Origin of the sequence: Actinoplanes sp. NBRC 103695, assembly GCF_030269485.1 — a bacterium.
Classification (GTDB): Bacteria; Actinomycetota; Actinomycetes; order Mycobacteriales; family Micromonosporaceae; genus Actinoplanes.
The window spans coordinates 465,126-578,831 of record NZ_BSTL01000001.1 but is presented as its reverse complement, the minus strand read 5'-3'; the positions used below and the strand labels follow the sequence as shown (position 1 = coordinate 578,831).

The 113,706-nt window shown below is 72.0% G+C and carries 79 protein-coding genes (1 of these 79 cut by a window edge); 47 read left to right on the top strand and 32 right to left on the bottom strand.

What is annotated here, in order from left to right; translation table 11 throughout:
• Positions 1-337 precede the first annotated feature (337 nt).
• The 3 genes from QSK31_RS02395 to QSK31_RS02385 form a co-directional block, all read right to left on the bottom strand.
• Positions 338-949, bottom strand: a complete 612-nt coding sequence (locus QSK31_RS02395) for an alpha-L-rhamnosidase C-terminal domain-containing protein (protein ID WP_285680437.1) — start codon at positions 947-949, stop codon at positions 338-340.
• Positions 950-1,353: 404 nt separating this feature from the next.
• Complete coding sequence (locus QSK31_RS02390; RefSeq protein WP_285680436.1) at positions 1,354-1,608, bottom strand: hypothetical protein; 255 nt, start codon at positions 1,606-1,608, stop codon at positions 1,354-1,356.
• 356 nt (positions 1,609-1,964) lie between these two features.
• Complete coding sequence (locus QSK31_RS02385; RefSeq protein WP_285680434.1) at positions 1,965-2,672, bottom strand: TetR/AcrR family transcriptional regulator; 708 nt, start codon at positions 2,670-2,672, stop codon at positions 1,965-1,967.
• 99 nt (positions 2,673-2,771) lie between these two features.
• Between QSK31_RS02385 and QSK31_RS02380 the strand changes: the two genes are divergently transcribed.
• The 4 genes from QSK31_RS02380 to QSK31_RS02365 all read left to right on the top strand — a co-directional run bounded on the left by QSK31_RS02380 (position 2,772) and on the right by QSK31_RS02365 (position 9,566).
• Complete coding sequence (locus tag QSK31_RS02380; protein ID WP_285680433.1) at positions 2,772-3,824, top strand: zinc-binding dehydrogenase; 1,053 nt, start codon at positions 2,772-2,774, stop codon at positions 3,822-3,824.
• On the top strand, positions 3,824-4,474 hold the full coding sequence (locus QSK31_RS02375; protein ID WP_285680475.1) for a DUF998 domain-containing protein: 651 nt from the start codon (positions 3,824-3,826) through the stop codon (positions 4,472-4,474). Before QSK31_RS02380 ends, QSK31_RS02375 begins: the two co-directional genes overlap by 1 nt.
• Before the next feature lie 61 nt (positions 4,475-4,535).
• A complete protein-coding gene (locus QSK31_RS02370; protein ID WP_285680431.1) occupies positions 4,536-8,618 on the top strand; it encodes a glycosyl hydrolase in 4,083 nt (1,360 codons plus the stop codon).
• A 48-nt stretch (positions 8,619-8,666) separates the two neighbouring features.
• Positions 8,667-9,566 carry a helix-turn-helix domain-containing protein gene (locus QSK31_RS02365; protein WP_285680429.1) on the top strand — a complete coding sequence of 300 codons (900 nt, stop codon included), beginning with the start codon at positions 8,667-8,669 and terminating at the stop codon, positions 9,564-9,566.
• Between the two features lie 8 nt (positions 9,567-9,574).
• Here the strand turns inward: QSK31_RS02365 and QSK31_RS02360 are convergent, their stop codons facing one another.
• Both QSK31_RS02360 and QSK31_RS02355 read right to left on the bottom strand, forming a co-directional pair.
• Positions 9,575-10,399, bottom strand: coding sequence for an SAM-dependent methyltransferase (locus QSK31_RS02360; protein WP_285680427.1), 825 nt, complete (start codon positions 10,397-10,399; stop codon positions 9,575-9,577).
• 86 nt (positions 10,400-10,485) lie between these two features.
• Complete coding sequence (locus tag QSK31_RS02355) at positions 10,486-11,475, bottom strand: CE1 family esterase (protein WP_285680425.1); 990 nt, start codon at positions 11,473-11,475, stop codon at positions 10,486-10,488.
• A gap of 89 nt (positions 11,476-11,564) precedes the next feature.
• Here QSK31_RS02355 and QSK31_RS02350 point away from each other — a divergent pair, with 89 nt between their 5' ends.
• Complete coding sequence (locus QSK31_RS02350; RefSeq protein WP_285680424.1) at positions 11,565-12,137, top strand: ADP-ribosyltransferase; 573 nt, start codon at positions 11,565-11,567, stop codon at positions 12,135-12,137.
• 1 nt (position 12,138) lies between these two features.
• On the opposite strand, the gene QSK31_RS02345 is transcribed toward QSK31_RS02350, so the two are convergent.
• Both QSK31_RS02345 and QSK31_RS02340 read right to left on the bottom strand, forming a co-directional pair.
• Positions 12,139-13,233 (bottom strand): hypothetical protein, encoded by a 1,095-nt coding sequence (locus QSK31_RS02345; RefSeq protein WP_285680423.1) that lies wholly within the window; start codon positions 13,231-13,233, stop codon positions 12,139-12,141.
• A gap of 39 nt (positions 13,234-13,272) precedes the next feature.
• Positions 13,273-14,124: a S1 family peptidase gene (locus QSK31_RS02340; protein ID WP_285680421.1), complete on the bottom strand. Its 852-nt coding sequence runs from the start codon at positions 14,122-14,124 to the stop codon at positions 13,273-13,275.
• Between the two features lie 116 nt (positions 14,125-14,240).
• On the opposite strand from QSK31_RS02340, the gene QSK31_RS02335 reads away from it, so the two are divergent.
• The 4 genes from QSK31_RS02335 to QSK31_RS02320 all read left to right on the top strand — a co-directional run bounded on the left by QSK31_RS02335 (position 14,241) and on the right by QSK31_RS02320 (position 18,627).
• Positions 14,241-14,900, top strand: coding sequence for a response regulator transcription factor (locus tag QSK31_RS02335; protein WP_285680419.1), 660 nt, complete (start codon positions 14,241-14,243; stop codon positions 14,898-14,900).
• Positions 14,897-15,982 (top strand): sensor histidine kinase, encoded by a 1,086-nt coding sequence (locus QSK31_RS02330; RefSeq protein WP_285680418.1) that lies wholly within the window; start codon positions 14,897-14,899, stop codon positions 15,980-15,982. Before QSK31_RS02335 ends, QSK31_RS02330 begins: the two co-directional genes overlap by 4 nt.
• Positions 15,983-16,126: 144 nt before the next feature.
• Positions 16,127-17,722, top strand: coding sequence for a methyl-accepting chemotaxis protein (locus QSK31_RS02325; RefSeq protein WP_285680416.1), 1,596 nt, complete (start codon positions 16,127-16,129; stop codon positions 17,720-17,722).
• Between the two features lie 44 nt (positions 17,723-17,766).
• Positions 17,767-18,627 (top strand): GNAT family N-acetyltransferase, encoded by an 861-nt coding sequence (locus QSK31_RS02320; protein WP_285680414.1) that lies wholly within the window; start codon positions 17,767-17,769, stop codon positions 18,625-18,627.
• A gap of 2 nt (positions 18,628-18,629) precedes the next feature.
• Here the strand turns inward: QSK31_RS02320 and QSK31_RS02315 are convergent, their stop codons facing one another.
• On the bottom strand, positions 18,630-19,334 hold the full coding sequence (locus tag QSK31_RS02315; RefSeq protein WP_285680413.1) for a GntR family transcriptional regulator: 705 nt from the start codon (positions 19,332-19,334) through the stop codon (positions 18,630-18,632).
• Positions 19,335-19,584: 250 nt separating this feature from the next.
• Here QSK31_RS02315 and QSK31_RS02310 point away from each other — a divergent pair, with 250 nt between their 5' ends.
• From QSK31_RS02310 to QSK31_RS02300, 3 genes are all read left to right on the top strand, one after another.
• On the top strand, positions 19,585-20,817 hold the full coding sequence (locus QSK31_RS02310) for an RICIN domain-containing protein (protein WP_285680412.1): 1,233 nt from the start codon (positions 19,585-19,587) through the stop codon (positions 20,815-20,817).
• A 99-nt stretch (positions 20,818-20,916) separates the two neighbouring features.
• Positions 20,917-22,233, top strand: a complete 1,317-nt coding sequence (gene fucP / locus QSK31_RS02305) for an L-fucose:H+ symporter permease (protein WP_285680410.1) — start codon at positions 20,917-20,919, stop codon at positions 22,231-22,233.
• Positions 22,230-23,510, top strand: coding sequence for an ABC transporter substrate-binding protein (locus QSK31_RS02300; RefSeq protein WP_285680409.1), 1,281 nt, complete (start codon positions 22,230-22,232; stop codon positions 23,508-23,510). Before fucP ends, QSK31_RS02300 begins: the two co-directional genes overlap by 4 nt.
• A gap of 4 nt (positions 23,511-23,514) precedes the next feature.
• Here QSK31_RS02300 and QSK31_RS02295 read toward each other — a convergent pair whose 3' ends face one another.
• The 3 genes from QSK31_RS02295 to QSK31_RS02285 form a co-directional block, all read right to left on the bottom strand.
• Positions 23,515-25,971 carry an IPT/TIG domain-containing protein gene (locus QSK31_RS02295; protein WP_285680407.1) on the bottom strand — a complete coding sequence of 819 codons (2,457 nt, stop codon included), beginning with the start codon at positions 25,969-25,971 and terminating at the stop codon, positions 23,515-23,517.
• Between the two features lie 91 nt (positions 25,972-26,062).
• The gene (locus QSK31_RS02290; RefSeq protein ID WP_285680405.1) at positions 26,063-27,199 is read right to left on the bottom strand and encodes a hypothetical protein; all 1,137 of its coding nucleotides are present in this window, start codon (positions 27,197-27,199) and stop codon (positions 26,063-26,065) included.
• Positions 27,196-27,990: an NBR1-Ig-like domain-containing protein gene (locus QSK31_RS02285; protein WP_285680403.1), complete on the bottom strand. Its 795-nt coding sequence runs from the start codon at positions 27,988-27,990 to the stop codon at positions 27,196-27,198. The genes QSK31_RS02290 and QSK31_RS02285 overlap by 4 nt, the downstream gene beginning before the upstream one ends.
• 178 nt (positions 27,991-28,168) lie before the next feature.
• Here QSK31_RS02285 and QSK31_RS02280 point away from each other — a divergent pair, with 178 nt between their 5' ends.
• The 3 genes from QSK31_RS02280 (at position 28,169) to QSK31_RS02270 (ending at position 32,658) form a co-directional block, all read left to right on the top strand.
• Positions 28,169-29,986: a multicopper oxidase family protein gene (locus QSK31_RS02280; protein ID WP_285680402.1), complete on the top strand. Its 1,818-nt coding sequence runs from the start codon at positions 28,169-28,171 to the stop codon at positions 29,984-29,986.
• 182 nt (positions 29,987-30,168) lie between these two features.
• The gene (rox, locus tag QSK31_RS02275) at positions 30,169-31,650 is read left to right on the top strand and encodes a rifampin monooxygenase (protein WP_285680399.1); all 1,482 of its coding nucleotides are present in this window, start codon (positions 30,169-30,171) and stop codon (positions 31,648-31,650) included.
• A gap of 183 nt (positions 31,651-31,833) precedes the next feature.
• The gene (locus QSK31_RS02270) at positions 31,834-32,658 is read left to right on the top strand and encodes a GNAT family N-acetyltransferase (protein ID WP_285680397.1); all 825 of its coding nucleotides are present in this window, start codon (positions 31,834-31,836) and stop codon (positions 32,656-32,658) included.
• 12 nt (positions 32,659-32,670) lie between these two features.
• Here the strand turns inward: QSK31_RS02270 and QSK31_RS02265 are convergent, their stop codons facing one another.
• From QSK31_RS02265 to QSK31_RS02245, 5 genes are all read right to left on the bottom strand, one after another.
• Complete coding sequence (locus QSK31_RS02265; protein WP_285680395.1) at positions 32,671-33,444, bottom strand: PIG-L deacetylase family protein; 774 nt, start codon at positions 33,442-33,444, stop codon at positions 32,671-32,673.
• Positions 33,445-33,940: 496 nt separating this feature from the next.
• Entirely contained in the window at positions 33,941-35,047 is a 1,107-nt protein-coding gene (gene menC, locus QSK31_RS02260; protein ID WP_285680394.1) for an o-succinylbenzoate synthase, read from the bottom strand.
• Positions 35,044-35,910, bottom strand: a complete 867-nt coding sequence (locus QSK31_RS02255) for a GNAT family N-acetyltransferase (protein WP_285680393.1) — start codon at positions 35,908-35,910, stop codon at positions 35,044-35,046. Before QSK31_RS02255 ends, menC begins: the two co-directional genes overlap by 4 nt.
• Before the next feature lie 5 nt (positions 35,911-35,915).
• Positions 35,916-37,034: a M20 family metallopeptidase gene (locus QSK31_RS02250; protein WP_285680392.1), complete on the bottom strand. Its 1,119-nt coding sequence runs from the start codon at positions 37,032-37,034 to the stop codon at positions 35,916-35,918.
• Positions 37,035-37,045: 11 nt separating this feature from the next.
• Positions 37,046-40,363, bottom strand: coding sequence for a serine hydrolase (locus tag QSK31_RS02245; RefSeq protein WP_285680391.1), 3,318 nt, complete (start codon positions 40,361-40,363; stop codon positions 37,046-37,048).
• Between the two features lie 340 nt (positions 40,364-40,703).
• Here QSK31_RS02245 and QSK31_RS02240 point away from each other — a divergent pair, with 340 nt between their 5' ends.
• Positions 40,704-43,460 carry a hypothetical protein gene (locus tag QSK31_RS02240; RefSeq protein WP_285680389.1) on the top strand — a complete coding sequence of 919 codons (2,757 nt, stop codon included), beginning with the start codon at positions 40,704-40,706 and terminating at the stop codon, positions 43,458-43,460.
• Between the two features lie 65 nt (positions 43,461-43,525).
• Here QSK31_RS02240 and QSK31_RS02235 read toward each other — a convergent pair whose 3' ends face one another.
• The 9 genes from QSK31_RS02235 to QSK31_RS02195 all read right to left on the bottom strand — a co-directional run bounded on the left by QSK31_RS02235 (position 43,526) and on the right by QSK31_RS02195 (position 55,236).
• On the bottom strand, positions 43,526-44,329 hold the full coding sequence (locus QSK31_RS02235; RefSeq protein WP_285680387.1) for a phosphotransferase: 804 nt from the start codon (positions 44,327-44,329) through the stop codon (positions 43,526-43,528).
• Positions 44,329-44,988 (bottom strand): VOC family protein, encoded by a 660-nt coding sequence (locus QSK31_RS02230; RefSeq protein ID WP_285680385.1) that lies wholly within the window; start codon positions 44,986-44,988, stop codon positions 44,329-44,331. Before QSK31_RS02230 ends, QSK31_RS02235 begins: the two co-directional genes overlap by 1 nt.
• Positions 44,989-45,030: 42 nt before the next feature.
• Positions 45,031-46,644 (bottom strand): PucR family transcriptional regulator, encoded by a 1,614-nt coding sequence (locus tag QSK31_RS02225; RefSeq protein ID WP_285680383.1) that lies wholly within the window; start codon positions 46,642-46,644, stop codon positions 45,031-45,033.
• A gap of 11 nt (positions 46,645-46,655) precedes the next feature.
• A complete protein-coding gene (locus tag QSK31_RS02220; RefSeq protein WP_285680380.1) occupies positions 46,656-47,363 on the bottom strand; it encodes an ABC transporter ATP-binding protein in 708 nt (235 codons plus the stop codon).
• A complete protein-coding gene (locus tag QSK31_RS02215; protein WP_285680379.1) occupies positions 47,364-48,716 on the bottom strand; it encodes a serine hydrolase domain-containing protein in 1,353 nt (450 codons plus the stop codon). It lies immediately after the preceding gene.
• Positions 48,713-50,584 carry a dipeptide/oligopeptide/nickel ABC transporter permease/ATP-binding protein gene (locus tag QSK31_RS02210; RefSeq protein ID WP_285680377.1) on the bottom strand — a complete coding sequence of 624 codons (1,872 nt, stop codon included), beginning with the start codon at positions 50,582-50,584 and terminating at the stop codon, positions 48,713-48,715. The genes QSK31_RS02215 and QSK31_RS02210 overlap by 4 nt, the downstream gene beginning before the upstream one ends.
• Positions 50,584-51,582 (bottom strand): ABC transporter permease, encoded by a 999-nt coding sequence (locus QSK31_RS02205; protein ID WP_285680376.1) that lies wholly within the window; start codon positions 51,580-51,582, stop codon positions 50,584-50,586. The genes QSK31_RS02210 and QSK31_RS02205 overlap by 1 nt, the downstream gene beginning before the upstream one ends.
• 5 nt (positions 51,583-51,587) lie before the next feature.
• Entirely contained in the window at positions 51,588-53,132 is a 1,545-nt protein-coding gene (locus QSK31_RS02200) for an ABC transporter substrate-binding protein (RefSeq protein ID WP_285680374.1), read from the bottom strand.
• Between the two features lie 121 nt (positions 53,133-53,253).
• Positions 53,254-55,236 (bottom strand): tachylectin-related carbohydrate-binding protein, encoded by a 1,983-nt coding sequence (locus QSK31_RS02195; protein ID WP_285680372.1) that lies wholly within the window; start codon positions 55,234-55,236, stop codon positions 53,254-53,256.
• Positions 55,237-55,369: 133 nt separating this feature from the next.
• Here QSK31_RS02195 and QSK31_RS02190 point away from each other — a divergent pair, with 133 nt between their 5' ends.
• The 3 genes from QSK31_RS02190 to QSK31_RS02180 all read left to right on the top strand — a co-directional run bounded on the left by QSK31_RS02190 (position 55,370) and on the right by QSK31_RS02180 (position 58,512).
• Positions 55,370-56,800, top strand: coding sequence for a hypothetical protein (locus QSK31_RS02190; protein ID WP_285680370.1), 1,431 nt, complete (start codon positions 55,370-55,372; stop codon positions 56,798-56,800).
• A gap of 26 nt (positions 56,801-56,826) precedes the next feature.
• A complete protein-coding gene (locus QSK31_RS02185; RefSeq protein ID WP_285680368.1) occupies positions 56,827-57,948 on the top strand; it encodes a 5-methyltetrahydropteroyltriglutamate--homocysteine S-methyltransferase in 1,122 nt (373 codons plus the stop codon).
• 87 nt (positions 57,949-58,035) lie between these two features.
• Positions 58,036-58,512 carry a DUF3592 domain-containing protein gene (locus tag QSK31_RS02180; protein ID WP_285680366.1) on the top strand — a complete coding sequence of 159 codons (477 nt, stop codon included), beginning with the start codon at positions 58,036-58,038 and terminating at the stop codon, positions 58,510-58,512.
• Here the strand turns inward: QSK31_RS02180 and QSK31_RS02175 are convergent.
• Positions 58,439-59,299: an alpha/beta hydrolase gene (locus tag QSK31_RS02175; protein WP_285680364.1), complete on the bottom strand. Its 861-nt coding sequence runs from the start codon at positions 59,297-59,299 to the stop codon at positions 58,439-58,441. The genes QSK31_RS02180 and QSK31_RS02175 overlap by 74 nt on opposite strands.
• Before the next feature lie 27 nt (positions 59,300-59,326).
• On the opposite strand from QSK31_RS02175, the gene QSK31_RS02170 reads away from it, so the two are divergent.
• From QSK31_RS02170 to QSK31_RS02110, 13 genes are all read left to right on the top strand, one after another.
• Positions 59,327-60,025, top strand: a complete 699-nt coding sequence (locus QSK31_RS02170) for a TetR/AcrR family transcriptional regulator (protein WP_285680363.1) — start codon at positions 59,327-59,329, stop codon at positions 60,023-60,025.
• A 224-nt stretch (positions 60,026-60,249) separates the two neighbouring features.
• A complete protein-coding gene (locus tag QSK31_RS02165) occupies positions 60,250-62,415 on the top strand; it encodes a TerD family protein (RefSeq protein WP_285680361.1) in 2,166 nt (721 codons plus the stop codon).
• A gap of 686 nt (positions 62,416-63,101) precedes the next feature.
• A complete protein-coding gene (locus QSK31_RS02160; RefSeq protein WP_285680359.1) occupies positions 63,102-65,924 on the top strand; it encodes an AfsR/SARP family transcriptional regulator in 2,823 nt (940 codons plus the stop codon).
• 135 nt (positions 65,925-66,059) lie between these two features.
• Positions 66,060-67,073: an NAD-dependent epimerase/dehydratase family protein gene (locus tag QSK31_RS02155; RefSeq protein WP_285680357.1), complete on the top strand. Its 1,014-nt coding sequence runs from the start codon at positions 66,060-66,062 to the stop codon at positions 67,071-67,073.
• A gap of 66 nt (positions 67,074-67,139) precedes the next feature.
• Positions 67,140-67,757, top strand: a complete 618-nt coding sequence (locus tag QSK31_RS02150; RefSeq protein WP_285680355.1) for a TetR family transcriptional regulator — start codon at positions 67,140-67,142, stop codon at positions 67,755-67,757.
• Positions 67,758-67,811: 54 nt separating this feature from the next.
• Positions 67,812-68,429, top strand: a complete 618-nt coding sequence (locus QSK31_RS02145; protein WP_285680353.1) for a DUF998 domain-containing protein — start codon at positions 67,812-67,814, stop codon at positions 68,427-68,429.
• A 73-nt stretch (positions 68,430-68,502) separates the two neighbouring features.
• Positions 68,503-69,636 carry an ROK family transcriptional regulator gene (locus tag QSK31_RS02140; RefSeq protein WP_285680351.1) on the top strand — a complete coding sequence of 378 codons (1,134 nt, stop codon included), beginning with the start codon at positions 68,503-68,505 and terminating at the stop codon, positions 69,634-69,636.
• A gap of 13 nt (positions 69,637-69,649) precedes the next feature.
• Entirely contained in the window at positions 69,650-70,957 is a 1,308-nt protein-coding gene (locus QSK31_RS02135) for an ABC transporter substrate-binding protein (RefSeq protein WP_285680350.1), read from the top strand.
• Positions 70,958-70,961: 4 nt separating this feature from the next.
• Positions 70,962-71,882, top strand: a complete 921-nt coding sequence (locus tag QSK31_RS02130; RefSeq protein WP_285680349.1) for a carbohydrate ABC transporter permease — start codon at positions 70,962-70,964, stop codon at positions 71,880-71,882.
• On the top strand, positions 71,879-72,694 hold the full coding sequence (locus QSK31_RS02125; protein WP_285680348.1) for a carbohydrate ABC transporter permease: 816 nt from the start codon (positions 71,879-71,881) through the stop codon (positions 72,692-72,694). Before QSK31_RS02130 ends, QSK31_RS02125 begins: the two co-directional genes overlap by 4 nt.
• Before the next feature lie 4 nt (positions 72,695-72,698).
• Positions 72,699-73,955, top strand: coding sequence for a family 4 glycosyl hydrolase (locus QSK31_RS02120; RefSeq protein WP_285680347.1), 1,257 nt, complete (start codon positions 72,699-72,701; stop codon positions 73,953-73,955).
• Positions 73,952-74,938, top strand: a complete 987-nt coding sequence (locus QSK31_RS02115) for an N-acetylglucosamine kinase (protein ID WP_285680346.1) — start codon at positions 73,952-73,954, stop codon at positions 74,936-74,938. Before QSK31_RS02120 ends, QSK31_RS02115 begins: the two co-directional genes overlap by 4 nt.
• On the top strand, positions 74,928-75,290 hold the full coding sequence (locus QSK31_RS02110; protein WP_285680345.1) for a winged helix-turn-helix transcriptional regulator: 363 nt from the start codon (positions 74,928-74,930) through the stop codon (positions 75,288-75,290). The genes QSK31_RS02115 and QSK31_RS02110 overlap by 11 nt, the downstream gene beginning before the upstream one ends.
• On the opposite strand, the gene QSK31_RS02105 is transcribed toward QSK31_RS02110, so the two are convergent.
• The 3 genes from QSK31_RS02105 to QSK31_RS02095 form a co-directional block, all read right to left on the bottom strand.
• Entirely contained in the window at positions 75,287-75,676 is a 390-nt protein-coding gene (locus QSK31_RS02105; RefSeq protein ID WP_285680343.1) for a RidA family protein, read from the bottom strand. The genes QSK31_RS02110 and QSK31_RS02105 overlap by 4 nt on opposite strands.
• Before the next feature lie 84 nt (positions 75,677-75,760).
• Positions 75,761-76,996: an RNA polymerase sigma factor gene (locus QSK31_RS02100; RefSeq protein ID WP_285680342.1), complete on the bottom strand. Its 1,236-nt coding sequence runs from the start codon at positions 76,994-76,996 to the stop codon at positions 75,761-75,763.
• A complete protein-coding gene (locus QSK31_RS02095) occupies positions 76,993-77,400 on the bottom strand; it encodes a YciI family protein (protein ID WP_285680341.1) in 408 nt (135 codons plus the stop codon). Before QSK31_RS02095 ends, QSK31_RS02100 begins: the two co-directional genes overlap by 4 nt.
• 131 nt (positions 77,401-77,531) lie before the next feature.
• On the opposite strand from QSK31_RS02095, the gene QSK31_RS02090 reads away from it, so the two are divergent.
• Together QSK31_RS02090 and QSK31_RS02085 are read left to right on the top strand one after the other, a co-directional pair.
• Entirely contained in the window at positions 77,532-78,113 is a 582-nt protein-coding gene (locus tag QSK31_RS02090) for a hypothetical protein (RefSeq protein WP_285680340.1), read from the top strand.
• 108 nt (positions 78,114-78,221) lie between these two features.
• Positions 78,222-80,090 carry a hypothetical protein gene (locus QSK31_RS02085; RefSeq protein ID WP_285680339.1) on the top strand — a complete coding sequence of 623 codons (1,869 nt, stop codon included), beginning with the start codon at positions 78,222-78,224 and terminating at the stop codon, positions 80,088-80,090.
• A gap of 175 nt (positions 80,091-80,265) precedes the next feature.
• Here QSK31_RS02085 and QSK31_RS02080 read toward each other — a convergent pair whose 3' ends face one another.
• Positions 80,266-80,883: an NAD(P)-dependent oxidoreductase gene (locus QSK31_RS02080; RefSeq protein WP_285680338.1), complete on the bottom strand. Its 618-nt coding sequence runs from the start codon at positions 80,881-80,883 to the stop codon at positions 80,266-80,268.
• An 81-nt stretch (positions 80,884-80,964) separates the two neighbouring features.
• On the opposite strand from QSK31_RS02080, the gene QSK31_RS02075 reads away from it, so the two are divergent.
• Both QSK31_RS02075 and QSK31_RS02070 read left to right on the top strand, forming a co-directional pair.
• The gene (locus tag QSK31_RS02075) at positions 80,965-81,636 is read left to right on the top strand and encodes a TetR/AcrR family transcriptional regulator (protein ID WP_285680337.1); all 672 of its coding nucleotides are present in this window, start codon (positions 80,965-80,967) and stop codon (positions 81,634-81,636) included.
• A gap of 7 nt (positions 81,637-81,643) precedes the next feature.
• Positions 81,644-82,021: a hypothetical protein gene (locus tag QSK31_RS02070; RefSeq protein ID WP_285680336.1), complete on the top strand. Its 378-nt coding sequence runs from the start codon at positions 81,644-81,646 to the stop codon at positions 82,019-82,021.
• Between the two features lie 103 nt (positions 82,022-82,124).
• On the opposite strand, the gene QSK31_RS02065 is transcribed toward QSK31_RS02070, so the two are convergent.
• The gene (locus QSK31_RS02065; protein WP_285680335.1) at positions 82,125-83,360 is read right to left on the bottom strand and encodes a MinD/ParA family ATP-binding protein; all 1,236 of its coding nucleotides are present in this window, start codon (positions 83,358-83,360) and stop codon (positions 82,125-82,127) included.
• A 311-nt stretch (positions 83,361-83,671) separates the two neighbouring features.
• On the opposite strand from QSK31_RS02065, the gene QSK31_RS02060 reads away from it, so the two are divergent.
• Positions 83,672-84,694: a S8 family serine peptidase gene (locus QSK31_RS02060; RefSeq protein ID WP_285680334.1), complete on the top strand. Its 1,023-nt coding sequence runs from the start codon at positions 83,672-83,674 to the stop codon at positions 84,692-84,694.
• A 53-nt stretch (positions 84,695-84,747) separates the two neighbouring features.
• Here QSK31_RS02060 and eccCa read toward each other — a convergent pair whose 3' ends face one another.
• Positions 84,748-88,683, bottom strand: a complete 3,936-nt coding sequence (eccCa, locus tag QSK31_RS02055; RefSeq protein ID WP_285680473.1) for a type VII secretion protein EccCa — start codon at positions 88,681-88,683, stop codon at positions 84,748-84,750.
• 164 nt (positions 88,684-88,847) lie between these two features.
• Here eccCa and eccD point away from each other — a divergent pair, with 164 nt between their 5' ends.
• From eccD to QSK31_RS02005, 10 genes are all read left to right on the top strand, one after another.
• Positions 88,848-90,242 (top strand): type VII secretion integral membrane protein EccD, encoded by a 1,395-nt coding sequence (gene eccD, locus QSK31_RS02050; RefSeq protein ID WP_285680333.1) that lies wholly within the window; start codon positions 88,848-88,850, stop codon positions 90,240-90,242.
• Positions 90,243-90,244: 2 nt separating this feature from the next.
• Entirely contained in the window at positions 90,245-91,645 is a 1,401-nt protein-coding gene (gene eccB / locus QSK31_RS02045) for a type VII secretion protein EccB (RefSeq protein ID WP_285680332.1), read from the top strand.
• Between the two features lie 53 nt (positions 91,646-91,698).
• A complete protein-coding gene (locus QSK31_RS02040; protein WP_285680331.1) occupies positions 91,699-92,016 on the top strand; it encodes a WXG100 family type VII secretion target in 318 nt (105 codons plus the stop codon).
• A gap of 13 nt (positions 92,017-92,029) precedes the next feature.
• Positions 92,030-92,320 (top strand): WXG100 family type VII secretion target, encoded by a 291-nt coding sequence (locus tag QSK31_RS02035; RefSeq protein ID WP_285680330.1) that lies wholly within the window; start codon positions 92,030-92,032, stop codon positions 92,318-92,320.
• A 65-nt stretch (positions 92,321-92,385) separates the two neighbouring features.
• The gene (locus QSK31_RS02030; RefSeq protein WP_285680329.1) at positions 92,386-92,754 is read left to right on the top strand and encodes a hypothetical protein; all 369 of its coding nucleotides are present in this window, start codon (positions 92,386-92,388) and stop codon (positions 92,752-92,754) included.
• A gap of 33 nt (positions 92,755-92,787) precedes the next feature.
• Positions 92,788-95,325, top strand: coding sequence for a hypothetical protein (locus QSK31_RS02025; protein ID WP_285680328.1), 2,538 nt, complete (start codon positions 92,788-92,790; stop codon positions 95,323-95,325).
• A gap of 122 nt (positions 95,326-95,447) precedes the next feature.
• A complete protein-coding gene (locus QSK31_RS02020; RefSeq protein ID WP_285680327.1) occupies positions 95,448-95,870 on the top strand; it encodes a YbaB/EbfC family nucleoid-associated protein in 423 nt (140 codons plus the stop codon).
• Positions 95,867-96,193, top strand: coding sequence for a hypothetical protein (locus QSK31_RS02015; RefSeq protein WP_285680326.1), 327 nt, complete (start codon positions 95,867-95,869; stop codon positions 96,191-96,193). The genes QSK31_RS02020 and QSK31_RS02015 overlap by 4 nt, the downstream gene beginning before the upstream one ends.
• 15 nt (positions 96,194-96,208) lie before the next feature.
• Complete coding sequence (locus QSK31_RS02010; protein ID WP_285680325.1) at positions 96,209-113,509, top strand: DUF8616 domain-containing protein; 17,301 nt, start codon at positions 96,209-96,211, stop codon at positions 113,507-113,509.
• Positions 113,510-113,526: 17 nt separating this feature from the next.
• A protein-coding gene (locus QSK31_RS02005; protein ID WP_285680324.1) for a hypothetical protein crosses the window boundary here: on the top strand, positions 113,527-113,706 show its 5' end (the start). The gene runs 849 nt beyond the window's last position; the window shows 180 of its 1,029 coding nt (coding positions 1-180); the start codon lies at positions 113,527-113,529; its stop codon lies beyond the right edge, outside the window.

The window sequence follows — 113,706 nt, the reverse complement described above, 5'->3', positions numbered from 1 at the left end:
GCTCCCACCACTCACGCCCGCTCCCACCACTCACGCCCGCTCCCACCACTCACGCCCGCTCCCACCACTCACGCCCGCTCCCACCACTCACGCCCGCTCCCACCACTCACGCCCGCTCCCACCACTCACGCCCGCTCCCACCACTCACGCCCGCTCCCACCACTCGCGCCCGGTCCCACCGCCGACCGCGCCAGGCCACGGCCGCAAGCGGCGGCAGCGACAGCGAGCGGGCACCCGGGGCGCCTGGCAGACCCGGCCGAACCCCGCGCCGGCCGCAAGCGGCGGCAGCAACAGCGAGCGAGCACCCGGCCCGGCCCGGCGGATCTGCGAGACTCCCCTACTTCCGGACCGTGATCGTGTGCTTTCCTCCGGTCAGCTCGATGCGCGCTCCCCCGGCGGCGGCCGCCGGCTTGTCGTCCACGTGGACGCGGGCTCCCGGAGGCGGCGTCGGCAGAGTGACGGTGCCGGAGGTGCCCTGCGGGGCGGTCACCGTCAGGACGAACTCCGGGGTCGTGCGCCACTGCACGGTGATCGGGCCGTGCGGCGTCGGCACCCGGCCGCGCGCCCACGTCACGGTGCCGGAGCGTGGCGTCACCGACCAGGTGGCGAAACCGGGTGTGGCCGGCAGCACGCCGAGCAGCTCGTTGATCAGCGCCGGCAGGACGCCGACGGACCAGCCGTGCGCCATGCTGGTGTAGCTGCCCTGGCACGGCGTCCCGCCGGGGCCGATGCCCTCCCACTGGGTGAGGCCGGGGTCGTGCGTGTGCATCCAGCCGTAGGTCCGCTTGATCTGGTCGATGGCGGAGCCGGCCCGGCCCGTGCGGAACCGCGCGACGATCTCCGGGTACGACGTGAACGCGTACACCCGCTGGGAGGCGCCACCGACGCCGGGCAGGGTGTCGTTGTCCATGAACGCGTTGCGGTACGGGAGACGGGTGTCGTTGTCCATGAACGCGTTGCCGTACGGGAGACGGGTGTTGTTGTCCAGATAGGTCAGTGCCGCGGCCGAGCGGGCGGGGTCGGCGACGCCGGCGGTGATCGCGATGGAATTGCCGTCCTGGCCGTGTCGGACGGGCCCCTCCGCCGAGTCGAGGGTAGGCGCCGGCTCGTGCGTCCCACAGGCGGGTGTTGACCGCGGCGGCGACCGTGGCGGCCCGAGGGGTCCAGCGTTCCGCCTCGGCGGGATGCCCGAGCAGGCCGGCCAGGCGGGCGCCGTCGCTCAGCGCCTGCACGTAGTTGGCGTTGTAGTAGGTGATCGCGCCGCTGCGGGGCAGGAACGCGTAGTCGCCGTAGCCACCGGCGCCGTTCAGGCCACGGCTCAGCAGGCCGGACGAGTCGGTGACGCCTCGGGTATCAGGTGTCCAGGACGGCGACCAGATGCCGCCAGTAGTCCCGCGCGTAGTCCACGTCGCACGTGCTCGGATCGTCGTCGATCGCGTTGCCGGGCCCGTACGTGCGAGGTTGTCCGTCGTTGCCGTTGTTCGGCGGGTGGAACGAGGACGCGGTGGCGGTGGTGCCCGCCGGCCGGGACGGCGGTGGCGTGGGCTCGGGGCGGACCAGCACGGTCCGCGCCCCGCCGGTGCGCAGCAGGCCGTCCGGGTTACGCACGTCGCCGGTGGTGGTGAGGACCCGTGCCGGGGGGGGTCCGCTTCGGCGGCGCGACGACGTACGACCGCCAGTCACTCACCGGATCCGGGGCGAGCGCCGGGAGGTTCGCCGCTCCGAGGGGCACCAGGCCCGCCGCTTGCAGGAGCGTTCGGCGGCGTAGTCCACGCGCTTCGGATGCCACGGGCGTCCGCGTCTCATTTTGAAACGTTCAAGTGACTGCGCACCAGCTTAGGGAGGACTCGCGCTTCATTCAAGACCCTCGATGAGCCGCCGCAGTGCGCGTCGACCCGAGGCGGATCAGCCGCTCGGCGTCGACCCGACGAGCTGCCGGAGTGCGCCGTCGACCTCGAGGCGGATCAGCCGCTCAGCGTCGACCCGACGAGCTGCCGGAGTGCGCCGTCGACCTCGAGGCGGATCAGCCGCTCAGCGTCGAGGGGATGGTTGTCGAGCATCCCGGTGAGTTCGAGGCTCACGATGCCGTGCACCCGGGTCCAGATGAGAATGGCGGCGGTCGCGACGGCCGGCGGGATCCCCGGGCGTTCCTGAATGCTCGCCCATGATCGCAACTGCTCGTCCAGAGCCTGGTCGCCACTGGTGCGACGCGCCGACGCATCGCCCGACGCGGCGACCAGCAGGTCGACGAGCAGCGCCATCGCCAGATCCAGCGGGGTGCGGATGCCGGCGTCGCCGGGCAGGTCGGCGGTGCGCTCGCCGAACAGCATCCGGTACCGCCACGGATATCGCAGCGCCCACTCGCGGTAGGAGGCGACCAGCAGTCGCACGCGCGCCTGTGGCGTCCGCCGGCCGCTGGCCGCCGCCTCGCTCATCGCCACCATCAACTGCTCGTAGGCGAGCGTCGTCAGGTGCGCGACCAGCGCGTCCCGCGAGGGGAAGTATCGGTAGACCGCGGGTGCCGACATCGCCATGCCGCGTGCCAGCGCCGCGACCGAGAGGGCGTGGAGGCCGTCCGCGTCGATGATCGCGAACGAGGCATCCCGCATCTCCTGGAGCGTCTGGGTCCGCAGTCGCTCACGCCGGTTCATCGGGCGCGGCTCGTTATCCATCTTCGCAGTGTAACCACCCTTGACGGTTTGCTAATGGGCAATGCATAGTTACGGCCATTAACAGAGCGACACACCATCGCGAGACTTCGGGAGCTGACGATGACAGGCTCGAACACCACCACCGAGGTGGTCCTGCCGGGCAAGGTCGCGGCGTCCGGCCTACGCCTGGTCGATCGGGAACTGCCGCCACCCGCCGCCGGCCAGGTCACGGTTCGGGTCGAGTCGACCGCCGTCTCGTTCGCCGAGAGCGCGATGCGCCGGGGCCGCTACTTCGGTCAGCCCCGGTTCCCGTTCGTGCCCGGTTACGACCTCGTCGGCATCGTCGAGTCCACCGGACCCGGCGTGGATCCCGCGCTGACCGGCCGGCGGGTCGCCGCCCTGACCAAGACCGGCGCCTGGGCCACCCGGGTCCTGCTGGCCGCGGCCGAGGTGGTCGAGGTGCCCGACGGGGTCACCCCCGACGAGGCGGAGACGCTGGTCGTCAACGGGGTGACCGCCTACCAGATGCTGCACGGCCGGGCGAGGGTGCGGGCCGGGCAGACGGTGCTCGTGCTCGGCGCCGGCGGCGGTGTCGGCACGATCCTGGTGCAGCTCGCCCGGCAGGCGGGCGCCCGGGTGATCGGCACGGCCGGCCCGCGGCACCACGAGGCGCTCCGGGCCCTGGGCGCGGAGCCGATCGACTATCGCGACCCCGATCTGGCGGCCCGGGTGCGTGAACTGGCCCCGGACGGCGTGGACGCGGTGTTCGACCACCTCGGCGGCGCCAGCGTCGGCCTCTCGTACCGGCTGCTCAACCGCACCGGGACGCTCGTGTCGTACAGCATCGCGAGCAAGCTCGACGACCGGACTCCGGTGGTGCTCACCTTCCTGGCATTGCTGAGCAAGCTCACGTTCTGGAACACCCTGCCGACGGGACGGCATGCGAGCTTCTACGACATCTGGGCGGGTGCGGGCAAGCCCGGCTCGGCCAGGCGCGAGGCGTTCCTGGCGCGGCTGCGTACCGATCTCTCGCACGTCTTCGGCCTGCTCAGCGACGGCAAGCTCAGCGCGCAGATCGCCGCCCGCTTCCCGCTCGCCGAGGTGGCCGCGGCGATGGAGCTGTCGGAGTCCTCGCACCGCACCGCCCTCGGCAAGATCATTCTGGTGCCGTGATGACCTCCGACGCCAAGGCCGTCGCCCGCTGGGCCGGACCCGCTCTCGTCGCCGCGGCCCTGATCGCCCTGATCGGGGAGGCGATCGTCGCCGCCGCCTGGGACCAGCGCCCCTACAGCTACGTCGAGGACTACGTGAACTTTCTCGGCAGCCGCTTCACCGGGGAGTTCCGCGGCATCGTCATCTCGTCTCCGCTGTGGTGGTTGATGAGCATCGCCTGGATCGCCGCCGGGATCCTGGTCGGCGTGGCGAGTGTCGCTCTGGGCCGCCGGCTCACCGGCTGGCGGCGCCGGACCGTCCCGGCCCTCGGCGCGGCACAGGCGGTCGCCCTGATCCTGTTCGCCGTGTTTCCGCTCGGCCCGGACCGCCTCACCGACGGAACGCTGCCGCTCTACCTGATCGGTGCGTTCCTCTCGATCATCGCCGGGAACGCCCTGGCCATCGTGACCGGCTTGGCCGGGCGGCCGCTCGGGTTTCCTCGGTGGCTCGCGGTCACCAGCGTCGTCGCCGGCGTCGTCGGGCTGCTCAACATCCCCCTCACGTACGGGTGGGTGCCGACCGGACTCGCCGAGCGCATCTCGCTGTACAGCTTTCTCGCCTGGGCCTTGATCACCGGCCTGAGCCTGTTGACTTCCCGGCATCACAACTGAAACAGTCTGTCCACAGTGACTGAAACGTTACAGTCGTAGCACCGCGTCGATCGGATCCGCTATGCGCCTGCCTCGCCGTGCCACAGTCGTCCTGACTCTCGCCCTCACCCTGGTCAACTTCGCCGTCGCCCCACCCGCGGCCAGGGCGGCCGGACAGGACGTCGCCGCCTCACCCACGGCGGCCACGTCGGATCTCGTCGTACCCGGGTGGGATGTCGAAGCCTTTGCCCACCCGACCGCGCAGAAGCCCGCGGTGCTCTGGTTCTGGAACCGGGTGCAGACCGAGGCGCAGGTCGACCGGACGCTGCAGGACATGCACGACGCCGGCTTCACCGAGACCGTCATCTTCCGGATGGACGCCGAGCCGTTCTTCACACCGGCCTGGTTCGACCGGGTCGAGCACGTCCTGGAGAAGTCGCGTGACCTCGGCATGAAGGTCTGGCTCGACAACGACTCGCAGTTCCCGAGCGGCGCCGCCGGAGGCCTGATCGTCAACGGCGGCACCGTCGGCGGCAAGACGTACGCCCCGCGACCCGACCTCGGCGTCAAGACCGCCGTCCGCACCGGCGACGTGGTCGTGCACGGCGGCGCCCGGGTCGACCTCGCCGGGCTGTTCGGCGCCGGCGTCCACCTGGAGGACGGCGAGGTCGTCGCGGACGCCGCCGTCTTCCCCGGCATCACCCTGCTCAAGGAGGGTGCCGGCTGGTCGGATTACACCGTCGAGGCGGGCTTCACCGTCGAGTCGGGCACCGCGGGCTTCATGGTGCGGTCACCCGACAAGCGCAACGGCTATCTCGTCGACGTCCGCAAGGCGGGCTACGTCGACTTCTGGAAGCAGGTCGACGGCGGCTTCTCGCAGATCCGGCTCGGATCGGCCGCGCCCGCGGGGTGGAACCCGGACGGCCGCCACACGATCAGCATCCGCGCCGTCGGCGATCAGATCTCCGCGACCCTCGACGGGATGGCGGTTCCGCCGGTCACCGACCGGACGTTCGCGACCGGCCGGGTCGGCATGCGCGTCGACGGGCCGCAGAAGTGGCGGCTCGACGACCTCGAGGTCGCCCCGGTCCCCGCCGGGACGCCGCTCTACCGCGACGACTTCACCGACCCGGCGTCCCTCGACGACTTCGACGTCGCGGTCACGCCGTTGAAGAACGTCATCGCCGTGACCGCCCGCCCGGCCGGGAGCAGCCGCCTCGACGACGTCGTGGACCTGACCGGCGACCGGACGTGGGACGCGCCCGCCGGCGACTGGCGCGTCGAGGCGTTCACCTACCGCTTCCGGGGGGACAACTATGCCGACACCCTCGACGCCGAGGCGATGGCCCTCTACGACCAGATCGTCATGGGCGAGTACCACGACCGCTTCGCCTGGGCCTTCGGCACGGTCCTGCAGGGCTTCGCCGACGACGAGCCGTCGCTGAGCGACCGGCCGAACGAGAACGCCGTGCCCTGGTCACCCTCGCTCGCCGGCCGTGTCGAGGCCGGCGGCACGACCGTCGCCCGGGCGATGGTGTCGGTGTTCAACGACATGGGCCGCGAGGGGGCGACGGCCAAGGGCCGCTTCTACCGGGCCGCGTCCGACCAGTGGGTCGACACCTACTGGAAGCCGAAGTACGAGTGGACCGAGGCCCACGGCGTCTCGATCATCTCCAACCCGCTCTGGGACGAGCACGGGCCGCTCGAGGAACTACGCCACTCGGGCAACCTGCTCACGGCGCATCAGTGGGCGCAGATCCCCGGCACCGACCTGATCTTCAACGACGTCGGCAACGGTGCCGCACGCTTCCTGCCCCGCACCGCGGCCAGCGTCGCACACCAGATGGGCAGACCTCTGGTGTACGACGAGCTGATGGGCGCCACCGGATGGGAGAAGTCCCTCGACGACCTGCGCGAAGGCGCCGCCACCTCGGCGCTTCGGGGCATCAACAAGGCGCTGTTCCACACCACGTACGACGGGATCGAGGGCATCCCGTACCCGCCGGTGTTCATGCGGGAGAACACCTGGTGGCCGTGGATGGGTCAGGTCAACACCTGGACCGGCCGGCTGATGGAGTTCGGGCGGCACACCACGGCCGCCCCGACGGCGCTGCTGCAGACGCAACGCTCCAACGAGGCCGCGCAACGCTCCGCCGCCGGTTTCGAGCCGGACCGGGACTGGATCGCCACGATGGGCTCGCTGGAGGACTCCCAGGTCGACTTCGACCAGCTCGACGAGGGCGCCCTCACCGCCGACCCGCAGGTGCTCACCCCCGCGTCCGTGGCCGGCGGGACGCTGCGCGTCGGCCGGATGACCTACACGACCGTCGTCGTGCCGAAGGCGCCGTACCTGTCGCTCGGCGCGGCCCGGACGCTTCGTGACTTCGTCGCGTCGGGCGGCGAGGTGGTCTTCGCCGGGCCCGCACCCGCCATGGAGGTCGACGGGAAGGACTCCCAGCTCGCCGCGCTGGTGGCGGAGATCCGCAGGCTCGGCGGGGACCGGGTGGTCACCGTCGCGGCGCCCGCTCAGGCCGGACCGGCCGCGGCGGGTCTCGGGCAGGCGGCCGTCACGCTGTCGACGCCGGACACCGGCATCCGCGTGCTGCGGTTCACCGAGGGTGGCACCGACGGATACCTGCTGCTCAACGAGGGCGGCGCGCCCGTCACCGTGGACGTGACCTTCCCTTCCGACGGGGTGCCGGCCGTCTGGGACCCGGAGACCGGTGACGTCACCGAGGCCACCACATATCGCGCCACCGGCGAGGGCACCGTCGTGCCCATGCGGCTCGAGCCCCGTGCGCCGGTCGGCGTCACCGTGAGCGGCACGCCTGGAGCGCACGTCTCCAAGGTCGTCGGAGCGGGCCGGGTGACCTCGGCGACTGTCGCCGGCGGGGTGCTCACCGGGCGGGTCCGCACCGAACGGTCCGGCGTCGTCAGGCTCCGCGGCGACGACGGTGCCGGCGGAGCGCTCGCCGGCGCCGGCGCACCTGTGGTCGTACCCCCAGCATTGGATCTTGATGGGGTTTGGACCATGGCGTTGGAGAACGGCGCGGCGCCGATCACGCGTCCATTGCGGGGCTGGAACGATGTCGCCCCGCTCTACTCCGGGAGCGCCACGTACACCACTCGGGTCACCCTTGGCGGCAACCGGGCCGAGTGGACCCTCGACCTCGGACGGGTCGCCGACGTCGCCCAGGTCACCGTCAACGGCACCCACGTGGCCGACCGGGTCTGGGCGCCCTACACGGTCGACCTCGGCGGCCTGCTCCGCGAGGGCGTCAATACGATCGAGGTGCGGGTCACCAACACCCAGGGCAACGAGAAGAACCGGCAGCCGTACGACTCGGGCCTGTTCGGACCGGTGACCCTGGTGCCCTCGGTGACCGTGCCGGTGACACTGACGCCGGCGGCCGTCTCGGCGGGGCGCGCCACGGCCACCGTGACCCGCGACGGGGCGGACGTCGGGCTGACCGTCGTCAACCACGGCGCCGAGCCGGTCACCGGCGTCGTCACCGCGGCCGGCCCGGACGGCTGGACGGCCCAGCGGTCCGCTCCCGTCCGGGTGCCGGCCGGTGGCTCGGCCCGCGGGGTGGCGCACCTCTTCCCCGGCGGCTTCGAACCCGTCGGCGACGTGCCGGTGCGCGCGGCGTTCCTGGTCGGCGGGACCGCGGTCGACGACGCGGCCACGACTCTGCGCTGGTCCTTCGCGACCCCGCCCGGCGGAGCGGCCGACCACGTCGACCTCGGGGACACCGCGTCGGAGAAGGCGCACGGGCTGACGGCATCGCCGACCAGCGGCACGAACGTCGAGGCCGGGCTGAGCCGCCGCTACGCCGGGTACCGGGTGCCCGACGCCTGGTACGAGTTCGACGTCGCGGTCACCCCCGGGAAGCCGTTCGTGCTGCAGGGCCTGGAGACCTACGACGACAATCCGCAGCAGAAGAGTTACCGGATCCTCGTCGGCGGCGAGCTCGTCGCGACCCGGCTCAACGTCCGGCCGCTGCGCCGGGCGGGCACCGCCGCGTACCGGTTGCACGTGCCCGCCGGGTTCGCCACGACCGGCACGGTTCGCGTACGGGTGCAGAGCCGCGCCGATCCCGACTTCTCCGACCCGTCGCTCGCGGACGTCTGGGCGCTGCCGGCGCCGCCTCCGCACCACGGCTGACACCGGCGCGCTTGACTCTCCAGCGGCTGCAAGGTCGAGGATTCACCCATGGATGAACGCCCCGGCCTGCTCACCATCGGCCAGCTCGCCCGCCGCACCGGCCTGACCGTGCGTACCCTGCGCTTCTGGTCGGACACGGGAGCCGTCCCGCCGGTGTCCCGCTCGCCGAGCGGCTACCGGCTGTACGACGCCTCCTCGGTGGCCCGCGTCGAGCTCCTCAGGACCCTGCGCGAGCTGGGATTCGGGCTCGACGACGCCGGCCGCGTCCTGGACGGGCAGGTCACCGTCGCCGAGGTCGCCGACGCGCATGTGGCGGCCCTCGACGCGCAGATCCGCTCACTGAGGATGAGCCGGGCCGTCCTGTCCACCGTGTCCAAACGAGGTTCCACCACCGAGGAGACCGCCCTGATGAACCGGCTGGCACGACTTTCCGCCACCCAGCGCGCCCAGATCGTCGACGACTTCAAACGGGACGTGTTCGGCAGCCTCGACGTCACCCCGCAGGTGCGCGAGCGCATCCACGCCCTGCGCATCGACCTGCCCGACGATCCCACACCCGACCAGGTGGACGCGTGGATCGAGCTGGCGGAACTGGTGGCGGATCCCGGCTTCCGGGCCCGGATGCGGAGGTTCCTCGAGCTGAGCACCCCGGCGCCCGGGCAGGACGACCCGCCGGGGGCTCGCATCTGGTGGGCCAGGCAGGTGGTGAACACCGTCGCCGAGGCCCGGGACCGCGGGATCTCCCCCGGGACGCCGCCGGCCGCCGAGGTGGTCTCCGGCCTGTTCCGCGCCGCCGACCTGCCCGCCGTGCGGGAATGCCTGGAGGCCGGGATCGAGGCGGGCGCGGAACGGTACCGCGGGCTCGTCGCCCGGGTGCGCGGGCAGCGCTCCGCGCCGGACGCCGGCGACGATCTCCGATGGCTGGCCGAGGCCATCCGGAGCGCCTGAACCGGCCGTCAGGGCTTGCGGGCCACGCCGCCGATCATGGTGTAGTAGGTGTCCGTCTGCTCGGCCGGGGCCTCGTCGCCGGGACGCCACTCGGCCAGCGGCACCAGTCCCGGCTCGATCATCTCGAAGTCGCCGAAGTACGCCTGGATCTCCTCGCGGCGCCGCCACCGGCCGGTGCCCATGGTCTCGTTGAACACCTGCTCGACCTCGCGGACCTTCGCCGAGATGCGCGGGTGCTCGCCGGCCGGATCCCAGAAGTGGATGATCGCCAGATGACTGCCGGACGGCAGTGCGTCACGCAGCGTGGCCGCGATCGCGCCCGGGTCCTCGGAGTCGTGCACGTGGTGCAGGATCGACAGCAGCAGCAGGGCGACCGGCTCGTCGAAGTTCAGGCACTCGCGGACGACCGGGTGCTCGAGGATCTCCCGCGGAGCACGGACGTCGGCCTCGATCACCTTGGTGTTCGACTCGTCGGCGAGCAACGCGCGGCCGTGCACGAGAACCATCGGATCGTTGTCCACATAGACGACGTGCGCCGCCGGATCGACCTCGTAGGCGACCTGGTGCACATTGGTCTGCGTGGGCAGCCCCGAGCCGATGTCGAGGAACTGGCGGACGCCCGCCTCGGCCGCGAGATAACGCACCGCACGGCGCAGGAACGCCCGGCAGGCACGCCCCGCCTCCGGCGCGTCGGGCATGATGGCCATCGCGTGCTCGGCGGCCGTCCGATCGACCGCGAAGTGGTCCTTGCCGCCGACCATGAAGTCGTAGACCCGGGCCACGCTGGGCCTGGTGACGTCGATGCCCGGAGGTGCCGACTCACTTTCGGTCACTTCGGTACTCTCTTCTGTGGATCCCCGCACAGCGCCCGCAGCCTAGTGGATGTTGACGAACGCGGCCACCCGGCTTCCGTGTCCGGTCAGGCGGCCGGCAGGCGGAAGCGCTCGAAGAAGTCCCAGAGGATCCGGGAGGCGTCGATCTCGCTTCCCGGCTCGTTGACGCCGGGCCAGACGTGCCCGCCGTTGCTGATCCGGTAGAGCACCACGTCGGCGCCGCGCCGGCAACCGGTGTAGGTCAGCCGGGTCACGTGCTCGGTGACCGTCTCCGCCCGCGGTCCGCTCCGGCACCCGTTGAGCCGCGCCCAGGTCTGCGCCGCGAGCGGGACGGCGTAGCCCCACCGCAGGTCGGCACTGCCCGGGTACGGGTTGACCGTGTCCTGCTGCCCGTGCCAGGTCACGACCGGCACCGGACGCCCGGGACGGCAGTCCTCGGCCTCCGGGACGGTGACGTCGTCGGGGTCGGGGCGGCCCGCCCGCAGCCCGGCGCCGGCGGCGATCGCCGCGATCTTCCCGGAGAGGCGGCAGGCCAGCGCCGACGACATCCGGGCGCCGCCGGAGTTCCCGGTCGCGTAGGTGCGGCGCGGGTCGGTGCAGAGCCTCTCGGCGAGCACGTCGATCACCTTGCCGAGGAACCGGACGTCGTCCCGGGCGTCCGGCGGCGGCATCTGACCGGCCGTCGTGGGCACCCCGGGCACGTTCCACGCCCAGCTGCCGTCGGCCGGCATCGGGTTCTGCGGCAGCGAGATCGCCCCGTTGGGCGCCGCCACGATGAAGCCGTTCTCGTCGGCGACGGCACGCAGGCCGGTGTAGTCCATCTGGCCGGGCCCGTTGCCGCTGCTGCCGTGCAGGTTGAGCACCAGGGGTACGCGTCCGGCGCCGGGAAGGGCCGGCGGGATGTGCACCAGGACCGGATAGGTCTGTCCCTGGAAGCGGACGTCCACGGTGGCGTCCCCGGGCGGGCGGGAGCAGCTCGCCGAGGCTGCCGCGGACGCCGGCGCGGCGGCGCCGGAGACCAGGGCCGCGGCGGCGGCGATCACGAGGGCGGCCCTGCGGACCGGACGGTCAGACATGGCATCAATGTATGTCAATGCTTGCCCGACACGCCGACGATCGGGGGACGAACCGCCTCGTTTCCCGATCACACCCACATCGTTCTTTCATGATCAAGAACCGTCTCGTCGCCGCCGCGCTGAGCGCCGGCATCGCCCTCACGACCGCCGCGGCAGCGCCCGCCACGGCCGCCACCGCGGCCTGCCCGCAGTTCGCGAACCGGGTGAAGGCGGCCGTCGACCGGGACGTCGACGTGGACCGCATCACCCCGGAACCGGTGTGGCGCAGCGGCTGCGGCACGCTCTACCGCAGCGACAGCCGCGCACCGGAGGTCATCTTCGCGGAGGGCTTCGCCGCCAAGGACGTGGCGAACGGCCAGTACGACGTGGAGAAGTACGTCCTGGAGAACCAGCCGTCGCCGTACGTCTCCACCACCTACGACCACGACCTCTACAAGGCCTGGTACAAGGCCGGCTGGAACTACTACATCGACGCGCCCGGCGGGGTGGACGTCAACCGGACCATCGGATCCACCCACAAGTACGCCGACCAGCAGGAGGTCGCCTTCCCCGGCGGGATCCGGCGGAAGTACATCATCGGCGTCTGCCCGGTCGACAAGTCGACCAGGACCGAGATCATGGACGACTGCCGCAGCAACCCGGACTACACGCCCTGGCACTGACTCAGGGCGTGTAGCGGCGGAACGTACCCCCGGTCATGTATTTGATCTGGATGCCGTGGGCATGCTGGCCCTGGTCGAGCGCGAACACCCCGCTCCCGTCGTCGCGGGCGCTGATGTAGAGGTTCTTCCCCTGGTAGGCGCCCAGGAAGATGCCGGTGTGCGAGCCGTTCGACCAGATGTCGCCGAGCTGCGGGGCGGTGACGACCGGGAAGTTCGGGATCAGCTGGCCGGCGTTGCCCCACTGCCTGGCCTGGTAGGGGAAGAACTTGCCGGGCTGTTCGGCCGAGGCGATGGCCTTGTGGACGAGGCCGAGTGAGCCGAACAGCACCTCGGCGACGTAGGCGTTGCACTTGTACTGGCTGGCGGGGACGACCGCGTAGTCGGCGGCGCTCATGACCAGGTCCTTGGAGTCCCAGCTCCCCTCGCCCCACTGGTCGCCGCTGTCCTTGCTCCACAGGATCAGCGCCTGCATGACGATGGCGACGTCCGGCGGCAGCAGCGCGTCGGCCGGCGCCGCCTTGACCCGCTTGTCGAGCTCGGTCCGGAAGTCGTGCACCGCCGCCTGGAAGGTCGCGCCGTCGGTCTCGGCCGAGGCCGCCTTGCCGACCGCGTCCAACCGGGCGAGCAGGCCGCCGACCGGTGCTCGCTGCTCCCCGGCCCGCTTGAGCGTCGCGGCGTGGGCCCTCTCCGCCGCCAGGTACGACAGCTTGAGTGCGGCCGGCAGCTTCTCGACCAGGTCCGGGTTTCCGCCGAGCCGGAGCCGGAACCGCAGGTGGCGGCCGTCCCGGGTGCTGGCGGGTGGGTCGGCCACGAGCACCGAGGGATCGGACACCGGGCCGCTCCAGAGATGGACGGCCGCCTCCTCCGGCGTGACCGGTCGGTCGAAGACGGCCACCGCGCCCTTGTCGGCGGCGATCGTGACCTGCGCGCCGAGGGACGTCGCCAGGGGCGCCCGCTGCACCAGGAGGCGCGTGACAGCGTCGTTCCCCGCCGTCGCCTGCAGCTGAAGGAGGCGGGGCACGACGGTTCCGCGTACGGCCGCCGCCTTGTCCTCGTCCGGGGGCCGGGCCGACCGGCCGCGCAGTGTCGGTGCCATCAGGCGTGAAGAGTAGGCGCCACAGGGCCCGGATCCGACTCATCGGTCCAAGATCCGACGCCGCAGCAGCGCCACCGAGAGGGTCAAGGTCAGGGCCGACGCCACGGCCGCTCCCGCGATCCACACGGCGGGCCTCTTCGGTGCCGTGGTAGTGGTGATCCAGCCGCTGAGGTTGTCGGTGCGGGCGGCGAGGTCCGGGCCGGAGTGGGGGCAGCGGGGACCGGAGCTGACGACCGCGGCCAGGGAGAGCGGCCGCTCGCGGAAGTACGGGCCGCCGGAGTCGTGCGGGCACGGGCTGGTGTCCGTACGCGGCGCGCGGCCGGACACCTCGACCAGCGCGCCGCCGTACGCGTCGACCGTGAACTGCCCGGTCTGCAGCCGGGTCACGGGCGCGCCGCCGGCGGTGGACAGACCGAAGCCGGTCAGCCGCAGCACCTCGCCCGCCCTCGGGGGCTCGGTGGCGACCCGGATCGGCGTGATGTCGGTGACCGCCTCGCCGAGTTCGGCCAGGGCCACGTCGGCGCCCTCCGCCTGCTCGACGTCGACGACCTCCACCTCGTGGCCCTTCGTGCCGCGCAGGTCGGTGCGGCCGACGACGGCGACGGTCCGCTCGCCGACGGTACGGCTGACCCGCCGGCCCCCGGCGTCCCGGAAGCAGTGCCCGGCGGTGACCACCCAGCGCGGCGCGATCAGGGCACCGGAGCAGGAGCTGTCCCGGGTGCCGCCGCCCTCGGCGGGCAGCCCGGTCACCGTGAGCAGGACCGAGAACCGGTAGCTCCCCTCCCTGGCGTTCTCGCCGTTCGCGATCGCGGCGGCCGGTCGCGCCGACCACGGCACGGCGACGACGCAAACCACGAGAGTGGTGAGGGCCGCTCTGATAGTCCTGGTCATGGCCGACGATGTTTCCGGCCGGACCGTCCGGGAAGCGTCAGCGGCGTCCTTATCGGCCGCTTACGTTCGATGTGCCAGTCTGTCGGGCGGCGATGCCAACAACGGGAGACCACGGGATGCGGGTACTGGTGGCGGACGACGAGCGGCTGCTGGCCGACACGGTGGCGGACGGGCTGCGCCGGCTCTCGATGGCGGTCGACGTGGTCTACGACGGGGACAGCGCCCTGGAACGTCTGACGGTCAACAGCTACGACGTCGCCGTCCTCGACCGGGACATGCCGGGCCGGACCGGCGACGAGGTGTGCCGGCAGATGGTCGGTTCCGGGGACGGCACCAAGGTGCTGATGCTGACCGCCGCGGCCGGCATCCGGGACCGGGTCGAGGGGCTCGGGCTGGGCGCCGACGACTACCTGACCAAGCCGTTCGCCTTCGCCGAGCTGGTCGCCCGGGTGCAGGCGCTGTCCCGGCGCTCCGGTCCCGCGCTGCCGCCGGTGCTGGAGCAGGACGGGATCGTTCTGGACAGCACCCGGCACACCGCGACCCGGGACGGGCGGATGCTGACCCTGTCGTCGAAGGAGTTCGCCGTCCTGCATGTGCTGATGCGCGCCGGCGGCCGCGTGGTCAGCGCCGAGGAACTGCTGGAACACGCCTGGGACGAGCACGCCGACCCGTTCACGAACGCGGTCCGGATGACCGTCATGACGTTGCGCCGCCGGCTCGGCGACCCGCCGGTGATCCAGACCGTTCGCCGGGCCGGCTACCGGATCGGCTCGTGAGCGCCCGCTCACCGGCCCGGCGGATCCTGCTGCTCTGCCTGGCCGTCCTGCTCGCCGGGCAGCTCGCGCCCACGATCGCCGACCAGGCCCTGGCCCTGTGGCGCGAGTTCGGCCCCGGCTGGTGCGAGCCGGCGCCGGGCCGCGTGCCGGACGGTTTCCTCTGCGTCCAGCTCTTCCGCCGGCCCAGCATCCCCGGCACGCTCCTGACTCTCCTCGTGCTGGCCCCTCTGCTCGCCGCCTGCCTGCCCGCGGTGCGATGGTGCCTGCGCCCGCTGCGCGACGTGGCGGCGGTGATCGGCGATGTCGGACCGCAGAACCTGGGCCACCGGCTGCGTCCCGGCCCGGGCGCCGACGAGCTCGCCGTCCTCGGCCGCACGATCGACGACATGATGGACCGGATCGCCACCGGCTACGAGGCTCAGCGCCGGTTCGCGGCGGACGCGTCCCACGAGTTGCGCACCCCGCTCGCGGTCCAGCGGACCCTCATCGAGGTCAGCATGGCCGGGGAGCTGACCACCGGGCAGCTCGAGCTGCTGGCCGGCCAGTTGCTGGCCACCAACCAGCGCAACGAGCGCCTCATCGAGGGGCTGCTGGTCCTCAGCGAGAGCGACCGGGGCCTGATGACCCGTACGCCTCTGCGCCTGGACCTGATCACCGCGGCCGTGCTCGACGCCCACCGCAAGCGGGCCGCCGAGGCCGGCCTGACCATCACCAGCGACCTGCGGCCCCGGTCGGTGCTCGGCGAGCAGGTCCTGCTGGAGCGGCTGGTCACCAACCTGGTCCAGAACGCCGTGAAGTACAACCGGGCGGACGGCACCATCGACGTGCGGGTCGGCGACGACCCCGCGCTGGTCGTCACCAACACCGGCGACGACGTGCCGCCCGAGGAGGTGGCGGCGCTGTTCGAGCCGTTCCGCCGCAGAACCGGCACCCGCATCGACCACAGCGGCGGCGCCGGGCTCGGCCTGGCGATCGCCCGCTCCATCACCCAGGCTCACGACGGTCTGATCACGGCCTCGTCCACCGGCCGCGACGGCATGCGCGTCCAGGTCACCCTGCCCGTCACCGCTCCAGGCCGGTAGCGGCCGGCGGCGAGCCCGTGCTTGGTCGCCTGCCGGGCTCCGCGGAGCCTAGAACGGGTGATCGAATCTGGGCGTTTCACGTTTTCCCGGGCATCCCGCACCCCAAGATGTGAAGAGCCATTTCTTCCGATCGGGGTATCAGGTATGCGGAACTGGAGCATCGGTCGGCGTCTGGGCGCGGGCTTCCTCGTCGTGGTGCTGACCATGGTCGCACTCGTCGTGGTCGGCGTCGCTCAGGTGCGCAGCATCGACACCGGGCTGACGACCATCAACGACCAGAACGCGGTCAAGCAGCGCTTCGCGATCAACTTCCGGGGCAGTGTCCACGACCGGGCGATCGCGCTACGCGACGTGGTGATGGCCGGCCGGGACACAGCCGCGGTCGACAAGGAAGTCGACCTGATCAAGGTGCTCGAGGACAAGTACTCCGCGTCCGACCAGAAGATGCAGGCGATCTTCGCCGACCCGTCCAGCACCAGCGACGCCGAGAAGGCCGCCTACGCCGACATCAACGGGGTGCAGCAGCGGACCCTTCCGCTCATCGAGCAGGTCGTCACGCTGCAGCGTGCCGGGGATCGGGACGCGGCTCTGAAGCTTCTCACCGAGCAGGCCAAACCGGCCTTCGTCGACTGGCTCCGGGTGATCAACGTGTTCATCGACCTCGAGGAGGCGATGAACCAGAAGGAGACCGCCGCGGCCCGGAAGACGGCCGGCGCCTTCATCGCTCTGATGACCGGCCTGCTCATCGCCGCCATCGCGATCGCCGCGCTGGTGGCCTGGCGCACCGCCCGCGGCATCAGCCGCCCGCTGGACGAGGCGGGCGAGGTGATGACGGCCGTGGCCGGCGGCGACCTCACCCGTCGCCTCGACGTCTCCTCCAGCGACGAGGTGGGCCGGATGAGCGCCTCCATGAACGCCGCCCTCGACTCGGTCGGCGCCGTCCTCACCCGCCTGGCGACCGGTTCCGTGACGCTCGGCGCGGCCAGCGACCGGATCGGCACCCTCTCCACCGAGCTGGCGGCCGGCGCCCAGCGGTCGTCCACGCAGGCCGACGCCGTCGCCGCGGGGGCCGGCGAGGTGTCCCGCAGTGTGCAGACCGTCGCGGCCGGCTCCCAGGAGATGGGCGAGTCCATCCGCGAGATCGCCCAGAACGCCGGCCAGGCCGTCACCATCGCCGGGCAGGCCGTCACCGTCACCCACACCACCACGGAGACCATGTCCCGGCTGGGCACCTCCAGCCAGGAGATCGGCGCCGTGATCAAGGTGATCACCAGCATCGCCGAGCAGACCAACCTGCTGGCCCTCAACGCCACCATCGAGTCGGCCCGGGCGGGCGAGGCCGGTAAGGGCTTCGCCGTGGTCGCCGGCGAGGTCAAGGATCTGGCCCAGGAGACGGCCCGGGCGACCGAGGACATCTCCCGCCGGGTGCAGGCCATCCAGGCCGACACGGCCGGGGCGGTCGCGGCGATCCAGGAGGTCTCCCGGATCATCGGCCAGATCAACGACTACCAGACCACGATCGCCTCGGCCGTCGAGGAGCAGACCGCCACCACGCACGAGATGAACCGCAGCGTCACCGAGGCCGCCGACGGCGCCGGCCAGATCGCCGCCAACAGCGGCAACGTGGCGGCGCTGGCCCGTACCAGCAGCGACCTGGTCGGCCAGTCCGAGCAGGCGGCGCGCGAGCTCTCCGACGTCTCCCGCGAGCTCCGCGAGCTCGTGTCCACCTTCCGCCTCTGAACCCGGACACGAAAATCGCTTGACCGGCGTGATGGGCTGGGCGCGTGATCAACCTCTCCGCCGGGCTGTCCCCGTCCACTCTCGACGCCGTCGAGAGCCTGGAGCGCCGGGTGGTCGCGGCCGACGGCGGGCGGCTGAAACTCGAGTGGAACGCGTTGCGCCACCGCTCGGGTAAGGACGTCGAGGATGTCCTGTGGTGGGAGGGCGAGCGGCTGCTCGGCTTCCTGGGCATCTACAGCCACGGCGCGCCCACCATCGAGCTGGCGGGCATGGTGGATCCCGGGGCGCGGCGGCGCGGGATCGGTGCCGCACTGCTGGACGCCGGGCTCGACCTGTGCCGGCAGCGCGAGCACGACTCGATCCTGCTGGTCGTACCCCGGAGTTCGGTGGCGGGACGGTCGCTCGCCGAACGGCGCGACGGTCGCCTCAGCCACTCCGAGCACGCTCTCCAGTTGCTCGGCGAGCCCGTCGAGGCGGCCGCCGATCCCAGCGTCACGCTGCGCACCGCACTCCCGGCCGACGAGGCGGCGATACGGGAACTCATGCGCCTGGGATTCGGCTGGGAGCCACCCGAATCCGCCGGACCCGACCCCAGCACCCTCGTGGTGGAGCAAGGAGGCCGGCCGATCGGCACCGCCCGGCTGCTCAGGGAGGGCGACCGGGCCGGCGTCTACGGCTTCGTGGTCCACCCTGACCACCGGGGACGCGGCATCGGACGGGACGTGCTGCACCGCATGTGCCGCACGGCCCTCGCCGACGGCGCCACCGCCGTCCACCTCGAGGTTGCCACCGACAACGACCGCGCCCTGAACCTCTACACCTCGCTCGGCTTCCGGCCGGTGATCACCGAGGACTACTACGCGCTGCCCGGCTGGAGCAGCCGGGTTCCGCCGGCCTCCGGTTGACGTCAGCCCGAGTTCGGCCCGAGCTTCAGGTGGCTGGTGATCCGGTAGCGGTCGCCGCGGTAGATCGACCTGGTGAACTCGATGATCCGTCCGCCGCCGTCGCGGGTGGTGCGCTCGAACAGCAGAGCCGGTGAGTGGAGCGGCACGCCGAGCAGCTGGGCCTCGCGGGCGTCGGTGACCGTCGGCTCGGTGGTTTGCACCGCGTCGGTCGGGTCCACCCCGTAGCGTTCGCGCATCCGGCGATAGAGCGAGCCGGAGACGAAGTCCTCGGCGGACATGCCGGGGACCAGGGCGGCCGGCAGCCGGATCTCCTCGAGGGCCATCGGCTCGCCGTCGACGATCCGCCGGCGCAGCACGTGGAGCAGGTCGTCACCCGGGGAGATCCGCAACCGCCGGCCGAGCCGGGCCCCCGCCGGCTCGGTCCGGAAGACCAGCACCTCGCTCGTCCAGTCACCCTCGGCCGGCGGGACGGGCTGCCCGGACGCGGACGGAAGCTCCTGGGAGATCTTGTGCGGGCTGGTGAACGTGCCTCGTCCGTGCTGGCGGACGAGCAGGCCGTCCCGGGCCAGGTCGTCGATCGCCGCCCGGACCGTCGGCCGGGAGACGCCGAGGTGCGCGCACAACGAGCGCTCGGACGGCATGGGATCGCCGGGAGCGCGTAGGTCGATCAGCTCCCGCAGTTTGTCCCGCACCTCGGCACGTCGCACTGCATCACTCTATTGCCACATTCAAAAATTACCAGTGGTAAATATTGACGAGGGCCACTGCGAGGGAGGACGGTACCACTGGTCAGTTCCCGACCGGCCAATCCCCCCACGCGGCAAGGAGCCCACCCCCCATGGGACACAAGCCCCATCGCACCATCGTCATCGGTACGACCCTCGCCATAGCCGCCGTGCCCTCACCGGCCTCGGGATCGCCTCGGCACCGAGCAGCAGCGCCGCGGTCGGCTGCGGAGTGCTGTTCGACGACTTCAACTACACGTCACGCACCGACGCGGCGCTGAGCCAGCGCGGCTGGCGCATCCGCGCCAACGCCGGCGGCCCGGGCGTGCCCGGTGCCAGCTGGCTCGCCGACAACGTGTCGTTCCCGACCGTCGACGGGCAGAAGGTCGCCCAGCTCAAGGCGGCCACCAACGGCACCGCCGGTGGCACGTCGCACGCCGAGTTCTCGCAGAGCAACCGGCGCTTCTTCGAGGGAACGTACCTGGCCCGGATCAAGTTCTCCGACGCGCCGGCGAGCGGCGCCGACGGCGACCACGTGAACCAGACCTTCTACACGATCTCCCCGCTGGCCGCGCCGATGGACCCCACCTACTCCGAGCTGGACTTCTCCGAGTATCTGCCGAACGGCGGCTGGGGCGAGGCGGGCCCGATCAACTACCAGACCACCTGGTACACCTACGTCGCCGACCCGTGGTACGCCGACAACCAGCACAGCCAGCAGGCGAGGAGCATCAACGGCTGGCACGACGTGATGGCGACCGTCTCCGGCGGCCACGTCAAGTACTACATCGACGGCGCGCTGGTCGGCGACCACTCGGGCAAGTACTACCCCCGGCAGAACATGTCGATCGACTTCAACCAGTGGTTCATCGACCTGGCCGGGCACGCCGGTGGCACCAGCACCTACCTCCAGTCGGTCGACTATCTCTACCACGCCAAGCGGCAGGTGCTGAGCCCCGCGCAGGCGACCGCGGCGATCAACGGCTACCGGTCCTCGGGTGCGACCCACACCGACAGCATCGCCACCACGAACGACTGCGACCCGGGCGTGCCGCCGGGCACCGAGCCGCCGCCCGCGTCCGGCGCGACGATGCTGCAGTCCAACTTCAGCGGCCGCTGCATCGACATCCCGGGCGGCCAGCCCAACGCCGGCGCCCTGCTGCAGATGTACGACTGCAACAACAGCGACGCGCAGAGGTGGTCGTCCGAGTCCGACGGCACCCTGCGCGCGATGGGCAAGTGCATGGACCCGGCCGGCGGCGCCCTGGCCAACGGCACGCCGATCCAGCTGGCCGACTGCAACACCAACCCGGTGCAGCGCTTCACCCTCACCTCCGCCCGGACGCTGGTGAACGTCTCCTCCGGGCGCTGCGTGGACATCAAAGACTGGAACGGCAGCAACGGAGCCGCGCTGCAACTCTGGGACTGCGGCGGCACCGCCAATCAGATCTGGGGCCGTCTGTGACCCTTTGAACATGGCGAACATTCACCATGTGCCTATCTGTGATGACCGCCCGATCTCCACACTCCAATATGGTGAGGACGCCGATTCAAGGGAGCCCACATGGCCGGCGTCTCCACCACCTCCGCCGCGGGGCAGGACGGTCAGGCCGCACCTGAACCCCTGATCGGCCGCGGCATGATCGTCCTGTTCATCGCGCTGATCGGCTGCTTCACCGCCTGGGGTGTGGCAGCCGATCTGACCACCCCGATGGTGGCCGGTTTCAAGCGCATCTTCGACATGACCACGTTCCAGGCGTCATTGGTCCAGCTGGCCTATTTCGGAGCGTATTTTCTGCTCGCGCTGCCGGCCGCCTTCATCAATCAGCGGTTCGGTTACAAGGTGGGAATTCTGACCGGGCTCGGGCTCGCGGCGGTCGGCGCGTTCGCGTTCTATCCGGCCAGCCGGATCATGACCTACGAGGCGTTTCTGGTGGCGCTGTTCGCGATCGCCGCGGGCTGTTCGATCCTGGAGACGTCCGCCAATCCGTACGTCCTGTCGCTCGGCCCGGAGAAGACCGCCACCCGGCGGCTGAATTTCGCCCAGGCGTTCAACCCGGTCGGTACGAACATCGGCGTGCTGCTCGCCTCCACCCTGATCCTGCCCGAGCTCGCCGACCCGGTGGACATCGGATCGCTGTCGCCGGCCGAGTTGCACGCGATCCGCGCCGGCGAACTCGGCGCCGTGATGGGCCCGTACCTCGGCCTCGGTTTTGTCCTGCTCCTGATCGCCGTCGCGATCGCCGGTCAGAAGGCGCCACCGATCGTCGAGGAGTTCCCGGACGCGGGTCCGGCCGACGGCGGCACCGGCGGCCTGTTCCGGGTGCTGTGGCGCAGCAAGCGGTACCGCTACGGCGTCGTCGCCCAGTTCTTCAACGTGGCGGCGCAGGTCTGCACCTGGACCTACCTGATCCAGTACGTGCAGCAGGCGCTCGGCGGCAGCCTGCAGAAGGGCGGCGCGTACCTGCAGGTCAGCCTGGTGGTCTTCCTGATCTCGCGGTTCGTGATGACGTGGCTGATCGGCCGCATCCGGCCGACGAAGATCCTCACCGTGCTGGCGTTCCTGGCGGTTCTGCTCTGCGCCTTCGCCATGGTCAGCCCCAACCTGGCCGGGGTGTGTGCCCTGGTGGCGGTGTCGTTCTGTCTGTCGCTGATGTTCCCCACGATCTACGGTGTCGCGCTCCAGGGCCTCGGCCCGGCCACCAAGTTCGGCGCGGCGGGGCTGGTGATGGCCATCGTCGGGGGCGCGATCATGCCGCTGGTGCAGGGCAAGCTCGTCGACTCGACCAGCGCCGCGATCTCGTTCGTCGTACCGGCCGTCTGCTTCGCCCTCGTCGGCCTCTACGCCATCTACGACCTGACAGCCAGGCGGACGGCATGAAGACCCTCTTCCGTACGGCCACGGCCGTCGCCCTGATCATGGCACTGACCGCCTGCGGCAGCGGCGATCCGACCAGCGCGACGAAGGACACCGACCGGCTCGAGGTGATGTCCTGGTGGACCTCCGGGTCGGAGGCGGCCGCCCTGGACACCCTGCTGGCCGCGTTCCGGCAGGCCCATCCCGGCGTCGAGCCGGTCAACGCGGCGGTCGCGGGCGGCGGCGGCTCCCAGGCCGTCGTCGCGCTGGTGAAACGGCTGCGATCGGGCGACCCGCCGGACGTCTGGCAGACCTTCGCCGGCAAGTCGGTCCAGGGCTACGCCGGGCGCGGCACCGTCCGCGACGTCGCCTCGGTGTTACCTGACGAGGTGAGCGCCGCGATGCAGCCGACCATCCGGCAGTCGCTGAACCAGGGCGGCAAGCCCTACGGCGTACCGACGGGCGCGCATCGCAGCAACGTGCTGTGGTTCAACCTCGGCCTGCTCCGGAAGGCCGGCGTGGCGGCGCCGGCCGGCGACTACACCCTCGCCACGTTCCTGACCGACCTGCGCAAGGTCAAGGCGTCCGGAGCCACCGCCCTCTGCCTGGGCGGCAAGGACCCCTTCACCACCGTCGAACTGTTCGAGAACACGCTGCTCAGCGCCATCGGGACGGCCGGCTGGGCCGACCTGGTCAACGACCGGCTCGACTGGCGGGGCGCGGAGGTGCGGGCGGCGCTGCGGTCCTTCGGCGACATGCTGACCTACGCCGGCCCGGAGGCGGGCGGGCTCTCCTGGGACGCGGCGGCGACCAGGCTGGCCACCGGCGGCTGCGCCTTCGCCTCGGTCAACGACTCGGCGTACGGCGAACTGACCGCCGCGGGCGCGCGGGAGGGGCGGGACTTCGGGGCCGCGGCCTTCCCCGGCACCGGCGGCAGTTTCCTCGCCGTCGTCGACGTGTTCGTCGCCGCCACCAAGGCCGAGAACGCCAAGAACGCGCTCGGGTTCCTGGGCGGCGTCAGCACCCCGGCTACGCAGATCGCCTTCAGCCGGGCGAAGGGATCGGTGCCGGTGCTGCGGAACGTCGACGTCTCGTCGTTGCCGCCCTACCAGCAGCAGTCGTCGAAGGCGCTGTGGTCATCGCCGGTCCTGCTGTCCGTGGCGCACGGCGAGGCGATGAGCCCGGCCTTCCAGGAGGGCTTCTACGACGCCGTCTCCACCTACGTACGCACCCGGAGCCCGGACGCCTTCGCCGACGACCTGCGGGAGGCCGTCGCCAACGACACCATCCCGCAGCGTTGAGGTCCTACCCGACGACGAACTCGAAGTCGGTGTCCTGGTGCGCCTGGGAGGTGCCGCCGGGCGTGCTGACGAAGGCGTTGACCCACAGTCGCCGGCGTGGCGCCGGGAAGACCGCCTGGATCCGCGTGTCCGACAGCACCTTGAACTTCGCGGTCAGCTCGCCGATCATGACGCGGCTGGTGCCGGTGAACGCCGTCCCGGTGATGATCACGGTGTTGGCCACCTTGGCGGAGCCCTTGTCGGAGGACAGCCCGGTGATCGCCGGTCGCGGCGGCGTCACGTAGGTCAGCCGGCCGGCGGGCACGACCGGGCTCGTTCCGTACGCGGTCCGCACGGTGACATCGACGGTGCCGGCGCTCTTGCGGGTGGGTGCGACGAACCGCAGCTCGGTCGGCGAGACCACCTTGACCGGCGCGACGGCCACCGCACCGGCCATCACCTTCGCCCCGGTCAGGTTCGTGCCGGTCAGCGTGATCGGCGTACCCGCGACCATCGAGGCCGTGGACGTGCTCAGCGCGGTCAGCGCCGGCGGCGGCTGGTAGGTGAAGGTGGTCGCCGCCGAGGCGGTGCTCGTTCCGGCCGGGTTGGTCACGGTCACATCCACAACACCACCCAGGGGGTACGCCGGGGAGGTGACGACGAGCCGGTTCGCCTCGGCCCGGAACGGCGCGCTGACCGAACCGAACCACACGGTGCTGGTGCTCGCCAGATCGGTGCCGGTGACGGTGATCGTGGCGCCCCCGGCGGCCAGGCCCTGCCGCACCGACAGCCGGCTCACGACCGGCCGGGCCACGCGCAACGGAATCTGGCCCAGGGCCTGCAGAGTCTCGTCGGCCGCCCGGGCCTTGGGCGCGGCCGGCAACGGCTGACCCTGGTACTCGCGCAGACCCCAGTTCCCGTACACGGACATCCGCTCGGCGGTCAGGAACAGCTGGAACGCGCCACCGCCCAGCTCGCGCCACTGCGCCAGGTATCGGGCGTACAGGTCCCGCATCCGCGGGTGCCGGTTCGCGGCCTGGAACAGGCTGACCAGCTTGGTGTCCTTCTGGTCGCTGACGACCAGGTGCTGACCGCCCTCGTAGGCCACCATCGACAATGCGTACTGGTCGGCGAGCGCCTTGGCATCGATGATCATCGCGCGGGTGGCGCCGTCGATCTGGCGCTGGCAGGCCTGCAGCAGCCGGTCCACGCCACCGGACTTCACCCGGCTCACCGCCTTGGCGTCCCACGGCGCGTACTCGTGCGGGTCACCCGGCACCCAGGTGTCGGCGCAGCCGAAGTAGGGTGCCACCGCGACCGCGTCGGCGTACGAGCCGGCCGCCCGGTCGCCGGTGACGTCGTCGCGCCAGGCGAGCATGTCCCGGCTCACGCTGAGGTTGCCGACCATCAGACCCAGGACCTTCACGATCCTGGCGTACGCATCGGCGCCGAACACGTCCTCCCAGATGCGGAAGATCTGCACCGAGCGGCGCGCCTGGAACCGGCCACCGGCCACCCAGTCCAGGTCGGCCAGGTGCAACTCCATCCCCCTGGCCCGCGCCCACTGCGACTGCGGGAACGCCCACGCGGTGTTCCACAGTTCGTTGGAGTACTCGACATAGGCCTTCAGGCCGGGCCTCAGGTGGTCGCGGACGAACTCGGCGAAGTGCCGGACGAAGCCGTCGTCGGCCTGGTGCGGGATGCTGAACCAGGCGTCCGCGCCCACCCGGTTGGCCAGCTCCACCATCAGTTCGGGAGCCACCCCGCGGGTCTGCGTCGAGGAGTCCGCGGTGGGATAGGCGTCCCAGGTGACGTACGGCGAGCCGTTGGTGCGCATCCAGTCCATGAACCGCAGGGTCCGCATGCCGGTGAGGCTCGCCAGGAAGTCCGGGTGGAAGATCTGCCCGGCCCCGGTGAACTCGTAGCCCGGCATCCAGACGTGAATGTCACGCACGTAGTCCGCCGGGTTGGTGCGGGTGATCGCCAGGAACCGTCCCGAGCCCGCGCCGGGCTCGTACTCGAACCGGTTGGCCGTCCGGTTGTACTCGGTGCCGCCACCCCAGAACGCGACGTCACCGTCGCCGTCCCACGTCACCACGTAGTGCTTCCCGCCGGTGCCCGCGGGCCACGGCTGACCGCCGTCCCGGGTGAACATCGGCGTGTCGACGTACTGGCCGGCGGCCAGGCTGGTGACCCAGCCGTGCTGATCCACCGCGAGTTCGGGGCCCAGACCCCAGTTGCCCTTGCCGGCGACGGTGGGACGGCAGTTGAAGGCGGTCCTGCCGGGGCAGGTGGTGAGCTGGCTGACGAACGACCGCGACGTGCGGAACGCATCCACGAACGGGGTCTCGACGGTCCAGTCGACGACCGGCGCGAGGTTGACGCCGAGGCTGGACTGCCCCGCCGCTGGTTGTGCCACAGCCGGGTGTGCGGGCGGGATCAACAACGCGCTCACCAACGCCGCCACAACCGCACCGGCCATCCGACGCCACCACTCGCCCATCAGCCGCCGCTTCCCCTCGTACGCAGGTCACCAGACCAGAGATATCGGTCCGGTGACCCTCGGTATGAGGTCACTCCCCGAATTCCTCGTCCTCCACCTCGCAGGCCATTCTCAGGACCCGATCCAGCAGGGCCGGCTGCAACGGCTCCGCGGCAGGGTCCGGGCTCGCCTTGCCGGCCGGGTCGATGCGGTAGGTGAGGGTGGCCGCCTTCTCCGGCACGGCGGCGTGCAGCGGCCCCAGGCACGAGGTCGCGACCAGCGTGACCGGCACCGGCGCGGACCGCTTCGGCTTCAGGTCGTTCGCCGTCCGGGCCGTTATCCACTGGGGGCCCGCGGCGCCGGGCGCACCGGACCAGACCCACCTGACCGGTCCGCCCGACCGCAGCGCGTCGGCGGGGACGGCCAGGGCGACGCCGACCCGTTCCGCGTTGTCGGACGCGACGGTCAGCCCGACGGTGCCGTCCGGCTTCGGCGCCGGTGTCATCGTGGTCTTCCCGGGAAGCGGCCGCCCTTGCGCGCAGGCCTTGTCGCCCAGATAGTCCAGATCCCGGTCCGGGCTGTTGGGGGCGACGTACGCCAGCGCCACGAACCGCGGCTGCTCCGGCTCGCCCGAGAGACGTGCCGTCCACTTCGCCAGTCCGGACCGGTGGCTTCCCAGCAGGAGCCAGCGGGTGTCCGTCCAGGTCTTGGTGAACGGCTCCTTGACCGGGTCGCCGGCGCAGTAGCCGACGAAGCCGAGGCTGCAGTCCTCCTTGAAGCGGCCGGACTGCGGGAACGACAGGCCGGGGCCGGTGCGGGCGTAGTTGCCCAGGGGCCCGATGGTCCGGCCGTGATAGGGGGTGTTCCAGGTCTGCGCGCCGGAGCAGGCGGCCACCGAGAGGCTCGGCGGGGTGGCCGGCGCGACCAGATTGAGCGTGGCGGTCACCAGGGCGGGAAGAGCGACGACGGCGGCGAACCCACCGACTCGATCGAGCCACGTACCGGCTGTCCCGCCGGCGTCCCGGCCGGCCAGGGCCCAGGACCAGAAGGTCAGCGCCACCAGCGCCGCGATGATCACGTCGACGGCCACGATCTGCGCGGTCCCGAACAGGGCGCCCGTCCACACCGCCCACACCCGCAGCGCGACGACCGCCACCAGAACGGTCAGCCACACCAGGGCGGCGGCCGGCACCCTGGCGCCTTTGCCGGAAGAACGCGAGGAAGTCATGCCCGACTGTGCGGCGCGCGGTCCGGTTCCGGCGATAGCCGGACGTTCGGAATGCGCAGGTCCGGCATGGGAATCCCCTCGACCGTACGGAAGAGACAGTTCACGCCGAGTGGATACTGTGGAAAGTACGGATGCCCGTCGTCGTCCACGAATTTCCAGTAGGTGATGAAGGCGCCCGGCATGGGCGGGCCGACCAGCTCGACGGCGACATCCACACATCGGCCCGGGAGGGTGTCGGCGACCGGCACGAAACGGGGAGCGGTCGGCATCGCGAAATGGCTGATGGCGCCGATGTGGGCGAGCCGGCGGCCGATCCACGGCACCGTCCCGGCGTTGCGGAAACGCCAGACCTTTCTCAGGCGGGCGCCCGGCGGGACGGCCAGGCCGTCGGGGACGGTCACGTCACAGACGAATTCCGACGCGTCGCCGGCCAGCGGATACCCATGATCGTCGCGGCTCGGGCGGTGGCGGGGCGGCAACACCGCCTTGGCGTTCTCGTAGACGATGACGAGCGTGCCGGCGCGGTCGTCGAACAGCGCGTCGTAGAGTTCGACGAGTTCCCGGGACGGGATCTCGCCGCTCTCGGCCGAGTAGAGGGCACTGCGCCGCCACGGCCGCAGCGTGATCCCCGCCGCCTGCAGACGCGCCAGCTCCGCACCCGGCGGATCCCGCGCGAGTTCGGCGACCAGCCGCGAGATCGGCCAGGTGGGCCGGCCGGATTCGTCCTGGCTGCTGACCCGGGCCGTCCGCATCATGGCTCCGAGATTGATCCACTGTGGCCGGTCCGGCATGCGCCCAGTTTGCCCCGCCTCGGTAACGGTTGCCTACTTCTGGCCGAGATATCTGCCTGGAAGGGAAGTTCATGCGGCGGCAGCTCAAGGACCATCCCGGCCCGGACGCTGCCTAGATCGGCCGTGTAGGCGACTACTGCCGATGCGAAGAGGGGGCTCCCGGCCGCACCGTGGTGCGGTGTACGCGACTCTCCTCTATATCGACCTGACGCTCGCCGTCCTCACCCTGGTCGCCGCGCCGATCGCCGGCGTCCGGGCAACCCGCCGCCGGCTGTCTGTCCTCGCCGGCCTGGCCGCGGCACGCCTGCTCGTGGCCTGCTCGCTGCTGACCGGCGGGATGCTGCTGGCGGACACCCGGCTGAGCATCCAGGTGCCGCTGGCGGTCCTGCCCGCCGCCTGGGCGGTGTGGCGACCGAGCCGGACTTCCGCCCACGTGAGCGCCGCGGCGTCGGTGCTGGCCGTCTGGTGGCTGCTCGCCCCGCCCGCCCCGCAGGACACGACCCTGGTTCTCGCGGGTTCGGCGGCGGCGCTGGCGATGATCGGCGGGCTGTCGATCGCGGTCGGCCGCTGGCGCCGGTCGCGTTCCCGCCTGTCCCGGCTCCCGTGGCTGACCACGGCGTTCCTCCTGGTCCCGGCCGCGACCCTGGCGCTCGCCGGCCAGGCGAACGCGGCCGCGACCGCCCACCAGCACGGCAGCGGCCAACTCGATGTCGACCAGCTCACCGGACCGCGCGACCGAAAGCCGGACGTGAGGCTGACGCTGACCGCCGCGCGAGGACCGGTCCGGCTCGACTCCGGCGCCACGGTCGACGGGCTCACCTTCAACGGGACCTCCCCCGGCCCGGAGATCCGGGCGAAGAAGGGGCAGCTCGTCGAGGTGACCCTGGTGAACCAGAACGTCGCCGAGGGCGTGACCGTGCACTGGCACGGCGTCGACGTGCCCAACGCCGAGGACGGCGTGCCCGGCGTGACGCAGGACGCCGTCCCGCCGGGCGGCCGGCACGTCTACCGGTTCGTCCCGACGAGAGCGGGCACGTTCTGGTACCACACCCACCGGGACGGTCTGCTGAACGTCAAGAAGGGCCTCTTCGGCGCGCTGATCGTCGAGGACGAGACCGCGTTCGACGGGCTCGAGCGGACGGCGTTCGCCCACGCGTGGCCCTCCCCCGGCGGCGGCGACGTCGTCGCCCTCGACCGCGGCGACCGGCCCGCGCGCCAGGCGGCCCCGGCGGGTCGCAACGTCCTGCTCCGCATGGTCAACAGCTCCGAGGAACCGCAGCGGATCCAGGTCGGCGGCGCTCCGTTCCGGGTCGCGGCGATCGACGGCAACGCGGTCCTGGACGCCACGCCGATCGAGTCGGAAACCGGGCTGCTGCTCGCCGCCGGCGGCCGCTACGACCTCACCTTCACCATGCCGCCCGGCGCGGTGACCGTCGCACTCGGCGCAAGCGCCGGCGCGAGCCTCACCTTCAGCCCCGGCGGCACGGCGGGCCCGGTCGGGACCACCGGCGGCGGGCAGTTCGATCCGCTGACGTACGGGTCCGGCACGCCGCCCGCCTCCGGGCCCTATCAGCGCTCGTTCGACCTGCGGCTGGACGACGGGTTCGGATTCAGTCAGGGCCGTCTCTCGTACGTCAGCAGCCTGATCAACGGCCGCCTCTACCCCGCCGTGCCGTCCCTCGAGGTGACCCGCGGTGACCGGGTGCGGATGCGGATCGCCAGCCGCAGCATCATCAACCACCCGTTCCACCTGCACGGCCATCGCGTACGCGTGCTCTACCGCAACGGCGAGCCGGCCACCGGAAGCCCCTGGTGGACCGACACGCTCAACATCGCGAGCGGCGAGGTCTACGAGATCGAGTTCATCGCGGACAACCCGGGGATCTGGATGGACCACTGCCACAACTTCCAGCACGGCGCGAACGGCATGATCATGCACCTCGCGTACCAGGGAGTCAGCACGCCCTACTCGGCCGGCCACGACCTGCCCGAGTGAGGCGGTAAAGGGCTGGACGGGATGATGTCCGGGCTTGTAGCTTGCTGCTGACTGTGACACCGCCCGAGGAGGTGAGACCCATGACCGCTGTATCGCTGTGGGTGCTCCCCCTTCCCGTCACGGCCGGGCGATCGACGTAGGTGTCGCCGGGAGCGCCGAAGCTCTCCCGAAAGGCAACACCCATGTTTGATGTGATCATCGCCGGTTGCGGCCCGACCGGTGCGATGCTGGCCGCCGAACTGCGCCTGCACGATGTGCGGGTCCTCGTCCTGGACAAGGAGACCGAGCCCGCGTCGTTCGTCCGCATCGTCGGCCTGCACATGCGCAGTCTCGAGCTGATGGCGATGCGCGGGCTGCTGGAACGCGTTCTCGAGCGCGGTCGGCGGCGTCCGGCAGCCGGCTTCTTCGCCGCCATCGGCAAACCCGAACCCCAAGGCCTCGATTCGGCGTACGCCTACCTGCTGGGCATCCCGCAGCCGGTCATCGTCCAGCTGCTCGAGGACCACGCGACCGAACGGGGCGCGCAGGTCCGGCGCGGTTCCGCGGTGACCGGCCTCGAGCAGGACGACGACGGTGTGACCGTCGAGGTCGCCGACGGGGAACGGCTGCGTGCCCGCTATCTCGTCGGCTGTGACGGCGCGCGCAGCACGGTGCGCAAACTGCTCGGCGTCGGCTTCCCCGGCGAGCCCTCGCGGACCGAGACGCTGATGGGCGAGATGCAGGTGGGTGTGCCGCCGGAGGAGATCGCCGCCACGGTGACCGAGGCCAGCAACACCCACTGGCCGTTCTGGGTCAGGCAGGTCGGCTCGGCGTACAGCGTCGTGGTCCCCGCGGCGGGGGTCAGCGATCGCGCGGCGCCACCCACTCTCGAGGAGTTCCGGCAGCGGTTGCGCGCCGTCGCCGGAACCGACTTCGGCGTGCACTCCCCGCGCTGGCTGTCCCGCTTCGGCGACGCCACCCGGCTGGCCGACCGTTATCGGGTCGGGCGGGTGCTGCTGGCCGGCGACGCGGCCCACATTCATCCGCCCGTCGGCGGGCAGGGCCTCAACCTGGGCGTCCAGGACGCGTTCAACCTAGGCTGGAAGCTGGCCGCCCAGATCCGCGGCTGGGCGCCGGAAACGCTGCTGGACACCTATCAGGCCGAGCGTCATCCGGTCGCCGCGGACGTGCTGGACAACACCCGCGCCCAGATGGAGCTGTCGTCCTCCGAGCCGGGCCCGCGGGCCGTCCGCAGGCTGCTCACCGAGCTGATGGACATCAACGAGGTGAACCGTCATCTGATCGAGAAGATCGCCGCGATCGGCATCCGCTACGACTTCGGCGACGGCCCCGATCTGCTCGGCCGCCGCCTGGGCGACCTCGACGTGAAACAGGGCAACCTCTACGGCCTGCTGCGTCGCGGCCGCGGCCTGCTGCTGGACCGCACCGAACGCCTCACCGCCGGCGGCTGGTCGGACCGGGTCGATCACCTCGCCGATCCCACCGCGGACCTGGACGTTCCGTGCGTGCTGCTCCGCCCCGACGGGCACGTCGCCTGGATCGGCGACGATCAGCGGGACCTCGACGACCACCTTTCCCGGTGGTTCGGCAGGACCGCCCATCGACTCCGCCCCGGCAGGGCCGGCCGAGGTGCTCAGGGAATGGTCGTCCCGCCGACCAGATAGGACGGGGCTGACCTGAACAGCTCCATTCCGGCACGGCAGAAGAACGCCTCACCATACTGTCGTTCCCGGGCGTACGGAATGGAGAGGATTGCCGATCCTGTTGCCTGTATCGGTCGGCACAGGCAATGGGGAGCGAGCGATAACCTGTTGCCTGTGCCTGCTTCTGAAGGGTCTGCTGGCGGCATGAGCATGTTCTGCGATGCCGACCTCGCCGCGCGCATCGAACGCGCCGAGGCGGAGCTGATGGAGGCGACCAGCCGCGCGGCCGGCCGGCGCCGAGGTGACGGGAGCGCGTTCGCACTGGCCCTGGCGGGTGGGGCGGCGACCTTCGCCGAGACGGACTCGCCGTTCAACAAGATCGCGGGGCTCGGGTTCGGGGGCACACCGCCGGACGCGGAACTGGAGCGGGTGGAGCGGGCGTTCGAAGCGGCCGGGTCGCCGGTTCAGGCCGAGGTCGCCACGCTCGCCGACCCGGCCATCGCTGAGCTGCTGACCGGGCGCGGCTACCGGCTGGTGTCGTTCGAGAACGTGCTCGGGCGCTCCCTCACCGACCTGCCGGAAACGGGGCCGGCGGCCGGCATCGAGGTTCGGCCCAGCGGCGAGGACCCGTACGAATCCCTGGTCGCCGACGCGACTGCCACGGCCGACACCCAGGGCGTCCCGTCCCACGAGGACTTCGACCGCGAGGTGCTCGTCAACGCGATGCGCGACCTGGCCGAGTCGGGGGCACGTCGCTGGCTCGCCCTCCGCGACGGCGAGCCGGCCGGTGGCGGCAGCATGCGGATCGCCGGGACGATCGCCCAGCTCACCGGTGCCGCGACCAGCCCGGCCCACCGCCGCCGCGGAGTCCAGACGGCGCTGCTGGCCGCCCGGCTCGCGGAGGCGGCGGTCGCCGGCTGCGAGGTCGCCGTCGTCACCACCCAGCCCGGCTCCCAGTCCCAGCAGAACGTCCAGCGCATGGGCTTCGACCTGCTCTACACCCGCGCCGTCCTGCTCCGGCAGGCCTGAGCGGGCGGGTCCTCAGACGTTCCGCACGATGTAGTTGGGGTCGCCGCGGACCGGGTCGTCGAAGTAGGGCAGGGCCACCGAGTGCATGCCGATGGCGAACGCGCCGTTCGCCGGCGCCCACGCCCCATAAGCCCACGCGGATCGTTTCTGCATCAGCTTGACCTCGCCGGCCAGGTTGGCGGGGACGGCGTAGGCGGTGGCGCCGGCCTGCGAGGCGTTCTCGGGCTTGGTCAGCCATCGGCCGTCGGCGAAGTGCGGGTCGGCGAGGCGCAACGCGCGGAGGGCCTGCCCGCACGCCGCGTGGTCGCTGTGCGGATCGTTCCACCACATGGTGTACATGCCGGGGTGGTCCAGGCCCGCGTCGAGGTCGCGGTTCATCCAGAAAGACATGACCGACGACGCGTACGACGTGCTGATGCCGTCGGGGAGGTCGGCGGAACTGGCGAGATCCATGCCGTAGTGCAGGCGCGCGTCGGGCACCCCGAGCTGGTGCCAGGAGGCCCGCCATTCCCGGGTACGGGCCAGCCCGAACTCGGCCTTCGACAGCGACGAGTAGCCCTCGCGCGCGGGGTCGTGGAAGCCGCCCCACCAGGTGCTGTCGGACGTTGCGCCGTTCAGCTCGCCGAGCACGTTCGAGGTGGATCCGTTGCTCATGAGCACGACGTGGACCGTGCGCTCGGCGAGCACGTGGTGTGCGGCGGCCTGAGCCATGAACAGACAGCCGTCATCCTGATGAGGCTCGAACCAGTAGACGTTGCGGCCGGTCGGATCCCAGTTGATGGGCATGGTGATCTCCAGGTTTGTCGGTGGCGTCCCCGCTCGTTTCCTGGAACGTGAAGTGTGCGGGCTCGCGGCCCCCCGTGGGCACAATTAGATCGGCATAAATGAATTGTCGATCAATAGCGATGCCGGCGTCGCACCAGAACAATTCCGAACGGATCACCACTGTCCCGCAATTGCTGCCCGATGGCTGTCAGGGTCACGACTCGCGAGCAATTCCATGCGAAATGAACCCCGCAGGGCGTGTGGTCCCCTCGCTCAGTCCTTCGGCACGGCGGAGGTGTCGACGCACAGGACTCCCCTGTTGCCGTCCTGGTCGGCGATGACCTCTCGTCGCTGGGAGATCCGTGACCCTGGGCCTCGGGATTCCCGGTCAGCAGGGCGGCCCGGACCGGGGCGATGGTCGCGGAGTGCGCCGTGTCGAGGCCGAGTTCGATCATGCTCACCGCGGCGGGCCGGTGTCGTGTCGCGGTGGACGGCGTCGTCACTGACCAGCCGGAGGTCAGAGGGGCAGCCACTCCGTGCTCGTGGTGATCTCGGCCAGGACCTCCGGCAAGGGGTCGATCCCGATGCCGGGCGCGGCCGGGACCGGCAGGTGGCCGTCGGCCAGCACGAACGGCTCGGTGACATCCGTGCGGTAGTAGCGGCCGGACGCCGACGTGTCGCCGGGCAGGGTGAAGCCGGGCAGGGCCGCCAGCGCCACGTTGGCCGCCCTGCCCAGGCCGGTCTCCAGCATGCCGCCGCACCAGACCGGGATCCCGGACGCCTGGCAGACGTCGTGGATGCGGCGGGCCTCCAGGTAGCCGCCCACCCGGCCGGGCTTGATGTTGACGATGGAGCACGCGCCCAGCCGGATGGCGTCGGCCGCGGCCTTGGCCGAGACGATCGACTCGTCCAGGCAGATCGGGGTGCGGACCTGCCTGGCCAGGTCGGCGTGGCCGAGGATGTCCTCCTCGTCCAGCGGCTGCTCGATCAGCAGCAGGTCGAACGGGTCCAGGGCGGCCAGCACGGCGGCGTCCGCGCGGGTGTACGCCGTGTTCGCGTCGACCTGCAGCAGGACCTCGTCGCCGAAGCGTTCGCGGACGGCCCGGACCGGCTCCACGTCCCAGCCGGGTTCGATCTTGAGCTTGATGCGGACGTAGCCCTCGTCGATGTAGCCCTGCACCGACTCCAGCAGCTCCGGGATCGAGTTCATGATGCCCACCGACACGCCGCACGGCACACGGTCGTGGACGGCGCCCAGCTCGCGGGCGAAGGACCGGCCCGCCGCGCGGAGCTCGGCGTCCAGCACCGCGGTCTCCAGCGCGGCCTTCGCCATCCGGTGACCCTTGAAGCGGTGCAGCGCCGGCGCCACCGCGGTCCCGTCGGCCTCGGGGCGGGCACCCAGCGCCGGCACCAGGTAACGGCGCAACACGTCGGCGGCGGCCTCCACGTACTCGCTGGAGTAGAGCGGGTCGGACATGGCCACGCACTCGCCCCAGCCCGCGGCCTCGTCGCCGACCGCGCGGAGCAGCAGGATGTCCCGCTCCGTCTCGGTGCCGAACGACGTACGGAACGGCGCCACCAGCGGCATGCGGATGCGACGCAGTTCGATGCCGGTGAGCTTCACTCGGGGCCTCCTCGACGGACGACGTACCAACCTGAGCGGTCGAACCCTGGCACGGCCGCCCCGGACGCGAACAGTGGCTCGAGAACGTCGCGGACCGCCGTACGCCAAAGCCTCGCGCACTCAGGGTCCGCCTTGCGCAAACTCTCGATGTCACGGGGCGCCGCCACCAGCACCGTATCGCCGTCGACGCGGCCGGGCAGCGGTTCCCCGGACGGCGACCGGTCCAGGCCCACCACCGCGCCGGCCCTGCGCAGGGTCGCGACGTCCCAGCGAGGGGCCACCCCCGCGACGGCACGGTCGACCCGGGGCGCGGTCAGTTCCCAGCGCAGCAGCAGCCGATCGGTGTCGTCGCCGCCGTTGATGCCGTCGTGCATGCTGCCGTAGAAGTTCGGCAGGTACTGCACGGGCACGCCGCCCAGCTTGGCCAGGTTGAACCAGGCGTTGCGGGCGACCAGCGGGTCGAACGTCCAGGTGACCACGTCGACGCCGTGGCGCAGGCACCAGGCGCGCTGGTGCAGCTTGAGGGCCAGGCCCACGCTGCGGCCCATCGCCCGGCCGGCCACCCCGGCGATGTGGCTGTGCAGCTCGCGCTGGGCGGGCGGGGCGAAGAAGCCGGCGCAGGCGCCGACCATGCCGGAGTCGTCGAAGGCGGCGGCCACGTAGTTCCCGGCCTTGCTCAGGGCCCGCAGGAGCTCGGCGGTCATCGGGCGGTTCGCCGGATCGGGCTGCCAGATGTCGTCGAAGAGCCGCTGGGCGGCGTGCAGATCGTCAAGATCGGACAGGATGCGTACGTGGACGTTCGCGGCCGCCGCGGCCACCTCGGCGTCGGCTGCGGCGTCCTCGGCGCGAACCAGCAGATCCACGGCGGTCACCAGCCCGGGGACGCGGCACGCACGGGACGCAGCGGCGCCAGCAGGTCGGCGGTCAGCGTGGCCACCAGGGCGGCCCGGCGGGGCAGCTCGGCCACGATCACGTGCTCGTCGTCGGCGTGCGCCCCACCGCCCACGGCACCGAGACCGTCCAGCGTCGGCGTACCCACGCCTGCCGTGAAGTTGCCGTCGGAGGCGCCACCCACCGCGGCCTGGCCGGGCGAGGGAAGGCCGAGCCGATGGGCCGCGGCGACCGCCTGGTCGTAGAGCGCGGCCGCCGGTTCCATCGGCGGGCGGTTGGGGCCGCCCTCGACGATCAGCCGCGCGCCGGGCAGCACCGGGCGCAGGGCGTGCATCGCGGCGTCCACCCGCCGCTGCTCGTCCAGGGTGCGGATGCGGACGTCCACCGCGAAGTCGCCGGCGGCGGGCACCGTGTTGGTGGTCGTACCCGAGGTCATCCGGGTGGGGACGACCGTGGTGCCCTCGCCGTCGTCGGCGAGCGCGCGCACCGCGAGGATCTGGTGGGCCAGCTCCACCGAGGCGTTCACCCCGCGTTCGGGTTCCAGGCCGGCGTGCGCGGCGCGGCCCTCCGCGCGTACGCGATAGAGCGACACCCCCTTGCGCTCGGTCTTGAGCGCGCCCCCGTCCGCCGACGCCTCCAGCACCAGGGCGGCGGCGCAGCCGGCCGCCTCCGCCTCGATCAGCTCGCGCGAATCCGGGGAGCCCAGCTCCTCGTCGCCGGTGACCAGCACCGTGACGCCCGTGCGGTCGGGCAGCTCGGCCACCGCGTGCAGCGCCTGGATGACGCCGGCCTTCATGTCGAAGCAGCCGGGGCCGCGCAGGATGCCGCCGGTGTTCCGGAACGGGTGGGTGACCAGGGTGCCGATCGGCCAGACCGTGTCGTGGTGGCCGAGCAGCAGCACCCGGGTGGGGCCGTCGCCGAACCGCCAGCGCAGGCAGTGGTGCGGCAGACGGTCCGGCTCGACGCCCAGCAGGCGGGTGCCGATGCCGGCCAGCACGCCGGCGCTGCGGGAGACGGCCGCCTCGTCGTGCGACGGGGACTCGCAGCGGACCAGCTCCTCGATGTCGGCGAGCATCCGCGGGAGGCGGTCGTTCATGCGGTTGAGCATCAGTCGCTCACCTTGGGCGTCGCCCGTACGCCGAAATGCAGATAGCGCTCGCCCGTGGGCAGGCGGTAGAAGACGAGCGGGGTCCAGTTCTTGCTGTTCGGGAGGCGTACGGCGTAGCGGTCCTCGCCCAGCGCGACCATCGGCAGCTCCTGGACCGGGTCGGGCACCAGTTCCGCCAGCGGGCCGGTCGTGGTCATCCGGAGGATCGGGCCGTCCGGGGTCTGCAGCACCTCCTGGCGGGTGGCGGCGCGTTCGTACACACCCAGGTGCGGCGTGAGGTCGCTGTGGACAGGCTCAGAAATTTGTCCGTCGGAGGTGCTACTTTGCCGCCCACCCAGTGCCGGGGTGGGGGTGGCGGCGGGGCCCGCGACCGGCAAGTTGATCTTGAGAGGCCCGGGCATCGCCAGGGACGCGACCTCGGCCAGGATCTCCGTGTACAGCTCCTGGTAGAGGTCCCGGCCGGTGTCCGAGTTGGTGAGCAGCGCGATGGCCAGCCCCTGCGAGGGCAGCACCCGCAGGAACGCCGTCTGCCCGATCGTGGTCCCGTCGTGCCCGATCAGCCGCTGCCCGTCCCAGCCGAACCGGATCCAGCCCAGCCCCCACGAGTCCCCGAGCGTCTCCTTCTCCGGCAGCTCCACCTGGAACGCCGCCATCTGCTCCTTGCCGGACGAGGACAGAACCCCGTCGCCGAGGTGCATCTTCGCGAACGCCAGCAGATCCGCCACCGACGAGTTGATCAGCCCGGCCGGCCCGAGCGCCCGCGGCAGCGCCCACACCGGCGCGACCGCCCCGTCCACGTGCCCGATCGCGGCCCGATGCTTCAGCGCCTCCTCGGGCAACGTCCCGGTCCGGGTCAGACCCAGAGGACCGGCCAGCCGGGTACGCACGGCGTCGTCCCACGTCCCCCCGGTGAGCCGCTCGATGACCAGCCCGGCGAGAACGAACCCGGCGTTGCAGTAGGACCAGGTGACGCCCAGCGGATGGTTCTGGGCCACGTCGGCGAGAAGGTCGACGTAGCGCGCGACACAGTCGTCGCCACGCCCGGTGTCGGTGAACACGTCGCCGTCGATCCCGCTGGTGTGGGTGAGCAGATGCCGCATCGTCACACCGGCGACGGCGAGCTTCAGGTCGGGCAGGACGTCGGTGAGCGGCGCGTCCAGGTCCAGTTTGCCCTCGTCGACCAGCTGCATGACCAGCGTGGCCGTCCACACCTTGCTGATCGAGCCGATCTGGAAGACGGAGTCCGGGGTGGTCGTCACGCCCGTGTCGACGTTGAGCACACCGTGCGCGAGGGTGATCAGCTCGTCGCCGCGCAGGATGCCCAGCGTCGCGCCGGGCACCTTGTGACGCTCGGCGAGAGCGTCGAGCCGGCGCTGCCAGTGCGCGGCGTCCAGCGGCGCCCGGCCACCCGAGGTGTGGCGCCGCACCCATTCGGCGACCCGGCGCCCGTAGTCCATCCGCTGCGACGGCGGACCGTCCACGATGAACAGGTGCGAGGCGCCGGGATAGAGCACCAGCTCCGACGGGACGCCCCGCTCGCGCAACGCGGTGTGCCACTGCTGCGCCTGGCCGGCCGGGCAGCGGATGTCCGCCTCGCCGTGCAGGATCAGCGTCGGGGTGCCGACCTTGTCGACCCGGGCCTGCGGTGACATGGCGGCGTAGCGGTCGGGCGCGTCCCAGGTGCGGGCGTCCAGCTCGTACTTCGCCAGGAACGAGCCGTCGTCGGACGTGCCGGCCATGGCGTTCAGATCGGCGACCAGGCCACCGGCGACCGCGGCCGCGAACGGCTGCTCCTGCGCGGTCAGGTAGGCGGTCATGTAGCCGCCGTAGCTGTAGCCCGTGACGGCCAGCCGCTCCGGGTCGGCGAGACCCTCGGCGACCAGCGTGTCGACCGGCTCCAGGAAGTCGGCGGCGTCGGCCACGCCCCACGCGCCCCGCGTCGCGGTGTAGAACTCACTCCCGTACCCGTCGCTGGCCCGGGGGTTGAGCAGCAGGACCGTCCAACCGTCCGCGACCAGTTCCTGGTGGTAGAGGTGGATGTCGTCGGCGGCGCCGTTCCACGCGTTGTGCGGGCCGCCGTGGATGTCGAGCAGCAGCGGCTGGCGTCCGGTGGCGCCGGGGTCGCGCATCACCCAGCCGTGCACGATGGTCCCGTCCGAGATGGTGAACTCGCGCTCGGTGCGCGGCCACAGCCCGACGTCCTCCAGGCCGTGGCGGGTGAGCACGGTCTCCGTACCGTCGCTCAGGTCGACCCGGACCACCTCGCCGAACGACTCCGGGGTGGTGAGCACGATCGCCGCTGTGCCGCCCGCGACGGAGAGCCCGGCGACCAGCCGCCCGGCGCCGGACACGACCGGCCGCGGGATGCCACCGTCGAGGTCGACGGCGTAGAGGTGGGTGCAGCCCCGGTCGCGGACACAGAAGAGCACGGTGCGGCCGTCGTCGGCGAACGTCGGCAGCGCACCCGGGTAGCCGGGACCGCCGGGCATCACGTTGCGGTCCAGCGGGGCGGCCAGGTCGGTCACCGGGCCACCGTCGAGCGGCACGCGCAGCAGCCCGGCGTGCCCGACCGGCGGCCCGTCCATCCCCACGACCAGCAGCGCCGAGCCGTCCGGCGTCCAGGTGACCGGCCCGCCGAAGCCGTCCGCGAGCCCGGCGACGCGCAGGTCTGCGTGCTCGTCGGTGACGTCCAGCAGGTGCACGGGCGCGCGGGCGATCAGGTCGGCGTCCGGTGCGGTGGCGGCGGCGAAGGCGAGCGTCGTCGAGTCCGGCGACCAGGCCGGGTCGCCCGCGTGCCAGTCACCGTCGGTCACCTGCTTGGCGGTGCCGGCTTCCAGATCAACGACAAACACATGCTTGCGTACGCTGCGCAGCAGGCCCGCGCCGTCGGCCTGGTAGTCGACCCGCCGGGTGACCATCGGCGCCGAGTCGCCGGCCTCGGGAGCCCGGTTCACCGGCGCCGCGAAGGCGATCCGTGTCCCGTCCGGGCTCCACGCCGGCGCCCCCGCGCCCAGCGGCAGGTCGGTCACCGCCTCCGGCTCGCCGCCGTCCGCGGGCAGCAGCCAGATCTGCTTGTCACGCAGGAAGGCCAGCCGGGTGCCGTCCGGCGACCAGGCCGGCGAGGTGTCACCAGGCCCCCGGGTCAACCGGCGCGGCGCGGCGTCGCCCGGCCCCGCGATCCACAGAGCGCGGGCCGTCCGGTCGGCCTCGACATCGGCGGTACGCAGCACATACACGACCCGGCCGTCCGGCCCGAGAGCCGGCTGCTCGGGCACCGCAACGTCGCGCAGGTCCTCGATCCGCAGTCGTCGTCCCACGGCGTACCCCCTTCTGGTTCCCGAGCGAAGCCTGCCGGTTGCCGCTTCCGCTGTCTTGGTACGGGAGAACGAGACGGGGCCGCCGTCATCGTCGCTTTCGACGGCCGGACCGGCTTCGACGAGATCCAGCCAGGCCTGGGCATCGCCCCCACCAGGCTGAACCGCCGCCTGACCGCCCTGGTCGAGGCGGCCCGACGGGAGGCCGAGCATGCGGGAACGCTACGGAAGGACCTGAGTGTCGCCGGTTCGGGTTACGTCGATCAGCTGGTTCTTCCCGTCTTGGGGGCAACCCCGTACTTCTGGCCACGCCGCCGGAACGGCCGTCTGCCATCCTCCGCCGATGGACGCGTTCCGCCCGCTTCGTCGCGGTCACCGGCGATCGACCAGGCCCCTGCCCCACCCCGAGCGGATGGACCGGGCGCAGTTGACCCCTGAGGTCCGCGCCGCCTTCCGCACGAATCTGTTCGAACGGGTACTCGGGGAGTGCCTCGAGGACGACGTCCGGGCTGATCTCGCGGCATCCACCCTGCCCCACGAGTTCGTTCGCGAACGATGCCGAAAGGATCTCATCGACAACGCCCACGTGGCGCTCGATCCCATCGACGTCGCCTTGCTCCGGCTGGCGGTCGCCCGAGCCGGGCGAGTCGGCACCGGCCGCCTGGTCTACTTCTGGACACTCACGCGAGGGTGGCGTCTCGTCGTCACGGCGATCGCCATGGCGTTGTGGACCGGCGCGTTCGCCCTGTCCAGCGCGGGCGCCTACGGGCACGGAAGCGCTCGTCCGATTCTTCTCTGGGTCGTTGTGGCGCTCATCGTGGTGGTTCTTCTGGCGGTGTGGCGGCAGCGTGTCGACGGGAAGGATGTACGCCTCTATCTCGTCCAGGTCGCCGCGCTGGCGGCGTTCCCCTGGATCCTGATTGTCTCCGCACTCCGGATCTCGCTCGGGACTCAGCGGGAGTCGGCCGCTTACCCGGCCTTCGTCGTCGCCGCGATGTTGCTGATCGTTGCGGTCTCGACCTGGGCCACGCTGTCCGCGCACCTTCGAGGTGAACCGTGCTGCGGGACGACTGTCAAGAATCTGCCGCTCCAGCTCGTGACGACCGCGGCGGTGCTGATCGGCATAGCTGGACCCGTCATCGGTCTGGTCGTGATCATCAATCTCGACGACTCACCCTTGCGCTTCGACATCGGGTTGCCCGATCCGCTGCTCGCCGTCGCGGCCCTGACGCTGCACATCTTCGATGCCGTGATCGCTGTGCCCGGACGTCGGCGAATCAGGGTCTCCACCGCCGAGGAGCAGTACCGCCGCAGTCGCAGTGCTGCGCTCGCCCAGCTCCGGGAGTCGGTCGTCGTGCCGTACGTCCGGCAGATGATCAGCGACAACCAGCCGTCCTTCGAGACGACGCTCGCGGTGACCCGGCCCGGTGGCCTCAGCCAGTCGTTCGACCCGCTCTACGAGATTCCGACCTCGGCGACCCGGCGCCTGCGAGCCCTGATCAACGGGATGCCGGGAGGCAGCGTCGGCGTGGCCGGACCGCGCGGGGTCGGCAAGTCGACCGTCCTCGGGTCGCTCTGCGAACACGGAAGGCCCGAACCGGGACTCCGCCTTCTGGTCTCCGCGCCGGTGGAGTACTCGCCGCGGGAGTTCCTGCTCCATCTCTACGCGCGGGTCTGCCGCGAGGCCCTGACCTGGCGGGCCGACGGCGGCGAACCACCGGATCCGATCGACTCCGTCCTGTCGGCCCGGTCCAACCGCGTCAACTACGCGATCTCAGGAGTGGTCGGCGCGGGCGCGCTCCTCATCTTCACGACCACCGCGTTCGGCCACGCCCTCAACAACAGCCAGATCCTCGCGGTCGTCCTCGCCACCGCCGCCGTCGCCCTGGCCGCTCAGACCTGGTCACGGCGGCCCACCCGCAAGAGGGGCCTCGCGGCCGGTTCGCTGTCCCTGGAGGCGGCCGCGCGTGATCGGCTCAACGAGATCGAGTACCAGCAGAGCATCTCCGGTGAGTGGTCCGGCACCATCAAGGTGCCCGCCGGGCTGGAGTCGACGCTCAAGCGGGCCAGCGGCTTCGTCCGGCAACCGAAGAACCTCCCCGAGATCGTCGACTCACTGCGGCAGTTCCTGCGGATGATCGCCGCGGAACAGAACCCCGAAGCGACCACGCGCCTGATCATCGGGATCGACGAACTGGACAAGATCGAGAGCGAGGAACGGGCTCAGCAGTTCCTGAACGACATCAAGAGCATCTTCGGCGTGCCTGGCTGGCATTTCCTGGTCTCGGTGTCCGAGGACGCGATGGCCTCGTTCGAGCGGCGGGGTCTGCCGTTCCGGGACGCGTTCGACAGCGCGTTCGACGAAATCGTCAGCATCGACTACCTCTCCTTCCAGGAGTGCTCGGACCTGCTGAGCCGGCGGACCACCGAGATCCCGGTGCCGTTCAAAGGTCTGAGCTTCTGCCTCTCCGGAGGGCTTCCTCGTGACCTGATCCGGGCAGCACGTCAGATGATCACTCAGCCCGACGGCGGGTCGAGGCGCCGCGATCTGTCCAGTGTCGCCCGCCGTCTCGTCACCCGGGATCTGGCCGGCAAGGCGAACGCCGTCACCTCGGCCGTGCGCAAGATCGACGCCGAGCCGATCACCTCGAGCCTGATCATCTGGTGCGGACACGCCACCTTCCACGTCACCACGCCCGATGCCATGGCTGACGCGGTCCGAGAGGTCGCACAGCTCGACCTGAACGCGGAGTCAGCGTTCGCCGACGAGGCCGGCCGGGCGGCGCTGTGCCGCTTGGCGCGAGAGATCGTGTCCTACACCTACTACTGCCAGACCCTGGTTGAGTTCTTCACCGGCCACAGCACGGACGCACGCTGGCAGCAGGCCGTCGCGAAGGGCAGGCGCGGCTTCGACGAATTGGCCCGAACCAGGCGGACCCTGGCGCTCAACCCGCTGGTCGGATGGCATCTGATCAACCGGTTCCGCACCGAGTGGCAGATGGCGACGATCGAAGTGCCGCCGAATCTCGCCGGTGGGTCGCCGGCCGGCGCGGAGCCGAGGTCCGGCAGCGCTCATGCCGCCCCGATCCGGGCGGCATGAGATAACACTTTCCGGGGCCTGCCGAGCCAAGTCTGTCCTGGTGGGCAGTCATTCTTTGCTTTGCTTCAAGGGCCGCCGCGGATCTGGCTGATCCACTCCTCGGCCAGCCGGCGGCCGTCCGGGAGCTGGTCGTCCCGTTGCCAGCGCCACGTGGTGATCATCGCCAGCACGACCGTCCGGCACCGCCGCAGCAGGTCTTCGTCGAGGCCCGGGTAGTGCTTGGCCACGTCCTCGGGCGCGTGGGCGACGTCGAACTCGACCGGCCCGCGGCAGCACGTCTCGAGGTCGATGAACAGCAGCCCGCCGGCGGTGGTGAGCAGGTTGCCCGGATGCGGCTCGCCGTGCAGGAGCTGGTCCGCGGCGGTCGCTCCCGGTGCGCCTCGTAACGTCTCGTCCAGCAGCTCCCGGTCGGCGTCGGCGAGCTCCGGCGTGCTGTCGCGGTCGGCCAGGAGTTTCCGGGCCTCACCGACCCGGTCCGTGACGTGCGGCGTCGGGTAGTCGATCTCGCGCATGCCCGCGTGCAGGCGTCCGAGCGCGTCGGCGTAGCCGGCCGGCGACACCTCGGCGGAGGACGCTGGCTCGTAGTAGGTCCACAGCGTGACCTCGAAGCCGTCGTGCTCGTAGGCGAGTGGTTCGACCCGGGGGTCGAGGGTGCCCACGGGGCTCCCGGCCTCGGCGAGCCGTTGAGCGAGCCCGATCTCGAACCGGGCGACGCCGTGCTCCACCGGCGCCACCCGGGCCAGGACGTCACAGGGCAGCAGCCGGACGGTGAGCTTGTTGGAGGCCTGCAGAACTATCGTGTCGTCGGCTCGGAGGCCGAGGGACGACGCGACCGCCACGGCGGCGGACTCCGCGCGGGACCTCACCATCAGGACAGGACCGTGAACTGGTTGCCGTCGGGGTCGGTGAGGAGGCCGGGACCGATCTGTTTCGCGCCGAGGGCGACCAGGCGGTCGATGTCGGTGCCCGCGGGGAGCTCGAAGTGCACGCGGTCGTAGTCCGTGGCCGGTTGGACGGGCGGGCCGCCCCAGGTGATCTTCGTGCCGCCGTGCGGGGACTGGATCGCGGTCTCCTCGTCCTGGTCCCAGACCAGCGGCCAGTCCAGCGCCGCGCTCCAGAAGTGGCCGACCTCCTCGGAGCCGTCGCCCGCCAGCGCGCCGATGAAGCCGGTGCCGGCGAGGAAGTTGTTGCCGGGCTCGATCACACAGAGCTCGTTGCCCTCGGGGTCGGCCATCACCACGTGTTCCACGTCGCCCTGGCCGATGTCCAGGTGGCCGCCGCCGAGCTCGAGCACCCGGGCCACCGTCGCCCGCTGGTCCTCCAGGGAGGTGCTGGTCAGGTCGAAGTGGCCCTTGTTCGGCACCGTCTTCGGCCGGTCGGTGGGGAGGAAACGGATCAGATAGCCGGTGTCCTCGGGCGGCAGGAGCGCGTCGCCGGAGATCTCGCGATGGAGCAGGCCGGACCAGAATCCGAGCAGGCGCTGAGGGTCCTGGGCGGCGAAGGTGATCGCGGAGAGGCTGGAAGGCATCCCCGACCCTAAGCGCGGGACGGCGACGACCGCAGCCGATTATCAGCCGGGGCCGAAGACTCGCAGCTGGAGCATGGCGCCGAGGCGGGCGTCGGGGTCGGTCAGGTCGATCTCGCCCAGTTCGGCCAGGCGGCGCAGCCGGTAGCGGAACGTGTTGGGGTGGACGTGCAGGGCGGCGGCGGCGGCCACCACGTCGCCGAACGCGTCCAGCCACGCCGCGAGCGTCTCGACCAGGTTGGCGCTGTGCTCGGCGTCGTACGCCAGAAGCTTGGCGACCGGGCCGCTGGGGGCGTCACCACGGGCGGCGACGGTGTCGCGCAGTTCCAGGAGCATCGCCTCGGTGTGCACGTCGATCAGGCGGGCCACCCGGCGGGCGCCGCCACGGCCGCCGCGGAGCACCCGCAGGGCCCGGTCCGCGCTGGTGCGGGCGGTGGCCAGCTCGGACACCGTCGCGGCCACCGGGCTCACGCCGACCAGGGCGGGAACCCGCTCGCCGATCCGGTCCAGGAAACCGCCGGCCACCCGTACGGCCCGGGCGTCGCCGTCGTCGCCGGTGACCGGCAGCAGGCCGTACGTGACATCGCCGAGCAGGGCCACCGCCGAGCTGGCCTGCACCGCGCTGAGGTGCATCGCCAGGGCGTCGCTGAGCCGCTGCCGCTCGGCCGCCACACTGGACCGGTCGGCGCCGTCCGACACGGGCACCAGCGCGAGCACCACCAGCGGCTGGTCGGCGAGGCCGAGCCGGGACAGCGAGTCCCGGGCGCCCGTGCCGCCTTCCAGCGCGGTGCCGACGAGCTCGGTGCGCAGCCGCCGTTCCACGTCCGCTCCCGCGCGCAGCCGCAGCATGTGCAGGGCGACCAGTTTCGCGGCGTCGCAGAAGGCGCGGGACCGGTCGGGGGTGAGCGGCCGGCGGACGGCCGCCCAGATGGAGCCGAGGAACTCGTCGCCGGCCCGGACCGCGACGGCGACCCGCGGCACGGAGAAGTCGTTGTGCTCGTCGGGCGGCTGCACGTACACCGGCTGCTCGCTGCGGTGCAGGTTGCGGATCACGCCCTGGGCGGAGAGCATCCGGGCGTACCGCTCGGGGACCTGCCGGCCGAGGATGGTCTCCACCCGGGACTCGTCGGCCTCGTCCTGGCGGCCGGAGAAGGCCAGCACGCGGGAGTCCGGGTCCTCGATGGTGACCGGGGCGTCGACCAGGGCGGCGACGGCGTTGGCCAGCGCGAACAGGTCGCCGGAGGGCATCCCGCCGAGGGTCTCGGGGCCGGTGTCGCCGACATCGCCCTGGCTGACCATGGAGCGCAGCAGGGCGGCGAGCTGCGCCCAGGAGGCGCCGCGGGTGAGAGCCAGCAGCGCCACGCCCGACTCCTCAACCGCAGACCGGACGAGATCGTCCAGGAACACGGGCGCTCTTACCACCAGCCCGACCGCACCCTCGGCGCCCGAAGACCGCAGCAGCGCGACGATGTCCGCTGTGTCGCGCACCCCGACACCGAGGACCAGGGCGCGCGGGGGCAGGCCGGGTTCGTCGTGCGGGTCGTGGAACGCGATGCCGCCGATGGACTCCGCCGACACCGAACCGTGGACCAGGTCCAGCAGCGTGGCGCCGAGATCCTCGAGGACCCGGCCGAGGCTGGCGCGCGGCAGCTGGCTCATGATCGTCCAGCTTAGTGAGCGGGGCGCGGCACGGCGGCCAGAAGTTCCCGGGTGTACTCGTGGCGCGGGTCGCCGAGCACCTCGTCGACCGGGCCGTACTCGACGATCTTCCCCTCGCGCATCACCGCGACGATGTCGCTGACGTAGCGCACCACGGCCAGGTTGTGCGAGATGAACAGCATGGTCAGGTTCATCCGGCGCTGCAGTTCGCGGACGACGTTGAGCACCGCGCCCTGGATCGAGACGTCCAGCGCCGACGTGATCTCGTCGGCGATGATCACCTCGGGGTTGCCGGCCAGCGCGCGGGCGAGCGCCACCCGCTGCCGCTGGCCGCCGGAGAGCAGGTGCGGCCGGTCGCGGGCCCGGTCCGCGGGCAGCCCGACCAGTTCCAGCAGGCGGGCCACCTCGGCACGGTCGACGGACGGCATGGCCTCGGCGATCGACTCGCCGATGGACATCCGGGGGTCCAGGGCTGAGTACGGGTCCTGGAAGACCATCTGGACGTGCCGTCCCCGGGCCGAGGGCGTGATCCGGCCGGCCGTCAGCGGCGCCAGCCCGACCGCGGCCCGGGCCAGCGTGGACTTGCCCGACCCGGACTCCCCCACCAGGCCGACGACCTGTCCGGCCGGCACCACCAGGGAGACGTCGTCGACCGCGACCGTGCCGCGCCGGCGGGAGCCGAAGCGGACGGTCACGTTCTCGAAGGTCAAGGCGCGCACTTACGCCGCCGGTGAGGAGAGCGGGGTGGCCCTGGCACCGAAGTGGACGTACTTCTCGCCGGTCGGCAGCTGGTAGAAGGTGGCCGGGATCCAGTTGCCGGTCTCCGGGTCCTGGCAGACGAACAGATCCGGTCCGACGGCCACCATCCGGTAGTGGCTGTCCTGCTCCTGGAGCACCTCGGCGAGCGGTCCGGTGATCTTGACGGTCATCACCGGGCCGTCGTCGGTCACGTGCACCTCCTGCCGGATGCTGGCCCGCTCGTAGACGCCCAGGTACGGCGTGATGTCGACCTCGACCGGTGTCGACGGCGGGCCGAGCCTCTCCGGCATCCGCACGTCGGCCAGCTCGGCGAAGATCTCCCGGTACAGCTCCTCGTACAGCTTCGCGCCGTTGCCGCCGTTGGTGAGCAGCGTGACCGAGAGCCCCTTCGAGGGCAGCACGCGCCAGAACGCGGCCTGGCCGATGGTGTTGCCGTCGTGGCCGATCACCCGCTGCCCGTCCCACTCCATCCGCTCCCAGCCCAGCCCCCACGAGTCGCCGAGGGTGTGCTTGTCCGGCAGCTCGACCTGGAAGGCGGCCATCTGCTCCCGGGCGGCGTCGGAGAGGACGCCCCCGTCGAGGTGCATCTTGGCGAACTTGAGCAGGTCGCCCACGGTCGCGGTGACCGCGCCGGCCGGTCCCGCCGAGCGGGGAATGCCCCAGATCGGCGCCACGGTGTTCTCGCCGCCCTCGTAGAGGTGGCCGACCGCGGCGCGGAACATGATGGCCTCGTCGGCCAGCGTGACCGTGTGGGTCAGACCCAGGGGCTTCACGAGCTTCTCGCGTACGGCGGCATCCCACGTGTCGCCGGTGAGCTTCTCGATCACCCGGCCGGCCAGCGAGAACCCGGAGTTGCAGTACGACCAGGTGGCGTCGATCGGGTGGTTCTGGTTCGCGTCGGCGAGCAGGGCGGCGTACTTCTCCAGGCAGTCGTCGCCGCGGCCGGTGTCGGTGAAGATGTCGCCGTCGATGCCGCTGGTGTGGGTCAGCAGGTGGCGCATGGTGATCTGCTTGGTCACCTCGGCGTCGGCCAGCCGCAGCTCGGGCATCACCTCGATCAGCGGCGTGTCCAGGGCCAGCTTGCCCTCGTCGACCAGCTGCATGACCAGCGTCGCCGTCCACACCTTGCTGATCGACCCGAGCTGGAACAGCGAGTCGGTGGTCACCGGGACGCCGGTGCGGAGGTTCAGGACGCCGTACGCCGCCTCGGCGACCTCGTCACCCTGCAGGATGCCCAGGGCGGCGCCCGGGACGTGGTGACGTTCGGCCAGCTCGGCCAGCCGCCGCCCCCACTGTGCGGTGTCCAGGCTCATGACTGCTCTCCTTTGATCAGTGAGAGGTGCGGGACTGTCTGTTCGGCGTGCCAGCAGGCGACCCTCCGGCCGGTCTCGAGTGAGTCGAGCGGCGGGTCCTCCTCGCGGCACCGGTCGGTGGCCAGCGGGCAGCGAGCGGCGAACGCGCACCCCACCGGCAGGTCACGCGGGTCGGGCGGGCGCCCCGGGATCACCGCGAGCGGCAGATTCCGGTCGGTTTCCATGTCCGGCACGGCCGCGACCAGCGCCCGCGTGTACGGATGCCGGGCATGCTCGCGGAGCGCCGACGCGGGCAGGTCCTCGACGATGCGCCCGGCGTACATGACCAGCACGCGCTCGCAGACCTGACCGACGACCGTGACGTCGTGGCTGATGAACAGCAGCCCGACGTTCTCGGCCGACCGGATGTTCTGCAGCAGCTGGAGCACCTGCTTCTGCACGGTCACGTCCAGCGCGGTGGTCGGCTCGTCGGCGATGACCAGCGCCGGGTTCGCCATCACACCCATGCCGATCATGGCCCGCTGGCGCATGCCGCCGGAGAACTCGTGGGGGAGCTGGCCGGCCCGCTTCGCCGCGTCCGCGATGCGGACCGCGCTCAGCCGGTCGACGGCGCGGGCCCAGGCGGTGCGGCGGTCGGCCCGCTGATGGGTACGCACGACCTCGGCGAGCTGCCGGCCGACGCGCTGGACCGGGTTCAGTGACGTCATCGGGTCCTGGAAGACCATGGCCAGCGAGGTGCCGAGCAGGCGGCGGTGGGCGCTGACGTCGCCCCGCAGGTCCTCGCCGAGGAACTCGAGGCGGTCGGCGGTGACTTCGCCGGGCGGTTCGATCAGCCGCGCGATCGCGAGCGCGGTGAGGCTCTTGCCCGAGCCGGACTCGCCGACGATGCCGACCGCCTCGCCCCGCCGCAGCGAGAGGCTCACGCCCCGGACCGGGCGTACGCCGGGGAACGACACCTGGAGGTTGTGCACGGCGAGCAGAGCGTCCGCCTCAGGCATCGGGTCGGACGGTGCGGGAGGCGGTGGGTCGCCGAGCGTACCCGTAGAAGTGGAGCGCAAGCCGATCGCCCGGGCGACCACCTCGCCGCTCAGGTTGAACGCCATCGCCGCCAGGACCACCGCGAGGCCGGGGATCAGCGCGCCCGCCGGGTGGATGTAGATCTGCTGGAGGCCCTCGCCGAGCAGCCGGCCCCAGTCGTAGCTGGGCGCCTGCACGCCCAGGCCGAGGAAGGACAGGCTGGCGAAGGCCAGCATCGCGCCGCCCATCGCGATCGTCGCGGTGACCACCAGCGGCTCGGCGATGTTCGGCAGCACGTGCCGGGTCAGGATGCGGAACCGGCCCACCCCGGCGATCCGGGCGGCGGCGATGAAGTCGCGGCCGGCCACCCCGGAGGCCAGGGTCTGGGTGATCCGCGCGAAGCCCGGCGCGGTGGCGAAGCCGATGGCCAGCACCGCGCCCTTCGCGCCGACCCCGAAGATCACCGCGAAGAAGAGCGCCAGCAGCAGGTTCGGGAACGCCACCGTGATGTTGATCAGGGTGCCGATCCACCGGCCGGCGCGGCGGCCCAGGACGGCGGTCGTCGCGCCGACGAGCAGACCGGCGGTCACGCCCAGCACGGTGGCCAGCAGCGCCAGGCCCACCGACAACCGGGTGGCGACCAGGACCCGCGCGAAGATGTCCCGGCCGAGCAGGTCGGTGCCCGCCGGATGCGCCCCGGACGGCCCCCGCAGGATCTCGGCCGCGTTGATCGCGTCCGCGCGCTGCTGCCAGATCAGAGGTGCGACCAGAGCAAGGACGATGACGAGTACGAGCAGCGCGAGCGCGCTGATGCCCAGCGGCCCGGCCCGGCGCAGTCCCCGTGCGGCCATCAGCTCTCCCGGATCGTGGAGCGCGGGTCGACGACGGCCAGCGCCACGTCGACCACCAGGTTCACCAGCAGCACGCCGACGCCGTAGACCAGCACCACGCCCTGCACGGTCGGGTAGTCCTTGGCCAGGATCGAGCCGACGATCGTGCCGCCCAGCCCCGGCCAGGCGAACACGTTCTCCACCAGCACCGTCCCGGCGACCAGCGAGCCGAGCAGCAGGCCGCCCAGCGTGAGCGTGGTGGTCAGTGCGTTCGGCAGGGCGTGCCGCAGGTAGACCACCCGGTCCGGCAGGCGCTTGGCCCTCGCCGTGCGCACGTAGTCGGCCTCCAGCACGGTCAGCATCTCCACCCGGACGATCCGGGCCAGCACGAACGACGGGCCGATGGCCAGCGAGAGGACCGGCAGGACGTACGAGTCGGGGCCGGACCTGCCCGCCACCGGCAGCCAGCCGAGCTGCACGCTGAACAGGAAGACCAGCCCGACCGCCATCAGGAACTCGGGGATCGTGGCGAGCACGACGCTGGCCGAGGTGAACGCGAAGTCCCCCGCGCGCCGGCGGCCGTGCCGGACCAGCACCGCCATCAACGTCCCCAGGGGCACCGAGACCACCACCGCCACCGCGAAGGCGAGCACCGCCATCTCCACGGTGGACCCGAACCGGGCCGAGATGACGTCCGACACCGGCAGGCCGGACGTCATCGAGATGCCCAGGTCGCCGGTGAACAGGTTGCCCAGGTAGTGCAGGTACTGCAACCACAGCGGGTCGTCCAGGCCCATCGCCGCCCGGCGGGCGTTGATCAGCTCGATCGGCGCGGTCGGTCCCAGCGCCGCCCGGACCGGATCACCGGGCAGCGCGTGGATCATCGCGAACGCGGCGGTGACGAGCACCAACAGTGACAGCACCAGCCGCCCGGCCCGCCGGGCAGCGAACCTAACCCAAACGCCATCCGCAGCCCCGCCGCCGCCCCTGACCAGACTGAAGGCCCTCCTTGACAACACCTGGATCAGCCGAACATCCGGATGGAGGCCGGACCGAGGTCGCCGTCGGTGAGCTCGAACGTCGCGCCCTTGATGAAGTACGGGACGTTGGAATTGGCGAACGGCACCAGGTCGAGCCGCTTGATCAGTTCCTTCTCGGCGGCCAGCCACTGCTCGCAGCCACCGTCGCCGGCGACCTTCTGCGCCTCGGCCACCGCGGCCTGGTACGCCTTGTTGTCGATGCTGGCGAAGTTGGTGCCGTTCGGCGGGGTCGGCCCGGACAGGTACGCGACCAGCTGGCTGGGCAGCGTCACCCCGATCGGGAACATCGCCACGTCCCAGGACAGCTGCCCACCGGCGATCTGGCCGACCTGCACCGCGGTGACGTTCTTGAGCGTCACCTTCACCCCGGCCGCGGTCCACTGCTGCTGCAGCAGCTCGGCGGCGGGCTGCGCGCCCGGACTGGCCGACGCGGCGTAAGCGACGGTCAGCGACAGCGGCTTGGCGGCCAGCACCGACTTGCCCGCGGCGGCGTCGAACGGCGGCTGGTTGCCCTCGATCGTGTTCCCCTTGCAGGGGGTCATCGCCGGCGCCACCAGGCCGGTCGGGTCGCCGCCCCGGCCCGAGGTGAAGGCCTGCTGCATCTGCTTGAGGTCGACCGACTGGACGAGCGCCTTGCGGACCGCCTCGTCCGCGGTCGGCAGGCCCGGCTTCTGGTTGAACCACAGCTCGCCCGTCGGCGCCAGGATGTCCCGCTTGACGTAGTCGTCGCCCTGCAACCGCGCGCTGTCCGGGCCGCTGAACCGGGCGGCGTTGAGCTCGCCGGTGAGCATCAGGTTGGCGGCGGTGGCCTCGTTCCCGACCACCCGGATGACGACCTTGTCCGGCAGCCCGACCGTGTCGGCCTTCACGTCGCCCGGCCCCCACGCGTACTCCTTGCGCCGGGTCAGCGTGTAGTGGTCGTCCGGAACCGCCTCGGTCACCGTGAACATGCCGGTGCCGTCCGACGCCTGCTTGAGCTTGGTGCGGTCCTTCATGCCCTGGTCGCAGACGATCGGCAGGCCGCCGAGGTTGCGGTCCAGGAAGGCGTCCGGGGCCGGTGAGGTGACCGTGACGACGCCGGTGGCCTCGTCCGCGGTGGCCTTCGCGCCGGCTGGGACGTAGGTGCCGACCCGGGTGGACGCGTTCTTCACGTCGCCGACGAAGCTGATGTTGTCGGCCACCGTCCTCGCCGTCAGCGGGTCACCGTTGGCGCAGGTGATGCCCTTGCGCAGGGTGAAGGTCGCCTTGGTGGTGGTCCCCTCCCACTTCTCGGCCAGCCCGGGCAGCAGTTTGCCGTCCGGGGCGGTGCCGAGCAGGGAGTCGTACAGGAAACGGTCCACCTGGCCGGTGATCGTCAGCGAGGTGAAATGCGGGTCCAGGTTCCCCGGATCGGAGGACACGGACATCGTGAACGTCTTGCCGTTGACCGGTTGCTTCCCGCTCGCACCGCCGGTCGAGTCGTTGCCACCGCAAGCGGCGGTCAGCAATGCCACCGCGCCCAGCGCGGCAACCGATCGTAGAGCCTTCATCGCGCCCTCCACCTGCTACGTGAAGGGAAAGACTGCCGACCCTGCGACGCGTTGTCTTTGGCGTCCGCGACAACAAGGCGGCGAGCGCCTTGTTGTCGCGGACTACACACTTGTTTCGGAGTTACCGCGGCGGTGCGGGCAGGGTGTGCGCCTTGAACGTCACGGCGCCCGCCTTCTTGCCGCCGGGCAGCGACCGGGTGTAGAAGCGGTGGCCGTTGTTCTCGTTCCGGAAGAGGATCGCCCAGGTCGGCCCGGCGCCGCCGGCGTACTGCAGGATGGTCGGGTCGGTGAAGGACGGGTCGGAGCCGTCGGTGTTGACCCGCTGCCAGGCGTCCCAGGTGTTCGAGCCCTGCGCGGTCTCGAAGACCCGGTAGAGCTCGTTGTCGGTGCCGCGGGCCACGACCGCGACCCGGCCCAGCGCCGGGTCGAGCACCGCGGCCGGCGAACCCGCCACGGTCAGGTCGCCCACCGGCGACCAGGTGCCCGGGAAGACGCCGCCCACCTGCAGCTGGGTCTGGACGCGGCCGTCGGCGTCGCGGGCGAAGGCTCGCAGGATCTGGCCCGGCATCGACACGACCGACACGGTGCCGGTGAAGCCACTGCCGCCGAGCTCCGCCCAGGCCGACAGGACGCCGGCACGGTAGGTGGCGGTCACCGGGGTGCCGTCCGCGTCCAGGCCGAAGAGGACGGCCCCGCCGTTGACGATCGGGACGACCGTGAGCTCGCCGGTCAGGCTGCCGCCGAGATCACGCCAGCCGAGGAACGCGCCGACCCGGACGCTGGTCTGCCGGCGGGTCCAGACGTGGCCGGCGGCGTCGATGGCGAACGCGGCGAGCAGGCCGTCGGTGAGCCGGGTGACGACCGGGTGCGAACGCATCCGACCGGCCAGGTTCTCGTCGGCGCCCCAGCCCGGTGCGGTGGTCCGGGTGAAGGACGCGACGTCGCCGGTCGTGCTGTGGGTCAGCGCGTGGACCGTCTGCCGGCCGGCGGGCACATCCGTCTCGGGCACCGCACCGACGGCGAGCGCCGGTTTGCCGGTGTACTGAACCTCGGGCCGGCCCAGCGTGCTCCACTGCACCCCGCCGAAGAACTCGGGGTCGGGCTGGTGTCCGTGCCGGATCGAGCCGATGTTGTCGACGTAGACGAACTCCAGCGGGCCGATCTGGCCCCCGCTCGGCACCGGGCCCTGGATCGCCGCGGTCGGGCTGTAGTTCTGGACCGGGACGGCCGGCGCCGCCGGGATGTGCCGTTCGGTGAGCTTGCAGACGTTCGGGATGGCGAGGACGTTGGTGAAGGTCGCCCAGTCCGTCGAGCTGCCCAGCTGGGCCCGGCTCACCGGGAAGCTCGGGACGTCCTCACGGTAGCGGTAGGTCAGGAAGCGGCCATCGGTCGAGACGCCGTACAGGACGTCGCCGCCGGGCGAGGAGATGTTGGCGAAGGTGCCCCAGTCGCTGGAGCTCTCGGCCACCTGGTCGTGGGTGATCCAGCGCTCGCTGGTCGCTTCGAACCGGAACCGGAGCAGATTGCCGTTGGACGCCTTGCGGCCCCAGATGACGCCCGGGCCGGCCGCGACGATCAGGTCGAACTGGTCCCAGCCGTCGTCGATGATCCGGCCGTTGATCGGCCAGGTCCTGGTCGCCTCGTCGTAGCGGTACCAGAGCAGGCGGCCGGTGTTGTCGACCAGATAGAAGTCGCCGATCTCGTCGACGGTGATCTTGTTCTTCCAGGCCGCGCTCGCGTAGGACTTGAACTGTCCGGGCGCGATGTTGTCCTTGGTGCTGTCGAACGCGCCGCTCACATACTTGTACATCCACAGGCCGGACGTGGAGTTGATGCCGTAGACCCGGCCGCCGGGACCGCCGAGGATCTTGCCGTACCCGCCCCAGCCATGGCCGGGCGTGGTGCGCGCGCCGCCGGAGATCGTGGTCGTGCCGATGTTGCTGATGTTCCAGCTGTGGAGGTCCCCGTTGGTGGCCGAGGCGAAGATGCGCCCGGAGCCCGGGCACGAGAAGGTGTCGGCCGCCTGAGCGGGCGACGGGACGGCGATGGACACGCCTATGGAGACCGCCGCGGCAGCGACCGCGGCGAGAATTCTGGTTTTCACTTGGGTTCCTTCCCCCGTTTCGTGATCGGAACCTACCCAAGGAGTGTCACCGGAATCAATGTGTGGTGGCTTACCGCAACCGTTAACCCACGGGTCGGGAGCCGTCCACCTTGGATCCGTAATGTCCGATCCCATGACACGGCGCCGGCACCTCCGATCCGACGAGGTCGAGCCGGAACACCGGCCCGGCAACCGTTCCGGCGTGCACGTGCCGCCCGGAGCGGCCGCGATGCTGGCCCTGCAGCGACAGGCCGGCAACGTCGCCGTCTCCCGGATGCTGGCCGCCCCGGAGCGGTCGGTGCCGCCACCCGTCCAGCTGCCCGAGCTGGGCACCCAGCCGGAGACCACGGTGCCGCTGGAAGCCATCCCGCGCCCGCCCAGCCCACGCCCGCCCAGTCCGGCGACGTCGAGCGACGACGAGGAGTTCTTCGACGCGCTGGACACCATGCCCGGCATGCCTCCGGAGGAGGTCGTCCGGCCGGAGTCGCCGGCCTCCACCCGGACCGGGTCGTCGGGCTCGACCGACCAGGAGTTCTTCGACGCCCCGGGCGAACCGATGTCGCCGGTACGCGGAAGCACGGACGTCCTGCCGGGAAGCCGGCCAGGTTCGCGGGCCTCGACCGTCTCCTCGTCGTCCTCCTCGTCTTCTTCCTCGAGCGGCTCGTCCTCGTCCTCGGAGGCCGCCGCGGAGCAGCAGTCGCGCTGGCGGTTGCCCCTGTACTCGAGGGGGACCGGCGACAAACCCAAGTCGGTCGGCGCCGGTGTCGCCCTCGTGTTCCCGATCCAGAACTCGTTCCTGGTCCGGGGGACGGTACCCAACCTCAGTTCCGGCGCGACCGGCATGGCGGCGGCCAGCTCCACCGGCGACGCGGTCAGCGAGATCAACAAGTGGTTGCAGGGCCGGGGCATGAACTGGGCCAAGTTCCTGGGCGGCATCGCGACCACCGGCGGCCTGTTCGCCAACGCGATCTCCCAGAAGGACGGTCCGGCAGGCGACGCGGCCCGGTTCGGCGGGCTCTACACGCAGACGGCCGGCCTGATCATCAAGGGATACGGCGAGAGCACCAAGCTCGAGGACGGCCAGCACATGTTCCCGGACGGCGACTGGTCGAAGGCCGCCGGCGCGTTCATCGCCGCCGCGGCACCGACCCTCCAGTCGTACGCGATCAGGCACCAGCGGATGTACGAGCAGATGATCAAGGACGGGACGTTCGAGGGAAAGATCCCGGTCTCGAACTTCGCGATCGCCGCGGCGGTCCTGTCCGGCGCCGCGCCGGCCGGCGACTTCGCCAGCGAGCTCGTCAAGGCCGTCCGGGACCGTAAGGTCAACATCCCGAAGATGCTGGGCGGCCTGTTCGGCACGTTCGGCGCGGTCTCCCTGTCGATCGGCATCGCCACCGACAACAACGCCGCCAAGTACGCGGGCTACGGCCTCCAGGCCGGCGGGCTCGGGTTCAAGAGCCTGGGCGAGTACACCGAGCACGAGGACCGGTGGCCGAGGCTCCCGCAGAAGGAGCGGCAGCCCGACGAGGAAGAGATGCAGGGACCCCCCGCGCGGACGTAAGCTGTCGCACCGAGGGGGTATCGACGATGACGCTCCGCGACACCCCGCCCTTCCGGGCGGATCACGTCGGCAGTCTGCTCCGGCCCGCGCGCCTGCTCCAGGCGCGCGAGGAGCATGCGGCCCAGAAGATGTCGGACGACGAGCTGCGCGCGGTCGAGGACGAGGCGGTTCGCGAGGTGGTCGCCATGCAACGCGACGTCGGCCTGCGGTCGGCCACCGACGGCGAGTTCCGGCGTACGTCCTGGCACATGGACTTCATCTATCAGCTCGGCGGGATCAGCCGCACCGACGAGAAGATCCAGGTGCACTTCCGGAACGCGGAGGGCGAGCTGGACTTCGAGTCCGCCGCGCTGTCCGTGGACGCGCCGGTCCGCCTCACCGAGACGATCTTCGGCGAGGCGTTCAGTTTCCTCGCGTCGACCGTCGGTCCCGGCGTCACGGCGAAACTGACCATCCCGTCGCCGAGCATGGTGCACTACCGCGGCGGCCGGGCGGCCATCGATCCGGCGGTCTACCCCGACGAGGAGCAGTTCTGGGCGGATCTGAGCGCGGCGTACGCGAAGCAGGTCCTCGGGGTTTACGACCTGGGTTGTCGTTACCTGCAGCTCGACGACACCAGCCTGGCCTACCTCAACGACCCGGCCCAGCGCGCCCTGCTCACCTCGCGCGGCGACGACGCCGAGCACCAGCACCTGCGCTACATCAAGCAGATCAACGCCGCGATCCGGGACAGGCCGGCCGGGCTGGCCGTGACCACCCACATGTGCCGGGGCAACTTCCGGTCGTCGTGGGCGGCCGAGGGCGGCTACGACTTCGTCGCCGAGGCGCTGTTCAGCGAGCTCGCCGTCGACGGCTTCTTCCTGGAGTTCGACGACGACCGCTCCGGCGGATTCGCGCCGCTGCGGTTCGTGCCGCCCGGCAAGATGGTCGTGCTCGGCCTGGTCACCACCAAGCGGGGCGAGCTGGAGTCGAAGGACACGCTGAAACGCCGCATCGACGAGGCCGCCAAGTACGTCCCGCTCGAGCAGCTGTGCCTGTCACCGCAGTGCGGGTTCAGCTCCACCGTCGAGGGCAACGTGCTCACCTACGACCAGGAGGTCGCCAAGCTGCGGCTCATCGCGGAAACCGCCCAGGAGGTCTGGGGCTGAGATCCGCGTCGATCGGGCAGGCCGACTTCGACGACGTCACGGTCAGCACGCCCTGATCGTGTGGTGGCCGGTTCCTACCATGGAGCCGTGACGGGCATCCGGCGGTTTCTCACCTCCCGGCTCGGCGCCTGGGCCATCGCGTTGTGGATCACCACGGCGGTTCTCATCTACGTCGCCCGCAGCGACATGCGCGCCCTCGACGCGTTCGCCGACCGCGGCCGGGCCGCCACCGCGACCCTGACCGCGGTCGAGGACCGTGGCCGGCAGAACGACGCCTATCTCGTCACGTTCACCACCGCCGACAACCGGGTGGTGAACGCGACGCTCTGGGGCCTGCCGGCGGACCCGCGTCCGAAGGTCGGCGAGACGATGCGGGTCGTCTACGACACCGCGGACCCGCAACTGGTCAAGGACGCCCGGCCGAACCGCTTCATCGGCCGGCGGATCATGTTCGGCATCGCCGCGACCTCGCTGCTGACCGCCGTGCTCCTCACGACGCTGGCTGTTGCCCGGGTGCGGCGAGCCACCCGGTCAGGATCGGCAGGGCCGTCGGCGACCGCATGACGCTCGAGTGGTCGCCGCCGACCACCACCTCGACCGTCCAGCCCCGATCGACCAGTTCGTCGCGGTGCTCGGCGAGCGGTGGCCCGATCTCCACCCGGACGCCGCCCCACCGCGGCCCGTACTCCATGGTGTCCTCGCTCCCGGCGAAGGCGAGCCGCGGCACCGTGACCCTGTCGAGTGCGGCCCGCTCGTCGAAGTCCCCCAGCGATTCGTACAGCGTCACGTACTGCGAGGTCTGATCCGGCTGCTGGGTGACCGCGGCGGAATCCCAGTCGCCCACCTCGATCTCGGACCGGTCGGGCAGTTCGCGCCCGGCGTCCTCCGTCGCCATCCGGTGCGCGGCCCGGGTCACCGCGAGCATCGCGTCGTACGGGCCGCCGAGCGGCGGGAACCCGCCCATCGCCAGGCCGGTCAGCCGGTCGGTGCGGATCGCCAGCTGCAGCCCGGCCAGCGCCAGCCAGGAGTAGCCGTAGTACGCGAACTCGCCCACGCCGGCCGCGTCGGCGATCGCCAGCAGGTCGGCGGCGACCGCGTCCGCGGTCAGCGTCCCGGCTGCCGGATGTGCGGCCCGGTGGCCCTCGTAGTCGGCGGAGACCACCCGCCGGCCGGCCGTCGCGAGCCCGGTCACCAGCGCCTGCCCGAGGTCGGGCTGGGCGCCCCAGGCACGCATCCGCTCCGCCGCCTCACCCTCGATCACGGCCAGGCTCGCCTGCGTCAGCACGGCCGGGCCGTCGCCGGTCGTCGTGACCTCCAGAAAAGTTCCGTCGTGCAGCTTCGCCATCGTCATGGCAAAACAATATACGCTGTAAGGACTATGAGCGCAGAAGATCATGTCCGCCGCCTGTGGCGTGGCCGCGGCACCACCCTGCCCACCCCGAGACGCGGGCCCCGTCAACAGCTCGACCTCGACGAGATCCTGGCCGCGGGCATCGCGATCGCCGACGCGGAGGGGCTGGCCGCCGTCTCCACGCGGGCGGTCGCCTCCCGCTTCGGCAAGACCGCGATGGCGCTGTACCCGTACGTCGGAACCAAGGAGAACCTGCTCGCCCTGATGCAGGACCACGCGCTGGCCGGCCCGGCCGCGGACGGCCCCGGCACCGGCCTGGCCGCGGACCTGCTCGCCTGGGCCACGGCGTTCTTCGAGGTCCACCTGGCGCATCCGTGGCTGACCGAGCTGTCCTGGGCGCAGAGCGGCCAGGGGCCGAACGAGCAGGACTGGCTGGAACGGCTCCTCACGATCATGGACCGGTGGGCCACCCCCGACGCCACCACGGTGACCATGCTCTACGCGACCGTCCGGGCCACCGCCGAGACGACCGCGGCGTACCGGCGGGTGGACACGTCCGGGTGGCTGGAACGAGCCGGAGCCACCGCACGGCTCATCCCCGACCTGCGCGAGCGCTATCCCCTCTCGACCGGCCTCGCGCCCCTCGACCCGGACTGGCGGGAAGCGCCCCGCGCCGCGCTCAGGGCAGCGGTCGAGATCCTGGCGGCAGCGCTGCCGAGGTCCTGACGCGCGCAGTCGAAGTACCAGACGGTCGCGCCGCCCCGGGAGGGGCCGAACCGCGGGTTCGATATTCGGGTGCCGCCGGTTGCGAGGCTGCCGTAATCTCCCTGGCAGAGGCCTAGCCCGGGCATACTTCGACAACTTCTTAGGGTGAATCGCCCGGGCACTTTCCTCGTTACGGCGCCGCGTCGCGGCGCCGTTTTGTCTGCTGTGAGCGGGGGTGCATGCACGTGGACGCGCTGGAGCGCATCGGGTTCGACCGGCTGGGACTGGTCGTGACGCCCCCGGGCACCGCGACGCCGGCCGTGGCCGCACCCCTGCTCGCCGAGCTGGCGCACGTCGGCGTGCGGTTCGCGAACCCGGGGGCGCTCACCGACGGGCTGGCGGCCGGGCTCGGCGACCTGATCGCGCACGTGCGGGCCGAGCGCGGCGAGACCGGCCGGTACGCGCCGCTGTTCCGGGGCTTCCCGGAGCGGCTGCCGGAGTACGACGACGCGCTCTTCCGGTTCGTGGTCGCCCGGGCCCGCATGGCCGGTGCCGAGCACACCGACGAGCGCTGGCGCCACGCCCTGGACTTCACGGACATCGGCTGGTGGCCGGCGTCCTCGATCCCGCAGGACGCCGGGCGCGCCGACGCCGACCGCCGGGCACAGGCCCTGCTCCCCCGCGACGGCCGGGTCGAATGGATCACCGTGCGGCTCACCGGCGCGGACGAGCTCGACAGCCGGCTGCGCGTGTGGATGCGGGACTGCTTCGCGAGCGCCGCCTCGCTGCGGGAGGACGTCCAGAACGACCTCGGCATCCTGGTCAAGCGGCTCGGCGTGGACGGCCTCGACCCGGCCGACGTCCGCTTCCGGGAGAACCGCACGCTGCTGTTCGAGCTGCTCTGGGCCCTCGACCGGGCGCGGCTGCCGTCGACCGGCGCGACCCCGGACGACCTGCTACGCCTGTTCGCCCGGCTGACCGGCGGCGACCTCAGCCTCACCGAGCCGATCCGCTATCCGCGGCTGTCCCGCGCCGACCGCCGCGTCGTGGTGAGCACGCTCGAGGCGAGCGACCGGCTGGGCGACGTGTTCCGGCGGCGCGGCCTGTGGCTGGCGATCGACCGTGGCCTGCACGTCGGCGAGTTCCGTGCGCCGCGGGTGGCCGAGACGTTCGCCCGGCTGCGGGACGGCCGGCACGACCGGACGTCGTTCCCGTCACGTTTCGAGCGGCTGCTCGCCACCGACTTCCCGGGCGCGGTGCGCCTGGCGGCCGCCGAGTCGCCCGGCCTGCTCGGCCGTGGCCTGCGCCGGCTCGCGTCCGTCTCGCAGGGGGCCGAGCAGCGTGCGGCGCTCATCGGCGCGGTGGCCGGCACCGCGGAACGCATCCCGCTGCGGGTGCTGCTCGCCGCGGCCGCGCAGCTGTCGGACAACGGTCACACGTACCCCCGGGTGGTTTTCGGGAAGGACGGCTCGTCGCTGCCGATCGTCCGGCAGCCGGGCCACCTCGCGCTGCCCGCGGACTTCCGCAAGGAACTGCTCGACGCGGTGGATGCGGCGATCGACGCGCGGATCAGGGCCAAGGGCGACTGGTACGCCGAGACCGTGCACGTCGCCGCCGGCCTGGACCGGCTGCTGCTCCCCGACCAGCTGCGCGCCACGGCACAGGGGCTGGCGCAGGTGGAGCGGGGCAGCCGGCTGCCGGCCGGGGACGCCAAGGTGATCCGGCTCTTCACGCACTGGCGTGAGGCCGGCGACCGCAGCGACCTCGACCTGTCCTGCCTGGCGCTGAACGCGAACTTCCAGCTGGTCGACCAGGTCTCCTGGACCAACCTGGGCAACGGCGTGATGACCCACTCCGGCGACCTCACGTCCGCACCGGACGGCGCCGAGGAGTTCCTCGACATCAACCTGGCCCGGGCGGCGCGAGCCGCGTCCCGGCGCGGCTGGCGGTACCTGGTCCCGGTGATCTTCCGGTACGCCGGGCCGGCGTTCGACGACCTGGCCGAGGCGTACACCGGGTGGATGCTGCGGGACGACGCGGGCAGCAAGCGCGCCACGTTCGATCCGGCCACGGTGGCGAACGCGTTCGCGCTGACCGGCCGCAAGCGCTACGCCGTGCCGATGCTGCTCGACCTGGACACCCACGAGATCCTGTACGTGGACGTCTACCTCAACGGCTACCCGCGGGCGCGGGCCGAGCGCGAGGGCCACGACATCGCCACCCTGGTGTCCGCGGTCGCCGGCCGGCGCAACACCAAGGTGAGCGTGGCGCACCTGGCCCTGCGCCACGCCCGCGTCCGTGGCGCCGCCCTGGTCGACGACCCGGCCCGGGCGACGATCACGTTCGGTACGGACGCCGGCTCGACGTACGACGCCCTGCACCCGGAGAAGCTGCTCGCCGACCTCCTCTGAGCAGCACCCGCACCCTCGCCGCGGCCCGTTTCGCCGGGCGTGGGGCCGAGCTGGGTTGCCAGGCCCCCGGGTGCCCACTCACTGTTGCTGCCGCCGCTTTCGGTCGGGGCGGGGCCGGGCCGGGTTGCCAGGCCCCCGGGTGCCCACTCGCGGTGGTTGCCGCCGCTCGCGGTGGTAGCCGAGCGCGGTGGTAGCCGAGCGCGTACCTCGTCCTGACGGCCCGCCCGACCGTCCTGGACCACCACTCGCGCGAACGGTGGTAGGACCGAGCGCTATTCACGACGACAAACCGCTCCCGGCTACCACCACCGCAAAACGTGGTAGCTCAGCGCGCCATTTCACGCAAAACAGCGCCCGGTCCTACCACCGCGCGCTGGTTCTACCACTCGCGCTGACTTCTACCAGCGCGCCCGGCCAGAACCGCGAGCGGCGGCAGCGACGGCGAGTGGGCACCCGGGGGCCTGGCAACCCGGCCCGGCCCCGCCCCGACCGAAAGCGGCGGCAGCGACGGCAACCGAGCACCCCACCGCCCGGCAACCCAGCCCCACGCCCCACGCCCCACGAAGGCGACGGCAGCGAAGGGACACCCCAGACGCCCCGGCAACAATGAGACAGCGACGGCCCCTTTCGGATCGCCGGGCCCGATCATTGGCGCTCGGTGGACCGGATGTTGTGGACTTGGGGTCGTGAACATCGACATCCGGGTGCTCGGCCCGCTGGAGGTACGGCTCGGCGAGCGGCCGATCCACCTCGGCACGCCCAAGCAGCGCACGGTCCTGGCCCTGCTGGTCCTGCACGCCGGCCGGCCGGTGTCGGTGTCCCGGCTGGTCGACGAGCTGTGGCCGGAGTCGGCGCCGGAGTCGGCGGTGGCCAACGTGACCACGTACGTGAGCCGGCTGCGGCGGTCGCTCTCGGCGCACGGGTGCGAGCTCGACCGGCGCGACGCGCAGTACGTGCTGACCGCCGCGGCCGGGGCGATCGACCTGCGCCGGTTCGCGGAGTCCGCCGATCGGGGCGACGCCGCCTGGCGGGCCGGCGACGTGGCCGGGGCCGCCGCGCACTACTCGGGCGCGGTCCGGTTGTGGCGCGGCGACCTGGTCGACGGGGTGACCGCCGGGCCGGAGCTGTCCGCCGCCCGGGCCGAGTGGGACGACCGGCGGCTCGCGGTCTTCGAGCGGTCGGTCCGGGCGAGACTCAGGCTCGGGTACGCCGCGGAGGAGTCGTCCGGGCTGCGTCGGCACACCGGCGCCGAGCCGCTGCGGGAGACCGGGTGGCAGCTGCTGATGGCCGCGCTGCACCTGGCCGGCAACCCGGCGGCGGCCCTGGAGGCGTACGCGCGGGCGAAGGACGTGCTGGCCGCGCGGCTCGGCGTCGACCCCGGCCCGGGCCTGCGGGACATGCACCGCGCGGTGCTGCGCTCGGACGACGCGGCGGTGCTGGCCCTGCTCGCCCCTGCCCCCGCGCCGCCGGCCGCGCGGCCGGAGCCCGTGCCGGCCGGGCCGGCGCAGCTGCCGCTGGAGGCGTTCGGGTTCGTCGGGCGGCGCGGCCAGCTCGACCGGCTGGACGCCGTGCTGCTCACCGACGCCGAACCGGCGGCCCGGATCGCGGTCGTCTCGGGCACGGCGGGTGTCGGCAAGACCGCCCTGGCCGTGCACTGGGCGCATCGGGTCCGCGACCGTTTCCCGGACGGCCAGCTGCACGTCAATCTGCAGGGCTTCGATCCGGCCGGCGCCGCGGTGCGGCCGGCCGTCGCGCTACGCCGGTTCCTGGAGGCGTTCGGGGTGCCGCCGCAGCGCATCCCGTCGGAGCCGGAGGCGCTCGCGGGCGCGTACCGCAGCCTGCTCGCCGACCGCCGGGTGCTGATCGTGCTGGACAACGCCGCCGACGCCGAGCAGGTCCGGCCCCTGCTGCCCGGTTCGGCGGCCTGCCGGGTGCTGGTGACCAGCCGCAATCAGTTGTCGGGGCTGGTCGCCGCCGAGGGCGCCCGGCCGATCGCCCTGGACCTCTTCAGCGGCGCGGACGCCTCCCGGGTGCTCGCGCACCGGCTGGGCGAGCAGCGGCTGGAGGCGGAACCGACGGCGGCCGGCGAGATCGTGGAACGGTGCGCGCGGCTGCCGCTGGCGCTCGCCATCGTGGCGGCCCGGGCGGCGATCGACCCGGACGTCCCGCTCGCCTCGCTGGCGGCGACGCTGCGGGACACCGCCGGGGCGCTCGACCTGCTGGGCGGCGCCGACCCGCTGACCGACATGCGGGCCGTGCTGTCCTGGTCCTACCGGCAGCTCGGCCCGGACGCGGCCGCCCTGTTCCGGCTGCTCGGCCTGCACCCGGGCCCGGACGTCACGGCCGACGCCGCGGCGAGCCTGGCCGGTGCGCCGGTTGATCGGGCACTGTGTGAGCTGGCCGAGGCCAGCCTGGTGGCGGAACAGAGGCCGGGGCGATTCGTGCTGCATGACGTGCTCCGGGCGTACGCATCGGAATTGGCCGAACGCACGGACCCGGAACCGGACCGCCGGGCCGCGACCACCCGCATGCTGGACCATTACACGCACAGCCTGGCCGTCGCGGCGCGCCTGATCAGCTGGCGGCCGCAGGACGCCGAGCTTCCGCCGCCGGCCGAGGGCACCGTGGTCGCCGGGCTTGCCGACGAGCCCGCCGCCGAGGCCTGGCTGCACGCCGAGGAGCCGGCTCTGCACGCCGCGCTCGACCGGGCGGTCCACCTCGGGCTCGACCGTTACGCCGTGCTGATCCCCCACCACCTGCTCCGCCACCTGCATCACCACGCGCGCTGGGAGGACGTGGTGACGATCCAGACGGTCGCGCTGCGGGCGGCCGAGCGGCTGGGCGACGTGCGCGAGCAGGTCCATGCGCGCCGGACGATCGCCGGGGACCTCGCCAAGATCGGCAAGACCGCCGAGGCGTACGACGAGCTGTACGCGGCCCTGGACCTGGCCGAACGGGACGGTTACGTCCGCGGCATGGCCACCACGCGGCGCACCCTGTCGTACGTCTGCGATGTGGAGAAGAACTTCGACGAGGCGCTGGAGCACGATCGCGAGGCGCTGGCGCTCTATCAGCGGCTGGGCGACCGGTGGGGCGAGGCGTCGGCGCACAACGGCATCGCGTGGACGATGGTCCGGCTCGGCCGGCACGCGGAGGCGATCCCACCGGCGCTGACGGCGCTGGCGCTGTTCGAGGAGGACGGCAACCGTGCCGGTCAGGCGCACACCCTCGACAGCCTGGGCTTCGTGCACCGGTCGCTGGGCGATCACGAGGAGTCGCTGGCGTCCTTCCGGCGGGCGCTGGAGCTGTTCCGGGTGCTCGGCGACCAGTACCGGCAGGGTGTGGTGCTGGAGAACATCGGCGACACGCTGAGTGCGGCGGACCGGGCGGGTGAGGCGGCCGGGGCGTGGCGGGAGGCGCTGGACATCTTCGCCGCGCTGGACCAGCCGGAGGCGGACGGGCTGCGCCGCAAGCTGGACGTATCGAGTTCGTATATCGGCCCTCGCTAGCCTCACCGCGCACGGGGGAGCCACCTCGGCGCGCTCAGTGACCCCAGACCACTGAGCGCGCCGCGGTGGCTATTTTTCGGCCTGTTACTCTCGAACGAAACGGAGGCCTGGTCTCCATTTGAGCGAGGAGCGGCCATGACCAAGTCGGTGCTGGTGACGGGCGGCACGGGATATGTCGCCGGCTGGGTGATCGCGGAGCTGCTCAACCGTGGCTACGCGGTGCGCACCACGGTCCGGAGCATGGACCGGGCCGAGTCGGTCCGCTCGGCGGTCGCCACCGACGACGCCCCGCTCACCTTCGTGGTCGCCGACCTCGGCGCGGACGACGGGTGGGACGAGGCGGTCGCCGGGACGGACTACGTGCTGCACGTCGCGTCCCCGATGAGCGACGCCGCCGACCTCGTCACCCCCGCACGGGACGGCACCCTGCGAGTGCTGCGGGCGGCGACCGCGGCCGGCGTCGAGCGGGTGGTCATGACCTCGGCGGCCAATGCGGCCAGCCCGTCGTCGTACACCGAGGAGGGCGTCACCGACGAGACGCTGTGGACCGATCCGGACGACCCGGCGCTGATCCCCTACCGCCGATCCAAGACCGTGGCCGAGAAGGCGGCCTGGGATTTCATGGCCGCGTACGACGGGCCGACCACGCTCACGACGATCCTGCCCGGCGCGGTGTTCGGGCCGCTCCTCTCGGCCGGCAACCTCGGCTCGGTGACGATCGTCCAGCGGCTGCTCAGCGGGGCGATGCCCGGCACGCCGCGGATCGGGCTCGAGGTCGTCGACGTGCGGGACCTGGCCGACATCCACCTCCGCGCGATGACCTCGCCCGCCGCGGCCGGCGAGCGGTTCCTGGCCACCGGCGAGTTCCTCTGGATGCGGGAGATGGCCGTGACCCTGCGCTCGAACCTGGGCGCCGCCGGGGCGCGCGTGCCGGCCCGGGACCTGCCGGACTTCGTCGTGAAGGCGTTCGCCCTGGTCGACAAGCCGCTGCGTTCGATCACGGTCTCCCTGGGCCGGCGCAACCAGCACAGCACCGACAAGGCGAAGCGGCTGCTCGGCTGGGTGCCGCGGCCGGCCGCCGAGACGGTCCTCGACTGCGCCCGCAGCCTGATCGCCTGGAACCTGGTGAACCGCCGCACCCTCAAGTGATGCGTATAGGTGCTCAGAGCAAAGCGACCGTGGTGCGTAGGGGTAAGCAGAGCAAAGGGGCCGCGCGTGGCACGCAGTGACTCGGTGCGGAACCGCGCCCGGCTGATCGAGGCCGCCCGGGAGGTGTTCGCCGAGCGGGGCTTCGAGGCGACGCTGGACGACATCGCCCGGCACGCCGGCCTGGGCACCGGCACCGCGTACCGGCACTTCCCCAACAAGCGGGCCATCGCCGCCGAGGTGCTCACCGAGGCGACCGAGCAGATCGTCGCCGACGCCCGGGAATCGCTGAGCGTCGACGATCCCTGGACGGCGCTGACCGGGTTCTTCACCCGCACCGGCGCCCGGCAGGCCCGCGACCGCGGCCTCTACGAGACGCTGACCGGCCAGGGCGACCAGGCCGAGCAGGAGCGCATCTGGCCGGAGATCATCGCCGCGGTCACCGAGCTGTTCCAGCGCGCGCAGCGGGCCGGCGTGGTCCGGGCGGACGCGGCGCCGCAGGACATCGCGGCGATCTTCGCGCTGCTCGGCCCGGCGTTCGCGATGAGCCGGACGTCCGGACCGGACCTGTGGCGGCGCTACCTGGCTCTGGTCCTGGACGGCCTGCGCGCCACCGATCGCCCCGAGCTGCCCGCTCCCCCGCCGCCGCTCGCCGACCTCCGGACGATCCTGCGCGCCGGCAAGTAGGCCGTCTCAGCGCCGTGTCCGAGCGGTGTCAGCGGGGCACCTCAGGCTTCGGCCATGAGATCAGGAACGGCGCTCGTCGCCGCCGCGGCCGTCTACTTCACCGCCGAGTTCATCGCGGCCGCGGCGTGGACGAATCCGCCCTACAGCTACACGTACCACTTCATCAGCAACCTCGGGGTGCACGGCCCCGCCACCGCGTTCGGGCAGTACATGTACTCACCGCTCGCGTGGGTGATGAACACCGGCTTCATCCTGTTCGGGCTGGCCGCGCTGACCGGCGTCGTCCTGCTCGAGGGCCTGTCGCGCGGTCGGCGGGTGGCGACGCTGGCGACGGCGGTCCTGCTGGCGGCCGGCAGTGTCGTGGTGGCGCTGTTCCCGGGGTCCGGCGACACCGGCACGGCCGACTATCACGGGCTGGGCGCCGTCGTGGCGTTCGTCTCCGGCAACGTGCTCGTCATCCTCCTCGGCAGCTCGCACGCGCTCCTCGGATTCTCCCGCCGGCTGGGCCGCGCCCTGGTGGCGCTCGGGATCGCCGGCCTGGCTTCGATCGTCGCCTACCGGGCCGCCACCAGCGCCGGCTTTCTGATCGGCCTCGCCGAGCGCGGCATCATCTATCCCTTCCTGATCGGCTTCATCCTCGTCGGCACGGCGCTCCGGAAGCGAGGTTCTTGACAGCCGAACACGGCCGGGCCTACCTTGCTGCCTAATTGTTAGTCAGTTTGCTAAATAATCAGGGAGCGGTGGGTTGTCCCGTCAGGCCGGCTCGTCGAAGCTGCTGCGGGCGATGAACGAGAGCGCCGCGCTGGCGCACCTCATCGACCCGGGCATGCTGACCCGCGCCGACCTGCGGCGGCTCACCGCCCTGTCCACCCCGACCATCTCCGAGGTGCTCCGCCGGCTCACCGAGGCGGGGCTCGTCGGCGTGGTCGCCCATCAGCCCCGGCGCCGGCCGGGGCCCAACGCCGAGATCTACGCGGCCAACCCGGACGCCGCGTACGCCGCGGCGATCTCGGTACGGGACGTCGGCGCGGGCGACGGCCCGTCCGTGGCGGCGGCCGCGTGCGACCTCTCCGGCGAGATCAAGGCCCGCTTCGAGTACGAGGCGGACTTCCGGGACACCGATCCGGGCGATGTCCTGGCCGAGGTGGTGAGCCGGCTCGGCCGGGTCGACCACGTGCAGCTCGGCATCTCCGGGTCCTACGACGGCCGCACCGAAACCATCCGGCACACCGAGGTGCCGGGGTTCGGGCGGCCGAAGCTGGTGCCCGACCTCATCGAGAGGCTGGGCACGACGGTGGGTGTCGACAACGACGTCAACCTGGCGGCGATCGCCGAGCGGCGGCACGGGGTGGCCCGGGACGCCGACGGCTTCGCGCTGCTGTGGCTGGGCGACGAAGGACTCGGCCTGGCCATTGACATCGGCGGCACGCTGCTGCGCGGCGCCCGTGGCGGGGCCGGCGAGATCGGCTACATGCCGATGTCCACCCTGGACGGACAGGACCTTCAGGATGTGGTCGGCGGCCCGGCGGTCCTCGCGCTGGGCCACGAGCACGGCATCTCCGGGCGTACACCTCAGGAAGTGGTCTCCAACGCGGAGCCCGGCGCCTTCTTCACCGAACTCGCCGACCGGGTCGCCGTCGGCCTGGCCGCCGTCATCGCGGTGCTCGACCCGTCCCTGGTCGTGCTGGCGGGACAGGTCGGCCGGGCGGGCGGGCACGTCCTGCGCGACGCGGTCGGCCAGGCGATGCTGCGGGCCGCTCCCCTGCAGAGCGCCATCGAGGTCACCTCCATCGACGACGACGCGGTGCTGCTCGGCGCGCTGGACGCCGGGCTGCGCACCGTCCGCGAATCCCTCATCTCCTCCATCCGCGACAGCTGATTGGACCCCCGACATGCGTAGCCGGATCCTGGCAATGGGCGCGGCAGTCATGCTCCTGGCCGCCTGCACGCCCGCCCCCAAGGAAGCCACCAAGATCGCCGATCCGGGTACGGAGGTGTCCGGCACCGTCGAGCTGTGGCACTTCTTCACCGACCGGGAGGCCGCCGCCATCGACACGGTGATCAAGGACTTCACCGCGTCGCACCCGAAGATCACCGTGAACGTGAAGTCCGGCCAGGACGACGGCAAGGTCACCCAGGCGATCGGCGCGGGCACCGGCCCGGACGTCGGCCTGTCCTACTCCACCGACATCGTCGGCAAGTTCTGCTCCTCCGGCGCGTGGGTGGACCTGAACCAGTACATCCAGCGCGACAAGGTCGACCTGGCCAAGCTGAACGCGACCACCCGGCAGTACACCGAGTTCGACGGCAAGCGGTGCGCGATGCCGTTCCTGGCCGACGCGTACGGCCTCTTCTACAACAAGGACATGTTCGCCAAGGCCGGGATAGCCGGCCCGCCGAAGACGCTGGACGAGCTGACCGAGGACGCGAAGAAACTCACGGTCAAGAACGCCGACGGTACGCTGAAGACGGTCGGTTTCCTGCCGCTGTCGGACTTCTACGAGAACTCCGCCGCGCACCTGGCCCCGATGGTCGGCGCGAAGTGGCTGACCGACGACGGCAAGTCCGCGATCGGCGCCGACCCGGCCTGGAAGACGCTGCTCACCTGGCAGAAACAGCTGGTCGACTTCTACGGCTACGCCAATCTGGTCAAGTTCAAGGCGAGCCTGGGCGACGAGTTCAGCGCGGACAACGCGTTCCAGAAGGGCCAGGTGGCGATCAACATCGACGCCGAGTTCCGGCTGGCGTTCCTCGCCGACCAGGCGCCCAAGCTCCAGTACGGTGTGGCGCCGCTGCCGACCAGCGACCCGGCCCGGTACGGCGGCGGCTACGTCACCGGCAACATCCTGGGGATCTCCAAGAACGCCAAGAACCCCGAGGCCGCCTGGGAACTGATCAAGTACCTGACCACGGACGACAAGGCGATCGCCAAGCTGGCCGAGCTGATCAAGAACGTGCCGACGACCACGGCCACCCTGGCCGACCCGAAGCTGACCGGCGACCCGAACTTCAAGGTGTTCCTGGACATCTTCGCCAACCCGAACTCGTCGACCACGCCGCCGTCGAAGTCCGGCCCGGCCTACCAGGAGACCTTCGGCCAGTTCCTGACCGAGTGGCAGTCCGGCAAGGTCAAGGACCTCGACGCGGGGCTGGCCGACGCGGACAAGAAGGTCAACGGCGTCATGCAGCTCGGCGGCTAGAGAGATGCGGTGGAAAAGGAACCTGACCACGCTGTCGTTCCTGGCGCCGATGCTGATCGGCATCGGGGTGTTCTTCCTCTACCCGCTCGCGTCCGCGGTCTACTTCTCGTTCACGGAGTTCGACCTGCTGTCGGTGCCCGAGTGGGTGGGGCTGGACAACTACCGGAAGATGGCCGACGACCCGTTCCTGCTGCAGTCGGTGCAGAACACGCTCTGGATGGTCGTCGTCTTCGTGCCGGTCCGGATCGTCAGCGCGATCGGGTTGTCGATGCTGCTGGCGCGGCTCAAGCGGGGCGCGGGCTTCTTCCGTACGGTGTTCTACCTGCCCGCCCTCGCCCCGCCGGTGGCCGCGACGATCGCGTTCGTCTACCTGCTCAAGCCGGGCACCGGGCCGGTGAACACGTTCCTCGAGCACCTCGGGCTCGACGGGCCGCTGTGGTTCAACTCCCCGGCCTGGGCCAAGCCGTCGCTGGTGCTGCTGGGCCTGTGGGGCATCGGCGACATCATGATCATCTTCTTGGCGGCGGTGCTCGGCGTGCCGGAGAGCCTGTACGAGGCGGCGGCGCTGGACGGCGCCAACGCCTGGCACCGCTTCCGTTACGTGACGCTGCCGACGATCCAGCCGGTGATCCTGTTCGCGGCGGTCACCGGTGTCATCTACACGCTGCAGTACTTCGACCAGGCGGCGGTGGCCGGCGCGATCGCCAGCGGCAACGCCACCACGGGCGGCGGCATCACGTCGTCGTTCGGCTATCCCGAGGGCTCGACTTTCACCTATCCACTGTGGCTCTACACGGTCGGCTTCAGTTACAGCGCCCTGGGATACGCCAACGCGATGGCCGTCGCGCTGTTCGTGGCGGCGCTCGCGGTGACCGTGATCCTGTTGAAACGCTCGAAGGCGTTCGCCGGGGAGGCAGAAGCATGAGGCTGGCGTGGATCGCGCGGCACAGCATCGCCATCGCGCTGACCATCATGTTCCTGGCGCCGGTGGTCTATCTGGTGCTGCTCTCGCTGATGACCAGCAACCAGGCACTGACCAGCGATTACTGGCCGAACACCTGGCACCCGGAGAACTACCTGCGGGTGTTCCAGGTGACCGAGCTGCCGCGGTACCTGCTGAACACGGTCATCTACGCGGTCGCCGCCACCGTGTTCATGCTGATCTCGAGCGTGCCGGCCGCGTACGCCCTGGCGAAGTTGAAGTTCCGCGGCCGCAACGCGCTCTTCCTGACGATCATCTGCGTGATGATGCTGCCCCCGCAGGTGGTGACCGTCCCGCTCTATCTGATGTGGGCGCGGTACGGCCTCACCGGCTCGATCTGGCCGCTGATCGTCCCGATGCTGTTCGGCGACGCGTTCAGCATCTTCCTGCTGCGCCAGTTCCTGCTCACCATCCCGGTGGAGTACCTGGACGCGGCCCGGGTGGACGGCTGCGGCGAGTGGCGGGTGCTGCTGCGCGTGGTGCTGCCGATGGCCCGCCCGGGGATCGCGGCGGCCGGCCTCTTCCAGTTCTTCTTCGCCTGGAACGACTACTACGGCCCGCTGCTCTACACCAGCGAGAACGAGAACGCGTGGACGCTGTCGCTCGGGCTGGCCTCCTTCCACAGCGTGCATCACGTGGACTGGAACCTCGTCACGGCGGCGACCGTGCTCACGATGGCGCCGATCATCATCGTGTTCTTCTTCGCGCAACGCGCGTTCGTCCAGGGCGTGACGCTCACCGGAGTGAAAGGCTGATGCTGTGAGGATCGCGGTCGTCGGCGGCGGATCGACCTACACACCGGAGCTGGTCGACGGGTTCGCCCGCCTCGGGTCGATGGTGTCCGAGCTGGTCCTGATCGACCCGGCCACCGACCGGCTGGAGGTGGTCGGCGGCCTCGCGCAACGGATCTTCCGGCACCACGGCCACCTCGGGAAGGTGAGCTGGACCAGCGACCTAGACGCCGGGGTGACCGACGCCGACGCCGCGGTGATCCAGCTGCGGGTCGGCGGGCAGGCCGCCCGGATCAGCGACGAGACCTTCCCGCTGGAATGCGACTGTGTGGGCCAGGAGACCACCGGGGCGGGCGGGCTGGCCAAGGCCTTGCGCACGGTGCCCGTGGTGCTCGACGTCGCCGAACGCATCCGGCGGCGGGCCAAACCGGGCGCCTGGATCGTCGACTTCACCAACCCGGTCGGCATCGTCACCCGCGCGCTGCTGGACGCCGGGCATCGCGCGGTCGGCCTGTGCAACGTCGCGATCGGCTTCCAGCGCCGGTTCGCCGGGCTGCTCGGCGTCGAACCTGAGCAGGTGACCCTGGACCACGTCGGCCTCAACCACCTGACCTGGGAACGCGCGGCCTATGTGGACGGTGTGGACCGGCTGCCGCAGCTGCTCGCCCAGCGCCTGCCCGAACTCGCCGCCGAGGTCGAGGTGGACGAGGAGGTTCTGCGCACGCTCAACAACGTGCCGTCGTACTACCTGAGCTACTTCTACCACCACGACCGGGTGGTGCGGGCCTCCCGGGGCGTGCCGACCCGTGGCGAGCGGGTGGCCGAGATCGAGGCGACGCTGCTGGAGATGTACCGCGACCCGGCGCTGGAGGAGAAGCCCGCGCTGCTGGGCGGGCGCGGCGGGGCCTACTACTCGGAGGCGGCGGTCGGGCTGCTCGCGGCGCTGCACGGCAAGGACGCGGACGGCGTGCACTCGGTCAACGTACGCAACGAGGGGTTTTTCGGATTCTTGCCCGCCGAGGCCGTCATCGAGGTCTCGGCGCGGGTCGGCCCCGACGGCCCGGCGCCGCTGCCGACCACCCCGGTCCCGCCCGGCATGGCCGGCCTCATCACGCACGTCTCCGGCTACGAGGAACTCGCGCTCCAGGCGGCCCTGCGCGGCGGACGCCAGCGGGTCTACCGGGCCCTGCTCGCGCACCCGCTGGTCGGCCAGCACGAGACCGCCGACGCGCTGACCGACAAGCTCATCGCGGCCGGCCGCCGGCATCTGGCCTGGGCTCGATGAGCCTTTTCCTCGCCGCGGACGGTGGCAATTCCAAGACCGACCTCGTTCTGGGTACGCCGGACGGTGAGATCCTGAGCCTGGTGCGCGGGCCGACCACCTCCCCGCATGTGGTGGGCCTGGCACAGGCGATGGACACCCTCGGCGACCTGGTGACCGCGGCCTTCCTGAAGGCGCGCATGCCCCCTGGCACACCGATCGACCTGATCGCCGTCTACCTGGCCGGCGCAGACCTGCCCGCCGAGGTCGCCCAGCTGGAAGAGGCCGTATCGGCGCGGCGCTGGGCCGGACGGTCCATCGTGGACAACGACTGCTTCGCGCTGATGCGGGCGGGCACCTCGATGCCGGACGCGGTGGCCGTGGTCTGCGGCGCCGGCACCAACTGCGTGGGACGCGCGGCGGACGGCCGGACCGCCCGGTTCCCCGCCCTCGGCCCGATCTCCGGCGACTGGGGCGGCGGGCACGATCTCGCCGAGCACACCCTGCGGCTGGCGGCCCGCGGCGAGGACGGCCGCGGTGACCCGACCGCGCTGTCGGCGGCCGTGGCGGCGCACTTCGACCGGCCCACCGTCGAGGCGGTCAGCATCGCCCTGCACCTCGGCGAGCTCCCGATGTCCGCGGTCCACGAGCTGTCCCCGATGCTGTTCGAGGTGGCCGCCGGAGGCGACGCGGTGGCCGGTGGGCTGATCCGCCGCCAGGCCGAAGAGATCCTCGCCCAGCACCGCGTCGCGGCCGGCCGTCTCGGCCTGCTCGCCGCCCCGCACGCCCTGGTCCTCGGCGGCGGCGTCCTCCAGGCCCGGCACCCGCAACTGCACGACCAGGTGGTCGAGGGCGCGCGCGAGCTGGCCCCGAAAGTCGAGATCAGCGTCCTGGACACCCCGCCGGTGGTCGGCGCCGCCTTGCTCGCGGTCGACGCCCTCGGCACCGCCGCCACGGCCGAACCTCTGATCCGCGCCGATCCCCTAGTCTCGACCGGTGATCGATAACCTGGACGGCGACCTGACCAGGGCGGACTCCCTGGCACGGGAGATCTTCTCGGACGTGGCCAACAAGTGGGCGTTCCTGATCATCGAGTTCCTCGGCCAGGGCACCCTGCGCTTCAGCGAGCTCCGCGACAAGGTCGGCGGCATCAGCCACAAGATGCTCACCCAGAACCTGCGGATGCTGGAGCGCAACGGGCTGGTCGTGCGGACCGTCCACCCGACCGTCCCGCCCAAGGTCGAGTACTCCCTCACCCGGGCCGGCGAGGGCCTGCGCGCGGTCGTCGACGGGATGTGCGGCTGGACCCAGCAGTTCCTCGAGCACATCGAGACGTCCCGCCGCAACTTCGACGACTAATCGAGCACCGCGGTCGCCTCGACCTCGACCAGGTGCTCGGGCACGTCGAGCGCCACGATGCCGAACAGCGACGCCGGTGGACGCGCCTCGACGCCGAGCTTCGCGAACGCCCGGCCGATCCCGTCCAGCAGCTCGGGCATCCGGTCCGGCGTCCAGTCGACGACGTGCACGGTCAGCTTGACCACATCGGCGAACGACGCCCCGACCCCGGCCAGCGCGGTGGCGACGTTGAGATAGCACTGCTCGACCTGGGTGGCCAGGTCACCGTCGGCGCCCCAGGACACCTGACCCGCCACGTGGATCAGCCGGGAGCCGGTGGCCACCGACACCTGCCGGTACACGTCGATCTCCGGCAGGCCGGGCGGATTCACCAGGGTGACAGCCATCAGAGGAACTCCTTCCACATCGGTTGTCCACGACCGTAGGAGACCGCCGCTGAGCTGGGAAGGAGGCACTTTTTCGTTACTCGGTCACTTTCTGGTGCCCTGGCGCTGCCCTTCCAGATAGGCGGCCACGGCCTCGTCGTCGCTCAGCTCGGCGGCCCGCGCGTACGCGTCGGCGGCCTCACCGGGACGGCCCGCGCGAGCCAGCAGGTTGGCGCGGGTCGCGTGGTACGGCTGGAACGCCGCCGCGTCGGCGACCCCGTCGAGCACCGCCAGGCCCGCCGCCGGGCCGTCGATCCGGCCGGTCACCGCGGCCAGCGCCACCCGGCTGCCCAGGCTGGGCTCCACCGCGTTCAGCGCCGTGTAGAGGGTGCGCAGCGCCGGCCAGTCCGTGACACCGGAGCGCGCCCGGTCGCAGTGCACCGCCTGGATCGCCGCCTCCAGCTGGAAGCGGCCGGGCGTGCCGGGTCGCGTCGCCCGGGCCAGGTACGACTCCCCCTCGGCGATCAGCCGCGCGTCCCACACCGCCGGGTCCTGCTCGTCCAGCGGCACGTACGCCGGGCCGCTCCCCGGCGCCCGCGCCATCGACAGGGAGATCAGCGCGGCCAGCGCCCACGCCTCCGGCTCGGACTCCAGCAGGGCCGCCAGGGCGACCGCCAAGTACTGGGCCTCGTTGTACTGGGCCTCGTTGTACTGGGCCTCGCGGCCCGGCCGGCTGATCGCATAGCAGCCGTAGACCGCCTCCAGCACCGCCGGCAACCGCTCCGGCATCGCCTGCCGGTCCGGCACCACAAACGGGATGCGCGCCTCCTTGATCTTGCGCTTGGCCCGGACCAGGCGCTGGGCCATCGCGGCCGGCGGCACGGCCAGCGCGGTGGCGATCCGGGCGGCCTCGAAACCCAGGACGGTCTGGAGCATGAGCGGTGTGCGTACGCTCGCATCGATCCCCGGGTGACCACACACGAAGAGCAACCGGAGCCGCTCGTCCGGGATCGCGTCCGGGTCGACGTCGTCGAACGGCGCGTAGGCGTCGGCGCCGGTGTCCGTGGCGGCCTCCAGCGGGGCCCGCGTGCGGTGGGCCGCCGACTTCCAGACGTCGCGCAGGCGGTTGCGGGCCACGGTGAGCAGCCACCCTTCGGGGTTGTCCGGCACGCCCGTCTCCGGCCACGTCGCCAGGGCGCGTTCAAAGGCCCCGGCCACGGCGTCCTCGGCCAGCGCGAGGTCTCCGGCGGGTGCTGCCAGAAGAGCGACGATCCTGCCGTACGCGGCGCGGGCGACGTGCTCGGCCGCCGCCCGCGCCGCAGGCGCTCTGCCTTCAGTCATGTCAGGGGCGGCGGCGGGACTGAGGACGGCGAGTTCGGTTGCCAGGTGCCGTCGACCACGTGGACGGCGCCGGGGCGGATCTCGACCGTGCCCCAGGTGGCCGCCGGCGCCTGCCGGGCCCAGCCGATCGCCGCGTCCAGGTCCGCCACATCGATCACGAAGGTGCCGCCGAGCTGCTCCTTCGTGTCCGCGAACGGGCCGTCCTGGACGCGCACCTGACCGTCGGTCACTCGCACCGTGGTGCTGTTCGGCGACGGCTGCAACACCTCGCCGGAGATCAGCAACCCGGCCTGGTGCAGCGTCGCCGCGTAGCTGGCGAAGGCCTTCTGCGCCTCGGCCAGCACCTCCTCGCCGAGGTCCTCCGGGCTCGCCTCGACGTAGTGCAACAGCAGCGTGTAACGCATGATGCGGATCCTCTCACCTCGGTGTTCGTGCCTGCACCGGGATGACGATCGAGCCCGCCGCCGATCGACACGCCCCGGTTTGTGATGCCGGGGGTGCGCCGAAGCCTCTTCATGTCGCATGATCTACCGCCATGCGCGTCGTCGTCGTTCCGGCTCCGATCGTGGCCAGCGGCCACGGCACACCCACCGTCTGCGCCCGGCACGGCGAACCGGCCACGTCACGCCACGAGCTGGTGTTCCGCTCGCGGGTGCCCGGCTGGCTGGTCCTGCTCTATCTCGTCATCGGGCCGGTGCTGGCGGCCCTGATCGCGGTGCTCATCCAGCGCAAGGTGCCCACCCCGGCGTGGCCGTTCTGCCCGCGCTGCGACCAGTCGCTGCTGGTCCGGCGGGTCGTGCTCGCCGCCATCTTCGCGGTCGCCGGCGTCTGCGGCGCCGTGGGCGTGGCCGGTATCGTCCTCGCCGGCGACGGCCAGTCCGGCGTCCCCGTGTTCGCCCTGGTCGTGACCGCGTTGCTGATCTTCGCCGGGCTGCGGGCGGTCACCCTGGCCACCCGCGGGCGGGTCGCCAACGGGTACGTCGCGGAGAACGGGATGACCGTCGAGTTCCGCAACCCCGACCCCGAGTTCCTGCGGCAGATCGGCGCGGCCAAGGCTGAGTTCCACCGTTACATGACCGCCGGACAGCCCGTGGTGAGCGCCCCGCCCCCGTTCTGACGCCCTCTTCGCCTTCCCCCTCCCGCGCCGTTCCCTTTCGGGCGGTCCCTCCCGCGCGGTTCTCGTTCCGACTGGATCGGCTCGGCTCGATGGGCGAGGATGGCGTTCGTGCCGATTCGGTCCGCTGTTCGTGTCATTGGCCATCCGCAGACCACCGTCGTCCTCCGGGGCACGAGTGGACCGCCCGAAGCCGTGGTCGTCGCGCTGCCCCGGGAGGCTGCCCGGCACACCGTCATCGTCGCGGCCGACCCGCCGCTGCCGGTGGCCGAACTCGCCGCGATCCTCGCCGACCGGCTCCCGGTGGGCTGCGCGTCCATCCGGCTGGTGCTGTCCCACGCCGGCCGCCCCGACGTCGCCCGGCCACTCTCCGACCGGCTGCGCCTCGAGGTGGTGGCCCCCAACGGCGCTGTGACGTTGCTGCCCGGCGGCCGGGTGTTCGTGTCCGGCGGCGACTGGACCGCGTACCGCCCCGGCCAGCCACCGGTCCGCCAGGGCCCACGCCATCCCGCGCCGTCGTGGGAAGCTCCGGTACCGCCCGGATTCGCCGCCACGCCCTCCGGCCTGTGGCTGCACGGCGGTGCCGGCCCGACCCTGCCGCCCGCGCTCCTGGCGATCCCGGTCGACCCCGCGCAGCCCACGGTCGTGGTCGGCCACCCCGGCGCACCGATCGACGACGCCCCGGCCCTGGCCGACCTTCCCCGGGCCGTCCGGCGGCGGATGCTGCTGGTGCCGTACGGTCCGGACAGCTCTCGCCTGCACCGCGTCGCGGAGCGGTTGGCGGCCCGCGACGGCGGCACCATCGAGGTGCTGGCCGGGGTGCCCGACACCGGCCCGCGCGGCGAGCCCGTCCTCACCACCGTGGACCCGGCCGGGCGTAGGGGATGGCAGCCACTCGGGTCACGGTTCCGCTACCGGGCCGCGGCCGCACCCGAGGCGATCGCCGCCCGCGCTGTGGGTGCCGGTGATCTCGTGACCGAGGTTGTCCGGGCCGGTCTGTGGCTGCGCGGCGACCACGACGGCGACGCGGACGCGGCGCGCCGGGTGCCGGCAGACGCCCACCCACTGCTGGTGCTGGGGTCGACGGCACTCGCCGACGTAGCCGCCCTGCCGGGCCGGGTGACAGCCCTGGCGCCGTCATTGCCCGGGCTACGGCTTGTGGTGATACGCCCGCCCGCCGACGGCCGGGCACCACAGTGGCGCGAGCTGACCGAGAAGTACGGCCCGGTCCTGGCCGTGGTCGGCGAAGGCGAGCTGGCAGCCCTACCCGCCTCCGAACAGCTGGGCACCGGCGAATACCCGCTGATCACCCCTCGACTCACTATCCCTCACCGGTCGACGACCGCTAACTCGCCGGCGTCCGCCGGTCCCTCGCTCGCTGATTCCACATCGGCACCGGCCGCCATTCCGGCGGTGCCCGCCGACACCGCGCCCGCAGGTTCCCAACCGGATGCTGAAGCGGCAGGCGCAGAAGAAACGCGCATCCCATCCGCCGCCCATCCTGCCATGCCGGACCGATCGCCAACGCCTGTCCGCACGTCGCCCGCTCCGGTCGCTGCGCCTGACGTCACGCGGCTGACAACCGCCGACCTCATCCCCGAAGCCGCCACGAACGGACCCCGGCGCGAACTTCCGGGGCAGGCGGTCTACGCCGCCTGGCTGCCCCCGGAGAACGCCTGGGCACCCGGCCAGGTACTGGCGACCGAAGGCCCGGCCACAGCGGTAACAGCCGACATCGCACCCCACGAGGCGCTCGTCCTGGTCTGGTCAATCAGTGGGCGACCGCGCGAGTACCGAGCCGTGGAGTTCCCGGCAGACACCCGGTTCCGTGTGCTCGCGGTGGATGGTCCGGCAACCGAGCCGTCACGGGTCCTCCTTCGCGAACTCGCCGCCCTTGACGACCGCTCCGACGACGCGGTCCGCGAGTCCCTCCGCCGTCTGGCCGCCGCCCGCCGGCGGGCAACAGCGAGCGTCGGCTGACCGGCCCAAACCCCTGACTCCAGTCCAGCAAGGACACCCCACTTGGCAACGCTTGGCACCACGCGGATCACTCCGCGAGGACAGCCGCGCCACTCGGCCCACTCGGCGAGGCGAGGCGCGGCGCGACTCACTCGGCGCGGCGCGACTCACTCGGCGAGGGCGGGCGCGGCGCGGCTCACTCGGCGAGGCTGGGGGCGCGGTGGGACCAGCGGTGTTCGCGGACCTCGCCGACGATGAAGCGGGCCACGTCGACGCGGGCGATCTTCCAGCCGTGTTCGGGGGCCGAGTTGTCGGTCACCCGGTAGGCGCCGCCGGACGGGCTGTCCCGCAGGTACGTCGGCCGGACGAACGTCCAGTCGAGGCGGCTGGCGCGCACGATCTCCTCCAGGCGGGCCATGTCCGCGTACAGGTCTCTGCCGATGGGTCTGATGAGACGCCGGTACCACCAGGACAGGTGCGGGTCGTCGGGTCGCACCCCTACCGACGTGATGGCCAGGTAGCGGTCGACCCCGGCCTCCCGCATCGCCGCGACGGTGGCTCTGGCGCCGTCGGAATAGAGGTTGCCCGCCTTGCGGCCGGGCGCCCCGATGGCGGACACGACCGCGTCCTGGCCGCGTACCACCTCGGTCAGGCTGTCCGCGTCCCGGACGTCCGCGTTCACCACCCGCACACCGTCCGGGAAGGCCGCCGGGGAACGCACCGCGGCCGTGACCTCGAAGCCCGCACGCAAGGCCTCTTCGACGATGAGCTGGCCGGTGCGCCCGGCGGCGCCGAGCACGACGATGGCGGCCATGTCGCACCTCCTTCGGTAGACGAACCATGTTCGTCACGAATGATGTTCGTGACGAACGCGTTCGTCAAGTAGGGTGGTCCGGTGACCAGCACGCGGACGCGGCCCGCCAAGCCGCCCCTGAGCCGGGCCTCGATCGTCGCCGCGGCGCTGACCCTGGTCGACGAGACGGGATATGCCGCCACGACCATGCGGCGCGTTGCCCAGGCCGTCGACACCGGGCCTGCCTCGCTCTACGTCTACGTGGCGGACCGTGAGGAGCTGATGGCCGAGGTGTACGACCTGGCGCTGGCCGACGTGACCCTGCCCGACGAGGGTGACGGCGACTGGCGGGCCCGGATCAAACTGCTCGCCGGCCGGGTCATCGCGACGCTCGGCAGCCACGACGACCTCGCCCTGGTGGCGATCACCCGCGTGCGGACCGGGCGCCATGCGCTGCGGATCATGGAGGAGACGCTGCGGCTGCTGCGGGCCGGCGGCATCAGCGACGCCGTCTGCCCGTGGGCCGCCGACCTGATCGATCAGCACATCACCTCGTCGGCGCTGGAGCGCGCCGCCCGGGCCCGCGCCGGCGGCACCCGAGAGGCGGTCGGTGCCGAGCTCGACGCCGTCTTCGAGGCGCTGCCCGCCGGGGCGTACCCGACGATCCATGCTCTGCGCCCCTCGATGACCACCACGGGCGACCTCGCCGCGCAGGCCACCTGGAAACTGCGCGTGCTCATCGACGGTCTGCTCGTGGCGCCCGGCGGGGCATGATGTGCCGGTGCCTTTCGTGCGATTCCAGAGCCCCGTCGCCGACGATCGCGGACGGTTCGTGGGCGTCTTCGGCCTCGTCAACACCCTGGCCAGGCAGGGACGCCTGACGGCTGAGCAGGAACTGTTCCGGCGCGCCAACAACGACTGGTACGACGCCGCCTACCGCAACCCGGCGGCGGTCGACCCCTCGGTGTACGACGCCGCCGTCAATCCCGGGGTGTGCGCCTGGTTCACGACGAGCGCCCCGCATCTGCTGGCTCGGGTCGGCGGCTACCTCGACATCCTGGACGCTCACGGCGTTCCGTGCGTACGCCTGGAGTCCGAGGCCGCGCCCGGCCGGGTGATCTACGAGGACGAGCACCAGATCGTCGTCGTCCCACACTGAGTCGGGCCGCGTCCCCCCAGCCTGAGCTCGGTCGCCTCGGGCCACCGCCCCGGCAGCGGCGGCGGCTCCAGGGACCGTCCGGGGAGCCGGGCGGGGGCCGGCGTCAGTACTGGTCCCGGATGCCGAGGGAGTCGATGATGGACGTGCATGCGAGCAGCCAAGCGCGGCGGGTCTCGTCGGCCAGGTCGCCGTACTCGATGCGGCCGCCGGAGCGTACGTAAGGGTCGTAGGGAATGACCACGACGTCGCGCACCACCGCCCGGTAGCGTTCGGTGATCTCGGCGAGGAGTTTCGGGTCGGTCTTGGGGTCGGCGCAGGAGATGACCGCCACCGCGTTGGACGCGAGCTCGGCGTAGCCGCTGCGGGACAGGTGGTCGAGCATCCACAGGCCACTCTCGGCCACGTCCTGCTGGACCGTGGTCGGCACCACCAGGCAGTCGGCGAGGTTGGTGGCGGCGACCCAGTTGGGCGCGCGGACGTTGTTGCCGGTGTCCACCACCAGCAGGCGGTAGTAGCGGCTGAGCGCGGCCCACAGCTTGCCGAACGCGGCGTCGTCGACGATGACCATGCTGCCGGGCTGGTCGTCGGAGGCGAGGACGTCGAAGCGGGCGCTCTGCGGGCGCAGGTATCCGCTCAGCCGGCCGATGCTGGCCGACGTGGACAGGAAGTCCTCGATGTCGTGCAGCAGGTCGATGACGGTCTGCCGGTGCGTGGCTTCCTCGGCGCGCATCCCGAGGGTGCCGCGGGTCTCGTTGTTGTCCCACGCGAGCGTGTAGCCGCCGCGCTGGAAGCCGAGCGTGGCGGCGGCGATCAGCGCGGTGGGTGTCTTCGCGGCGCCGCCTTTCGGGTTGGCGACCACGACGGTCATGGTCCGGCTGAACGGTCGCAGCAGGCGCTTGCGGGCCGCCCGGTGGGTGAGTTCGTCGCGGCCGGCGGTGAGTCCGAGCAGTCCGCCGGTGGCGCGGTTGGCGCGGCCACGCCAGCCCCATTGCGCGGGCCGCTCGGCGGGTGCTTCGGCGACCGGCGCGGCGGCGGGTGGGCCGGCATTCGTGGATACGGGCGCAGCACCGCCCGGCGCCTCCCACGAGGGCAACTCGGGCGGCGTCACCTCGAAGGTGCCCGCCGGGGTGGGACCGGCCGGGGTGGGACCGGCCGGGGTGGGACCGGCCGGGGTGGGACCGGCCGGGGCCGAGCCGCCCGGGGCCCAAGGATCAGACGGGGCCGCAGAAGCTGGGGCCGCGGAACCTGGGGCCGCGGAAGCTTGGGCCGCAGAGGTGACGGGACTGCCGTTGACGGGACCGTCCTCGGCGGCCGGACGCTGGCCGGTGTGCACGTCCATGGTGTGACTCCTCATCGGTCGGGCGGTGGGGATCGGCCGACAGATGTGGTTGCGCCGCACTTTACGGCAGGCCGGCACGACCCCGAAAGTCCCTGCCGCCATTGAACTTCGGCCGCGCGGCGCACGTCGGCATGGCGAGGGGATCGGTCGGCTGACGGCTCGGACGAAAGGCACCGATGGCACGACGATGGTCGCGCTCGGCGAGGGCGACGGCCGCACTCAGCATGTCCATACTCGCCGCCACACCCGCGCCGGCGCGCGCGGCCGCCGACGGGGACCCACCGGCGCTGCCCAGGGTGAGCAGCGGTTGCGTGGGCCCGTCCAGCACTGTGGCGGCCGGGCCGTCGTGGGCGTTCCGCCGGGTCGGACCGGCCGACGTGTGGCCGCTGACCCGCGGCGCGGGCGTCACGGTCGCGGTGCTGGACTCGGGCGTGAGCGCGAAGGGCTCCGGGCTCGCGGGGGTGGTCGACCGGGGTACGGACGTGGTCGGCGGCGGCCGCGGTGACACCGACTGTTTCGGCCGGGGCACCGCGCTGGCCGCCCTGATCGCCGCCCGGCCGGTGGAGGGCAGCCTGTTCGCGGGGATCGCCCCGGAGACGCGGGTGCTGCCGGTGCGGATCGTCGACGGCAAGGGCCGGATCCCGCCGAGCGCGATGGCCAAGGCGGTGACCGCCGCGACCGCGGCCGGGGTGGACGTCATCCTGGTGGGCGTGGGCTCGCCGGCGCCGGACGCGGCTCTGCGGGCGGCCGTGCACGCGGCGGTGGCGAAGGACATCGTGGTGGTGGCGGCAGTCTCGGACGACAAGCCGAAGGACAACCGCCCGGTGCCGCCCTGGTATCCGGCGACCGACCCGGACGTGCTCGCGGTCGGTGGCATCGCCGAGTCGGGCCTGCCCACCGAGGTCGCGTCCCCGGAGTCGGGGCTGGACCTGCTGGCGCCGGGCGATCAGGCGTACAGCGTAGGCCCGTCGGGGAAGGGCAACTATCTGGTCGGCGGCCCGGCGGTGGCGGCCGCGCACGTCGCCGCGGCGGCCGCGCTGGTCCGGGCCTACAAGCCCGAGCTCGGTCAGGCCGAGGTGCGGCGCAGGCTGGCCGGGACGGCGGCGGGCGCGGGCGCTCTCGACGTGTACGCGGCGGTCGCCGAGGAAGCGGCCTCGGCGGCGGACGTCCCGGCCCGCGCGGCCCCCCGTTTCGTGGTGCCGCGCCCCGAGCCGGTCCCGCCGGAGAAGACGATCGCGGGCGCGGTGGCCGCCGGCACGGCGCTCGCCACGGGCATCGCCGCCCTGACGGTCACGGCGATCCGCCGAGGTCGCCGCCGTCGCTGGCGCCCGTAGCCGCGCCGGCAGGCCAGCGAGTACGAACGTTCTTTCCCTTTGTGAACGTCGGGTCAGACCGCGGCCGTGTCGGCGGGGGCGTACTCGCGGTAGGCCGTCTGGATCAGCTTGCCGCCGCGTCGGGTGCACAGCAGGGCCCGGCCGGGCGGGAGCTGGCGCGGCTTGGTGTTGCCGAGCAGCGGCCCCTCGTTCGGCGGGCAGCTCAGCGCCAGGTCCGGCGTGTTGGTCTCCTGCATACGGCGGATCACCGGGTCCATCGACATTCGGATCACATTGGCCGCGCCCCGGGTGACGACCAGGTGGAAGCCGATGTCCGCGCCCTGGGCCAGGTACGGCAGCAGCGGCAGCAGTGGCGAGTCGTGCCCGGACAGCAGGTCGTAGTCGTCGACCAGGACGAACAGCTGCGGCCCGGTCCACCAGTCGCGGCGGCGCAGCTGCTCCGGTGTGATGTCCGAGCCGGGCATCCGGCCCTTCAGCCCGGCCACCGCGTCGGCCACCGTGGCCTTGGTGGAGTCCAGCGAGACCGAGTATCCGAGGCGGTACTCCTCGGGGATCGACTCGAACAGTTGCCGCCGGTAGTCGACGAACATGATCCGGGCCTGGTTCGGCGCGTACCGCTGGACCACCGACTGGGCCAGGTGCCGCAGCACGTTGGTCTTGCCGCTCTCGTCGTCGCCGAGCACGGTCAGGTGCGGCAGGTCGCCGAAGTCGTGCCAGATCGGCTGCATGCGTTCCTCGTCCAGGCCGAGCGGGACCCGGATGTCGCCGTCGGGATCGGGCAACGAGTCGGCGGGCAGCACCGCGGGCAGCGTTTTCACCGGCGGAGCCGGGTCGAAGTCCCAGAAGTCGTCGGACATCGCGACCAGGCTCTTCACCGCGTCGGCCAGCCCGGCCGGGTCGGAGTCGCCGTCGATCCGCGGCAGGGCCGCCAGGAAATGCAGCTTGTCACTGGTCAGGCCACGACCGGCGAGCTGGGGTACGGTCGCCGCGACCCGCAGGTCCACCGCCGAGTCGACGGGGTCGCCGAGGCGCAGCTCGAGCCGGGTGCCGATCTGGTCACGCATGCCGTGGAAGACCTCGGACCAGCGGGACGCGGTGAGCATCAGGTGGATGCCGAAGTTCAGGCCCTGCGAGGCGATCTTGCGGACCGACGCGTCCAGCGGCTCGAACTCCGACCGCAGTGTGAACCAGCCGTCCACGACCAGGAAGACGTCGCCGTACGGGTCGTCGGTGACCCGGCCGTCGGCGCGCATCTGCCGGTAGGTGGCCATGCTGTCCACGCCGAGCGCGGCGAACTTCCGCTCCCGTTCCAGGAGCAGGGCGGTGACCTCGGCGACCGTACGCGTGACCCGGTCCGCGTCGAGCCGGCCGGCGACGCTGCCCACGTGCGGCAGCCCGGCGATCGAGCTGAGCGCGCCGCCGCCGAAGTCGAGGCAGTAGAACTGCACCTCACGCGCGCTGTGGGTGAGCGCGAGGCTGCAGATCAGGGTGCGTACCAGAGTGCTCTTGCCACTGCGCGGGCCCCCTGCGATGCCGATGTGGCCGCCGACCCCGGCCAGCTCCACCAGCAGCAGGTCGCGCAACTGCTCGAAGGGCTTGTCGATGAACCCGATCGGGGCGATCAGGTTGCCGTTGCCCGCCCACTCCAGGGCGCACAGGCCGAGTTCGGGGTCGGGCGCGAGGGTCGGCAGCAGCTGATCGAGCGTCGGCGAGGCGCCCAGCGGCGGTAGCCAGACCTGGTGGGCCGGGGCGCCGCGCTCGGTGAGCTGGCCGACCACGAGCGACAGCACGCTGTCCCGGCCGGTGGGGTCCGCGGCTTCGATCTCGGGTTCGGCCGGGAGCTCGGGTCGCGGCTCCGGGGCCCGGGCCTCGACGGCCTCCAGCGTGTACGGGACGACCTGCTGCTGAACGACCTCCTGGGACGCGCGCAGGTTCCGGGGACGGTGGGCGCCGGAGACGTAGGCCGCCTTGAACCGGATCAGCGTGGCGACGTCGGTGCGCAGGTAGCCGTTGCCCGGGGCCGGCGGCAGCTCGTAGGCGTCGGGCACCCCGATCACCGACCGCGACTCCATGGCCGAGAAGGTACGCAGGCCGATCCGGTACGACAGGTGCGACTCGAGCTGGCTGATCCGGCCGTCGTCGATGCGCTGCGAGGCCAGGAGCAGGTGTACGGCCAGCGACCGCCCCAGCCGCCCGATCATCACGAACAGCTCGATGAAGTCGCGGTGCGCCGCCAGCAGCTCGCTGAACTCGTCGACCACGACGAACAGAGTCGGCAGCGGGTCCAGGGGCGCGCCCTGGGCGCGGGCCCGTTCGTACTCGAGGGCCGAACTGAACCCGCCGGCCGCCCGCAGCAGTTCCTGCCGCCGCACCATCTCGCCGTGCAACGAGTCCTGCATCCGGCCGACCAGGGCGGCCTCGTCGGCCAGGTTGGTGATCACGGCCGAGGTGTGCGGGAGGCGGTCCAGCCCGAGGAAGGTGGCGCCGCCCTTGAAGTCGACCAGCACGAGGTTGAGCGTGTCGGACGGGTGGGTGGCCGCCAGGCCGAGGACCAGCGTACGCAGCAGCTCGCTCTTGCCCGACCCGGTCGCCCCGATCAGCACGCCGTGCGGGCCCATGCCGCCCAGCGCGGACTCCTTGATGTCCAGCTCGACCCGGCCGCCGTCGGCGTCGACGCCGATCGGGACGCGGAGCCGGTCGTTCGGGGAGCGGGGCGCCCACAGCGCGGTCAGGTCGAGGCGGCTGAGGTCGGCGATGCCCAGCAGCGTACCCAGATCGAAGTTGGTCTTGAGGGTGTCCTCCGTCGTCTCGGTCACCACGCCCAGGCGGTAGGGGGACAGCAGCCGGGCGATCACGCGGGCGCGGGGCAGGCCGAGCCGGTCCGGCGTGGCCATCCGGGTGCGCACCTCGCCACCCACCCGGTCCCGCCGCAGCATCTCCAGGTCGTCGCCCTCGGCGTGCAGGCTGAGCACGCCCTTGGCCGCGGCCGGGCTGTGGTCGTCCAGGTCAACCAGCACCGCGTTGCGGCAGCCGGCGGTGGCCAGGCGCGCGCCGTTGCCCATCCGCCCGCCGTCCCGGATCACCAGCACGTACGGCTCGTCGCGGCTGGGCGTGGCGTTCGGCTCGAACCTCGGCCGATTGAGGAACTGCTCCCCCAGCAGCATCTCCAGCGCCTCGATGCTGTCCGCGACGAGCCGGGACGCGCCGGCGCCGTCCTGCTCGGAGGGGTGCTGGGCGTGCGGCAGCCACTTGGCCCACTGCCACGCCTCGGCGCCGGCGGCGTCGACGCAGAACGCGACCCGCACCTCCTCGGGCGCGTGGAACGAGACCAGCTGCATCAGGAACGCCCGCAGGAACGCCCGGGCGTCCTCGCGGTCCGGGCCGCCGATCCGGATCTGCGCGAAGCCGCGCAGGAACAGCGCGACCGGCTGGTCGGCGAGCGTCGTGTAGGCCCGGATGAACCGCCGCAGCGACTTGGCCGCGAGCGGTTCCAGGTCCTCGATCGGCTTGGTCTGCATCGGCACGATCCGGGTGGCCAGCCGCTGCTCGCCGGTGCCGATCCGGACCTCGAGGAAGTCCGGGTGGGTGGGCCGCCGCTCCCAGCGCCGGGTGGTCATCACCAGCGACCACAGTGACCCGGGGTCGGGGTGCTGCCAGTCCGACGCCTCGCGCTGCCGGGTCACGTTCTGCCGGATGCGCCGCCGGTTCTGGGCCAGATATCGCAGGTAGTCGCGGCGGTCGCCGCCGACCTTCTGCCGCCGGTCCTGGCTGCCGAACGCGACCGCGGCGATCACCATGCCGCCCATCGCGACGCCGAGCATGCCGAGCATCACCCAGGTCAGCGCGCCGCCGCTCCGGCCGAAGAACATCATCATCATGACGCCGGACATCAGCGCCATGGGCAGGATCATCATCGCCTGCCGCATGCCCTGGTTCTGGATCTCGGGCAGCGCGGGCGGCTCCTGCAGCTGCAGCTCCCCGGTGGGCATGGCCGGGCCGTTGCGTCGCGCCGGCCGCCGGAACAGCACCGTGGTCACGTGTTCGCCTCCGTTGGTCTCGCAGAGCAGACGGGCCGGAACGGGCCGAGGGTCAAAGAGACGACAGTTTTTTGTCGCGAGTTGAACTAATGCCTCCGGCTGCCCGTCTGCTCTGCATGACCGTCACCGCGCCGGCGGAAATGTGCCGGCTTGTCGTGTGCGGCCCGGACCGACAGCTCGAGATCGCCGTGCCGCCCCCGGTCGTCGTCGCCGACCTGATGCCCGTGCTCCTGCGACAGCTGGGCGACGGGCTGGCCGACACCGGCCTCGGCCACGGCGGCTGGGTGCTGCAACGGCTCGGCGGCGTCCCGCTGGACGAGGACGCCACGGTCGGCTCGGCCGGCCTGACCGACGGCACCGTGCTGCACCTGCGCCCGCGGGCCGACCAGATCCCGCCGGTGCACTTCGACGATCTGGCCGACGGCCTGGCGACCGGGGTGCTCCATCGGCCCGGCGCATGGCGGCCCGAGATGACCCACTGGGCGGCGGCCGGCGGCACGGCCGTGGCCCTCGGCACCGGCGTGCTCGTCCTGGCCGCGACCGGGCCTGCGCTGCCCCGGGCGATCGTCGCCGGCGTGCTGGCGCTCCTGCTAACCGGTGCCGGGGCGATTTTCACGCGGTCCTTCGGGGACCGGCTGTTCGGGCTGGTCGCGGCGGCGGGCGGCCTGGCCTTCGGCGGCCTGGCCGGCCTGATCGCGCCGGAGGGCCTGGCCACCGCGCCGCTGCGCTTCGACAGCCCCCAGGTGTTCACGGCCGCGGTCATCCTGGCCGTGCTCGGCCTCGGCGGCGGCGTGCTGGTCGGCCGGGCCGGGCCGGCGGCGGCCGCGGTCGTCATCGCCGGGGTGCTGACGGCGCTCGGGGCGGGCCTGACCGCCTTCGCCGGGCTGGCCGCCTCGGACTCCGCCGCCATCGTCGCGGTGGTCGTCACGGTCGTCACCGCCGCGGTGCCGGTGACCGCGTTCCGGCTGGCCCGGATCCGGCTCAACCCGCTGCCGACCAAGCCCGAGGAGCTCCAGGAGGACATCGACCCGGAGCCCAGCGAGCCGCTGATGCGGCGGGCCGCGGTGGCCGACGGCTATATGACCGGTCTGCACCTCGGCCTGGCCGCAGTGGCCATCGCGGCGCTGCTGATCCTCGCGCCCGGTGGAGGCTGGGCCGAGTACACGCTGGTCGGCCTGGTCGCGCTGGTCAGGCTGCTGGCGGCGCGCCCGATGACCAGCGGCTGGCACCGGCTCGCGGTGACCGCGCCCGCGATCGCCGGGCTGGTCGCCGCGGCGGTGACCGCGCTGGCCGAGGCCCCGGCGGTGGTCCGGCTGCCGGTCGCGGCCGGCTCGGTGGCCCTGCTCGTGCTGCTGTTCTATCTGGTCGCGCGGCACCTGCCGGAGCAGCGGCTGATGCCGATCTGGGGCCGGATCGGCGACATCACCCAGTTGCTCGGGACGGTCGCGATGCTGCCGATCCTGGCCGCGGTCACCGACCTGTACGGCTTCGCCCGGGCCATCGGGGGCTGAGCGTGCAGTCCCGTCGCGACCAGGTCCAGGCGCAGTCGTTCGTCTGGAGCCGGCTGGTCACCGCGCTGGTCGTCGCCGACGCCGACGCGTCCGAGAACCCGAACCGGCGGATGGTCGTCGGCACCGTCTCCGGCATCCTGGTCGCCGCGCTGGTGGTGGCCGGCTTCACCGTGTACGGCCTGCTCAAGCCGGGTGGCGCGAGCAGCTGGCAGAAGCCGGGCGTGCTGGTCGTCGAGAAGGAGAGCGGCAGCAGGTACCTGTATGCCGGCGGCAAGCTGCGGCCGGTGCTCAACTACACCTCGGCCCGGTTGTTGTTCCCGGCCGAGCCCAAGGTCGTCTCGGTGTCACGCCGGTCACTGGCCGACGTGCCGCACGGGCAGCCACTGGGCATCGTCGGCGCGCCCGACGCCATTCCCGCGGCCGGGCGGGTGGCCGGGCAGGTGTGGACGGTCTGCGCCGCGTCGGCCAAGGACCAGACCGGGCGTACGACCACCGCGACGACCCTGGCGATCACCGGTCCGGACGCGCCGAGCGCCGCCGGCCCGGGACCGGACGAGGCGGTGCTGGCCTCGGCCGGGGATCGGCGCTTCCTGTTGTGGCGCGGCTACCGGCTCCGGCTGATGACCGCCTGGCTGCCCCGGGTGCTCGGCGCCGACGGGCCGGGCCTGCCGGTCGAGGACAGCTGGCTGGAGACGGTGCCCGCCGGGCCCGACCTGGCACCGCTCACGGTCGCCGGGCGAGGCTCGGCCGGACCCGCGATCGACGGGCAGCCGTCCCGGATCGGCGAGCTGTTCACCGCGCGGGACGCCAACGGCGTCGAGCGCAACTACCTGCTGCGGGCGGACGGGCTGGCGCCGCTCGGGTCGCTGGCCCACGCGATCGCAACCGCCGACCCGGAGACCGCTCGCCTGTACGGCGGGCCGGTCCGGCCGCGGGAGATCAGCCTGGCCGGTCTGGCCCAGATGGCGGCGTCCCAGGCGCCGGTGCTGCCCGAGGGCATCCCGGGCGACCTGCCCAGGATCATCGGTCAGGCGCCGTCCGGGACGACCTGGTGCGCCCGGCACCGGATGTCCGACGGCCGGGTCGAGCTGGCCGCCGACCGGCCGGTGAGTACCACCGGCCTGGTCGTCGACGGCATCGCGCTGCGCCGCACCACGCGCACCGCGACCGCGGTGTCGGTCGCGGCCGGACAGGGCGGGCTGGTCGCCGCCGGCCGCTTCGGACAGGCGCTCGGCGCCGTCCGCTACCTGGTGACCGACGCGGGCGTGAAGTACCCGGTGACCGACACCGACTCCGCCGCCCGCCTCGGATTCGCCGCCACGGACACCCGACCGGTCCCGCCTCGGCTGCTCGACCTGCTGCCGACCGGGCCCGCGCTGGGGACGGCGATGGTGCTCGGATGACACCGGCCCGCCGCCCGGACCGCACCGTCCTTTTCGACCTCAGGGAGAGGTAGATGGCAGGCAACTTGGACATCGATGAGGCGTCGACGATCGCCCTCATCAACGCCTTCAAGAAGGCGGCCGACGACCAGAACGCCGCCCACAGCTCGGTCAGCAGCACTCAGGCCTCGCTGGCCGGCGGCTGGACCGGCCACGCGTCGGGCACCTTCAGCGGTGGCCTCGACGAGTGGATGGACGGCCTGGTCAAGATCCACAACGCGCTCAACATGATCGACGAAAGCATGGTCAAGTTCTCCAAGCTGACCGCCAGCACCGAGGACGACAACATCGCGCTCGCCGCCCAGGGCGAAGTCTCCGCGAGCTGGACCTGAGAGGACGATTGTCATGCCCAACTACTCGTACAACCCGGGCGTCGGTGACGACGGCGTGGCGGCGCTCCGCCAGATCACCGAGAAGCTGAAGGCCTCGCTCCAGGACCTCACGACGGCGGCCGAGCACTTCAAGGCGATGAACAGCGGTCTCGCGATCGAGAACTACGGCCAGGCCCAGATCCTCTGGAATCAGGGCATGACCGAGATGGAGACCGCGCTCGGCATCAAGGGCGCCAGCCTGGGCCGGATCGGCGAGGGCTACGTCAACGCCGACGTGACCGGCGCGGGCTTCTTCCCGAGCTGACCCACGGCAGTCCGGGTACGGGCGGCAAGGCCCGTCCGTACCCTCCCTACCCCTGAGGAGACGGCATGGCTGTGATCAAGATCGACGAAGCGTTCATCGGCACGGTACGTGACGTGCTGCTGGGCGTACGCAACCAGATCTCCATCGTCCGCGGCGGCGTGAACCCGGGCGACGAGGCCCACCCGCACGGCCACCCCCTGAACGCCCTGTCCGTGGTGCCCGGCGGCAAGAACTTCCAGGCCGGCGTCAATCTGAAGTCGAAGATCACGACGGTCGGCACCCAGGTCGACGGCAAGCTCGGCGCCTTCGACGGCAAGCTCGACACCTACGCGCAGCGGCTCGACCAGATCCTCGAGTCCGGCGACGAGGTCGAGCTGACCAACATGTCCCTGGCCGACTACGGCTCGATCACGGCACCGCCCACCACCGTCTGACCCTGGTCTCCCCCCGCCGCCTGGAGAAGAACGATGACGCAGCCGCTGGACACCACCAAGCCCTGGGAATCAGGTCTGACCATCGTGCTCGACGCCGGGCCGATGGACCGGACCAAGTTCATCGGCCCCAAGTGGATCACCGTCTTCCCCCCGCGTACGGAGGGCCGTGAGCCGGCGCCGCAGACCGACCCGAACAAGTTCAACGTGTTCCGCAAGCTCGACGGCGGCTCGTACACCCACTCGGTGGTCGGCCCGACCGGCGCCAACATGACCGGTCAGATAGCCAACCCGGACAAGGTTCTGATCTTCGACGGGGACGTCAACTACCACATGGGCGGCGCGGACTCCCCGCACGAGAAGTACAAGCAGTTCGTGGCCAGCACCGACGCCGCGCTGGCCAGCGGCACGGGCGGCAGCGTGCTGAACTCGTCGTCGCTGGACCAGGCGGCGGAGACCTACTACAACCTCTGGTCCTGGCTGGGCACCGCGATCCAGAAGATCAACACCGAGATCGGCAAGGTCGGTGAGGACGACAGCGGTTTCAAGGGTACGGCCGCAGCAGCGTTCATGAACACGCTGGAGAATCTGAAGGCCGAGCTCATGCTGCTCCAGAAGGACCTGAAGACCAACCAGGACTGGACCCAGATGCTGCACGACAACGCGGCCGCGGTCCGTACGTTCTGGGAGAAGATCGCCGCCGCCTGGCACGACTTCGGCCAGAAGCCGGACCCGGCGAAGATGATCAGCGACGTCACCAACCAGATGAAGGACCAGGCGGACAAACTCAAGAGCCAGCCCGCCTACGAGGGCACGCTGACGGTGTGGAACTTCAACCTGAACTTCGGCAACGGAGCGAAGGACTACAACATCCTCGACGGCAACTCGTGGGGGCAGCTCGACACCGACATGCAGAACTTCTGGAAGACCAACGTCGGCATCCTCGACCAGGCAATCACCGCCCAGTTCGCCCTGCTTCGGGACAGCTTCGACAAGACCCGGCTGAACATGCACGACACCCGGACCTTCGTGCCGAAGCCGGGACCGAAGCCGGAGCAGCCGCCGGGCGGCGGGGGCAACAACGGCGGCATCACCGACACCAACGGCGACGGCAAGATCGACATCAACGACTTCCTCGGCGACGGGAACAACGGCGGCGGCAACAACGGCGGCGGGAACTTCAACTTCAACCCGGGTGACGGGAACGGGAACGGCAATGGGAACGGCGGCGGAGGCGGCGGCGGCGGAGGCGGCAACTTCAACTTCACCGGCGGGGGTGACAACGGCGGCGGTGGCGGCGGGAACGGTGGGGGCGGCAACTTCACCGGTGGCGGCGGGGGCGGCGGCGGTGGGAACAGCGGCGGCGGCGACTTCGAGTTCGTTCCCGGCGGCGGCAACGGCGGCGGGGGTGATGGCGCCGGCGGCGGCGGCAACTTCGGCGGCGGCGGGGGCGGCAGCGCCTTCTTCACGCCTGGGGGCGGCGGCCGCGGCGCCAACGGGAACCGCGACGGCGCCGGCGGCGGGAGCAACTTCGACATCGATGGCCTCGACGACTTCGCCGAGGGCGGAGACGGCAACGGGTCCGGCGGCGGGATGTCCGGCGGCGGTACGCCCGGTGGCGACTTCGAGTTCACCCCGTCGAATGTGGACCGGTCTGACATCACGGGCAACGGCAGCGGAAACAACCCGCCGAACTTCGGCAACGCCACCGGCGAGACACCGGACTTCTCCTCGGCCGGCGCCACCGGCGGACCCGGTGGGGGCAGCGGCTTCGGCTCGATCGGCGACAACAACGGCGGCGGCGGCTTCTCCGGCGGTGGCGACTTCGAGTTCGCCCCCGGTGGCGGTGGCTCGGCCGGTGGCGGTGGCGGTGGCTTCGCCGGCGGCGGGGCGGGTGGCGGCGGCTTCTCCGGCGGCGGCAGCGCCGAGTTCACCCCGGGCGGCGGCAACAGCATCGGCGACATCGGTGGCAGCGGCGACGACGGCGGCGGTCTCGGCTTCGGTGGCGACGGCAGCTCCCTCACCCCGTGGACGCCGAACCAGCCCTCCAACGGCGGGATGCACATCGGGCCGCTGGGCACCGTTCCCGGCGAGACCGGCATGGACTTCGGCACCAGCGCGTACGGCGGCAACGGCGCCTGGGCCGGTGGCGGAGGCGGCGGTGGAGGCGGCGGCTTCGAGGGCGGCGGCTACCCCGGTTACACCCCCGCCGGTGGCGGACTGAACGCCGACGGCACCCCGATCGGCGGGCTCGGATCGAGCGCCGGCGGTCTGGCCGGCGGCGGCGCCACGCCGGCGGCGGGCGGGCTCGGCGCGGGCGGCGTTCCCCCGATGATGCCGCCCATGATGCCCCCGGGCGCGATGGGCGGGCAGGACAAGGAGCGCGAGCGCACCACCTGGCTGGCCGAGGACGAGGAGGTCTGGGGCACCGACCCGGACGTCTCGCCCGCCGTGATCGGCCGCGACGGGCACACCGACGGCGACCGCGACGAGCGCGACCCGTGGGCGCCGGCTCCCAAGCAGCCGACCGGGCCGCAGACCCCGGCCCGCGGCGGCCGGGCCCGCGGCCACTAGCCCGATCGGCGGCCCGCTCCCCCGGACCGGGCCGCCGAGGCTTCCCGCTCCCCCAGGGCGGGCCGCCACCACGGCTTTCCACCTCCGGGCGGGAGGTCACCGACGACGATGAGGAGGCGTTCGTGAGCAGTCCCCTGCAGAACCGGCTCGAACAGGCCATGGCCGAGTTCGAGGAGCACAAGGCCAAGGTGGCCGGGTTCGAGGCGCGGATCGCCGAGGCCACCACCACGGTCACCTCGAAGAACCGTGCGGTGACCGTCACCGTGAACGCCCAGGGCGAGCCGACCGAGGTCAAGTTCCTGACCGGCGCGTACCGCACGATGGCGCCGGCCGAGCTCGGCACACTGATCGTCGAGACCATCCGCGCCGCCCAGGACGAGGCCCGGCGCAAGGCGGCCAGCCTGTTCGCGGAGCTCCTGCCGGCCGGAATGCCGGTGCTCGACATGCTCACCGGACCGGTCGACTTCGACGCCACCCTGCGCGAGATCACCCAGGTCTTCGACGAGGCCAAGCAGCCGCGTCAGGGCCGGAAGGACCAGCCGTGAGCGGCACCGTCGGCGTCGACACCGAGGCGCTCAACAGCCCGGCGCTGCGCGGGGCGGCCGAGCAGATCAAGGCCGCGATCCTGGCTTACGAGACGGCCGTCGCGAACGTCGGCCAGGTCGTGCTGCACCACCGCAACTCCGATCTCGACGAGTACGTGACCCAGCTGGTCACCCAGGCCCCCGAGACGACCAAGGGCCTGCTCGTGATGATCGAGCGGGCCAGCGAGGGGGATGTCGGCGCTACCAAGGACATGGCCGACTTCTTCGCCAAGGTCGAGGAGAGCGCCACCGCCGAGGCCGGCGCCGGCCACAACCCGCACTGACGCGGGAGCCTCCCTATGGGCATGGACGTGTCCGACGAGCTGAACAACTTCCAGTTCTGGCTGTCCGGCGAACAGTTCCCGGGCTCCGACGAGGACAAGCTCTGGCAGCTCGCCCAGGTCCATCGGGATGCGGCAGCGGAGATCGCCAAGATCCTGCCGCTGTTCGGCAAGGCGATCACCGAGATCGACGACGCGGTGGAGGGGCAGTCCAACACCGCGGTCGTCGAGGCGTTGCAGCAGTACACCAACGACCCCGGCTTCATCGGCCTGTCGTCGCGCTACGTGAATCGGCTCGGCGACGACATGGACGGCGCGGCCACCGAGGTCGAGTACGCCAAGTACATGATCATCGCCACGCTCATCGAGCTGATGATCGAGTTCATGATCGCGATGGCGATCGCGTTCTTCTTCCCCGGATCGCTGTCCGCGATGGCCGCCCGGTTCCTGGTCGGCCGGTTCAAGATCTGGGCCTGGCTGGCCCGGGCCATCGTAGCGGTGGTCGTCTCCCAGGTCGTCGGCATCGGCATGCAGGTGCTGATGGACCTGGTCGTGCAGGCGATCCAGATCCGCGAGGGGCACCGCGACCACATCGACTGGGACAAGGTCAGCGACTCGGCCGCGGTCGGCTCGCTCGGTGGCGCGGTCGGGCTGCTGCTCGGCGGGGCGGGTGGCGGGCTGGCCAACCTGTTCAAGAAGTTCTTCGGCAAGAACGGCCTCGGCGACGACGTCCTCGACGGCCTGCCCGATCCCAAGCCGAAGCCCGACGGCCCCACCCCGATCCCCAAGCCCGACGTGACCCCCAACCCCAAACCGGATCCCACGCCCACGCCCAAGCCCGATCCGGACCCCAAGCCCGAGCCCAAACCGGACCCGACACCCACGCCCAAGCCGGACCCCACGCCTGCTCCTAAGCCGGATTCGACGCCCACGCCGAAGCCGCCGCCGCACGTGCAGGCGGGGAACTTCATGAAGGAGTACGCGGAGAACGCCGCGCACGAGATGAGCACCGAGGTGCTCACCGAGATCCTGTGGGCGATCAGCCAGGGCGAGGAGATCGACTGGAGCACGGGCGGGAACATCCACGGCGCGGCGCTGTCCGGCCTGACGTCCGGTTCGGTGGAGTTCGCCGGCGAGAAGTTCGGCAAGAACATGCGCGAGGACTGGGACAACCGCGGAGGCGATGGCGACGGCCCGCCGCCCCACGGCCCGGTGACCGAGAAGTCCCCCACGCCCGAGACTTCCACGACGGACAGCCCGTCCACGATCACCGACGTCCCTCAATCGCCTCCCACCGAAGCACTGCCCAACACCGACACCTCCTCCCCGAACAACCAGCAGACGCCCCCCGACAACCAACAGGCGCCGCCCGACAACCAGCAGACGCCGCCTGACAACCAGGACGGCCCACAGGAGCAGCCGGCCAACGACAATCCGCCACCACAACAGTCGTCCACTCAGGACGGACCGCCCGAGCGACAGACCTCGCAGGACGGACCACCCGAACAGCAGACGTCCCAGGACGGGGCTCCGCCGCCTGTTTCTCAGGGAGCGCCGCCGCCCGTCGCGCAAGGTGCACCGCCTCCGCCGGTCGCGGCGCCGCCGCCGGGTGGGCAAGGAACGCCGCCGCCGGGTGGGCAGCAATCGCCGGGGCAGCATCCGTCGACGTCCGGTGGCTCCAACCAAGGGGCGTCGCAGTCCGGGGACGGCAAGCCGCAGCCGGTGTCGCAGAGTTCGACGACCGGCGACATGAGCAGCAACTCGAGCCAGGATCCGCTGACGACCAGCAGCGAGAGCACGTCCGGACCGCAGCCGGTCACCGCTGACGGAACCACCACGGACACCAGCAGCTCCGGCAACGAGCCGAGCCCGGTCACGAGTGAAAGCACCAGCTCACCCGAAACGAACACCGCTGACACGAACACGACCGGCACCGAAAGCGACAGCGACACGACGAGCACCACCACGAAGGACGCCAGCAGCACCGAGACCGGGCCGCATGAGACCACGACGACGGATGGCGGGACGACTACGCCGCCGGTGGAGGTCACGCGTAGTCAGGACGGTGTCTGGCTTGCTGACGGCGTACCCGTGATGGTGACGCCCGGGCCGGACGGCCGGGACGGCATCACGCTGCTCTCCGGCGATGACCTCGCGTCGATCGGCGGACGGCCGGTGCTGCCTCCCACCGGGGGGCCGGTGGTCATGGTGCACGGCACGCCGGGCAACGGGACGCCGACGGTCAGCGCGCCGACCCGTAACCCGGACGGCAGCACCGGCAGCGTCCCGCTCACGCCGGAGCAGGTCGCCGACATCCTCGGCCCGACCCCGGAGAATGCGCCGATCACGCTGCTGGCCTGTTATGACGGGGAGGTCTCGGCCGGCTTCGCGCAGCGGCTGTCCGAGGTGACCGGGCGAGAGGTGCTGACGCCGTCGGGGGATGTGCGGGTGGGCGCCGAGACGCGGCCCGGCCGGCCGGTCTCGGTCGGGGATCGGCCGTGGCTGCTGTTCACCGGTGACGGCGATCCGTGGGACGTGGTCAACGACGTGGGCGGCCCCTTCCAGGGCATCACCGCGATCGACGCCCCGGACGACCCCACCGGCCTCACCCTCACCGACCGGCCCGGCGACACCCCGGGACCCGCCTCCACGACCGACCCGACACCCGAGCCCACAGCCGGCCCGACACCCGAGCCCACGACCGCCGAGCCCGAGCCTGAGCCCGAGGCGGTGGTGCCGCCGGCGGGGGCGGTGATGGGGAAGCCGAGCACGGACCCGACGGTTCCGCGGACGACGCATCTGATCTGGGTCGGCGGCGGGACGCTCAGTCCGTCCGCGCGGGCCAACCTGCTCGACTGGGCGAAGAAGACCAGTGAGAGCGGCTGGGGCACGGTGCTCTGGACCGACCCGGCCACCGAACAGGCCAACGCCGCCTTCCTGAACGGGCCGTTCGAGCAGGCCGGCGGCGTGATCCAGCACACCGACGTGCTATTCCACGACGACGACCCCTACAACACCCGGGACCAGGTGCGGGCCGCCCTGGACATCAAGGGCTGGTCGATGGCGGCCGACATCCTGCGGTACGGGATCCTGGGCGACTTCGGCGGCATGTACGTCGACATCGACATCGCGCCGGGGCAGATCAACCTGCCGCCGCAGGGCTACGCGTTGAGTAACACCGACACCGACGTCCCCTACGTCGGCGGGTTCTGGCGGGACAACGACGACCTCACGGACTTCATCAACCGGGCCAACCAGAGCGACAACCCGCTGCCCTGGAACAACCTCGACGAGCTCCTCGCCGATCCGAACGGCCTGCCCGAGGCCTACCGGCGACGGCTCGATTACCCGCCGAACAACAATTTCATCGTCGCGCCGCCGGGGATGAGGTTCTTCCGGGATCTGCGGGCCAAGCTGCCCGACCCGGACACCATCCGCACGAGGGGCGCCGACAACCCGGGCGAGACCGCCTTCGTCCTGACCGGCCCCAACGTCATCTATCAGGTGCTCAGCGACTACGGCAACGAGAACCACTCGACCTACGACCTGGAGTTCGCCGAGAACTTCACCGGCCTGGGCTGGATGACCGACGAGAGCAACTCCCTGGTCCCATCGACCAGCAAGGCTCCGCCGCCGGCGACCACGACCCCGAAGAACCCGTTCGGCCGGTTCGCCAGGTGGATGACCGGCGCGCCCTCGACCGGCCCGGTCACCGCCGACAGCCCGACCACGATCCCGATCAACCCGGAGCTGGTCCGCCGCGACCTGGACTGGCTGCCGATGGTCAACCCGGCCCGCAACGACGGCGGCGAGGGTCTCACCAACTGCGTGCTGATCGCCACGGTGGTCGATGACGTCCTGGCCGGCGGCGGCCTGCAGATCGTGCCGCCGACGCCGCACAGCCCGGCGCAGCACCTGCTCAACTACACCGGCGGGCCGCTGCTGGCGGTCCCCGACCGGGACTCGCTCACCACCGTCGTGGACCGGGCCGGGCCGGGCGCCCGCGGCATCGTGGTGATCCGCCAGGACGGCAAGAACATCACCCACGCCTTCAACGTCGTCAACCACGGCGGCGACGTGCTCTACCTCGACGGTCAGTCCGGTGACCTGGCCGTCTGGCCGGACGACGCCGATGCGTACTTCCTGCCCACCAACCTCGGCGACGCGGCGCTGCCGGACTGGCCCACCCACACCCCGACGGATCTGGTCGGCCCCGACCCGGCACCCGACCCGGCACCCGATGGGCCGCCGCCGGACGCGGCCATGCCGCCGCCGGTGATGGGCCGGCCGGGCAGCGACCCCAACGTGCCGCCGATCGCTCACCTCATCTGGGTCGGCGGCGCCAAGCTCAGCCCGTCCGCGCAGGCCAACCTCCTCGACTGGGCGAGGACCACCGACGCCAAGGACTGGTCGACCGTGCTGTGGACCGATCCGGCCACGCGCCAGGCCAATGCCGCCTTCCTGGACGGGCCGTTCGCCCGGGCCGGCGGCCGGGTCCAGGACACCGGCATCCTCTTCCCGGACGGCGATCCGTACGCGACGCAGGACAAGGTCCAGGCCGCCCTGGACATCAAGGGCTGGTCGATGGCGGCCGACATCCTCCGGTACGGGATCCTGGACAACTTCGGCGGGATGTACGTCGACATCGACATCGCCCCGGGCTCGATCGACCTGCCCCGCGACGGATACTCCCTCAGCAACACCGACACCGATGTCCCGTACATCGCCGGTTTCTGGCGGGACCGCGACGACCTCGCGGACTTCATCAACCGGGCCAACGAGAGCGACAACCCGTTGCCGTGGGGTGACGTCGAGGGGTTGCTGGCCGATCCCGACGGCCTGGCCGAGGCGTACCGTCGCCGGCTGGACTATCCGCCGAACAACAACTTCATCGTCGCGCCGCCGGGCATGGCGTTCGTCAAGGACCTGCGGGCCATGTTGCCGGACCCGGACATGATCCGCGGCATGGGCGCGGGAAACCCGGGTGAGACGGCCTTCGTGCTCACCGGGCCGAACCTGATCTATCGGCTGCTCGCCCAGTACGGCAACGAGGATCTCTCCGGCTACGACCGCACCTTCGCCGAGAACTTCGCGCGCATGGGCTGGATGACCGACGAGAGCAACGCGCTGGTGCCTCACGCCGCCCCGGCGCCGCCACCACCGAGCGACAACCCGCTCTCCCGCTTCGCCAAGTGGATGGCCGGCTCGGTCGAGCCACCCCCGGAGACGGAAGCGACGCCGGAGACGGAGACCGCGCCCGAAGCAGCGAGGGAAACGGCGCCCGAGGCGGAGACGGAGACCGCGCCCGAGGCGGAGACCACGCCCGCGCCGGCGTTGCCGAAGGCCACTCCGGAGCAGCTCGGTCAGTACGCCACGAATCCCGACCTGCTCTACGACGCCGCCGGGATCAAGGACCCCGACCGGCTGATCCAGGACATCACCGACGCCGCGACGGCGAAGGTGCGCGCCCAGGTCCGCCCGAGCGTGGCCCGGATGACCTGGGGCGGCCGCGACGGCATCTCGGTCGACACCACCCCGATCGCGAACGCCCTGCGCACCGACCCGCAGTCGTTCTTCGTGTCCGGCGGCCGCACCTTCGACGTCAAGGACGGCTGGGGCCGCTGGCACAGCGTGACCGTCGCCCCGACCCGGCACACCGGCACCGAGTCCTGGATCGGCCAGGACGCCACGAAGTTCGACACCCGCGTCGACGCCACCACGGCCATGCGGGAGACCCAGACCTCCGGCGAGAGCCTGACCATCGGCACCGGCATCACGATCGGCGGCCGCTTCGGCCCGGGCGGCGGGGTGGCCGGCGAGGTGGCGCTGGCCCAGGCGACGGAGAACACCGAGTCGAGTTCGACCCTGTTCGACTCGCATAACGTCCGGGGCGGCGGCACGACCAACCTGGTCGAGTCCCCGACGTCGTTCACGGTCACCGCGACCAGGCCCGGCCACCCACCGGCGGCGCCCCCGATGCACAGCGCGACTCCCCCGGCGGGCGACGCGATCGTGGCCGACATCTCCTACTACGCACTGGACGACATCGCCACGTCCAGGCCCCGGGACGAGAGCCGCACCGGCGAGTTCGACGTGGCCACGCTGGTCGAGAACACCAGCCCGATCCGCATCAAGGACGCCAAGCTCGACCCGGACGCCGACGGCACGATCACCTGGAACGAGGCCGCCGAGCAAATCCTGCACCAGCTGAAGGCGTCCGGTGTGGTCGACACCGGCAGCCTGAGCCGCGACCAGGTGCGGTCGTTGCTGACCGAGCCGAACATCCTCGGCCAGCTGATGCCGGCGGTCGAGAGCCCGGCCCACTCGCCGCTGATCCTGAGCCCGTCCCGGCGGCAGGCGGTCGGCCTGGAGATGACCGCCGAGGTCACCTCGATCAAGACGGTCGCGGACATCGCGAAGTCGTCGTTCCGGTGGCAGCCGGGCATCACCGAGACCGGCAAGCAGCAGCACGTCAGCAACGTCGGCGCGGGCGGCAGTGTGGTGCCGATCCGGTGGGGCTTCGGGCTCGCCTGGGTGCAGGCCCGGATATCGGCCGGTTTCCGCCGCAACACGACCACGTCGTCCAAACAGACCAGCACGACCCGGACCGGCACCGAGTTCAAGGACATCGCCAACACCCTGACCGAGATGAAGATCAAGGTCAAAATCGATCCCGCCGTACGCTTCAACGCGTTCCGCCATCCGATGCCGCGGCCGGCAGGCGCCCGCCCGATCGAGGTGGAGCTGACCGTGCTGTCCCGGCTCCCCCAGGACAAGCTGGCCGAGCTCCTCAATCCGCCGACGCCGGCCGACCCGGGCAGCCCGGCCCCGCCCACGGAGGACACACCGGGGAAGCCCGCACCTCCGTACGCGCAGCACGGCGGCCACGCCATGCCGCTGGGGATGGGCCGGTTCCGGGGTCTGCTCGGCAGCACCGAGACGTTGATCCGGCGGGTCGGCGGGGGTTTCCTGCCGCGGTACCGCAACGATGGGGTGGCCAAGCGCATGGGCCTGGCCAGTTCCTCGGCGGAGCGGCAGCGCAACCAGGCCGAGTTGGACCGGGTCCTGTCCGTCCCGGGGCTGCGCCAGAACTACACCGCGCTGCTCAACGGTGGCGTGTCCGCCGTACTCACCCGAACCGGCCTGTTCAGCGACCGGCACACGGTCGTCCGGGTCGAGGCGGTGCATCCGGACGAACTGCGCTACGCCGGTGAGCGCAAGGGTGTGGCGGTGCGCAACTTCCAGTCGTCGGGCCTGCAGGACGGGGTCGCGGCGGGCGGTCAGTGGCGGGGCGCGGTGGCGGTCGAGAGCGCGTTCATCGGGCGGATTCCCGGCAACGTGGTCAACACCGGCCTGACCATCGGCGGCGGCGTCGAGGCCGGCCATCGGTGGGGCCGCGACGGCGGGGTGGAGACCAGCGGCCAGGACACGTCGCTGCACGGCGGAACGCCGGACTCCGAGGCGTACGCGGGTCAGCTCGAACTCAGGGTGACGGTCTACACCTTCCGCACCGCCCCGGGCCACGACCCGGGGTCGAGGGTCGGCCTCGGGCGCACGGCCAAGCCCGCCAAGCCCGCCCTCGGCACCGCGTTCACCCGGGACGACGTCCGGGTCCGCGGCCAGGACATCCCCCGCTACACGCTGACCGAGAGCAAGCCGGTCGAGGTCCTCTACAGCAAGAGCGCGGTGCCGCAGGCGGCCCTGGACGCGAACCCGATGACCGTCCAGGCCCGCGAGACCCGGGACCTGGAACGCCGGACCGCCACCGATCTGGACACGATGCGGGACTTCGTGGACCGGCCGGCCGACGACGGCGAGACCACGGTCACCGACTGGCAGTACGTGGAGTCGATGCCGGGCGCCAAGGAGACCCTGGACCTGGTCCGGCAGGCGGCCCGGGACACCCAGAACTACGGCGAGCGGTCGTCGCACCGGCAGCTGGGCGGCCTGCGCGGCGACGATGCACTGACCGAGGGCATGCCGATCTGGTCGGAGCTGACCGACCGGATGACGGTCAACCGGCAGACCGCGAACCTGGCCACGATGACCGAGGCGCAGTGGTCGCCGGAGCCACTGACCACCATGGACGACGGCGGCCAGCTGGACGTGGCCGTGGCCACCCGCATCGTCAACCCTCGGCTGGTCGACGTGCACGCCGAGACGACCAGCGAGAACGCGCCGGGCGGCGGGACGCAGGTGTGGGGCTCGAAGACGCGGGAGCGGCAGTTCCTGGCCCGCGTGGTCGGCGGTGTGTCGCTGCGCAAGCCGGGCACCGACCAGGACAGGTTCGGCGGTGGCGCGACCGGGCAGGCCGGCTACCAGCGGCTGCTCAGCTACAAGCTCACCCGCGGCAAGGGCAAGGTCAGCGGTTTCACCGAGCGGAACTCCAACAACCGCAAGGGCCGCGACCGCACGTACCTGGTGGTGGCCGACATGCGGGTGACGGCCGCGGCCGAGGTGTCCAGCCCGGCGCGCTTCCCGAAGTCGATGGTCCCGGGTCCGTTGCAGCCGGGCAGGTGGGAGCATCACAAGACGGTGCAGCACAGCGCGGTCGTCAAGAACGGCGTCTACCTGCGGGTGACCGAGGCGCAGGCGATCGCGATGGGGTTGCTGACCGCGCCGCCGGCGAACCCGGGGATCCGGGACGTGACGGTCACGCTGCCGCCGGGTCGTTCGCCCGGCCAGGGGCTGCAGGTCTTCCGGAAGGTGCCGTCGCTGGTCGATCCGGCCAAGGAGGCGCTGCGGCAGGCCATCGCGGACAACCCGGGGCAGGCCAAGCACCTGAGGCCGATCCTGGACTCGATGACCGGCAAAAGCCTGGCCGACCCGATGCTGAACCGGCGCCGGATGCTCCAGACGCTCGGCAAGGGCGGCGTGAAGCGGTCGTGGGGCAGCCTGTTCGACGGCGGCGTCTCACTGATCCACGCCGAGACCGGCAAGGTCACCCAGCACCTGTACGACGTACGCCTTGAAGCGACCCTCAAGGAGGAGATCGTCTTCGACGGGTTCCAGGCCGACCACGACGACGTGGACGTGCGTACGGTCGGCACCCGCGGCTCGGCCGAGGTGGTCCGCACCGCCCGCGGCGGTCAGGGTTTCGCCGGCGCCGCGGGCAGCGCGATCATCAACCCGGACGGCAAGCAGGCCGCGATCGGCGCCGGTCACCAGTACGCCTCGACCCACCTGACCGGGCACACCTCGGCGATCGAGACCGAGACCCGGGACAACAACATCAGTTCGGCCCGCGGCGTGAAGGCGCGGATCGTGCTCACGCCGACCTTCGAGATCAAGGTCTATCACCGCGGCAAGCCGGTCCTGCCGGACGGCACGGTCACGTTCCAGGAGAGCGTGACCGTGGACCGCTGGGCCGGTGATCTGCGGACCAGCGAGACGTCGCACCGCCCGGCGCCGCTGCGCTCACCCGGCGCCTACAAGCCCGGCGCGGCCAAGGGCCCGGAACCCGGCTGGGACATCCGCAACGGGCTGCTGATCCCGCCGCGGTTCACCCCCGAGGACTTCGGTGGCGCCCGGACGCTGCAGGCCATGGCCACCGACATGCTGGCCAAAGGCAGCGACCGGCTGCACAAGCCCGGCTATCCGGGCGCCAACCAGGTCCGCTCCGGCCTGACGCCGGACGTGCTCCTGCCCAACACGGCGCAACTGCTGTCGGCCGACAAGCTGGACTTCCCGGCGGTGCCCGGCGCGGACGCCCGGATGCGGTCGGCACTGCCCAAGCTCGGGCTGGTGCCGGTGGGGGCGCGGCTGGCCGGCCTGGACGCCACGGTGTACCGCGAGCACATCTCGCAGACCTCCACCAACACCGGCACCGCGATGACCCAGCAGGACGTGCGCAGCCACATGCCGCGGCTGCTCCTCGGCCGCGGGTACATGGGTGACCCGTACCAGGCGCTGGAGAACTCCGGCACCGGTCCGGCCAGCGGCGACACCGCGGCGGTGGCCAGCGGCGAGGACTCCGGGGCGACGTCGTACGGCAACGTCAAGCCGGAGAACCCGTCGGTGCTCATCGAGTACGTGACCCGCCCCGAGATGTCCAGCACGCTCACCAACCAGATCACCGGCCGGCACCCGGAGGCGGACGGGACCGGCAAGGAGGTCCGGGTCGTCGTGCGGACCGGGCTGGCCGAGGCACGCCGGGTCCTGGGCATCGACGACGGCGCCCCGCAACAGGCCAAGGACGACTTCGAGGCGCTGGTCCGGGGCTCGGCGGACCTCACGCGGCTGGCCGACCGGTTCGTCGACGCGGCCGACGCCGAGGCCCGGGCGCGCTATCAGGGCGACCCCGACCAGGATCTGGTGGACGCCCGGAACGCCCGGGAGAGCGAGTGGTGGGCGGCTCTCCAGGACCACTACCGGCGGCTCGACGACTTCCAGTCCAGCTTCGTCGCGGTCGGTGACGAGGTGCCGCTCCCGGTCACCCCCGAGGGGGCCACCTTCCATGATCAGTTGACGGTGTGGAACCGGGAGCGCGACTTCCCCGCCGCGGGCACCGGCGCCGCACCCGTCGGCGACGGCGTCCGCGGCACGCCGCTGACCACGGTCCCGGCCGGCCCGGCGGCCCGGCCGAGCACGCTGGCGAACCCCGACGCGGCCACCCTGCGCGACCGGTACGGGATGCCACCACGGTCGGCCGGCCGGTTCCAGAACTTCGCCGACGAGCACGGCCTGGCCGTTTACGTCCGGCCCACCAACCCCGCGGTAGTCCACTGGGCGGACGGCCTGGCCGGTCTCAAACCGCAGCCGGTCAAGGCCAAGACCATCACGACGCTGGACGTACGGCTGGGTGCGAGCCCCGGCACGGTCGGCCTGGTCAGCCTGATGCGGCCGGACGGCGCTCCGGCCCACGGTCTCGACGACACCACCGTCATGCGCATCCCGCCGGACGCCACCGGCGCCGAGCGCACGGCCCTGCAGAACCGGCTCGACCAGCGGACCGCCGAGTTCGAACGGCTCGCGCCCAAGGTGGGCGCCGCCGTCAGCGGCGGCACCATGGGCATCCACCACGGCGTTCTCGGGCTGCGCGGCCCGGGCAACCGGTTCGTCCCGATCACCGGCGACCACGACGTCTTCGACATCCGGGTGCCCGGCCCGGCCAGCGACGGCGGGCCGGGCGAGGCCGAGCTCGACGCCGCAAGCTATCGGCAGGTCGTCGACCTGATGGTCGCCGCCGACATGGGTGTCATGCACGGCGCGCACATGCGCTGGAGCCGCGACAATCCCACCGACCCGGCCCGGTTCGACGATCCGGCCGACCAGGCCATGTTCGACGCCATCGTCGGCGGCCACCGGGAAGGTGGCGAGCCACTCATCCGCTTCGCGCCGGGTGAGCCGGTCACGCTGGTCTGGGCGCCCCCGGCCGACGTGCCGGCCCCGGCCACGCCGGTCACCACGGAGGTGTCCCGGACGCCGGACGGCGAGTGGCTCGCGGACGGCGTACCCCTGCTGTTGCGACCTGGCCCGGACGGCCGGGACGGCCTCACCCTGCTCTCCGACGACGACCTGGCGCGGATCGGCGATCGCGCGGTGCTGAACGGAACCGGGCCGGCCGGAAAGGGGCCGGTCGTCATGGTCCACGGCACACCTGGCGAGGGCCCGCCCGCGGTCAGCGTGCCGACCCGCGACGGCGGCACCGTGCGGCTGTCGCCGGACCAGGTCGCCCAGATCCTCGGCCCGATCCCCGGCGACCGCACGATCACGCTGCTGGCCTGCTACAACGGCGAGGTGTCGGCCGAGTTCGCGCGGCTGCTGTCGGTCGCCACCCGCCAGGACGTGCTCACCCCGGACGGGCAGGTCCGGGTCGGCACGGTCACGCATCCGGGCGAGCCGATCTCGGTCGGCGGCAAGGCCTGGCAGCTGTTCACCGGCGACAGCGAGTCGTGGGACACGCTCAACGACGAGTTCGCGTTCGAGGGCATCACCGCCCGGGACGCGCCGGACGACGGCACCGGGCTGACCCTGGTCTCGCCGCCCGAGATGGGCCAGTACATTCAGCGCCCGGAGCTGCTCTACGAGGCCGACGGGGTGGCCGACCTGGACGCCCTCGTCACCCAGGTCGCCGACGCCGCGAAGGCTCAGATCCGGGCTCGGATCCGGCCGCACGTGGCCCGGCTGACCTGGGGTGGCCGCGACGGCGTCTCGGTGGACACCGCGGCGATCGAGGAAGCGCTGCGCACCGACCTGCAGTCGTTCTTCGTGACCGGCGGGCGCACCTTCGACGTCAAGGACGGCTGGGGGCGCCGGCACAGCGTCACGGTCGCGCCGACCCGGCTCACCGGCACCGAGACGTTCACCCGCCGGGACGGCACCAGGTACGACACCCGCAACGACGCCACCACCGCCGTGGTCGAAAGCGCCACCAGCGGCGAGAACCTGACCTTCGGCACCGGCGTGATGATCGGCGGCCGGTACGGTCCGGGCGGCGGCTTCACCGCGGAGGTGGCCCTGGCCGCCGCCACCGAGAACACCGAGTCCGGCGCGACCCTGTTCGACTCGCACAACGTCCGCGGCGGCGAACGGGCCGACCGGGTGACGTCCCCGGTCCGGTTCACGATCCGGGCCACCAAGCCCGGCCACCCGCCCGCCCCGGTGCCGGCCACCGCCGCGGAGGCCCCCGCCGACGGCGACATCACGGCCCAGGTGTCCTTCCACGCGCTCCAGGACATCGCCCTGGCCACGCCGGCCGACAACGAGCGGGTGGCCGCCGACTTCGACATCAGCACGCTGGTCGAGAACACCAGCGCGGTCCGGATCATGAACGCCCGGTTCGCGGACACCGAGCGGGACCTGTCCTGGAACCACGCCGCCGAGGAGATCCTGCGCCGGCTCGAGCGGACCGGCGTGGTGGACCCCGGCACCCTCAGCCGCGAGCAGGTCCGCGCCCTGATCACCGAGGCCAATCTCCTCGGGCAGCTGATGCCGGCCGCGGAGAGCCCCGCGCACTCGCCGCTGATCCTCAGCCCGTCCCGCCGGCAGGCGCTCAGCCTGGAGCTGGGCGCCGAGGTCACCCGGATCCGCAAGGTCTACGACATCGGGAAGTCGTCCTTCCGGTGGCAGCCGGGCGTCAGTCAGAGCAGCAAGGAGCAGCACGTCAGCCAGGTCGGCGCGGGCGGCAGCGTGGTGCCGATGCGGTGGGGCTTCGGACTGGCCTGGGTGCAGGCCCGGTTCTCGCTCGGCTTCCGGCGCAGCGTCCGCGCCTCGGCCAAGCAGACCAGCACCAGCCGGACCGGCACCGAGTTCAAGGACATCCCCAACACCCTCGCCGAGATGACGATCCGGGTGACGATCAAGCCCGGCGTACGTCTGAACGCGTTCCGCCACCCCCGGTTCCGGCCGCGCACCGCCGGGCCGATCACGCTCGACCTGACCGTGCTCACCCGGCTCCCCACCACCGTCGCCGACGAGCTGCTCGGGCTGCCGCATCCCGGCCCCGCCCCGGCCGGGATCGAACCCCGGCCGGCGCCCGACTTCGCCACGGCCGGCGGGCACGCGATGCCGCTGGGAATGAGCCAGTTCCGGCAGATGATCGGCAACACCGACCGGCTGATCCGGCGGGTCGGCGGCGGCTTCCTGCCCAAGTTCCGCACCGTGGGCGTCGCCAGCCACATGCGGCTGGCCAGCTCGGCCGCGGAACGGCAGCGCAACCAGGCCGAACTGGACCGGGTGCTGTCCGTGCCGGCGCTGCGGCAGAACTACACCGCGCTGCTCAACGGCGGGATCGGGGCGGTGCTCACCCGCACCGGGCTGTTCCGCCGCCGGCACATGGTCGTGCAGGTCCGGGCCGTGCACCCCGGCGACCTGGAGTATCGGGGCACCAAGCCGGGCGTGGCCGTCCGCAACTTCCAAGGCACCGTCGAGCAGGACGGGATCGCGGCCGGCAGCCAGTGGCGCGGGACGGTGGCCGCCGAGGGCGCGTACATCGGGCGGTTCGCCGGCGGCGTGGTCAACACCGGCATCACCGGCGGCGGCGGGATCGAGCTCGGCCACCGGCGCGGCAACGACGGCGGCGTGGACATCACCGGCCAGGACACGGCGCTGCACGGCGGCACCCCGGACTCCGAGATGTACGCCGGCGACCTGCGGCTGGTGGTGACCGTGTACACGTACACGACGTCGCTCGGCCGGGACCGCCGCAGCCGGGTCGGGCTCGGCCGGACCGTCAAGCCGACGTCCGCTCGCGTGGTCGAGGGCACCCGGCCCCACCACGTCCGGGTACGCGGCCGCCGGGTTCCCGCCTACCGGCTGGCCGAGAACCACCCGGTGCGGGTGCTCTACTCCAAGAGCGCGGTGCCCGACCAGGCCACCGACCTCCCGGTCGGCGTGACCGACCCGGTCGACGGCGAGCTGCACCGCCGGACCAGCACCGACCTGGGCACCCTGCGCGACTACGTGGACGACCCGGCCGGCGGGGCCCCGGCCGTCACCGACTGGCAGTACGTCGAGTCGATGCCCGGCGCCGCGCGCCTGCGGGATCTGGTCCGCCGGACCGCCCGCGACACCCAGGCCTACGGATCGCACCGGCAGCTCGCCGGCCTGCGCGCCGACGAGGCGCTGGCCGAGGGCATGCCACTGTGGACCGAGCTGAACGAGCAGTTCACGGTCCACCGGCAGGCGGCCAACCTCGGCGCGATGGCCGACGACCATTGGAGCCCGGAGCCACTGACCACCGAGGACGACGGCGGCCGCCTCGACCTCGCGGTCGCCACCCGGATCGTCAACCCCCGGCTGATCGACGCCTACGCGGAGACGACCAGCGAGAACGCGCCCGGCGGCGGCGCGCAGGTGTGGGGCTCGAAGACCCGCGAATGGCAATTCCTGGCCCGGCTGATGGCCGCGCTCTCGCTGCGCAAACCCGGCCGGCCGGAGGATCACTACGGCGGCGGCGCGCAGGCGTACGCGGGTCTGCAGTTCGTCGTGAAGTACAAGCTCAACCGCAAGCGCGCCAAGGTCGGCGGCTTCACCGAGCGCAACGTGAACAACCGCAAGGGCCGCAACCGCACCTACCTGATCGTCGCCGACCTGCGGGTCACCGCCGCGGCCGAGGTCACCAACCCGGCCCGGTTCCCCAAGTCGCTGCTGCCCGGCCCGATGCAGCCGGGCAGCTGGGAGCACCACAAGTCGATCCAGCACAGCGCGACCGTCGAGAACGGCGTCTACCTGCGGATCAGCGAGGCCGAGGCGATCCGGCTGGGTCTGCTCGGCGCCGACGACGACCCGGCCCGGGTGCCGCGCCGGCCACCGTCGCGTCCCGCGTTCACCGCACAGGTTCAGGGCGAACGGCTGACCCTGCCACCGGGCCGCTCGGCCGGCCAGGGACTGCAGGTCTTCCGCACGGTCCCGTCGCTGATCGGGCCGGCCCGGCGGGCCGTCGAAGAGGCCATCGCGGCCGACCCGGCCCAGGCCGAACTGCTCCAGCCGGTGCTCGACCGGCTCACCGGTCGCGGCCTGGCCGACCGGATGCTCAACCGGCGGCGGATGCACCGGATGCTCGGCAAGAACGGCGTCGTCCGGAACTGGGGCAGCCTCTTCGACGGCGGCGTCTCGCTGATCCACGCCGAGACCGGCAAGATCACCCAGCATCTGTACGACGTGCGGCTCGAGGCGGAGCTCACCGAGGACCTGGTCTTCGAGGGTTTTCAGGCCGACCACGACGACATCGACGTCCGTACCGTCGGCACCCGCGGGCTCAACCGGCTGATCCGCACCGCCCGCGGCTTCATGGCGCAGGCGGGCACGGCGGGCAGCGGCGTGATCAACCCGCACGGCAAGGAGGCCGCGATCGGCGGCGCCCTGCAGCAGTCGTCGGCGCACATCGTCGGCCACACGTCGTCGGTGGAGACCGAGCAGCGCGAGGTCACGATCAGCTCGGCGCGCGGCGTGAAGGCGCGGATCCGGCTGCGGCCGACCTTCCGGCTCCGGGTCCACCACCGCGGCGTCGCCTCCGCGACGGTCACCTTCCGGGAGAACGTGACGCTGGACCGCTGGGCGGGCGACCTGCGGACCGCGGCCACCTCCCGGCCCGCGGCGGCGCTGGACTCTGCCCAGGCGTACCGGCCCGGGGCCGCCGCCGGACCCGAGCCCGGCTGGACCACCCGCAACGGGCTGCTGGTCCCGCCCCGGCTCAGCCCCGAGGACATCGGGCCGGCCGCGACCCTGCAGGACCTGGCGGGCACCATGCTCACCGACGGGGCCAAACGGCTGCACACCGACGGCTACGTCGGCACGCATCAGGTGCGCGCCGGCCTGAGCCCCGACGTGCTCCTGCCCAACGCGGCGCCGCTGCTGGCCGACGAGATCGACTTCCCGGCTGTGCCCGGGGCGGACTGGCGGATGCGTACGCTGCTGCCGAAACTCGGCCTGGAGCCGGTGGCGGTGCGGCTGGCCGGGATGGACTCGACCGTCTACCGCGAACACGTGTCCCAGGTCGCGACCAGCGGCGGCACCGGGATCAACCGGCAGGACGTGTCCAACCGGTTCCTGCGGCTGCTGCTCGGGCGCGGGTACATGGGCGACCCGTACCAGGCCCTGGAAGGCACCGGCACCGGGCCGGCCAGCGACGACACGGCCGCGGTGGCCACCGGCGAGGACAGCGGCTCGACGTCGTTCGGCAACGTCAAGCCCGAGGACCGTTCGGTGCTCATCGAGTACGTCACCCGCCCGCTGCTGGCCGGCCGGCTGACCGGGCAGATCCTCGGCCGCGACCCGGTCGCGGACGACGGCGGCCGGCATGTGCGGGTGGTCGTCCGGGTCGGGCTGGCCGAGGCCCGGCGCATCCTGGGGCTCGACGCCGGCGCGCCACAGGCCGCCAAGGACGACTTCGCCGCGCTGGTGGACGCCGAGGAGCGCCTCAAGGACCTGGCCACGACCTTCGTGGACGCCGCCGACGCGGAAGCCGGCGCGCGCTACCGGGCGCGGGGCAGCGACGACCCCGGCCTGCGTCAGGACTGGGAGGATCTGCTGGCCCGCCGGAACACCGCCGAGGACGCCTGGTGGACCGGCCTGCGGCAGCACTACCGGAACCTGGACGCGTTCTACGCCACCTACGTCGCCATCGGCGCCGGCGAGGCCGGCCCGCCGATCCCCGACCCGCTCGACCGCCCGGTGCCCGCCGACCCGGCCGCCCGCACCGCATTGATCGACGCGACCGTCCGGGCCCGGCTGGCCGTCCGGCTGCCCGCCGCCGGCCGGGACGAGGCCACGCTCATCCAGGAGATCGAACGCATCGCCGTCCTGCCCGGCACGACCGTCCGCGACCTGACCCGGGTCATCGACGAGGCCACCCGGCCCCGGGCCGGCAACGAGTGACATCCCGAGGAGAGACCATGACCGAGATCGCCGCCTTCCACGGGCTGCTGCTGCGCACCGCCGGCCGGCTGCCAGACGAGCTCACCGCCGAGGCGCGGCGCTGGCTCGCCGACGGTGACGTGGGCGCCGTGGCCCAGGCGGTCACCTTCGCGGCCCTGGCCGGCCGGATCGCGGTCACCGGCGCCGACGCCGGCCTG

What these genes read in the sequence shown, in the direction of transcription:
- QSK31_RS02395 (WP_285680437.1), bottom strand. Translation starts at nt 949, where the DNA reads ATGGACAACGACACCCGTCTCCCGTACCGCAACGCGTTCATGGACAAC.
- QSK31_RS02385 (WP_285680434.1), bottom strand. Translation starts at nt 2,672, where the DNA reads ATGGATAACGAGCCGCGCCCGATGAACCGGCGTGAGCGACTGCGGACC.
- QSK31_RS02380 (WP_285680433.1), top strand. Translation starts at nt 2,772, where the DNA reads ATGACAGGCTCGAACACCACCACCGAGGTGGTCCTGCCGGGCAAGGTC.
- QSK31_RS02375 (WP_285680475.1), top strand. Translation starts at nt 3,824, where the DNA reads ATGACCTCCGACGCCAAGGCCGTCGCCCGCTGGGCCGGACCCGCTCTC.
- QSK31_RS02370 (WP_285680431.1), top strand. Translation starts at nt 4,536, where the DNA reads ATGCGCCTGCCTCGCCGTGCCACAGTCGTCCTGACTCTCGCCCTCACC.
- QSK31_RS02365 (WP_285680429.1), top strand. Translation starts at nt 8,667, where the DNA reads ATGGATGAACGCCCCGGCCTGCTCACCATCGGCCAGCTCGCCCGCCGC.
- QSK31_RS02355 (WP_285680425.1), bottom strand. Translation starts at nt 11,475, where the DNA reads ATGTCTGACCGTCCGGTCCGCAGGGCCGCCCTCGTGATCGCCGCCGCC.
- QSK31_RS02350 (WP_285680424.1), top strand. Translation starts at nt 11,565, where the DNA reads ATGATCAAGAACCGTCTCGTCGCCGCCGCGCTGAGCGCCGGCATCGCC.
- QSK31_RS02345 (WP_285680423.1), bottom strand. Translation starts at nt 13,233, where the DNA reads ATGGCACCGACACTGCGCGGCCGGTCGGCCCGGCCCCCGGACGAGGAC.
- QSK31_RS02340 (WP_285680421.1), bottom strand. Translation starts at nt 14,124, where the DNA reads ATGACCAGGACTATCAGAGCGGCCCTCACCACTCTCGTGGTTTGCGTC.
- QSK31_RS02335 (WP_285680419.1), top strand. Translation starts at nt 14,241, where the DNA reads ATGCGGGTACTGGTGGCGGACGACGAGCGGCTGCTGGCCGACACGGTG.
- QSK31_RS02325 (WP_285680416.1), top strand. Translation starts at nt 16,127, where the DNA reads ATGCGGAACTGGAGCATCGGTCGGCGTCTGGGCGCGGGCTTCCTCGTC.
- fucP (WP_285680410.1), top strand. Translation starts at nt 20,917, where the DNA reads ATGGCCGGCGTCTCCACCACCTCCGCCGCGGGGCAGGACGGTCAGGCC.
- QSK31_RS02300 (WP_285680409.1), top strand. Translation starts at nt 22,230, where the DNA reads ATGAAGACCCTCTTCCGTACGGCCACGGCCGTCGCCCTGATCATGGCA.
- QSK31_RS02295 (WP_285680407.1), bottom strand. Translation starts at nt 25,971, where the DNA reads ATGGCCGGTGCGGTTGTGGCGGCGTTGGTGAGCGCGTTGTTGATCCCG.
- QSK31_RS02290 (WP_285680405.1), bottom strand. Translation starts at nt 27,199, where the DNA reads ATGACTTCCTCGCGTTCTTCCGGCAAAGGCGCCAGGGTGCCGGCCGCC.
- QSK31_RS02285 (WP_285680403.1), bottom strand. Translation starts at nt 27,990, where the DNA reads ATGCCGGACCGGCCACAGTGGATCAATCTCGGAGCCATGATGCGGACG.
- rox (WP_285680399.1), top strand. Translation starts at nt 30,169, where the DNA reads ATGTTTGATGTGATCATCGCCGGTTGCGGCCCGACCGGTGCGATGCTG.
- QSK31_RS02270 (WP_285680397.1), top strand. Translation starts at nt 31,834, where the DNA reads ATGAGCATGTTCTGCGATGCCGACCTCGCCGCGCGCATCGAACGCGCC.
- QSK31_RS02265 (WP_285680395.1), bottom strand. Translation starts at nt 33,444, where the DNA reads ATGCCCATCAACTGGGATCCGACCGGCCGCAACGTCTACTGGTTCGAG.
- QSK31_RS02250 (WP_285680392.1), bottom strand. Translation starts at nt 37,034, where the DNA reads ATGAACGACCGCCTCCCGCGGATGCTCGCCGACATCGAGGAGCTGGTC.
- QSK31_RS02240 (WP_285680389.1), top strand. Translation starts at nt 40,704, where the DNA reads ATGGACGCGTTCCGCCCGCTTCGTCGCGGTCACCGGCGATCGACCAGG.
- QSK31_RS02235 (WP_285680387.1), bottom strand. Translation starts at nt 44,329, where the DNA reads ATGGTGAGGTCCCGCGCGGAGTCCGCCGCCGTGGCGGTCGCGTCGTCC.
- QSK31_RS02230 (WP_285680385.1), bottom strand. Translation starts at nt 44,988, where the DNA reads ATGCCTTCCAGCCTCTCCGCGATCACCTTCGCCGCCCAGGACCCTCAG.
- QSK31_RS02225 (WP_285680383.1), bottom strand. Translation starts at nt 46,644, where the DNA reads ATGAGCCAGCTGCCGCGCGCCAGCCTCGGCCGGGTCCTCGAGGATCTC.
- QSK31_RS02215 (WP_285680379.1), bottom strand. Translation starts at nt 48,716, where the DNA reads ATGAGCCTGGACACCGCACAGTGGGGGCGGCGGCTGGCCGAGCTGGCC.
- QSK31_RS02210 (WP_285680377.1), bottom strand. Translation starts at nt 50,584, where the DNA reads ATGGCCGCACGGGGACTGCGCCGGGCCGGGCCGCTGGGCATCAGCGCG.
- QSK31_RS02200 (WP_285680374.1), bottom strand. Translation starts at nt 53,132, where the DNA reads ATGAAGGCTCTACGATCGGTTGCCGCGCTGGGCGCGGTGGCATTGCTG.
- QSK31_RS02190 (WP_285680370.1), top strand. Translation starts at nt 55,370, where the DNA reads ATGACACGGCGCCGGCACCTCCGATCCGACGAGGTCGAGCCGGAACAC.
- QSK31_RS02185 (WP_285680368.1), top strand. Translation starts at nt 56,827, where the DNA reads ATGACGCTCCGCGACACCCCGCCCTTCCGGGCGGATCACGTCGGCAGT.
- QSK31_RS02175 (WP_285680364.1), bottom strand. Translation starts at nt 59,299, where the DNA reads ATGACGATGGCGAAGCTGCACGACGGAACTTTTCTGGAGGTCACGACG.
- QSK31_RS02170 (WP_285680363.1), top strand. Translation starts at nt 59,327, where the DNA reads ATGAGCGCAGAAGATCATGTCCGCCGCCTGTGGCGTGGCCGCGGCACC.
- QSK31_RS02155 (WP_285680357.1), top strand. Translation starts at nt 66,060, where the DNA reads ATGACCAAGTCGGTGCTGGTGACGGGCGGCACGGGATATGTCGCCGGC.
- QSK31_RS02145 (WP_285680353.1), top strand. Translation starts at nt 67,812, where the DNA reads ATGAGATCAGGAACGGCGCTCGTCGCCGCCGCGGCCGTCTACTTCACC.
- QSK31_RS02135 (WP_285680350.1), top strand. Translation starts at nt 69,650, where the DNA reads ATGCGTAGCCGGATCCTGGCAATGGGCGCGGCAGTCATGCTCCTGGCC.
- QSK31_RS02130 (WP_285680349.1), top strand. Translation starts at nt 70,962, where the DNA reads ATGCGGTGGAAAAGGAACCTGACCACGCTGTCGTTCCTGGCGCCGATG.
- QSK31_RS02125 (WP_285680348.1), top strand. Translation starts at nt 71,879, where the DNA reads ATGAGGCTGGCGTGGATCGCGCGGCACAGCATCGCCATCGCGCTGACC.
- QSK31_RS02115 (WP_285680346.1), top strand. Translation starts at nt 73,952, where the DNA reads ATGAGCCTTTTCCTCGCCGCGGACGGTGGCAATTCCAAGACCGACCTC.
- QSK31_RS02105 (WP_285680343.1), bottom strand. Translation starts at nt 75,676, where the DNA reads ATGGCTGTCACCCTGGTGAATCCGCCCGGCCTGCCGGAGATCGACGTG.
- QSK31_RS02100 (WP_285680342.1), bottom strand. Translation starts at nt 76,996, where the DNA reads ATGACTGAAGGCAGAGCGCCTGCGGCGCGGGCGGCGGCCGAGCACGTC.
- QSK31_RS02095 (WP_285680341.1), bottom strand. Translation starts at nt 77,400, where the DNA reads ATGCGTTACACGCTGCTGTTGCACTACGTCGAGGCGAGCCCGGAGGAC.
- QSK31_RS02090 (WP_285680340.1), top strand. Translation starts at nt 77,532, where the DNA reads ATGCGCGTCGTCGTCGTTCCGGCTCCGATCGTGGCCAGCGGCCACGGC.
- QSK31_RS02080 (WP_285680338.1), bottom strand. Translation starts at nt 80,883, where the DNA reads ATGGCCGCCATCGTCGTGCTCGGCGCCGCCGGGCGCACCGGCCAGCTC.
- QSK31_RS02065 (WP_285680335.1), bottom strand. Translation starts at nt 83,360, where the DNA reads ATGGACGTGCACACCGGCCAGCGTCCGGCCGCCGAGGACGGTCCCGTC.
- eccCa (WP_285680473.1), bottom strand. Translation starts at nt 88,683, where the DNA reads ATGCCCACCGGGGAGCTGCAGCTGCAGGAGCCGCCCGCGCTGCCCGAG.
- eccD (WP_285680333.1), top strand. Translation starts at nt 88,848, where the DNA reads ATGACCGTCACCGCGCCGGCGGAAATGTGCCGGCTTGTCGTGTGCGGC.
- QSK31_RS02040 (WP_285680331.1), top strand. Translation starts at nt 91,699, where the DNA reads ATGGCAGGCAACTTGGACATCGATGAGGCGTCGACGATCGCCCTCATC.
- QSK31_RS02035 (WP_285680330.1), top strand. Translation starts at nt 92,030, where the DNA reads ATGCCCAACTACTCGTACAACCCGGGCGTCGGTGACGACGGCGTGGCG.
- QSK31_RS02030 (WP_285680329.1), top strand. Translation starts at nt 92,386, where the DNA reads ATGGCTGTGATCAAGATCGACGAAGCGTTCATCGGCACGGTACGTGAC.
- QSK31_RS02025 (WP_285680328.1), top strand. Translation starts at nt 92,788, where the DNA reads ATGACGCAGCCGCTGGACACCACCAAGCCCTGGGAATCAGGTCTGACC.
- QSK31_RS02010 (WP_285680325.1), top strand. Translation starts at nt 96,209, where the DNA reads ATGGGCATGGACGTGTCCGACGAGCTGAACAACTTCCAGTTCTGGCTG.